This is a genomic window from Streptomyces akebiae (genome assembly GCF_019599145.1).
Lineage (GTDB): Bacteria > Actinomycetota > Actinomycetes > Streptomycetales > Streptomycetaceae > Streptomyces > Streptomyces akebiae.
Genome location: NZ_CP080647.1, coordinates 7400966 through 7515154, shown reverse-complemented (window position 1 = coordinate 7515154; position 114189 = coordinate 7400966). Strand labels below are relative to the sequence as shown.

The window sequence follows — 114189 nt, the reverse complement described above, 5'->3', positions numbered from 1 at the left end:
TCGAAGAACGGTGTCTCCTGAAGCACGTGCGAGTAGTTGGCAAAGGTCATTTTGCCGAAGATGCGCCCGGGATGCAGGTAATCGTCCTTGTCCGGTCCGAGGGACAGGAAGACCAGCCAGGCGATCGGGAAGAGCGCGGCCAGGCTCGCCACGATGAGGATGGCGTGCGAGGCGAGCGAGCCGGCGAGGCTGTTCTCGCCGCGTCGGCGGGTGCGGGGCGCCGCAGGGGTCCGCGGGACCTGCCGGTCCCCGGCGGCCGTGGTGCCGCCGGTCGTCGTGGGCGTCGTGGTGCTCATGGGGGCTCCTGCCTCAGATCGCGAGCTGCTGCTCATCGCGGTTCAGCCAGCGGCGGTAGAAGGAGGTGAAGACGATCAGGATGGCCAGCAGCAGGATGCCGTAGGCCGCCGACTGCGCGAAGTCACGCGGCTGCTGCCCGAAGCCGAGGTAGTAGGCCCAGGTCACGAGGATCTGCGCCTCGGGCGCCGTGTCGCCGAACAGCAGGAAGATGACGGCGAACTGGTTGAACGTCCAGATGACGCCGAGGAGTACGACGGTGGAGCTGACCGAGCGCAGACCCGGCAGGGTGACGTAGCGGAAGCGCTGCCAGGCGCTCGCGCCGTCCATCTCCGCCGCCTCGTACAGCGTGGAGTCGATGGACTGCAGCCCGCCGAGCAGCGAGACCATCATGAACGGCACACCGCACCAGGTGTTGACCATGATCGCGGCGAACCGCTGCCAGAAGGTGTCCTCCAGCCACAGCGGGGCCGGCAGGTGCAGTGCTTCGAGGCCGGCGTTGATCACACCGCCGTCGGCGAGCATGAAACGCCAGCCGAACACGGTGACGAAGGTCGGCACGGCCCACGGCAGGACCAGGATCAGCCGGTAGAAGGTGCGGCCGCGCAGCTTCTGGTTGAGCAGCAGCGCGAGGCCGAGCCCGATGACGTAGTGCAGGGCGACGCAGAGCGCCGTCCAGACGATCGTCCAGATGAAGTGCGACCAGAAGCGGTCGTACGACGTCGGGCCCCACAGGATGTCGGCGTAGTTGTCGAAGCCGATGAACTCGTAGGTGGCCTCGATGTGGTTGGCGCCGATCGTGCGCGCCGAGTTGAGGCTGTTGGCGTTGGTGAGGGTGAGGTAGAGGCCGCGCGCCAGCGGATACAGCACCAGGACGCCGAGCACGACGACCACCGGGGCGATCATCGCGTACGCGTACCAGTACCGCTGGTACGACTGCTTCAGACGCGACAGCGGGCCCGGGCGCCCGCCCGGTTCACCGCGGCGCTTGCCGGTCGCTCGGTCGATGGCGACTGTCATCGTTCGACACCTTCTGGAAGATCACTGGAAGATCGGGGGCTGGGCTGCTCGGGGGCCGGGCCGCTCGGCGGCCCGGCCGGTGGCCGCCGCGTCCGGCCCCGGCCGGAGCCGGGGTGAGGGACACGGCGGCCACCCGGGATCACTTGCTGTAGTCCGGGACCAGCTTGGCGATCGCGGTCTCCGCGTTGCCCAGGCCCTTGTCCAGGGACTCCTTGCCACCGGCGATCGCGAGCAGCTCGGTCTCCAGCGGGCCCCACAGGGAGCTGTACTCGGGCAGCTCGGGGCGCGGCTGGGCGGCGGCCAGTACGGTCTGGTAGCCGGCGATGCCCGGGTCGGCCTTCACCTCGGCGGTGTAGGCGTCGTCACGGGTGGGCAGCGTGGAGTTCTTCAGGGCGATGGTCTCCTGGGACTTCGCCGACGTCATGAAGTTGACGAACTTCAGCGACGCCTCCTGGTGCGCCTTGTCCGAGCCGGCGTACACGGAGAGGTTGTGGCCGCCGGTCGGGGCGCCCGCCTTGCCGGTGGAGCCGGCCGGGACGGTGGCGATGCCCAGGTTGGCCTTGTCCTTGAACGCCGAGCCCTTGTAGAAGTTCGTGATCTCCCACGGGCCCTGGACGATCGAGGCGACCTTGCCGTTGACGAAGGCGTCCTGGATGTGGGCGTAGGCGTCGGCGGTGGTGTCCGCCTTGTGCAGGCCCTTGCCGTCGAAGAGGTCCAGCCAGGTGCCGTACGCCTTCTTCGCCTCGGCGGAGGCCACGGTGATCTTCTTGGCGGCGACGTCGACGGTGTCGGTGCCCTCGCCGTAGAGGAAAGACTGGGCGTAGTAGGCCTGGGTGGAGCCCCAGTAGCCGTCGACGCCGGTCTTCTCCTTGATCGTGGCGGCGGCCTTCTTCAGGTCGTCCCAGCTCTTCGGGGCCTCGGTGATGCCGGCCTTCTCGAAGAGCTCCTTGTTGTAGACCAGCGCCAGGGTGTCGGTGACGAACGGAACGCCGTAGGTCTTGCCGTCGTACTGGGCCTGCTTGATCAGGCTGGGCTGGAACTCGTCCTCGTCCTTGAGGGCCTCGGTGCCGTCCAGCGGCAGGAAGAAGCCCTTCTTCGCGAAGGCGGGGGTCCAGCCGACCTCGGAGCGCAGGATGTCCGGCGCGCCCGTGGCGCCGGCGGCGGTGTCGAACTTGTTCTGCGCCTGGTCGAACGGCACGTTGACGTACTTGACCTTGATGTCCTTGTTGGCGGCCTCGAACTCCTTGACCAAGGCCTTGTACGTCGGCGCCTCATTGGTGGCGTTGGAGGTGTCCCACCAGGTGATGGTGACCGGACCGTCGGCCGAGTCGCCGCTGTCACTTCCGCCGCAGGCCGTCGCCGTGAGGGCGATCGACGCCACCAACGCGGTGGCCGCTATGCCACGCCGCATGAGATCTCCTTGAGGGTGAAAGCCCGTGTGCTGGGCGGAGGGCCCCGTCCGCCGCTCCTGCCGAGTTCCGGCCGCGCCATCGCCGCCGCCGGGCGAGGCCGAACGTAACAGCGTTGTAAGCGCGACGAAAGACCTTGCTGCAAAAAATTGCAACGGAGGGGGATGGTTACCGGCCCGTGACCTGTGCTCGACATGGCCGAAACCTGATATCAGGGCCGCTCAGCGGGTGTTCACCGGGCTGTGCAAGACTCTGCAAGCTCTTGCCACCACTGGCGGTGGCGGCCATCATCACCCTGTCAGCGCCTTGCGAAGGTCACCCCTTCCACACTCGGGGCGCCCCCACGGACACCGACCAGAATCACGAGGGACCGCGATGACGCAGCAGCCCGCAGTGGGCCGCACCCCCGCCCGCCCCCGACGCCGGGCCGGTGTGCAAGCGCAGGTCCGGCCGGTACAGTCCAGTGCTGTGACCACACGGCTTGCCGACATCGCAGCCCAGGCGGGGGTCAGCGAGGCGACTGTCAGCCGCGTCCTGAACGGGAAGCCGGGCGTCGCCGCGACCACTCGCCAGTCCGTTCTGGCCGCCCTCGACGTGCTGGGCTACGAGCGGCCGGTCCGGCTGCGGCAGCGCAGCGCCGGCCTGGTGGGCCTCATAACCCCGGAGCTGGAGAACCCCATATTCCCGGCCCTGGCCCAGGTGATCGGCCAGGCGCTGACCCGGCAGGGGTACACCCCGGTGCTCGCCACCCAGACCCCCGGCGGATCGACGGAGGACGAGCTGACGGAGATGCTCGTCGACCGGGGCGTCGCCGGCATCATCTTCGTCTCCGGTCTGCACGCCGACACCTCGGCCGACATGCAGCGCTACGAGCAGCTCCGCGCCCAGGGCGTGCCGTTCGTCCTCGTCGACGGTTTCTCGCCGAAGGTGCAGGCCCCCTTCATCTCGCCGGACGACCGGGCGGCGATGTCCCTCGCGGTGACGCATCTGGTGTCGCTGGGGCACACCCGGATAGGTCTGGCGCTGGGCCCCAAGCGCTTCGTGCCGGTGCAGCGCAAGATCGAGGGCTTCGTCCGCACGATGCAGGACCAGTTGGGGCTGGCGGCCGCGACCGTGGAGTCCGAACTCGTCCAGCACTCCCTGTACACCCTGGAGGGCGGTCAGGCGGCGGCCATGGCGCTCATCGACCGGGACTGCACGGCGGTGGTGTGCGCGAGCGACATGATGGCGCTGGGCGCGATCCGGGCGGCCCGGCAGCGGGGCCTGGAGGTCCCGGACGACGTCTCGGTCGTCGGCTTCGACGACTCCCCCCTGATCGCCTTCACCGACCCTCCGCTGACGACCGTCCGCAAGCCGGTCCCGGCGATGGGGCAGGCGGCGGTGCGTACGTTGCTGGAGGAGATCGGGGGGACTCCGGCGCCGCACAGCGAGTTCGTGTTCATGCCGGAACTGGTGGTGCGGGGGTCGACCGCTTCTGCGCCCGGGGACCGGTCTCGTACCTGAGACGGAGAGATGGGGGAACGATGCGGTACGTACGGAGGAGAAGGCCCTCAGCGCCACCCCGACGGATGTGCGTGATGAACCCGACCAGAGGATGATCGGTGGGGTACCGCTTTTCTGGCAGACTCTGTGCCCATGAGTGAAACGACCGTGACGACACTGGAGGAAGGCCGGGAGCAGGCCGCTCCGCGGTCCGTCACGGACGCGCCGGAGCAGAGGTACCTGCACCGGCTGCGGGTTCCGCGCAGGCCTCGTCTCTGGTTCGAGATCCTGCTGATCGCGGTGAGTTACTGGACGTACTCCCTGATCCGCAACGCGGTCCCGGAACAGAAGACGCAGGCGCTGCGGAACGCCGACTGGATCTGGAAGGTGGAGCACCACCTCGGGATCGCGGTCGAGGAGACGATCAATCACTCCGTGAACTCGGTCACATGGCTGATCGTCGGCATGAACTACTACTACGCGACCCTGCACTTCGTCGTCACGCTCGGTGTCCTCGTGTGGATCTACCGTAGTCATCCCGGCCGTTACGCGGCGACCCGTCTGGTGCTCTTCGCGACCACGGCCGTGGCCCTGGTCGGCTACTACTTCTATCCGCTGGCCCCGCCCCGCCTGATGCCCGGCGAGAGCTTCATCGACACGGTCGTCGTCCACCAGACGTGGGGCTCGATGGCCTCCGGCGACCTGAAGAACATGTCGAACCAGTACGCCGCGATGCCGTCGATGCACATCGGCTGGTCGCTGTGGTGCGGGCTGACGATCTTCGCGCTGGCGTCGGTGCCGTGGGTGCGGGTGCTGGGCCTGCTCTATCCCACGTTGACGCTCGTCGTCATCGTCGCCACCGCCAACCACTTCTGGCTGGACGCGGTCGGCGGCATGCTCTGCCTGGCCTTCGGCTTCGGCGTGGCCCGCGTCTGGTACGGAACGCTGCCCTACGCGCTGCCCCGTCAGGTGACGGGGAGCATCCGGGAACCGGAGCTGGAACCGGTCAAGGTGTAGCACCGGCGGCTTCCCGCAGCGCCCTGACGAACGTCCGCAGGGCGGGCTGCGGCGGGGCCGTCGCGCGTACGGCCGCGTGGATGGAACGCCGGGGTTCCGGGCCGGTGAACCGGCGGACGACGACGTCGGGATGGGTGCTGCCGAGGCCGAGCCGGGGGATGAGACCGACCCCGAGACCCGCCGCGACGAAACCCTGCGCGGTCGCGTAGTCCTCGCTCTCCACCACGAACCGGGGCCGGAAACCGGCCTCGGCGCACGCCTCCAGCTGGGCGTCCAGGCAGGGCCCCGGCCATTCGCTGCCGACCCACGGCTCGTCGGCCAGGTCGGCCAGCGCGAGGTCGGACCGGTCGGCGAGGGGGTGCGCGGCGGGCAGTACGGCGACATAGGTGTCGTCGAGCAGGTGCAGCAGCCGTACGCCGTCGGGGTCGGCGCCGCGCGGCCGTACGACGAGCGCGAGGTCGGCCCGCCCCTCCCTGACCGCCGGGAGCGGGTCGTCGGGGTCGATCAGCTTCAGCTCGATCCGGACGCCGGGGTGCTCGGCGCGCAGCCGGGCGACGGCGGGGGCCACCAGGGAGGCACCGGCCGTGGCGAAGTACCGCACGGCCAGTCGCCCCGTGCGTCCGGTCCGCAGATCGGCCAGCGCGGCCTCCGCCTCGGCGACCTGCCGCCCGATCGCGTCCGCGTACTCGGTGAGCAGCAGTCCGGCCTCCGTGGGCCGCACCCCGCGCCCGACCCGCTCCAGCAGCGCGGTCCCGGTCTCCTTCTCCAGCGCGGCGATCTGCTGGCTGATCGCGGAGGGGGTGTAGCCGAGGGCGGTCGCGGCGGCCGTCACGGAGCCGCTGGTCACCACGGTTCTGAGCACCTGCATCCGACGCACATCAATCATGCAGCCCAGCTTAAAGGTCCATGCACAATTCTTCGCTTGCCCTTATGTGTCCCGGTGCCCGACCGTGGTGCACATGCCTCTCGCCTCCACGCTCCGTATGGCCCTCCTCGCCCTCCTGTGGGGCTCGGGCTTCCTCTGGATCAAGCTCGCCCTCAACCACGGCCTCTCCCCGCTCCAGATCACGGTCGCGCGCTGCGCCCTGGGCGCTGCGGTCCTGCTGGTCCTCGCCCTGGCCGCCCGTCAGCGCCTGCCGCGCGACCGGCGGACCTGGACCCATCTCCTCGTCGCCGCCTTCTTCTGCAACGCCCTGCCGTTCGCGCTCTTCGGCATCGGCGAGCAGACCGTCGACTCGGGCACGGCGGGCGTCCTCAACGCCACCACCCCCCTGTGGGCCCTGCTCCTCGGCCTCGTCCTCGGGACCGACCGCCCCCTCTCCCCCGCCCGCCTCACCGGTCTCCTCCTCGGCTTCGCCGGCGTCCTGCTGATCTTCGCGCCCTGGCAGCGGGCGGGGCTGATGACCTCGGGCGCGCTCGCGCTCCTCGGGGCGGCCGTGAGCTACGCGGTGGCCTTCGCGTACATGGGCCGCCACCTGACGGGCCGCGACGCACCGCTCGCCGTCTCCGCCGCGCAGCTCCTGGCGGCGACGGGATGGGCGACGACCGGCTGGGCGGCGACGGGATGGGCGGCGGACGCCACGCCCGCAGCGAGCGCCGGCCCGTCCGGGGCCGACCTGACCGCCCTGCTCGCGGTGGCCGTCCTGGGGATCTTCGGTACGGGGGTCACCTTCTACCTCAACTACCGCCTGATCGCGGACGAGGGAGCGACGAGCGCGGCGACGGTCGGCTATCTGCTGCCCGTGGTGTCGGTCGCCCTGGGGGCGCTGTTCCTCGACGAGCGGGTGGGGACCCGGGTGATCGCGGGGATGGTGGTGGTCCTGGCGGGGGTGGCCCTGACCAGGCCGCGGCGGGCCTCGGCACGCCGGGCCGCCGGCGGTGTGCGACTCCGGCGGCCCGCGACCGCGACAGGTCGGCAGGCCCTGCGGCGGTGAAGACGTCCGCCCAGGCCGGAGGTCACCCCCCGCAGAACAAGCTGAAGGTCACCCCCCGTAGAACAACTCGTCCACCACGGCCCGAGCCCGTCGTGTGATGCGGCGGTAGTCGTCGAGCATGTCGCCCACGTGACCGGGGCCGTACCCCAAGTACCTCCCGACGGCGGCGAGTTCACGGCCGTGGGAGGGGAAGGTGTCGCCCGCGCGGCCTCGGACGAGCATCACGGCGTTGCGGACGCGGGTGGCCAGCACCCAGGCCTCGTCCAGTACGGCCGCGTCCTCGGCGCTCACCAGGTCGGCCTCGCGGGCGGCGGCCAGGGCCTGACGGGTGCGGGTCGTGCGGAGCCCCGGCTCGCGGTGCCCGTGCTGGAGCTGGAGGAGCTGGACGGTCCATTCGACGTCGGAGAGGCCGCCGCGGCCGAGCTTGGTGTGGAGGGTCGAGTCGGCGCCGCGCGGCATCCGCTCCGACTCCATGCGGGCCTTGATGCGCCGGATCTCGCGTACGGCGTCGTCGCCGAGGCCGCCGACCGGATACCGGAGCGGATCGACGAGTTCGAGGAAGCGGCGGCCCAACTCCTCGTCACCGGCGACCGGTTCGGCGCGCAGCAGGGCCTGCGACTCCCACACCAGCGACCACCGGCGGTAGTAGGCCTCGTAGGAGTTCAGCGTCCGCACGAGCGGGCCGGTCTTGCCCTCGGGGCGCAGGTCCGCGTCGATGAGGAGGGGCGGGTCGGCGCTCGGGAGCTGCAGCAGGCGGCGCATCTCGGAGACGACCGCGTTCGCGGCGCGGCCCGCCTCCTGTTCGTCGGCGCCCTCCCGTGGTTCGTGGACGAACAGGACGTCGGCGTCGGAGCCGTAGCCCAGTTCGTGGCCGCCGAAGCGGCCCATGCCGATCACCGCGAAGCGGGTGGGGAGGGTGTCGCCCCAGCCCTCGCGGACCACCGCCCGCAGGGTGCCCGCGAGGGTCGCGGCCGTGATGTCGGAGACCGCGCCGCCGACGAGGTCCACCAGGGCGCCCTGGTCGGCGGTGGCCGGGAACGCCTCGGTGCCGTAGGAGCCGACGATGTCCATGGCGGCCGTGCGGAAGAGCTCCCGGCGGCGGACGCCGCGCGCCGCCGTGACGCCCTGCTGGGCGCCGTCGGCCCGGCCCACGGCGGCGAGGATCTCCTGTTCCAGGTGGGCGCGTTCACGGGCTTCGAGACCACCGGCGCCACCGGCGACACCGTCCCCGTCGCCGAGGAGGGAGACCGCCTCGGGGGCGCGCATGAGGAGGTCGGGGGCCAGGCGTCCCGCGGAGAGCACGCGCGCCAGGTTCTCCGCCGCCGCGCCCTCGTCGCGCAACAGCCGTAGGTACCAAGGGGTTCGGCCGAGCGCGTCGGAGACCTTGCGGAAGTTGAGCAGGCCCGCGTCCGGGTCGGCGGAGTCGGCGAACCAGCCCAACAGCACCGGCAGCAGGGTGCGTTGGATGGCGGCCTTGCGGGAGACGCCGGACGCCAGGGCCTCCAGGTGGCGCAGCGCCGCCGCGGGGTCGGCGTAGCCGAGGGCGACGAGGCGCTCGCGGGCCGCGTCGGCGCTCAGCCTGATCTCACCGGGGGCGAGTTGGGCGACGGCGTCGAGGAGCGGGCGGTAGAAGAGCTTCTCGTGCAGCCGTCGCACGACGGCCGCGTGGCGGCGCCACTCGCGGTTCAGTTCGGCGACCGGATCGGCGCGCAGGCCGAGGGAACGGCCGATGCGTCGCAGGTCGTCGTCGCCCTCGGGGACGAGGTGGGTGCGGCGCAGCCGGTAGAGCTGGATGCGGTGCTCCATCGAACGCAGGAACCGGTAGGCGGCGTCGAGCCCGGCCGCGTCCGTCCGTCCCACGTACCCGCCGGCGGCCAGCGCGCCCAGCGCGTCGAGGGTGGTGCCGCTGCGCAGGGACGTGTCGCCGCGTCCGTGCACGAGTTGCAACATCTGGACGGCGAACTCGACATCCCGCAACCCGCCGGGCCCGAGCTTGAGTTGACGGTCCACCTCGGCGGCCGGGATGTTCTCGACCACTCGGCGCCGCATGCGCTGCACGTCGGTGACGAAGTTCTCCCGCTCGGCCGCCTTCCAGACGAGCGGTTCGAGCGCGGTGACGTACGCCTCGCCCAGTTCGAGGTCCCCCGCGACCGGCCGGGCCTTGAGCAGCGCCTGGAACTCCCAGGTCTTCGCCCACCGTTGGTAGTAGGCCAGATGGCTGCTGAGCGTCCGCACGAGCGGGCCGTTGCGCCCCTCCGGCCGCAGGTTGGCGTCGACCGGCCAGATGCTGCCCTCGACGGTCGTCTCGGAGCAGATCCGCATCATGTGCGAGGCGAGCCGGGTGGCGGCCCGGATCGCCTTCTGCTCGTCGGCCCCGTCCGCCGTCTCCCCGACGAAGATGACGTCGACGTCGGAGACGTAGTTGAGTTCGTGGCCGCCGCACTTGCCCATCGCGATGACCGCGAGACGGCACAGTTCAGCGTCCTCCGGCGCGGCGGCGCCGGCGATCGCGAGGGCGGCCCGCAGCGTGGCGGTGGCGAGGTCGGCGAGCTCGGCGGCGGCCTGGGCGACATCCGTCGTTCCGCAGACGTCACGGGCGGCGATGGAGAGCAGACAGCGGCGGTAGGCGACACGGAGGGAGACGGGGTCGGTGGCCTCCGCGAGCCCCCGTTCGAACTCCTCGACGCCCGGATGCAGATCCCGCGGCTCGTACGTCACGAGCGCCTGCCAGTCCTGCGCGTGCCGGGCCAGATGGTCACCGAGCGCGGCGGACGCGCCGAGCACCCCGAGCAGCCGGTCCCGCAGCGGCTTGGCCGCTATCAGCGTGTCCAGCAGCGCCCGCCGGGCCGTACGGTCCGGTTGCGCCTCCAGCAGCCGTACGAGGCCCAGCAGCGCGAGGTTCGGGTCGGCGGTCGCCCCCAGGGCGTCCAGCAGCACCGGGTCGCTGCGTACGGCGGACAGCTCCCCGCTCTCCAGCAGCCGCTCGGCGGCGCTCGGATCGGTGAAACCGTGCCGCAGCAGTCGCGAGAACGTGCTGCTCCTGCGCCCCGGCGCCGTCATCCCAGGCCTCCCGTCGGATCAAGCCCGCTCATCCACTCGTCCGCCCTCCGATCGCCCGACTTCGCCGATCAAGGTCGTACGGGCACGAGCCTAACCGGAGTGCCTGGGGGAAGCGCCGGTCGGCCGGGGGCGGGTTCGGGGGCGTCGACCGATTCCGCCGGGCGCCGGGGCAGGTCGGCGACCGTGCCGCGATCCGGACCGGTCGCATCCGCCGTGCGCACGGCTAGTCTGCGGAGGTGGCCGGGGAAGAGGACGCGGAGGACGGCGGGGGCGGTGTCGTACGGCGCCCTTCGTGGGGTGCGGTGCCGGCGTCGGAGCCGGTGGTGACCACCGTGCTGCTGCAGTTCGTCGGTCTCGCCCTGGCCGGGCTCGCGGCGCTCGTGGGGTGGCTCTTCGGGTGGCTGCCCGACCCCGGTCTCTTCGCCACCGTGGCCGTCATGATCTCGTTCGGGCCCGCGGTCGAGGTGTTCCGCGCGGGGCGGCCGCCGCGCGGGCTCGCGGTCGCCGCCGCGTCCCTGACGCTGGGAGCCGTGGCCGTGCTGGTGGCCGTGGCGATGAACTGGGCCCTTCCCTCCGCGGCCGACCAGGGCATCGGACTCGCCGTCGGCTTTCTCGTCGGGATGCCCGCCGGTGTGGCCGTGCTGGCACGGCTGCTCGGCACGGGGGACGTGGGATGAGTGACGCGGGGTGGTGGGGCGGGATGAGTTTCCGGGCCCCGCGGAGTCTGCCCTGTGACGACAGCCGACGGTCGAAGGCCGCCGGCTCACCGGAGGTGACATCCCATGTCCGACACCAGCACCCCGCAGACCCGGCTCGACCCCCGCTACAGCGATCCCGCCGCCGTGCCGGTCCCCTGGCCGGAGGCCGAGGCGCGGCTGGCCGGGGCCGAGCTGTTCTGGATCTCGACGGTGCGGCCGGACGGGCGGCCGCATGTGACGCCGCTGCCCGCGGTGTGGTCGGAGGGGGCGCTGCACTTCTGCACGGGGCCTGAGGAGCGCAAGGCCAGGAACCTCGCGGCGAACCCGCGCGTCGCGCTGACGACCGGCACGAACACCTGGGACGAGGGCTACGACCTGGTGGTGGAGGGCGAGGCCGTCCGCGTGACGGACGACGGCCGGCTGCGGGAGCTGGCCGCCGCGTGGGAGGCCAAGTACGGCAGTTTCTGGCACTTCGACGTACGGGACGGCTGTTTTCGGCACGGTTCGGGGCGGGCTTTCGTCTTCTCGGTGGCGCCCGGCACGGTTTTCGGCTTCGGTAAGGGTGAGCCGTTCAGCCAGACACGGTGGCGGTTCGGCTGAGGCAGAAGAGCCGAAGGCGACTTGGAGGACCACGGATGCAGTACACGCTCGAAGTGATTCCGCTGCCGGTGAGCGACATCGACCGGGCCCGGGACTTCTACCGGGACAAGGTCGGTTTCCACGTCGACATCGACCAGGAGGTCATGCCGGGCATGCGGATCGTCCAGCTGACTCCCCCGGGCTCCGGCTGTTCGATCGCCCTCGGTGACGCCATCTGGGACATGGCCCAGGGTGCCCGGCCGGCGCCCGGTTCGTACCAGGGCCTCCAGCTCTGCGTCGCCGACATCAAGGCCGCCCACGCCGAACTCCGCGAACGCGGCCTCGACGTCTCCGAACCCGTCCAGTACGCCCCCGACGACGGCGCCACCTTCATGTACTTCAAGGACCCGGACGGCAACGGCTGGGCGATCCAGGAGTACCGGCGCAGGGTCACGGAGCCGCTGCACCAGGTGCTGGCGGACCTGGCCGGGCGGCAGTAGCCCGGCGGCGGCCCGAAGGAATTCACTCGCGGCTCCCGCCCGGCGGCTGGCAGGGTGCCGCGCATGGCTCCCCCGTACGAGATCCGTGCCGACTACGACGCCCGCACGATCGTGGTGTACCAGGCGTACGCGCCCACGATCGCCGACGCGGCGCTGCGGGCCGGCCGTTTCGTCGAGCCGTTCTCGTTCCGTCGGATGACGTGGATCAAGCCGTCGTTCCTGTGGCTGATGCACCGCAGCAACTGGGCCCGCAAGCCCGGCCAGGAACGGGTGCTCGCGGTGCGGATCACCCGCGAGGGGTGGGAGGAGGCCCTGTCGCGGGCCGTGCCGACGACGGCGGACCCGGCGGCGGTGGCCCGGGCCGCCGTCCATGTCCAGTGGGACCCGGAACGCTCGGCGCGCGGGGCCGCGCTGAACCACTACAGCATCCAGGTGGGCATCGGCCGCCATCTGATCCGGACCTTCACCGACGAGTGGGTCGTCGGCCTCACGGATCTCACCCCTCAGGTGCGCAGGGCCGCCGCCCTGCTGCACTCCGGGCAGCCCGCGAAGGCCCGACGGCTGTTCCCCGCGGAGCGCGTCTACCCGCTGCCGCCGGCGCTGGAAAGCCACCGCACTCCGAGCTGACGGCGGGGCTTCCCGGTACGGGACGCGGTCGGCGCCCGGTGGTCGTACTGTCGAAGCCGTCACCGAGGAGGCTTCTGATGCGCGGCGTGACCTATTCGATGAACGTCTCCCTCGACGGCTACATCGCCGGGCCGGACGGCGGTTTCGACTGGCCGGGGTTCGACGAGCAGGTCTTCCGCTTCTGGATCGACGAGATCCGGGACGTCGGCGTCCATCTGTTGGGACGGCGGCTGTACGAGACGATGCTGTACTGGGAGACCGCCGTCCAGGACCCCGCGCTCGGCGAGGCGGAGCGGGAGTGGGCCGCGCTCTGGAATCCGCTGCCGAAGGTGGTGTTCTCCAGGACGCTGTCGGCGGTGGAGGGCCGGGCCCGCCTGGCCTCCGGCGGCCTGGCGGAGGAGATCGAGCGGTTGCGCGCCGAGCCGGGAGAGGGCGAGATCGCGATCGGCGGCGCGACGCTCGCCGCCCAGGCGTCCGACGCGGGCCTCATCGACGAGTACCGGGCCGTGGTCTACCCGGTGCTGGTCGGGGGCGGCATCCCCTTCTTCCCTCGGCACGAACGCCGGGTGGACCTCGAACTCGTCGAGACCCGCGCCATCAGCGAGAAGGTCGTCTACCTCCGCCACCGCGTGGTCCGCCAGGCGGTGCCTCACGGCGCGGGGGCCGACGGTCCATGACCGTCGGCCCCACGCGTCGTCACAGCGGGAAACCCGCGCTGACCTGTGCTTACAGCACCGGCAGGTTCTTCCGCAGCTCGAACGCGGTCACCTCGCTGCGGTACTCCTCCCACTCCTGGCGCTTGTTGCGCAGGAAGAAGTCGAAGACGTGCTCGCCGAGGGTCTCGGCGACGAGGTCGCTGCGTTCCATGAGGGAGAGCGCCTCGCCGAGGTTCTGCGGGAGCGGCTCGATGCCCATGGCGCGGCGCTCGGCGTCCGAGAGGGCCCAGACGTCGTCCTCGGCGCCCGGCGGCAGCTCGTACCCCTCCTCGATGCCCTTGAGGCCGGCGGCCAGGAGCATGGCGTAGGCGAGGTAGGGGTTCGCGCCGGAGTCCAGGGAGCGGACCTCGACCCGTGCCGAGCCGGTCTTGCCGGGCTTGTACATGGGGACGCGGACCAGGGCCGAGCGGTTGTTGTGGCCCCAGCAGATGTACGAGGGGGCCTCGCCGCCGGCACCGGCGGTGCGCTCGGAGCCGCCCCAGATGCGCTTGTAGGAGTTGACCCACTGGTTGGTCACGGCGGCGATCTCGGCGGCGTGCTTCAGCAGGCCCGCGATGAAGGAGCGGCCGACCTTGGAGAGCTGGTACTCCGCGCCGGACTCGTAGAACGCGTTCCGGTCGCCCTCGAAGAGGGAGAGGTGGGTGTGCATGCCCGAGCCCGGGTGCTCGGAGAACGGCTTGGGCATGAAGGTCGCCTGGACGCCCTGCTCCAGCGCCACCTGCTTCATGACCAGGCGGAACGTCATGATGTTGTCGGCGGTGGAGAGCGCGTCGGCGTAGCGGAGGTCGATCTCCTGCTGGCCGGGGGCGCCCTCGTGGTGGGAGAACTCGACCGAGATGCCCATGGACTCCAGCATGGTGATCGCCTGACGGCGGAAGTCCATGCCGACGTTCTGCGGGGTGTGGTCGAAGTAGCCGGAGTTGTCGGCCGGGGTCGGACGGGAGCCGTCCGTCGGCTTGTCCTTCAGCAGGAAGAACTCGATCTCCGGGTGGGTGTAGAAGGTGAAGCCCAGGTCGGAGGCCTTGGCCAGGGACCGCTTCAGTACGTACCGGGGGTCCGCGAAGGACGGGGAGCCGTCCGGCATGAGGATGTCGCAGAACATCCGGGCGGTGCCCGGGGCCTCCGCGCGCCACGGCAGGACCTGGAAGGTCGACGGGTCCGGCTTGGCGATCATGTCGGACTCGTACACCCGGGCGAAGCCCTCGATGGCCGAGCCGTCGAAACCGATGCCCTCGTCAAACGCCTGTTCCAGCTCGGCAGGGGCCACGGCCACGGACTTCAGGAAGCCCAGCACGTCCGTGAACCACAGGCGTACGAAACGGATGTCGCGCTCCTCCAACGTACGGAGCACGAACTCCTGCTGCTTGTCCATCTTCCGCTTCCACCCATTCCTTGCTGGTCAGGCCGCCTGGCTCCCGAGCCACGGGAGGCGGTCGGGCACCTGAGCATCCCACCACAACACCATTTCGCGCGCGTTGCGCACCTTGATCGGCATGCGGACGTCCCGCTGAACGCCCGGCTCACGGCAGGTGTACAGCTCGCTCCGCCGCTCAACCGCTCTGCTGCCCATCTTGCCTGCTCGCGTCGCCATCCGTAACGCCCACGTGGGCCGACATCCGCCGGGCGTCCGTCACGCCTGCCCCGAAACCCGGGCGGCATCCGTGGCCGAGGGGGAGCATGGGAGGCGGGATCCCTCGTTTACGAGGGGGAGCGGATCAACTTACGATCAGTTGATCCGACCGTCCCATCCGAACCATCCCCCACTAAGGACACATCCCATGGCCGCCAAGACCAACAGCAGCGGGGACCGCAAGGCGCGCATCGAGGCGATGCGCCGTGCCGAGCGCTCCCGTGAGCGCCGGAACCGGATCCTCACGATCGGCGCCAGCGTGCTGATAGTCGCCGGCCTCGTCGTGAGCGGGACGGTCCTGATCCGCTCGCAGTCCGACGACAACGGCAGCGACACCGCGGCCGGTGACTCCAAGTCGACCGGCAAGTGGGAGACCGGCTCGGACGGCGTGAAGACCTGGAGCACCAAGCTCGCCCAGAACCATGTCACCAAGTCCGTGAAGTACCCGATGGAGCCCCCGGTGGGCGGCGACCACAACCCGGTCTGGCAGAACTGCGACGGCGACGTCTACGACAAGGCCATCAAGAACGAGAACGCCGTGCACTCGCTGGAGCACGGCGCGGTCTGGGTGACGTACAACAGCAAGGCCTCCGAGGCCGAGGTCAAGGCGCTCGCGGAGAAGGTCGAGAAGACCCCGTACACACTGATGAGCCCGGTCGACGACCAGAAGGACCCGATCATGCTCAGCGCGTGGGGCCACCAGCGCACGGTGACCGGCGCGAAGGACCCGAACCTCGACAAGTTCCTCGAGACCTACGTCCAGGGCGAGCAGACGCCCGAGCCGGGTGCCGCCTGCACCAACGGCATCTCCTAGCGCCGGCGGTCTGGGACAGTGGGAAGCATGAAGCACATCGGTTGGATCGCCTCCGGGGCCGCGGCGGTGCTCGTCGCGGCCGGGGCGATCACCTACGCGGTCGCCGACGGCGACGAGTCCGGGCTGAAGGCCCCCACCGCCGACTCCGCCGACGCGGGGTTCGCCCGGGACATGGCGGTCCATCACCAGCAGGCCGTCGAGATGTCGTACATCGTGCGCGACCGGACCGACGACGAGGAGGTCCGGCGGCTCGCGTACGACATCGCGCAGACGCAGGCCAACCAGCGCGGCATGATGATCGGCTGGCTGGACCTCTGGGGTCTGCCGAAGGTGTCCTCGCAGCAGCCGATGGCCTGGATGGGCATGGGTGACATGGCCTCCGGCGAGGACGGCTCGCTGATGCCGGGGATGGCGACCGACGCCGAGATGGAGAAGCTGAACAAGCTCGACGGCAAGCAGGCCGAGATCTTCTTCCTCCAGCTGATGACCGACCATCACAAGGGCGGCGTCCACATGGCGCAGGGCTGCGTCTCCCAGTGCACGGTCGGCGTCGAGAAGAAGCTCGCCCAGGGCATGGTGAACGCCCAGGAGTCCGAGATCTCCTTGATGACGGGCATGCTCAAGGAGCGGGGAGCCGCCCCGCGCTAGATGTACCGGCCGTAGGCACACCGCGACGGCCCCGGGGTGTGGGGCGCTTCGAACGTGGGGCGCCCCACACCCCATTGCGTCGCTCTGACGATTACACTGGGCCGCGTGCCTCAACTTCGTCTCGCTATGAATCAGATCGACTCGACCGTCGGCGATCTCGCCGGGAACGCCGAGGCGGTGGTCCGCTGGACCCGGCACTCAGCCGAGCAGGGAGCGCATCTGGTGGCGTTCCCGGAGATGGTGCTGACCGGGTACCCCGTCGAGGACCTGGCGCTGCGCCAGTCCTTCGTGGAGGCGTCCCGTGCCGCGCTGAAGGCGCTCGCCGCGCGGCTCGCCGACGAGGGCTTCGGAGAGCTGCCGGTGATCGTCGGCTACCTCGACCGTTCCGAGTCCGCCGCGCCGAAGTACGGCCAGCCGGCCGGGGCGCCGAGGAACGCGGGCGCGGTGCTGCACCGGGGCGAGGTGGCGCTCACCTACGCCAAGCACCACCTCCCCAACTACGGCGTGTTCGACGAGTTCCGCTACTTCGTGCCCGGCGACACCATGCCGGTGCTGCGGCTGCACGGCGTCGACATCGCCCTGGCCATCTGCGAGGACCTCTGGCAGGACGGCGGCCGCGTCCCGGCCGCCCGGTCCGCCGGGGCCGGGCTGCTGCTCTCCATCAACGCCTCGCCGTACGAGCGCGACAAGGACGACACCCGGCTCGAACTGGTGCGCAAGCGCGCCCAGGAGGCCGGCTGCACGACCGCTTACCTGGCGATGATCGGCGGCCAGGACGAACTCGTCTTCGACGGTGACTCGATCGTCGTCGACCGGCACGGCGAAGTGGTCGCGCGGGCGCCGCAGTTCGCGGAGGGGTGCGTGGTCCTGGATCTGGACCTCCCGGCGGCCGCCGCCGAGCCGGTCACCGGTGTCGTGGACGACGGGCTGCGCATCGACCGGCTGGTCCTGTCCGAGGAGCCGCTGCCCGCGTACGAGCCGGAGCTGGCCGGCGGGTACGCGGAGCGCCTCGACGACGACGAAGAGGTGTACTCGGCGCTGGTGGTGGGGCTGCGGGCGTACGCGGCGAAGAACGGCTTCTCGTCCGTACTGATCGGGCTCTCCGGCGGTATCGACTCGGCCCTCGTCGCGGCGATCGCGTGCGACGCGCTGGGGGCGCGGAACGTGTACGGCGTGTCCATGCCGTCGAAGTACTCCTCGGACCACTCCAAGGACGACGCGGCGGAGCTGGCGCGGCGGACGGGTCTGAACTTCCGCACGATCCCGATCGCGCCGATGTTCGACGCGTACATGTCGTCGACCGAGCTGACGGGTCTGGCCGAGGAGAACCTCCAGTCGCGCCTGCGCGGCACGCTGCTGATGGCGATCTCCAACCAGGAGGGCCACATCGTCCTCGCGCCCGGCAACAAGTCGGAGCTGGCGGTGGGTTACTCAACGCTCTACGGCGACTCGGTGGGCGCCTACGGCCCCATCAAGGACGTGTACAAGACGTCGATCTTCCGGCTCGCCGAGTGGCGCAACCGGGCGGCGGTGGAGCGGGGCCAGACCCCGCCGATCCCGGAGAACTCCATCTCCAAGCCCCCGAGCGCGGAACTCCGCCCCGGCCAGGTCGACACGGACTCCCTGCCGGACTACCCGGTCCTGGACGCGATCCTCGCGCTGTACGTCGACCGCGACCAGGGCGCCGACGCGATCGTCGCCGCCGGCTTCGACCGGGAGCTGGTCACCAGGACCCTGCGCATGGTCGACACCGCCGAGTACAAGCGCCGCCAGTACCCCCCGGGCACGAAGATCTCCCCGAAGGGCTTCGGCAAGGACCGCCGGCTGCCGATCACGAACCGGTGGCGCGAGCAGGCGTAGGCGCCGGGGCGAGGCCTGAGGGCGGGTCCCTCAGGCCTCCGGGTCGCGCAGGCCGACGCAGTCGAAGGCCCAGAAGACCTCCGAGTAGACGAACGTGCCCGTCATCCACGGCTCGTGGGCGGACAGACGGGCGACCTGGAACGCGGCCTCGGGTATGCGCAGCGACGGCGAACGGAAGCCCACCGCGCCGGCGTTCTCGAAGCCGCGCGTGCCGTAGTAGTGCGGTGACCCTTCCAGGAAGACCAGCGGCACGCCCTGGCCGTCCGCCGCCGCGAGGGCGTGCGCGACGAGCCGGGCGCCGATGCCCTGACGCTGGAACTCCGGGAGCACGCCCAGCGGCGACAGGGTCAGGACGTCCACGATCCGGCGCGGGGCGTCCAGGCGTGCGGCGCTCAGCAGAACGTGTCCGACGACCCGGTCGTCCACGGTGGCGACGAAGGAGAGCGGTGCCGTCGCGGCCTTCGCGACGCGCAGTGCCTCCACGAGCCCGGGAATCCGCTCACCGTCACCGAAGGCGCGCGTGTGGACCTCGCGCACCGCTCGGTGATCGTCGGGGGTCTCCTGCCTGATCACCGGCGCCGCGCCGCTCGGAGCGAGCCGCGACCGGCCGGACGTGTCCTGTGCTGTCATGGCCGTGAGGGTAGGGCCGGGAGCGGATCCCGGGCGAGGCGATTACGCACCCACCGCGCGAGATTACCGCCCGGTAAAACTCACGAGTCACTCGATAATTCACCGTTCATTCACAATGAATCAAGGATCTTTACACTTCAAGCAACGCCTTTGTGACGGTCACTCACTTTCGATATGGGAAGATGAAATTGCCACCCCCCACATGGGCGGCAATTGTTTATCGGAACAACCGCAAAGGACCGCCTCAATGCGAGTCGAAAAGCCCGCACGCAGGACCGCCGTCATACGCTCCGCCGCCGCCCTCTGCCTGGCGGCGGTCGTGGCCGGCGCCGCCGCGGCTCCCGCCCTGGCCGACGCGCCCGGCAACCCCGGGAAGCACTACCTGCAGGTGAACGTCCCGTCGGACGTCGGCACCATCGGTGTCGTCGGCGGTGGCGTGCAGCAGTGCTTCAAGGTCAATCGGGGCGAGTGGAACGACACCCGGGCGCTCGTCAACAACGGCGCCAGGGTCGAGGTCTGGGGTTACACCACGGACAACTGTGACGCCCGCACCACGGCGAACCAGAAGTACTACGACAGGGCCACCGTCCCCTCGTCGGACTCGTTCACCTATTTCTGGTTCACGCTGAAGAACCTGCGCGTCTGAACAACTGCCGATGGCACCAACCGCCCCCGGCCACATTCCGCGCCGGGGGCGGTCGCCTTTACAGAACGATCCTTGCTCGCGTGAAAAATGGCTGGTTCCTTCTTGAGGAGCGCGCGTCGGTCCTCAGTGCCCAGTCCCGCACCGCCTCAGACCCGCACCGTCTCCGACTCCCCCGGCACATGCGACGCCACCACGCGGCCGCGCCCCGGGACGGGAGTGGCCGTCCGGATCCGGCGGGCGTCGACGGCGTGGGCCACCGCCGCGACCGCCAGGCCGATCAGCGCGAGGGCCGCGCCCGCGGTCGCCGGGGCCGTCGTGCCGAGGCCGGCGGTCAGGGCGAGTCCGCCGATCCAGGCGCCGCCGGCGTTGGCGAGGTTGAAGGCGGCCTGGTTGGCGGAGGAGGCGAGGGAGGGGGCGGCGGCGGCCTTCTCCATGACCATCAGCTGGAGGGGCGAGCCCGTGGCGAAGGCGGCGACGCCGAGGAGGAGGACGGCCAGGGCGGCGCTCCACTGCGCGGTCATGAGGACCGGGAAGAGGGCCAGGACGAGGATCAGGGACGCCAGGCCACCGAAGAGGGTGCCCCGGAGGGAGTGGTCGGCAAGGCGTCCGCCGGCCAGGTTGCCGATGGTCGCGCCGACGCCGAACAGCGCGAGCAGCATGGTCACGCTGGTCTGGGCGTATCCGGCGGAGTCCGTGAGCATCGGCGTGATGTAGCTGTAGGCGGAGAAGAGGGCGCCGAAGCCGGCGACGGTCGTGCCGAGGGCGAGCCAGACGGGCAGGGAGCGCAGGGCGCCCAGTTCGCCGCGCAGGCCGGAGGAGTGGTTCTCCGCCCGGTCGTTCGGCAGCAGGAGGGCCAGGGAGGCGATGGCGGCCAGGCCGATCGCGCTGACGCCGAGGAAGGTGATCCGCCAGCCGAAGTGCTGGCCCACGAGGGTCGCGGCCGGGACACCGGCGACATTGGCGATCGTCAGGCCGAGGAACATCAGCGAGACCGAGCGGGCCTTGCGCTCCGGCGCCACGAGGCCGGTCGCGACGACCGCGCCGACGCCGAAGAAGGCACCGTGCGGCAGACCGCTGAGGAAGCGGGCGGCGAGCAGCCAGTGCTCGTCGGGGGCGAGCGCGGAGAGCGCGTTGCCGGCGACGAAGAGGAGCATCAGCCCGATCAGCACCTTGCGGCGGGGCATCCGGGCGGTGGCCGCGGCGAGCAGCGGGGCGCCGATGACGACGCCGAGCGCGTACGCCGAGACGAGGTGGCCGGCGGCGGGGATCGAGATGCCGAGGTCGGCGGCGACCTCGGGGAGGAGGCCCATGATGACGAACTCGGTCGTGCCGATTCCGAAGGCGCCTACGGCGAGAGCGAGCAGGGCCAAAGGCATGGCGAAGAGACCTTTCAAAGGGTGCAGGAGGGCAGGAGGAAGGAAAGGAAGGAATCGGTTCCGTTCCATCGTATGTTCACTGACGGAACAAACTCGAACCGGGGGTTTGTTCCCCCTTCCCGCTCCCCCGCCCCACCTGCGCCGTCAGCCCTCGGACGTGTCGATCGTCACCCGCGCCGTCAGCCGCCCGACGTCTCCGTCGTCACCCGCGCCGCCACCGGCAGATGGTCGCTGCCGGTCTCCGGCAGGGTCCAGGACGCCTTGGGTTCCATGCCGCGGACCATGATCTGGTCGATGCGGGCCATCGGGAACGACGCCGGCCAGCTGAAGCCGAAGCCGTCGCCCGCGGCGCCCTGGGTGGAGCGCATCTGGGCGGTGACGGCGTTCAGGGCGCGGTCGTTCATGGTGCCGTTGAGGTCCCCGAGGAGGACGACCTGCTCGATCGGCTCGTCGGCGATGGCCTCGCCGAGGGCGTCGGCGCTCTTGTCGCGCTGGCGGGCGGTGAACCCGGCCTCCAGCTTCACCCGCACCGAGGGGAGATGGGCGACGTAGACGGCGACGGGCCCGTCCGGCGCCGCCACCGTGGAACGCATCGCGCGCTCCCAGCCGAGCTTGATGTCGACGGCCTTGGTGTCGCTCATCCGGTACTTGCTCCACAGCCCGACCGTGCCGACGACCTCGTGGTACGGGTACGTCGCCGCCAGCGCCTTCTCGTACACCGGCACCGCGTTCTCGGTGAGTTCCTCCAGGGCCACCACGTCCGCGCCGGAGGCGGCGACCTCGCGGGCCGTGCCGGACGGGTCGGCGTTGTCCGCGTTGACGTTGTGGGTGACGACGGCGAGTTCGCCGCCGCCGCCGGTCTTGCTGGTGACCAGTCCGCCGAAGAGGTTCAGCCAGACGACCGTGGGCACCAGGAGCGCGATGAGCGCGGTGGCCGACCTGCGGACCAGGGCGAGGATCAGCAGCAGCGGGATCGCGGCACCGAACCAGGGCAGGAACGTCTCGGTCAGACTGCCCAGGTTGCCCACGGTGTTGGGGACCTGGGCGTGCAGCACCATCACCAGAGCGACGAGAACCGCGAGGACCGCGAGGACGATGCCGCGCCGCCAGATCCGCCGGTCCCCTCTCCATCCGCCGAAGAGGCGGCCGAACAGGCGCCGGAACCGGGATTGTTCGCGGCCCTGCCCCGTGCCGCCGCCGCCCGTCTCCGTCATGTACGCCTGCGCCATACCGTCGCCTCACTGCCTGCCGTGCACTTCTTCCCCCCGCGCTCTCAAAACCCTAGGGGATGATCGCCTTCGTTCCCGCCGTCACCGGGCGGTCGTACGGGCAGGAGGACGCACAACCCGCTGTTCGGAGTTCCGAACGGGCGGACAGGCCCCGACGTCTGTAACGAAACGCGCACATCACTGTGACTCACTTCGCAGGCCGTGGGCGGTCAGTCGGGCGGGCGAAGCCCTTCGAGCACCGCGTCGACGATGTTCTCCGCGAGGTCCTCGGGGAGCGGGGCCTCGGGACGCATGACGGTGCGGACCAGCATGGGACCGAAGACCAGGTCGCCGACGAGGTCGATGTCCACGTCCGGGCGGAGTTCGCCGTTGTCCCGGCCCCGGCGCAGGACATCGGCGAGGGCCCGGCGGCGGGGGGCGACGACGTCCGCGTGGTAGGCCTCCCAGATCTTGGGGCTGCTCTTCATCTGGGCGATGACGTTGTGCAGGATCGCCGAGGGCCGGTTGAGCAGCCCGCGTCGGCGTGCCGCCTCCAGGAAGACGACCAGGTCGTCGCGCATCGAGGTGCCGGGCAGCACCGGATCCGGGGGTTCGGCGGCGCGCAGTACGTCGACGAAGAGGGCCTCCTTGCCGCTCCAGCGGCGGTAGATGGTCGCCTTGCCGACACCGGCGGTGCGGGCCACCCGCTCGATCGACAACTCGGCGAGTGGCACCCCCTCTTCGAGGAGCCTCATGACGCCCTCGATGATGGACCGCTCCACGGCCTCGCTGCGGGGCCGCCCGCGTCCGGAACCGCCGTCCCGGACCCGCCCGTCTCCGGCGTGGCTCTCGGCGAGGCTCAAGGTCGACTCCGTCTCTCGTGTGCCGGCCCGGCTCTCGTCTGGGCCGGTCCGATTCTCCGTCAGTGGTCGGCGACCACCAACTCGGCCTCCTCCTTGCCCTCTTGGCCGCCCTTCGGTCGTCCCGGCAGGAACACCGCCATGGCCACCGCGCCGAGGAGGGCGACACCGGCTCCGCACAGGGCGGTCACGTGCATGGCGTGCAGGAAGGCGTCGTGGGCCGGGGCGACCAGGGCCTCGCCCCGCTCGCCGAGCCGGGCGGCGAGTGCCAGGGTGGCCTCGACGGACTCGGCGGCGGCGTGCGGGGCGCCGGCGGGCAGCTCGCCCTCGATGCCGCCCCGGTAGGCGGCGGAGAGCACCGAGCCGAGGACGGCGATACCGAGGGCGCCGCCGACCTGCCGGAAGGTGTTGCTGAGCGCGGACGCGGAACCGGCCTTCTCGCGGGGCAGCGCCTGCATGACCACGACGCTCAACGGGGTCATCACATGGGCCATGCCGACACCCATGAGGAAGAAGACGACTTCGAGGATCCAGATCGGGGTGTCCGCGTCCAGCACGGCGAACGCGGCCAGCGTCGCGGCGATCAGCGTCATGGCCGCCGTGCACACCGCGCTGTTGCCGAACCGGTCGACGAGGAGGCGGGCGCGGGGCGCGAAGACGAACTGCGCGACGGCCAGCGGGAGCATGAGCAGGCCGGTCTGGAGCGGGGAGTAGCCGCGTACGGTCTGGGTGTAGAAGACGGAGAAGAAGGTCACGCCCATCAGGGCGAAGAAGACCAGGCCGATGACGCCTATGGCGGTCGAGAACACCTTGTTCTTGAAGAACGACATGTCGATGGACGGATGGTCGCTGCGCTTCTCGAACACCACGAAGGCGGCGAGGACCGCGAGGCCTGCTCCGCTGGTCGCGAGGACCGTGGCGTCGGTGAAGTCGGCGAGCTGGCCGCCGCGGATGATGCCGTAGACGAGGAGGACGAGGCCGACGACGGAGAGCAGTACGCCGATCGGGTCGACGCGGCCGGGGTTCGGGTCGCGCGAGTCGGGGACCAGCCAGAGCATCAGGCCGAGGGCGAGGACGACGATCGGCACGTTGACCAGGAAGACCGAGCCCCACCAGAAGTGGTCCAGGAGGACGCCGCCGGTGATCGGGCCGATGGCGATGGCCAGGCCGACGCCGCCCGCCCAGATGCCGATGGCCTTCGGCTGCTCGTCGCGTTCGAAGACGTTCATCAGGACGGCGAGGGTGGCGGGCATCACGAAGGCGGCGCCGAATCCCATGACCGCGCGGAAGGCGATCAGCTCGGCCGGGGAGCCCGACAGGGCGGCCAGCGCGGAGCCGATGCCGAAGACGACCAGTCCGCCGAGCAGGACCTTCTTGCGGCCGAGCCGGTCGCCGAGGAGACCGGCGGAGAACAGCAGCCCCGCGAAGACCAGGGTGTAGGCGTTGATCGCCCACTCCAGCTCGCTCTGGGTGGCGCCGAGCCCGGTGGGCTCCGGAGTGGAGATCGTCTTGATGGCGACGTTGAGGATCGAGTTGTCGAGCACCACGATCAGCAGGCTCAGCATCAGCACGCCGAGGATCACCCAGCGGCGCCGGTGCACCGCCGCCGGTACGCGGGAGTCAGGGACTGCGGTAGTCATGTCGTCGACCCTAGACCTATTTCGATACGAGACCGTCTCGTATCGAAATTCTTTTACCCGGCTCTTACGCGCTGTATGCCTGAACGGTCACATGTACCCGCTCTAGCCGTCCCCTGCCCTAGGTGCCACCATGGACGTGGTCCGGGGACACCGTCAGGGTGCCTCGAGATGACATGAAGGAGCTGGAGCCATGACGCAGCTTTCGGCTGCCCAGACGAAGCCCTCCGACGGCAGCAAGGCGCTGTACGGGGGCAAGGGCACACGCCGTATCACCGTCCGGGACATCGCCCTCGCCAAGGAACGCGGCGAGAAGTGGCCCATGCTCACCGCGTACGACGCGATGACCGCGTCCGTCTTCGACGAGGCCGGCATCCCGGTGATGCTCGTCGGCGACTCCGCGGGCAACTGCCACCTCGGGTACGAGTCGACCGTGCCCGTCACCCTCGACGAGATGACCATGCTCTCCGCGGCGGTCGTCCGCGGCACCAGCCGCGCCCTGATCGTCGGCGACCTGCCCTTCGGTTCCTACCAGGAGGGCCCGGTGCAGGCGCTGCGCTCGGCGACCCGGCTGGTCAAGGAGGCCGGGGTCGGCGCGGTCAAGCTGGAGGGCGGCGAGCGGTCGCACCGCCAGATCGAGCTGCTGGTGGAGTCCGGCATCCCCGTCATGGCCCACATCGGCCTCACGCCGCAGTCCGTCAACGCGATGGGCTACCGCGTGCAGGGGCGCGGCGAGGAGGCCGCACAGCAGTTGCTGCGCGACGCCAAGGCCGTCCAGGACGCGGGCGCGTTCGCGGTCGTCCTGGAGCTGGTTCCGGCGGAGCTGGCGGCGGAGGTCACCCGGGTGCTCCACATTCCGACGGTCGGCATCGGCGCCGGGTCCGAGACCGACGCGCAGGTGCTCGTGTGGACCGACATGCTCGGGCTGACGGGCGGGCGGGTGCCGAAGTTCGTCAAGAAGTACGCGGACCTTCGTACGGTCATGGGTGACGCGGCGAAGGCGTTCGCCGAGGACGTCGTCGGCGGAACGTTCCCGCTGGAGGAGCACTCCGTCCACTAGGACGGAGGGCGCCGCATCGAGCCATTGCGGTACCACCCACCCGCAGCCCGCCGATCTTCCCCCGTCGGCGGGCTGCGGTGTGTTCGGGGGCGTGGGGTGCGGGTGGGGGTTGGGGGTTGGGGGCGCGGGAGGGGGTGGGGGTTCGGGGTGCGTCGGCGGGTGCGGGTCCGGTGGGGCTTCTCGCGCAGTTCCCCGCGCCCCTGAAAAGCAGGGGCTGCGCCCCGTGCTTTTCGGGCCCGCAGCCCCCTCGGCTTTCAGGCCCGTACTCCCGTTCTCACGTGTGTCGATGAACTGTCGGTCCTGTCGGTGGCTTGTCGGTGGCTTGTCGGTGGGGGCTGGGACCGTCGTCCTCATGACACGAATCGACAAGAACGCCAGCGGCGCGAAGGGCGCTGTCGCCGTGCGGGGGCTGGTCAAGCACTACGGGGAGACCAGGGCGCTGGACGGTGTCGACCTCGATGTGCGGGAGGGCACGGTGATGGGCGTGCTCGGCCCGAACGGGGCCGGCAAGACCACGCTCGTGCGGTGCCTGTCCACGCTGATCACACCGGACGCGGGGCAGGCGACCGTGGCCGGGTACGACGTCGTACGGCAGCCCCGCCGGCTGCGCCGGGTGATCGGCCTGACCGGGCAGTACGCGTCCGTGGACGAGAAGCTGTCCGGCTTCGAGAACCTGTACATGATCGGCCGGCTGCTCGACCTGCCCCGCAAGGAGGCGAAGAGCCGCGCGACCGGTCTGCTGGAGCGGTTCTCGCTCACGGAGGCCGCCGGGCGCCCGGCGGGGACGTACTCCGGCGGTATGCGGCGGCGACTCGACCTGGCCGCGTCCATGATCGGCAGCCCGGCCGTGCTGTACCTGGACGAGCCGACGACCGGCCTGGACCCGCACACCCGCAACGAGGTGTGGGCCGAGGTGAAGCGGATGGTCGGTGACGGCGTGACCGTGCTGCTGACCACCCAGTACATGGAGGAGGCCGAGCAGCTGGCCTCCGAGCTGACCGTGATCGACCGGGGGAAGGTGATCGCGGGCGGCCGGATCGAGGAGCTGAAGGCGCAGGTCGGTGGGCGCACCCTGCGGGTCCGGCCGGCCGATCCGGTGCAGCTGCGCCCGCTGGCCGCGAACCTGGACGACCTGGGGATCACCGGGCTCGCCACCACCACCGTGGACACCGAGACCGGCACCCTCCTCGTGCCGATCCTCAGCGACGAGCAGCTGACCGCCGTCGTCGGCGCGATCACCGCGCGCGGGGTGACCATCGCCTCGATCAGCACCGAACTGCCCAGCCTGGACGAGGTGTTCCTGTCGCTCACCGGCCACAGGGCCAGTGTGTCCGAGGCCGCCGCCACGTCCCCCGCCTACGAGGAGGCCACCGTATGAGCACCGCCACGCTCCCCACCGACGGCACCACCGGCACCACCGGTCAGGCCGACGGCCGGATCGGGCTGCGGGCCCATGCCCGGCACACCGGGGCGCTCGTCCGGCGCAATCTGCTGTGGATCCGGCAGGACCCGGAGTCGATGTTCGACGCGGTGCTGATGCCGATCGTGTTCACCCTGCTCTTCGTGTACGTCTTCGGCGGCTCCATCGGGCAGGCGCTGGGCGGCGGCCAGGAGCAGTACGTGCAGTACGTGGTGCCGGGCCTGATGGCGATGATGGGCATGAACATCGCCATGGGCGTCGGCACGGGCTTCAACGAGGACTTCCAGAAGGGCGTCATGGACCGGTTCCGGTCCCTGCCGATCGGCGTGTCCTCGGTACTGCTCGCGAAGATCTCCGTCGAGCTGCTGCGCATGCTGGTCGCCACGACGATCCTGCTGACCGTCGGCGTGCTCATCGGCTTCGACATCACCAGCTGGCCGGGGCTGTTCGGCGCGGTCGGTCTGGCCGTCGTCTTCGGCTCGTCCCTGATGTGGATCTTCCTGGTCCTGGGCGTGACCATGAAGAACGCGCAGTCCGTGCAGGCCATGGGCTTCCTGGTGCTGTTCCCGCTGCAGTTCGGCTCGTCGATCTTCGCGCCGACCCGGTCCATGCCGGGCTGGCTGCAGACGTTCACCGACTACAACCCGCTGTCGTCCCTCGCGGACGCCGCCCGCGGACTGATGACGGGCGGGCCCATCGCCCACGACCTGCTGGTCACCATCGGCTGGTCGGTGGCGCTGACGGCGGTGATGGCGCCCATCGCGATCCACAAGTTCAAGACGAAGAGCTGAGCCGGCCGGCTCAGACGAGGGCGGCGGCCTCCTCCCGGGTGAGGGCGCCGCCCTCGACGTACGCCCGCTCGTAGGCCGCGTCGTCCAGCCGTTCCCGGACCTCGGTCTCGGCCCGGGCACGGCACTCGGCCTCCCACGGGCTGGAGAAGTGGCCGGGCGGCAGATGCGCGTCGGCGGCGCCGAGGAGGCGGGCCGCGTCGAGGGCGCGGGCCCCGCCGTCGACCCCGGCGACGGACAGGGCGGCGGTGATGAAGTGGAGGGAGGGCATCTGGGGCGTGACCACCAGGGACAGCTTGTCCAGGCTCCGCTCCAGCGCCTGGCGGATCAGCCGCAGCGCCTCCTCGTGGTGTCCGTCCGACCCCTCCAGCCAGCCCTCGACACCGAGGACGTACCCGGCGAAGAGCACGAAGTCGGAGGCTTCGAAGTCCTCGCGCAACAGGACGAGCTGCCGACGGGCCTCGGCCTGCCGCCCGGTGCGGCCGAGGCGTACCGCGAGGAAGAGACGGGCCGCGGGCAGCGCCTCACGGGCGGCGTGACGCCCGGCGTCCAACACGTCGAACAGCAGCTTCTCGCCCCGCTCGCCCTCGCCGCCCTCCACGAGCACACTGCCGAGCCGGACGCCGAGGACGCCCAACTGGGCGTTGGCGCCGAGCCGTTCGGCGTACTCGATGGCCCGCTCGTAATCCGCCGCGGCGGACGCGAACTCACCCTGGCGTTCCCTGGCCTCGCCCCTCGCCGAGAGCGCCTCGGCGGCGCCCCAGGCGTCCCCGAGCCGGTCGAATATCTCCAGCGACTCGTCGGCGTCGACGGTGGCGTCGCCCGCCCAGTCGCTGCGGTTGGCGAGGATGTTGGCCCTCATCTGCAGGGTCTGCGCCAACTCCCAGGTGTAGCCGAGTTCGCGGCAGGTGCGGATGTTGGCGTCCAGGATGGCGCGCAGCCGGTCCATGTCGCCGGTCAGCAGGACGGCGTAGAACCACATGAAGCCGGGGAAGCGGCAGGTCTGCGGCTGGCCCGGCCGGTAGGTCGCGCCGATGATCCGCAGTCTCTCCTGTCCGGCGGGGGTCTCCCAGGCGGGCAGATCCATGTCCATGCAGGCCAGATGGACGAGGTGCGCTCCGCGTCGGGCCTCGTCGAGGACCTCCGGACTCATCGGCGGCGGGCTGTCGACGGCACGTCCGCGCAGGTCCGGCACCGGGCGCGCGGGGGCGGTGAAGGGGTCCGGGCCGAGGTCCTTGACCTGGGTGGACCAGTGCCGTGCCTCCGTCTTCAGGTCGCGCATCTGCCAGTACCAGCACAGCGACAGGGTCAGACAGAGCGCCTCCTGCTCGTCCCGCTCGGCGACGGCGCGTCTGAGCGCGGTGCGGATGTTCTCGTACTCCAGCTCCAGTAACTCGATCGCGGCGCGCTGGCCGGAGCCGCGCAGCAACGGGTCGGTGGCGCGGACGAGTTCGCGGTAGTACGTGAGGTGCGCGCGTTCGGCGGCGGAGCGGGTGCCCGTCTCGTCGAGCCGCTCGCCGGCGTACTCGACGACGGTCTCCAGCAGCCGGTAGCGCATCCCGGCGCCGGGGCCGGACGAAGGGGCCGCCACGACCAGGGACTTGTCGACGAGGGAGCCGAGCGCCTCCAGCGCGGCGGGGCCGCAGACGGCCTCGGCGGCGGGCAGGTCGCAGCCGCCGGCGAACACCGACAGCCGCCGCAGGACGTCCCGTTCGTCCTCGTCGAGGAGGTCCCAGGACCAGTCGACGACCGCGCGGAGGGTCTGCTGCCGGGGCAGCACGGTACGGCTGCCGGAGGTGAGCAGCCGGAACCGGTCGTCGAGCCGGTCGGCGATCTGGCGGGGTGTCAGTATCCGCAGCCGGGCCGCCGCCAGCTCGATCGCGAGCGGCAGTCCGTCGAGGCGGCGGCAGATCTCGGCGGCGGCCTCCGGGTCGGCGTCGACGGTGAAGCCGGGCCGGGCGGCGGCTCCCCGGTCGGCGAGCAGGCGCAGCGCGTGGGGTTCCGTCAGCGGTTCCACCGGGCGCAGCAACTCCCCCGGTACGCCGAGGGGTTCACGGCTGGTGGCCAGGACGGTCAGCCCCGGGCACCGTTGGAGGAGCTGGTCGACGAGGTGGGCGGCGGCGTCCACGACGTGTTCGCAGTTGTCGAGGATCAGCAGCATGCGGCGGCCGGCGCAGTGCTCGGCGAGGCGGACCAGGGGGTCGTCCTGGCGGTCCGCCGCGACGCGCATCTCCTCGGCGCCGGCGCCCCTGAGGACGGTCTCGCGGGCGCCGAGGGCGGTGAGGACGGCCTCCGGGACGTTCGCGGGGTCGTCGACGGGGGCGAGTTCGGCGAACCAGACGCCGTCCGGCACGGCCTCGGCGACGGTCTCGGCGGCTTCCTGGGAGAGGCGGGTCTTGCCCGCGCCGCCGGGGCCGAGGAGGGTGACCAGGCGGGTGGTGGTGAGGTCGTGGCGGAGGGTGTCGATGTCGGTGTCCCGGCCGACGAACGAGGTGAGGCGGGCTCGGAGGTTGCCCGTGGGGCGGGTGGAGTGGGGGGCCGGTCTTTCGCCCCCGCCGCCCCTACCCGTCCCCGCCTCAAGGGGCTGCGCCCCTTCGACCCCCACAGTGCCGGTTCGGTCGGGGTTCTCGCGCAGGTCCCCGCGCCCCTTACGGGGCGCTGGTTGGTCAGATCCCAGTAGTTCCGCGTGCAGGTTGCGCAGTGTCGGGCCCGGGCTTGTGCCCAGGGTGTTCGACAGGAGACGGCGGACCTCCTCGTACGCGGCCAGGGCCTCCGCCGTGCGGCCGGCGTCTCGGAGGGCGCGCAGGCGGAGGGCCTGGAGGGGTTCGTCGAGGGGGTGGGTGTCGCAGAGCGCGGTGAGGTCGGGGAGGGCGGAGTCGGGGTGGCCGAGATCGAGGGCGGCGCTGAGGCGGGCGCGGTGGGCGTCGAGGCGGCGGGTCTCCCAGCGGGCCGCCTCGGCGGCACGGTCGGGGAGGTCGGCGAGGGGCGGGCCCTGCCAGAGGGCGAGCGCCTCGTCGAGGGCGTCGGCGGCCTTGGCCGGGTCCCCGTCGGCGAGCGCGCGGGCGCCCTCGTCCGCGAGGCGTTCGAAGCGGTGCAGGTCCACGTCGTCCCGGGTGGCGGTGAGCCGGTAGCCGCCGTGCACGGACGCGACCGCGTCCGGGCCGAGCGCCCTGCGCAGCCGGCCGACCAGCGCCTGCAGCGCGCCGGGCGCGTCGGCGGGCGGATCGTCGGACCACACCTCGTCGACGAGGACGGCCGAGGGCACCGTGCGCCCCGGCCGCAGCGCGAGCACGGTCAACAGCGCGCGAAGGCGCGCGCCCCCGACGGGGACGGGGGTGCCGTCGGGCTGCAGGGCCTGGGTGGTGCCGAGGATGCGGTAGCGCACGAGGTCCATTGTCTCTGTCGGGATCGAAATCGGGTTCGGGTTCAGGTGTCCGCGCTCGTGTTCGGATGCCCGCGCTGGGGTCAGGCGTCCGCGCTCGGATTCAGTTGTCTGTGGTCGGATTCAGGTGTCCGGTCCGTCGAGGGGGCGCTCCGTGCCGCCGTCATCTCCGCGTATCCCCCCACCTTGCTAGGAACTCGGAGGCGATCGCGAGACGTTTTCGCCGTGTGCCCGGTACCGTCGGGGCGTCCGTACGAATGATCGAGTCGGCATCGACCCAGCTAGGAGTTCCATGACCACCGCCGCGTCCCGCCGGAGCGACCGGAGGATCAGCCCCGTGTTCGTGGGGATCGTGGCCGTCATGGCGGTCACGGGATGGGCCACGTGGACCGGGTTCGCCGAACAGCCCGGCCTCGCCGTCTTCCTGTTCGTCACCTCGGCGTGGGTCGTCTCGCTGTGTCTGCACGAGTACGCCCACGCCCGTACCGCCCTGCACAGCGGTGACATCTCCATCGGCGCCAAGGGCTATCTCACCCTGAACCCGCTGAAGTACACGCACGCCCTGCTCAGCATCGTGCTGCCCGTCGTCTTCGTGATCATGGGTGGGATCGGGCTGCCCGGCGGCGCGGTGTTCATCGAGCGGGGCCGGATCCAGGGCCGTTGGAAGCACAGTCTGATCTCGGCGGCGGGTCCGCTGACGAACGTGCTGTTCGCGGCGGTCTGCACCGCGCCCTTCTGGCTGGGCGTCACGGACGGCGTCCCGAACGCCTTCCTCTTCGCCCTGGCCTTCCTGGCGATGCTCCAGGTCACGGCGGCGATCCTGAACTTCCTGCCGGTGCCCGGCCTGGACGGGTACGGCGTCATCGAGCCCTGGCTGTCGTACGGGATCCGGCGCCAGGTGGAGCCGCTGGCGCCCTTCGGACTGCTGCTCGTCTTCGCGGTGCTGTGGATCCCGGCGGTGAACGGGGTGTTCTGGGACGTGATCGACGCGTTCATGCGGGGCCTCGGGATCGAGGACCAGCTGTCCGACTGCGGCTACTGGCTCTACCGCTTCTGGCGCGCGGACAGCGACATCTGCCTCACGGGGATGTGACGGCGCCGGACCGCTCCAGCTTCGCCTTCCGGACGTAGTACCAGGTCATGTTGGAGGACAGGCCGGCCATCAGCACCCACACGACACCCAGCCAGCTGCCCCGGCTGAAGGAGACCACGGCCGCGGTGATCGCGAGGAGACAGACGACGAGCGCGTAGACGGCGAGGCGGGGCATGGGGGTCGGCTCCTGGGAAGACGGTCGGACGAGGTGGTGCGTCGTCCAGTGTCCCCCATGCCCGTACGCGTACGTACGTCGCCTCGCGGCCGGGGCTACACGTCCGTGAGCCGGATGCCCGCGTGGGCCTTGTAGCGGCGGTTCACGGAGATCAGGTTGGCGACCAGGGACTCGACCTGGTGGGCATTGCGCAGCCGGCCGGCGAAGATGCCGCGCATGCCGGGGATGCGGCCGGCCAGCGCCTGCACGATCTCGACGTCGGCGCGCTCCTCGCCGAGGACCATCACGTCGGTGTCGATCTCGTCGATCTCCGGGTCTTCCAGGAGGACGGCGGAGAGGTGGTGGAAGGCGGCGGTGACCCGGGAGTCCGGCAGGAGGGCGGCGGCCTGCTCGGCGGCGCTGCCCTCCTCCGGCTTCAGCGCGTAGGCGCCCTTCTTGTCGAAGCCGAGCGGGTTGACGCAGTCGACGACGAGCTTGCCGGCCAGTTCCTCACGCAGCGATTCGAGGGTCTTGCCGTGGCCGTCCCACGGCACGGCGACGATCACGATGTCGCTGCGGCGGGCGGTCTCGGCGTTGTCGGCGCCCTCGACGCCGTGGCCGAGGTCCTGGGCGACGCCCTGCGCGCGGTCGGCGGACCGCGACCCGATGATCACCTTCTGGCCGGCCTTGGCAAGACGGTAGGCGAGGCCCTTGCCCTGCGGACCGGTGCCGCCGAGCACGCCGACGACGAGCCCCGAGACGTCCGGCAGGTCCCAGGGGTCCTTGGCGGGTGCCTTCGCGGGGCTCTTCGCGGCGGACTGCTGTGCACTGTCTGTAGAGGTCATGGGCCGACTTTACGTGCGGGGCCGACGCGCGCGACGCCCAGGTGAGTGCTGTCAGCCGAGCAGGGTCACGGGGACACGGCGGAACGTGATCGTCTCGTAGGCGCTGAAGTCGCCCGTCTCGTAGAGCAGTCCGACGGTGTCCCGGTCGACGCGTACGAGGTCGGAGTACGCGGCGGGCAGGCCGTCGACGGTGTGGACGGAACGCCAGGTGAGGCCGTGGTCGGTGCTGGCGCGGACGGTCATCAGGGCGCGGAAGCCGGGGTCGGCGGGGCCGGAGTGGAGGAGCAGGTCGGGGTCGCGGAGCTGGAGGACGCTGCCCTCGACGACCGGGCCGACGATGCCCGCCTGCGGCCGGAACGGCTTGACCAGGCTCTCGCCGCCGTCGGTGGAGTGGGCGTCGGCGCGGGTGCCGGGGGACGGGGAGTCGTTGCGGGTGTTGAAGTAGACCCGGCCGTCGGGGAGTTCGGCGGCGGTGGTCTCGTTGGCGTTGATGTAGCCGTCGGTGTTGTCGTCGACGTATCCGATGCGCCAGGTGGCGCCCGCGTCGTCGCTCAGGAGGCAGTGTCCGCCGTTGTACTTGCCCTCCGTGCCGTTGTCCGTGCCGGCGGGCGGGAGGGAGTGGTTGGCGGGGACGACGACGCGTCCGGTGGTGAGCTGGAGCGCGTGGCCGGGGGTGGTGGCGTACCACCGCCACTCCGGCTTCTTGGTCTGCTGGGTGATCTCCCTGGGGCCGGACCAGGTCTGCCCCTCGTCGTCGCTGTGCTGCACCCAGACGCGACGGCCGTCCGCCGCGGTCACCTCGCCGCGACGGATGGCGTCCTCCGTGGCGTGGGCGGCGTTGCGGACGTGGACCAGCAGGATCCGGCCCGTGTCGAGGACGACGGGGGCGGGGTTGCCGGCGAGGGCGTCACCGTTCTTGGCGGCGACCTGGAGCGGGCCCCAGGTCCGGCCGCCGTCCGTCGACCGCTTCACCACGATGTCGATGTTCCCGAAGTCCTCCCGCCCGCCGACCCGTCCCTCGCAGAAGGCGAGCAGGGTGCCGGAGGGGGTGACGACGACCGCCGGGATCCGGAAGCCGGCGTAGCCTTCGCGACCGGCCCGGAAGGGGACGCTGGACTGGGGCGTGGGGGTCATGGGGGGCTCCTGGGGGGTGGGGGCGGCTCGTGGGGGGCTCGTGGGGGGGGGCGACGGTGCGGTGACGTGGGTGTAGCTGTTCGGCCTGCGTGCCCGGCCCGGGCCAATTCGGGGTGAACACCGGGTCACGAGTGTCCGGTTGCGGCAGGGTGCGGGCACGTCGTCCGACGGTGGGCTGCTGCTCGTCGGTACGGCCGAATGCGTGGGAAGTGTGCGCACGGTGTGATTGAATCGCGCCACCTCGGCCAGGTGGCTTGAATTGATCGTCAAGGGCTGCCGGTCGGAATCTCATGTGCGCCAGGGGAGGGCCCTGCATGAACGCCACCGTCTCCAACTTCTATTACGGCGCCGCGACCCCGGTCGCTGCTTATCTGATGGCCTGTTTCGGGGCCGCGCTCGGACTGCGGTGCACGACCCGGTCGCTGAGACGCCGGCACCGCAGAGCGGGGTGGCTGGCCCTGGGGGCCATATCGATCGGCTGCGGCATCTGGACCATGCACTTCATCGCCATGATCGGCTTCAGCGTCCAGGGCGCGCTGGTCGATTACGACGCGACGAAGACGCTGCTCAGCCTCGCGGTCGCCATCGGCGTGGTCGCGGTCGGCTTGTTCCTCGTCGGCTACCGGGGCGGTTCCCCGCTGATACTGGCGACGGCCGGCGCGGTCACCGGGCTCGGCGTCGCGGCCATGCACTACCTCGGCATGGCCGCCATGCACACCAACGGCACGCTCCACTACGACACCCCGACGGTGATCCTCTCCGTCGTCATCGCGGTCATCGCCGCCACGGCGGCCCTGTGGGCGGCCGTCTCCATCCACACGCTGTGGGCCGGCATCGGGGCGAGCATGATCATGGGCGTGGCCGTGACCGGTATGCACTACACCGGCATGGCCTCCGTCGCCGTCCACCTCACCGGCCGGTCCGACGTCTCGCAGTCCTCCGCGGACCTGCTGTCGTTCCTGCTGGCCATGGTCGCGGGCCCGCTCGTCGTCCTCCTGATCTCCGCCGTCGTCGTCATGTTCGATCCGGACATGGTGCTCGGCGACGCCCAGTGGGAGCGCACGGCGGCACCCTCCTCCCGCGAGGACGGCCTCGACGCTCCCACGCGGCAGGGGGCTCCGCACGACGGCCGCCCCTCCACTCCCGCCCAGTGGTGAGGAGGCGACCGGCAGGTCAGGCGCCGGGCTCCCCGGAGGGGCTGTCGTGCCACCGCGGGTCCGTCTCCCACTCCGCGTTGCGTTCCTGGGCCGTCTCCATGGCTCGGTCGGCGTCCTGGCGGGAGGCATAGGGGCCCATGCGGTCCTTGCCGGGGCAGTCGGGACCCTCTTCGACCTTCTTGTGTTCCAGGCAGTAGAACCATTCACCGGGCTTGCCGGCGGTACGCCGTTTGAACAGGGGCATGACCTGAGTTCCCTTCGGCAGTCGTCACCGACATGGTCCCCCACCACCGCTGGTTAAACTCGCTGGCATGTCTGGCCAGTCGCTGCTCGCACCGGGGAAGCTCTCCCCCGTCCGCCCCGTACCGGGGAACATCCGCCGTCCCGAGTACGTGGGCAAGCCCGCCCCGACTCCGTACACCGGGCCGGAGGTGCAGACCCCGGAGACGATCGAGGCGATGCGGATCGCCGGCCGGATCGCGGCCCGGGCGATGGCCGAGGCGGCCAAGCACATCGCGCCCGGGGTCACCACGGACGAGCTGGACCGGGTCGCGCACGAGTACATGTGCGACCACGGGGCCTACCCCTCGACGCTCGGCTACCGCGGCTTCCCCAAGTCGTTGTGCACCTCGGTCAACGAGGTCATCTGCCACGGCATCCCCGACTCGACCGTGCTGAACGACGGCGACATCGTCAACCTGGACGTGACGGCGTACATCGGCGGTGTCCACGGCGACAACAACGCCACCTACCTGGTGGGGGAGGTCGACGAGGAGTCGAGGCTGCTCGTCGAGCGGACCCGCGAGTCGCTCGCCCGCGCCATCAAGGCCGTCAAGCCGGGGCGGCAGATCAACATCATCGGGCGCGTCATCGAGTCGTACGCGAAGCGGTTCGGGTACGGGGTCGTGCGCGACTTCACCGGGCACGGGATCAACTCGTCGTTCCACTCGGGGCTGATCGTCCCGCACTACGACTCCCCGCACGCCACGACCATGATCCAGCCCGGGATGACCTTCACGATCGAGCCGATGCTCACGCTCGGGTCGCACGACTACGACATGTGGGACGACGGCTGGACGGTCGTGACGAAGGATCGCAAGCGGACGGCGCAGTTCGAGCACACGCTGGTGGTCACGGAGACCGGCGCGGAGATCCTCACGCTGCCGTAGGCCCGCTCGCGCCTGTCGCGGCTCCGCCTCGTCACAACCCGCCGTCGGCCTCGGGCCGGCGGCGGGTTCTTTCGTGCGTGGATTCCCTGTGGAGGCGGTGGGGATCCGGGGTAACGTTTTTACCGACAGGGAGTCGGGAACCTGTTGACTTAGGTAAGCCTAACTATAGAAAATGCCAGCAGGTTCTCGTCCATCCCTCATCGGCACCGGAGGCCTCCATGAACGCGTCGGTCACCTCGGACACGGCGTTCTCCACGCTCATCCGCACCGCCTCGCACGAGCAGCACACGGAGGCGGAGACCACGACGTTCATGGGCGACATGCTGGGCGGGAAACTCGGCGTCGAGGCGTACGCGCGGTACACCGAGCAGCTGTGGTTCGTGTACGAGGCGCTGGAGAGCGCCGCTCCGGCGCTGGCCGACGACCCGGTCGCGGGGCCGTTCGTGCAGCCCGAGCTGATGCGGCTGGGCGCGCTGGAGCGGGACCTGGAGCATCTGCGCGGCCCCGGCTGGCGGGCGACGCTCACGGCGCTGCCGGCGACCGAGGAGTACGCGGAGCGGGTCGCGGAGTGCGCGCGCACCTGGGCCGGCGGCTATGTGGCCCACCACTACACGCGCTACCTCGGCGACCTCTCCGGCGGGCAGATCATCCGGGACCGGGCCGAGAAGACGTGGGGCTTCGCCAAGAAGGGCGACGGGGTGCGGTTCTACGTCTTCGAGGAGATCACCAACCCGGCGGCGTTCAAGCGGGGGTACCGGGAGCTGCTGGACCGGGTGCGGGTCGACGATCTGGAGAAGCAGCGGATCGTGAGCGAGTGCAAGCGGGCGTTCTCGCTCAACACCGCGGTCTTCCTCGCTCTGGGCGAGGAGTTCCCCCTGAGCGCGTAGCCGCCGCGCTCGCCGGGGCGGGGGGCTTCGGGGCCGCTGAGGTCGTGTGTCCGGTGCGGGTGGGTGGGGGCTGGTCGCGCGGTTCCCCGCGCCCCCGAGAAGCGCGCCCTTGCTTCCAAGGCGCTCTCACCTCTCCAGGAACACCCTGCCCCCGACCTCCACCCAGCCGTGCGGCTGCGGTGCCGTCAGGAGTTGGGAGCCGGTGCCCTGGGTGATGTTCAGGGCGCGGCCCAGCAGTCCGGTCAGCTGCAGGGCGGCCGCGCCGGTGGCCTCGTCCTCGTCGATGCCGTCGTCGCGGCCGGGGAACCCCCGGGCGCGGACGCGGCCGGCGGCCTCGTCCTCCCATGCCCAGGCGTAGATCCAGTCGCCGGGCGGCGGCACCGGCAGGTCGTCGACCTCGGCGGCGGAGGCGTACTGGCGGAACGTACGGGGCGGGGCCCACTCCGGCAGGGCCTCGATCCAGCTGAACTCGCCGTCCAGCCGGGCCCCGACGACTCCGGCCGGGGTGACCAGTTCGGGTACGTCGAGCAGCCAGGCGGCGCCCACGCAGGGGTATCCGGCGAAGGGCAGGCGCAGCGAGGGGGTGTAGATGTCGATGACACCGCGCTCGGGGTCGTCCACGAACACGGTCTCGCTGAAGCCGAGTTTGGCGGCGAACTCCTGGCGCTCGGCGCGGTCGGGCATGACGGAGCCCTCGCGGACAACGCCCAGTTCGTTGCCGTATCCGCCGCGGGGCCCGCAGAACACCCGCAGCACATCGAAGTCGGTCACCCCCGCATTGAAACATCAACCAGGCCCCGGGTCGTACCAGGTCACCGCACCGCCGGTGAACGACCGGGCCGGGCCGACCCCATCCGTGAGAGGACCAAGTGACCGTACTGGACAAGCCGGTTGAGCCGGAGAGGGCCGACGGATCCGGCGGGTCCGGCGGGGCGGACGGCACCGACGGGGCGAGCGCGGCCGTGGAAGGCGCGGGGAAGGGCGGTCGGCAGCCCTCCGGTTCCGGACGTCGTCGTGCCCCGCTTCTGCTCACCGTCGGCCTGATCGTCGCACTGCTCGTCCTGATCCCGGTCGCCGGTGGGCTCGGGGCCTATCCGATCCCCACCGGTGACGTGGTCTCCTCGGTCGCGCATCGGATCGGACTCGGCGGGGCGGAGCTGGCACGCGTTCCCGAGTCGGTGCTGTGGAACGTGCGGTTCCCGAGGATCGTGCTGGCGTTGCTGATCGGGGCGTCACTCGGGTGTGCGGGGGCGCTGATGCAGGGCGTCTTCGGGAATCCGCTGGCGGAGCCGAGTGTCATCGGGGTCTCGCTGGGCGCGGCGGTGGGCGCGGTCGCGGCGATCGCGTTCGGGATCACGTTCCTCGGGAACTGGACGGTCCCGGTCCTCGCGTTCGTCGCCGGGCTGATCACCGTGTTCGTGGTGTACGCGATGTCGCGGTCGGGCGGCCGGACCGAGGTCGTGACGCTGATTCTCACCGGGATCGCGGTGAACGCCTTCGCCGGCGCCACGATCGGGCTGTTCATCTTCCTCGCGGAGGACACGGCGGCCGTCAACCAGATCACGTTCTGGCAGTTGGGCTCGCTCGCGCAGTCGACGTGGCCGAAGGTGCTGGCCGTGCTGCCGTGCGCGGTGATCGGGCTGGCCGTGGCGCCGTTCCACGCGCGCAAGCTGGACCTGCTCGCGCTGGGCGAGCGCGGTGCGCGGCATCTCGGGGTGGACGTGGAGCGGCTGCGGGTCGTGCTGATCCTGGTCGTCGCGCTGCTGACCGCCGCCGCCGTGAGCGTGTCGGGTGTCATCGGGTTCGTGGGGCTCGTCGTCCCGCATCTGCTGCGGATGGCGGCCGGGCCGGGACACCGGTTCCTGATCCCGGGCAGCGCGCTCGCCGGGGCGGTCGTCCTGCTGGCGGCGGACCTCGCGGCCCGCACGATCGTCCAGCCGGCCGAGCTGCCCCTGGGCGTCCTCACGGCCCTGATCGGCAGCCCGTTCTTCTTCTGGCTGCTCCGCAGGACCCGTCGCAAGCAGGGAGGTTGGGCATGAGGCCCACATCGGGCACCAGGACCACGACGGGCACCAGGTCCGCACCGGGCGCAGGGGCCCTGCGCGGGCTCCTCCGGGGGCGTCTCGGCTCGGGGGCTCCCACTCCCCCGGCCCCGTCCGACCCCGGTGAGGTCCTCGCCGAGGCCGACGCCGTCACCGTCCGCCTCGGTGCGCGCGAGGTCCTCCACGGCGTGTCCGTCGCGGCGCGCGCGGGTGAGGTGCTGGCGCTCGTCGGGCCCAACGGCGCGGGCAAGTCGACGCTGCTGGGCGCGCTGGCGGCGGATCTGCCGGTGGCCGGCGGGGTCGTACGGGTGCACGGCCGGCCTGTGGGTGAGTGGTCGGCTTCCGAACTGGCGCTGCGGCGGGCCGTGTTGCCGCAGTCCGCCACGCTGTCGTTCCCCTTCACCGTGGAGGACGTCGTACGGATGGGGCGGGCGCCCTGGGCGCGGCAGCCGGACGGGGACGGCGAGGCGGACTCCGATGACGTGGCCGTGGCGGAGGCGATGGCGGTGACCGAGGTCACCGGGTTCGCCGCGCGGCCCTTCTCCGCGCTGAGCGGCGGCGAGCGCGCCCGGGTGGCACTGGCGCGGGTGCTCGCGCAGCGGGCGCCGCTGCTGATGCTGGACGAGCCGACGGCGGCACTGGACCTCAGGCATCAGGAGCTGGTGCTGCGGGTGTGCCGTCATCGGGCGCGGGCCGGGGACGCGGTGGTCGTCGTCCTGCACGATCTCGGGCTGGCAGCGGCGTACGCGGACCGGGTGGCCGTGCTGCGCGACGGTCGGATCGCGGCGGACGGGCCGCCGGCCGAGGTCTTCGAGGAGGGGCTGCTGTCGAAGGTGTACCGGCAGCCGGTGGAGGTGTTCCCGCATCCGCGGACGGGTGATGTCCTGATCACACCGAAACGGGATTCCTGACCGCGAAATGGGGACGCCTTCGGCCGTGACAAGGGCGAGGGCGCCCCGGTGGGCAAGGCGAAGGAGCGGGACGAGCCGTTCCTGAAGGCGATGCTGCCGGACGCGCACGTACGGCTCGCGCACCCCGACTCCAACGACGGGGCGACGCTCCTGCGGCGCGGCTGCTCCTTCACCGACGGCACGGACGGCCTCGGCCGGCTGGACGCGACCCTGCGGATGGGCACGGGCGGGCTGGTGGCCACCGCGTTCCTGGCGGTGGGCCGGGAGAGCCTGGAGACCTCGCTGTTCGTGTGGACGTCGGTCAGGGCGTCGAGCGACGGCACCGACGGCCCGTAGGCCGACTTCGTGCCCCGCCTGACGGACAGGGCGTTCGACATCACCGGGGCGATCCCGCCGGACAGCTGGTACGGCACCCTTCTGAAGGGCGTGTTCAACTTCCAGCCCGACCCGACGGTCCTCCAAGTCACGGTCTGGGGCCTCTATCTGATCCCGACGCTCGCGCTGTTCCTCGCCCCGGTAGGGTTCGCCTCCGGGAAGGGGAAGGTGAAGATTCCTGATGAGCAGGGTGCGCGGGGTTCGGAGCCCACGAAGGCTTCGTGAGGTTCGTCCGGTTCGTACAGGCGGGAGGTTCCTCGGGCTTCGTCGCCGGGGCGGGCTTCGCGCGTACGGGCGTGGCGTGCTGGTGACCACGGCGGTCACCGCGCTGTCGTTGACGGCGAGCGGGTGCGTGGTGGTCCGGGGCGACCTGGAGATCGTTCCCACGGCGACCCGGGCGGAGGCGGAGCGCGCGCTGCAGGACTTCACCACCGCGTACAACAAGGCGGACAAGGCGAACGACCAGTCCCAGGACGCCTCCCGGGTCACCGGCGCGCTCGCCGACATCGACGGCGGCAAGCTCCGCTCGGGCGCGAAGATCAACCCGAGCGGCAATCCGAACCATGTGCCGCTCAAGCTGGCCGACGTCACCTACACGATCCCGGAGAAGGCGGCGTGGCCGCGCTGGTTCGTCGCCGACGCCACCGCCAACAAGGGCAACAAGACGGACCGTTGGCTGTTCGTGTTCACCCGTGACGGGCTGACCGATCTGTGGGAGGTCTCCTTCCTCACGATCGTGCCCGCCGCCGACATGCCCGAGTTCCAGAAGGACGAGGACGGCCACGCCCAGGTGGTGCAGCCCGACGACGCCGAACTCTCCGTGGAGCCCGCGCAGTTGCCCGACCGGTACGTGACGTACCTGAGGGAGGACAGCGCGCTCTTCGCGGACGGCCCGTACACCTCCGAGGAGCGCGCGCGGCGCCAGCGGAACGCGGAGAAGCCGGGCCTGGCGCGGCAGTACATCGACGAGGCCCTCACCAACGGCGACTACGCGCCGGTCGGTCTGCGCACCACGGACGGCGGGGCGCTGGTCTTCTTCACCACCCGCCACTACCAGAAGCAGACCGCCGCGCAGGGGGTGAGCATCCCCGTGAACGACGCGGCCGTGCGCGCCCTGATGACGGGCGAGCCGAAGCAGTCGCTGACCCTGGAGTTCGTGAACAACCAGGCGGTCCTCGACCCGGCGAAGACGCGGTCCGACCAGCAGGTGCGGGTCGTGAGCCAGGTGGGCGGCCTGACGGGCGCCAAGGGCGAGTGACCGCCCGGGAGTCGGGCGGCGCACCCGGGGGCGCGGGGTCAGCCTCGGGAGGGCCAGGCCGAATGCGCGTGGTCCGGCTGCTCGCCCACGTGGCGTGAGCAGGCGTCGGTGAGGATCTCCAGCAGGGTCAGGGGGTCCGGCAGCGGGTGCTCGGGGCCGCGTACCCAGTGGACGCCGAGGTCACCGGGGAGCCGGGCCGGCGGTACGAGGACGTAGGACCCCCGGCAGTGCCAGCGCAGGCCGGGGTGCTCGTCCATGGTCTCGGGGTGGCAGTCCAGCTCGCAGGGCCACCACTCGTCCTCGTCCTCGGGGGTGCCCCGGGTGAGGGTGAAGAAGAGGAGCCGTCCGTCGTCGGACTCGGACTCGAACTCCGCGACGGGGCCGACCTCGATCCCGGCGGCGAGCAGCCGCTCCAGGGCCTCGCGTCCGGCGGCGAGCGGGACGTCCAGCACGTCGTGGACCATGCCGGTCGCGGTGATGAAGTTGGCCTGCGGCTGGTGCCGGGCCCAGCGCTCGATCTGGCCGCGGTCGGTGGTGGACTGCGTCTGCCAGGCGAACGACACCGGGTGCCGGGCGGGGGTGGGACAGCCGACGCGGTCGCACGAACACCGGAAGCCCGAGGGGTACGCGGCGGGCGCGAGCGGGAGTCCGGCGGCGGCCGCGGCGAGCAGCAGCTCCTCACGGCCGGTGTCGTCGGCGGCCTGGTCGAGCGGGCGGCCGGCACGGCGGGCACGCAGCCACTCGGAGAACCTGCCCTGCCGACCGGTCCGGCCGCCGAACGTCGCGCTCATCTATCGCCTCGCCTCGCTGTGGTGCGGACAGCATGTCCCCATGGTCCCACCATCCTGCGCCGAGGGTGGCCGGAGCCCACATCCGGGGTAGGTGGGGCGATGCCGGAGCGCGGACAGGGATGGCGGGTTATCCCGTGCTTTGAGGTGATTTACCGTCCACGCTCCGGCCCCGCTCGATCGACACCGGGTCGCCTTGGTCACACCCGGGCGGGGTCGCCGGCTCAGCGGGGCGCGAGGCCGTGCAGGGCGTACTCGACGAGGGCGTCCGTGTACGCGTAGGAGATGGGGCCCGTGTGCTGCAGCCAGCGCTGGGCGAGCGGGGAGACGAAGAGCTCCAGGGCGATCCGCGGGTCGATGTCGGGGCGCACGGCGCCCTGTTCCTGGGCCGCGCGCAGGCGCTTCACATACAACTGGAGCTGGGGTTCGAGCAGTTTGCCGACGAACTCGACGCCGAGTTCCCGGTTGACCACGCCCTCGGCGGCCAGGGCGCGGGAGGGGACCTCGAACTTGGGGTCGAGGAGTTCGTCGACGGTCGCGCGCAGGACGGCCTTGAGGTCGGCTTCGAGGTCCCCGGTGTCCGGGATCTCGTACTCGGCATGCTCCCCGATCACCTCGGGCCGGGCGGCCGCCTCCGCCGCCTGGTTGCTCAGATCGAGGAACGCCTCCAGCAGGACCTCCGCCTTCGAGGACCACCACCGGTAGATCGTCTGCTTGCCGACGCCGGCGCGGGCGGCGATGCCCTCGATGGTCGTCTTCTGGTAGCCGACCTCACCGACGAGGGCGAGGGCGGCGTCATAGATGGCGCGACGCGACTTCTCGCTGCGCCGGGCGGAATCAGGGGCGGTCTTTTTGGCCATGCCGCGAATTTACCAGGTTGACAAGACGGTGCGTCTCGCCGCATGGTGGTGAACATCGACGAGACGAACCGTCTCGTCACTGAAGGGAGACCGTCATGACCCGAGGTGGAGCAGGAAACATGCTGGGAGTGGGCGGCGCCCGTCGGCACCTGGGCCGCGAGGCCCTGCGCGGCGGCCCCGCAGGCGGCCGCGTCGGCGGTGGCCTCGACCCCCAGGCCCAGAAGCGGGAACTGCTGCGCAAGCTGCAGGAGAAACGGCAGGAAGGACGGGCGGCTACGGCTACAGACGGTACGGCGGAGGACCGTACGGCCGGCGAGTCGTCGTGAACCGGCCGGGGGGCCGCTCTCTCAGCGGCCCCCCGAGGCGGTGGTGGAGCTGGACGGCCCGGAGGGTGAGCCCTTCCGGGCTGGTCAGCCGCGACGCGGGGCGACCACCGTCCGCCGACCGTGAGACCTGGCCATGGACGCGGGCCGCGACGGCCTCCAAGTCGCCGACGCCGACCATGACCTCCCACCGTGACGCGTCCTCCGCGTCCTCCGCGCCCTCCGCGTTTCCCGTGTCCCTCGCCGCCCTCATGGCGAAGTCGGCGTGGGTTGAAGGCCGTGCCGGTCACACCCCGGTAGAACTCCCGCGCCTCGTCCGGCTGTCGACAGGCCAGGACCATGCGATGCGGGGCGCCGGGGACGCCCGACGGGAAGCCCCACCCGCCGAACCGGTACGGCCGCCAGAAGGAGACGGCCGCACCCACCGGGTCGACCAGCGTGGCCATGCGCCCCTGGTCCCCGGCGTCGAAGGGCGGGACGACGAGTCGTGCCCCGGCGGCCACCGCCGTGGCCGTGCGGCGGTCGACGTCGTCGACCGTCAGGTAGTGGGCGATGTGGGCCGGGGTCTCCGGCGGGTGGACGGGATGCGCGAGGTCGCTCACACCGCCGATCCGATGGCCGGTCCCGGTGGTGATCTTCGTGGACCGACGCCGGTCCTGCTCGTCCACCGCGAAATGCCAGCCGAGGGTGGCGGCGAAGAAGGCGGCGGTGCCGGGCAGGTCACGGGTCTTGAGATCCATCCGGCAGAAACCGCCGGGGGAACCGGAACGGGCGATCATCCACTCGACTCCGATCCGGTCGACTCGGCTGCCGTTGACTCTGGTCCGCTCAACTCGGCTGCCGTCGGCTCCGATCCGGTCGGCTCAGGTGCGGTCGACTCAGGCGCCGTCGGCTCAGCTGTGGTCGACTTCGGTCCGGCCGTCTCCAGCACGCCGACCGTCTGGCCCCCGCTGGTCTCCCCCGTCGTGCGGAAGCCGAGGCCGAGGTAGAAGGGCTCCGGGCCGTCGGGGCCGGGGTGCCAGGTGACGTGGACGCGGTCTCCGCCTCGGCGGCGGATCTCGGCGGCCACGGACTCGACGGCGAAGCGGCCGTACCCCTTCCCCTGCTCGTCGGCGGCGATGTTGAGCCGCCAGAGCCCGGAACGGATGTCGGTGCCCGAGCCGTCGCCCTTCCAGTCGATGTCGAGGAAGGCCATCAGAAAGCCGACCGCACGCTCCCCGTCCATGATGAGCCGGGGCCAGGCGACCCCGGGGTGGACGTACGCCTCGGCCAGAGACTGCACGACCGGCTCGACCAGGTGTTCCTGGTCGGGGCGGACGCGTACGCCGAGCGCGGCGTCGAGGTTGGCGGGGGTTATCTCGACCAGACGCGGGGTGGTGGACATGATCGAAGACATAGCCGGAGACCGCGTGGGCGGCGCAACTTCTTTTCGATCGCGCCCCGGCGGCGGGCCTCAGGACACCTGGTCGTCGTCGCCCACGGCCGGTGGCCAGGCGTCGCCCCACTCCGCGTCGCGGGCCGCCCGGTAGAGGAGGCCGTGGCGCTTGGTGACGGTGGTGCGGGCGAGGGCCGGCTCGGGTTCGCAGAGGTCGAGGAGGACCTGGCCCTTGCGGATCTGGGGTTTGCGGACGATGCGGTGGGGGGCCGGGGCCGGGGGGACACGGGTGGCGGCGACGTAACTGAACTTCTCGTCCTCGTACGGCAGGGAGCCGCCCTTGACCTGGCGGTGCAGGGAGGAGCGGCTGACCCGGGCCGAGAAGTGGCACCAGTCCTCGCCGGGGACGATGGGGCAGGCGGCGCTGTGCGGGCAGGGGGCGGCGATGTGGAAGCCGGCGGCGATCAGCCGGTCGCGGGCCTCGATGACCCGGGCGTAGCCGTCGGGGGTGCCGGGCTCGATGATCACGACGGTCTGCGCGGCGGTCGCCGCCGCCTCGACGACGGCCGCGCGGTCGGCCGTGGTCAGCTCGCCCAGGACGTACGAGACGGTGACGAGATCGGTGCTCTCGATGGTGAGCGCCGATCCGATACGGGAGCGCTGCCACTCGACGGTCTTCAGTTCCGGGTTCGCCGCGGCGATCTCCCGCCCGAGCGCGAGCGCCGGCTCCGCCCAGTCGAGCACCGTGACCGGCCGCGCGCCCTCCCAGGTCGCGTTCACCGCCCAGGTCGCCGCGCCCGTGCCCCCGCCGACGTCCACATGACCGCCGGGCACCCACCCGGGCACCGCGGCCGCGAACGCCTCCAGCGCCGAGCACACCGCCTCGAACGTCGCCGGCATCCGGTACGCCGCGTACGCCACGACGTCCGACCGGTCCCGCAGCACGGGCGCGTGCGTCGGCGTCCGCCCCCGGTAGTTCGCGATCAGCCGCTCGACCGCCTGCGTGGCCGACTTGGGCGGCAGCCCGTCGAGCAGCCCGGCGAGGGCGGTGCGGAGGGTGTCGGCTGAGGAGGCTGGAGGGGAGGCGGGGGCGTTCACGGGGCGATTCTACGAGGGGGCGTGAGCGCGTCGGCCGCCTCGGCTCCGGCCCCCGTGCGGGTCGGCGCGTAGGGTGCCGGGATGATCGAGGTACCCGAGGCGTTCGCATGGAGCACGGTCGAGCGGGAGGGTGAGCCGGGGGCGGTGTGGCTCGCCGAACTGCCCCGTATCGTGGCGGAGTTGCTGGACCGGTGGGGGTGCGAGCCGGACGGTGAGGTCGTGCACGGCGGGGTGGGGGTGATCGTCCCGGTGGCGAGGCGGGGGGAGCCCGGCGCCGTACTGAAGGTGTCGTTCCCGCATCCCGGCAACGTCCATGAGCCGGACGCGTTCGAGACGTGGGGCGGGTGCGGGGCCGTACGGCTGTACCGGCGCGACGACGAGCGGTTCGCGATGCTGCTGGAGCGGGTCCGGACGTCCACGCTGGCGGAGCTCGGCGACGAGGACGAGATCGTGCGGGTCGCCGGGCTGCTCAGTCGGCGGCTGGCCGTGCCCGCGCCGACCGGTCTGCCCCGGCTGCGGGAGCGGACCGGCGCCTGGGCGGAGGAACTGCGCGCGGACGCGACGGAACTGCCGCACGCGCTGCCCCGCCGCACGGTCGACGCCGCGCTGGCCACACTGCGGGAGCTGGGCCCGGACCAGCCGGACACCGTCGTGCACGGCGATCTCCACGCCAGGAACATCCTGCGGGCCGAGCGTGAGCCGTGGCTGGCCGTCGACCCCAAGGGGCTGGCGGGTGACCCCGCCTACGACGGCGGCACGCTGCTGAAGTCACGGGCGTTGAGCCTCCTCGCGGCGGACGACCTCGGCGCGGCCGTCCACCGGGTGCTGGACGTGTACGCGGAGGCCGCCGAGGTCGACCTGGGGCGGCTGCGGCGCTGGGCCCAGGTGGAGGCCGTCCGGGCCGCGTTCCACGCCCGTCGGCACGGGTTCCGGGTGGCTCGCGGCGGACCACGCCTGGAATGGATCATCGCGTTCGTGGACCGCCTGGCGGAGCACCTGACCGCCCCCGCCCGCCCGCGCTGAGCCACGACCTGCCGCGCTTGCCCCGCGTTCCCAGGGCCGTCCGCGGGCCGGCCGGTCACATCCCCCGTACCGCCCGGGCCAACCGGGTCCCCGCTGCCGCCCGCGCCCTGTTGATCGGGTCCCGTCGGCGGGGGTGGACCGCGTTGGTGAGGAGGATGAGGAAGGTGTCCGTCGCCTGGTCGAGGACCAGCGACGTGCCCGTGAAGCCCGTGTGGCCGGCCGCTCCCCGGCCCGCCAGCCCGCCCATGAACCAGGGCTGGTCGAGGGCGAAGCCGAGGCCCGGCGGCGTCAGCATCAGCTCGACGAAGTCGGGGCCGAGTATGCGGGCGGGACCGTAACTGCCGCCGGCCAGCAGGGTGCGGCAGAAGACGGCCAGGTCGCGGGCGGTGGAGAAGAGACCCGCGTGGCCGGCGACACCGCCGAGGGACCAGGCGTTCTCGTCGTGGACCCGGCCGCGGATCATGCCCCGGTCCGCCTTCGCCCAGGGGCGGCGCTGGTCCTCCGTCGCCGCGGCGGCCGGGCAGGGGCCGAACGTCGTCGACACCATGCCGAGGGGGTGGGTGATGCCGTCGCGGATCAGCACGTCGAGGGTCCGGCCGGTGAGGCGCTCCAGGACGTGTTGGAGGAGCAGGAGGTTCAGGTCGGAGTAGAGGTGGACCGTGCCCGGGGTCGCCGTCGGGGCCTCCGCGCGGAGCATCGCCAGCCGGGCGTCCGGCGACGGGCAGTCGTACAGCGGGAGTTCGGGGCGCAGCCCGGAGGTGTGGGTGAGGAGGTGGCGGACGGTGAGGCCGTGCGCGGCGGCGCCCGTGAAGTCGGGGAGGTACGCCGCCACCTTCGCGTCGATGCCGAGGGTGCCGCGCTCCAGTTGCTGGACGGCGGCCACGGCGGTGAACAGCTTGGTGAGGGAGGCCAGGTCGAAGGGGGTGTCCGGCCGCACCGGGATGCGGGAGTCGGGCGGCAGCTCCACTCCGGTGTCGGCGCGTTCGTCGTAGGCCTCGTAGCGGACGGCCCAGCCCGCGGCCTCCTCGACGGCGATGACGGGGCCGCGGCCGGCGAGAACCACGGCGGCGGGGGCCCGGGGGCTGTCGCCTTCCGTCAGCGCGCGCACCTCTCGGCTGAGATGGCGCAGTTCCTCGGGGTCCAGTCCGGCCCGTTCCGGGGTGTCCGTGCGCAGTCTCGGCGCGCTCAGCTCTCCGCTCCCTCCACCGTCGTACCCGTCGAAGTACCCACTGGCGTACGCCTGTTCCAAGGACGGCACAGTGCCACGAAGCAGACCGCGGCCACCAGTGTCGCGGCCAGTTGGACGACGGCCATGGGGACGGCCGTGTCCTCGCCCGCGACGCCGACCAGGGGGGACGCTATCGCGCCGATCAGGAAGGACGAGGTACCCAGCAGGGCCGACGCGGAACCCGCCGCGTGGCGTACCCGCATCAGGGCGAGCGCCTGGGTGTTGGGAAGGGTGACGCCCATCGCGGACATCAGCACGAAGAGGGCCGCCGAGACCGGGCCGAGGCCGACCTCGCCGAAGACGCCCAGGGACATCAGCAGCAGCGCGGTCGCGGAGACGGCGACGACGGTGAGGCCGACGGCGAACACCTTGTCCAGGCTGACCCGGCCGACCAGGATCTTGCCGTTGATCTGGCCGACGACGACGAGGCCGACGGAGTTGACGCCGAAGAGCAGGCTGAAGGTCTGCGGGGAGGCGCCGTAGATCTCCTGGATCACGAACGGGGAGGCGCTGATGTACGCGAAGAGGGCGGCGAAGGCGAAGCCGCCGGCGAGCGTGTAGCCCATGAAGACCCGGTCGGTGAGCAGGCCGCGCATGGCGTGCAGCGTCTCGCCGATGCCGCCGCTGTGGCGTTCGGCGGGGGCGAGCGTCTCGGGGAGTTTCGCCCAGACGACCGCGAGCAGGGCGATGCCGATGGCCGTGAGGACGACGAAGACCCCGCGCCAGTCCGTGACGCGGAGGATCTGGCCGCCGATCAGCGGCGCGACGACCGGAGCCACCCCGGAGATCAGCATCAGCGTGGAGAAGAACCGGGCCATCGCGTCGCCGTCGTACAGGTCGCGGACCACCGCCCGCGCGATCACGATCCCGGCCGAACCGGCGAGGCCCTGGACCAGACGGAAGGCGATGAGGGTCTCGATGGTGGGGGCGAGGGCGCACAGGGCGGTGGCGACGACGTAGACGGCGAGGCCGAGCAGGAGGGGCCGTCGGCGGCCCCAGCGGTCGCTCATCGGTCCGATCAGCAGCTGCCCGAGCGCCATGCCGGCGAGGCAGGCGGTGAGGGTGAGCTGGACCGTGGTGGCGGGGGCGTGCAGCGAGGTGGTGACCTCCGGCAGGGCCGGGAGGTACATGTCCATCGCGAGGGGCGGGGTGGCGGTGAGCCCGCCGAGGATGAGGGTGACGAGGAGGCCGGTGCGGCGGAGGGCGGTGGAGCCCGGCTTCGACCGCGCCCGTCGTGGCGTACCGGGCCGTCCTGCGGCACCGGGCCGTCCTGGCGGTCCCGGCCGTTCCGACGGCCGCTGTTCCGCCTCCGTGTCCGGCCCCCTGTGCTCCCCCATCGGCGCCACCGTGTTCGACTCGGCCGATGCCGAGCCGGGTATGTGCCCCTCGGGCATGTGCCCCTCCCTCGCCGTTCGTTCCGCCACCTATGCTCTCAGCTCGTACGACGTGGGTGGGGTCACAGTCCCGCCCCGGGGCCGAGGACAGGGGTGGCGATGTCGAACGACGGACGTGTGCGGTGGGGAATCCTGGCGACCGGAGGAATAGCCGCGGCCTTCACGGCCGACCTCGTCGACCTGCCGGACGCCGAGGTCGTGGCGGTGGCCTCGCGCACCGAGGACTCCGCGAACGCCTTCGCGGAACGCTTCGGGATACCGAGGGCGTACGGCGACTGGCGCGCGCTCGCCGAGGACACGGACGTGGACGTGGTGTACGTCGCCACGCCGCACTCGGCGCACCGGACGGCCGCCGGCATGTGCCTGGAGGCCGGGCGGAACGTGCTGTGCGAGAAGCCGTTCACGCTGAACGTGCGCGAGGCGGAGGAGTTGGTCGCGCTGGCGCGGGAGCGCGGGCGGTTCCTGATGGAGGCCATGTGGACGTACTGCAATCCGGTGGTGCGCCGGCTCGCCGCGATGGTGCGGGACGGTGCGATCGGTGAGGTGCGCACGGTGCACGCCGACTTCGGCATCCTCGGGCCGGTCGCGCCGTCGCACCGGCTGCGGGACCCGGGGCAGGGCGGGGGCGCGCTGCTCGACCTGGGTGTGTACCCGGTCTCCTTCGCGCATCTGCTGCTCGGGGAGCCCTCGGACGTGACGGCGAAGGCGGTGCTCTCGAAGGAGGGTGTCGATCTCCAGACGGGCGCGCTGCTCTCCTGGGAGAGCGGTGCCCTCGCGTCGGTGCACTGCTCCATCGTCGGCGGCACCGCCACCACCGCGTCGGTCACCGGGTCCGAGGGCCGGATCGACATCCCGGACGGCTTCTTCTTCGCGGACCGTTTCGTCCTGCACCGCGTGGGCCGCGAGCCGGAGACGTTCGCCGCGGACCCGGCCGACGGGCCGCGCAACAGCCTCCGTCACGAGGCCCGGGAGGTCATGCGGGCCCTGCGCGCCGGTGAGACGGAGTCCCCGCTCGTCCCGCTCGACGGCACCCTCGCCGTGATGCGCACCCTGGACGCGATCCGCGACCGTATCGGGGTGCGCTATCCCGGCGAGGACGACCGTCGGGGCGACGCGCTGCTGACTACGCCGGCGTGAGCCCGGGCCGGCCCGCCTCCACCGCGAACGACGCCACGGTGGAGATCCCGGCCCCGGTCGTCGTCACGTACGGCACGGCCTTGAAGTCGGCGCGCGCGGCCTCGCGGTCGAGAGCGACCGTGAGGTAGCCCCGTCGGCCGTGGTAGAAGCGCATGTGGGGGTTGGCGGTCATGTAGGTGTCCCAGTTCGCGGGCTTGTCGGAGCCGTTGCCGCCGCTGCTGATGGAGGTGGCGACAAGCTCCGTGCCGACGGTCCGGGACGAGCGGTCGTCGAAGTCGCGCTTGATGTCGAAGGCGTAGCCGACGTGGACGTCGCCGGTGAGGACCATCAGGTTCTCGATGCCGGCGGCCTCCGCGCCGGCGAGGAGGCGTTCGCGGGAGGCCGGGTAGCCGTCCCAGGCGTCCATCGCCACCCGGTAGACGTCGCCGACGGCGTTGCGGCGCTGGGAGAAGGTGACCTGCTGCGGGACGACGTTCCAGACGGCGTCGGACCGGTCCCAGCCGTCCAGGAGCCAGCGTTCCTGCGTACCACCGGTCATCGTGCGGGCGGGGTCGGCGGACTCCGGTCCCGGGATCTGCCAGCCGTCTCCCTGCGCCTGGTTGGAGCGGTACTGGCGGGTGTCGAGTATGTCGAACTGGGCGAGGCGGCCCCACCGGAAGCGGCGGTAGAGCCTCATGTCGGGCCCGTCGGGGCGCTGGGGGCGGCGCAGCGGCTGGTTCTCCCAGTACGCGCGGTAGGCGGCGGCGCGGCGCAGCAGGAACTCCTCGGAGGGTTCGCCGCCGTCGGGGTGGTCGCCGGCGTAGTTGTTCTCGGTCTCGTGGTCGTCCCAGGTGACGACGAAGGGGTGCGCGGCGTGGGCGGCCCGCTGGTCGGGGTCGCTCTTGTGGAGGGCGTACCGCAGCCGGTAGTCCTCCAGGGTGACCGTCTCGTGGTTGAAGACGTCGGGCAGGACGCGGTCGGTGTAGTTGCGGGCGCCGCCGACGGAGTTCACGGCGTACTCGTAGAGGTAGTCCCCGAGGTGGAAGACGACATCGATGTCCTCTTCGGCCAGGTGCCGGTAGGCGGTGTAGTAGCCCTGGTCGTAGCGCTGGCAGGAGACTGCGGCGAAGGAGAGGCCGGTGGCGCCGGTCAGGTGGGCGTGGCCGGGGGCGGTGCGGGTGCGGCCGGTCTCGCTGATCCAGGTGCCGGCGCGGAAGCGGTAGTAGTAGACGCGCCCCGGGGCGAGGTGGCCGACCTCGACGTGGACGGTGTGGTGGAACTCGGGGTGGGCGGTGGCGGTGCCGCGTCTGACGATCCGTCGGAATCTGTCGTCGTGGGCCAACTCCCACCGCACGGCGACGCGTTCGGCGGGCAGTCCGCCGTCCGGCTGGTAGGGGGCCGGGGCGAGCCGGGTCCACAGGAGCACGGAGGTGGACAGCGGGTCGCCGGAGGCCACGCCGAGGGTGAAGGGGTCCTCGGTGATCCGCCGCGCGTCGAGCGTGGCGGCGGCCGCGGCGCCGGCCGCGGGGAGGTTGGTGGCGAAGGCGAGCGCGGCGGCGGCCCCCGTGACGGTGAGGAAGCGGCGGCGGTCGAAGTGACGGGCGGCGGCGCGGAGTTCGGACGCGTGGGACGAACGGGACGGCGTCGGCCCCTGGGAGTTCCGGGCGTTCTGGGCTGTGGGTGTCATCTGGCCCTCGTCTGACGGGAGTTGTCTCTTGGCATTGGAGTGGCCAGGTTCGACGATCTTCTGTCACGTACACAACACCCAGATGGCGGACGAATGAGTTCCGCATGGCGGGCGCTTTCCGCGCGGCCCGGCGCGCCCCCCTCCTTTACGCTGCGTGGCCATGAACGCTATGCGAACCAAGATCGCGATCGTGACGGGTGCGGGCTCCGGCATCGGCCGCGCCGTGGCGGTGGAGCTGCTGCGCACCGGCTGGTCGGTGGCGCTCGCGGGCCGCCGCGAGGACAAGCTCGCCGAGACCGCAGCCGGCGCACCTCAGGCGCTGTGCGTCCGTACGGACGTCTCCCGCCCCGGTGACGTGGACGCGCTCCTCGCCGCCGTGCGCGACCGGTTCGGACGGCTGGACCTGCTGTTCAACAACGCGGGCACGTTCGGTCCGGGCGGGGTGCCGGTGGAGGAGCTGGACTACGCGGCCTGGCGGCACGTCGTGGACACCAACCTCAACGGGGCGTTCCTGTGCGCGCAGGCGGCGTACCGGCAGATGAAGGAGCAGGACCCGCAGGGCGGGCGGATCATCAACAACGGCTCCATCTCCGCGCACACGCCCCGCCCGCACTCCGTCGCCTACACCGCGACCAAGCACGCCCTGACCGGCCTCACCAAGTCGCTCTCGCTGGACGGGCGGCCGTACGGCATCGCGGTCGGCCAGATCGACATCGGCAACGCGGCGACGGACATGACCGAGCGCATGGCGAACGGCGTCCTCCAGGCGAACGGGCAGCTCGTGCCGGAGCCCGTGATGGACGTGACCGACGTGGCCCGGACCGTGCGGCACATGGCGGAGTTGCCGCTGGAGGCGAATGTGCAGTTCGCGACGGTGATGGCGACGACGATGCCGTACGTGGGGCGGGGCTGAGGCAGCCGAAACGGTTGCATACGGCACTCGTCCACGGCTCAACCTACACAAACGGAAGCTGATGCTCCGGTCCATAGGAGCACGTGACAGGCATATGCTCAGGACTTGTCTCCACGAGAGCTTCACACTTGGAGGCGACGGCTTCCGTGGCCAACCCGAGGGGGAGGCGGCAGCCGTTCCGCGGTCCGGAAGGGGGCGGACCTCGCGTGGGACCGCGAGGTAAGCACCGGAGCGCGGAACGGCTGCCACCACATGCCTCTGCTCCGGTCGGTACCCCAGCCGCTCTTCCTGGCAGGAGTCCACGGCAGTCGACTGCCGATCGCCGCGCTCGCCGCCGCCGCGTACAGGGTGACCGCGATCAGCCCTACCTTCAAGGCCGAGTTGGGCAACACCGGCGCGTGGGCGGGCGGACCGGGCGGCGGCGGTCCCGGCGCGGGCGGCGCCCCTGTCGGCAGGCCTCCGGCGCACCGGAGATCGCGCTGTCCACGCCCGTCTCCCTGTCCACCCTCGCGCTCACGGCGGGCCTCGCCGCCGCCGGACATCGGATCGCCGGGGGCCATGGCGGCCGACACGCCTCCCGGATGCGGCCGGCCGACGCCCTGAGCAGGGTAGACCGACCCACACCCCCTTCGCGGAGACCCACGAAGCGACCCGTGCACAGGCTCACGGGCGCGACGGCGCCGACCGCGCCTCCGTCAGTGGGCCGAGCCGACCCGGCTGCGCGCCGAGCGGGTCGGCATCGCTTTCCGGGCGCTCCACCTCATCCCCACGCTCACCACGCAGGGAAACGTCGAGACCGCCCGCGTCCCGCTCGGCGTCAAGCGGGCCGGACGGCGCGAGCGGGCCGGGCGAGCGCCTCACCCACGCCCCGTCCGAGCTGTCCGGCGGTCGGCGGCAGCGGGGCGCGGTCGTCCGCGCTCTGGTCGAGCGGCCGAAGGTACTCCTCGGCCGACGAGCCCGTCGGCAACCTCGACGAGGGCACCCGCGGCGAGATCATGGCCCTGCTGGAGGGGTTGTGGCGCGAACAGGGCCTCGCCTTCGTCCTGGTCACGCGCTACTCGTCGATCGCCCGGCGGGCAGCCCGGCCGGTCACCGTCGAGGCGGGGCGGCTGACGGCTGACGGCTGACGGCTGACGGCTGACGCTCACGAAGCGGCAGCGCGACAGCCGCCGGGGCCGGGGCCTGGCCGGGCGCCATCGTACGGGCCGCTCACCGCCCCAGGATCAGGTCGATCTCGGCCATGCGCTCCGCGGGGAGCGGTCCCTTCGCGAGGGCGCCCGCGTTCTCCTCGGCCTGGGCGACCGAGCGGAAGCCGGGGATGGGCACCGTGTGGGGGCTGCGGGCCCAGATCCAGGCGAGGGCGCCCTGCGCGAGCGTACGGCCCTCGCCGGTGAGGATCTCGCGCAGCGCCTCCACCCGGCCGAGCCACTCCGGGTCGGCGCCGCCCTCCGCGTGGAAGCCGGGCAGCCAGGCGGGCGGGGTGCTGCGGATGTCACCGGCCTCCAGGGCGCGCCCGCCGGTGTGCTTGCCGGTGAGCAGACCCATGGCCAGGGGGCTGCGGTTGATGCTCGCGAGGTTCGACTCCGCGCACAGCGCGAGGAGTTCGGGGGCGTCCTGGAGGATGTTCAGCCGGTGCTGCACGGCCGCGCAGTGCGGGCCCTCGGCGAACACGGCCGCGCGGTCCGGGTCGTCGGTGCTCCAGGCGTACGCCCGGATCAGGCCCTCCCGGACGAACTCCTCGCAGGTGTCCCGGAGTTCGGCGGCCCGCTCGGGGTCGGCGTCGGAGAGGTGGAGCTGGTACAGGTCGACGTGGTCGGTGCCGAGACGGTCGAGGGAGGCGGTGAGGGCGCGGCGGGCGTGGGCAGGGGTGTCGTCCTGGCCGGTGAGGGTGCGGGTCGGCTCGTCGAAGACGTTGCCCCACTTGGTGGCCACGACGACGTCCGCGCGGCGCTTGCCGAGCGCCCGGCCGAGGACGCGTTCGCTGTGGCCGGCGCCGTAGGTGTCGGCCGTGTCGAAGAAGGTGACGCCGAGGTCGAGGGCGCGGTGGACCGCCCGTACGGACTCCTCGTCGTCCACCTTGCCCCAGCCCAGCGGCTGTCCGTCGGTGTCCTGCCACTCGCCGCCGATGGCCCAGCAGCCGAAGCCGAGGGCGCTGACCTGGATGCCGCTGCGGCCGAGGGAGCGGGTGTACGGCTGCGCGACCGTGCTCGTGCTCGTGGCTGTGCTCGTGTCCGTGGCCGTGCTCGTGTCGGTGGCCGTGCTCGTGTGCGAGTTCGTCTCCATGACCACGGACGTTAGGAGTTGGAGTGCACACCAACGCAAGCCCCGCGGGCCATCCCGTCGTTCAGGCCTGGCCCGTCTCGAACCGGCTGATCCTGCCGTCCTCCGACACCGTGAAGCGCCACGCGGTGCGCATCTCGCCCCAGGTGTCGTTGCGGTAGTTGGCGACCAGGGAACGGCCGCCCGCGGTTTCGCGGTGGACCTCGATGTGGCCGTGGGAGGAGAAGATCTCCCGGTCGGTCCAGTCCGCGATGTCACGGTCGGAGCCGTCGTCCGACATCGTCGCGTCCTCCGTGAGGAGCGCGAAGAACGCGTCCTCGTCATGGGCGTTCACCGCGGCGACGAAGGCCCGGACGGCCGGGTCGCTGAGTTTGGCGGGTGCGATCGTCATGGCGGCCAGCCTCACACCGTTGCCCGGGGCGCGCCACCGGAGGCGCGCCCGCACGCGGGGCCACCCGAACGGCGGCCCGGCGCGGGTCGGGCAGGTGTGATCGGTGCGACGGTGGATACGCGGGAGGGGACTTAACGCACCGGCTGCCCGGGAGAGCTCATGACCTCATTCGACCGACGTGATCTGGGACTGCTGCTCCTGCGGCTGGGCACGGGCGGTGTGCTCGCCGCGCACGGGACGCAGAAGCTGTTCGGCTGGTTCGGCGGGCACGGCCTCAAGGGCACCGGCGCGTTCATGGAGTCCGTCGGGTACACCCCCGGCAAGGCCAGCGCCACCGCCGCCGGCCTCGCCGAGACCGGCGGCGGCGCACTGCTCGCGCTGGGCCTCGCGACGCCCGCGGCCGGTGCCGCCGCGGCGGGCGCGATGGGCGGCGCGACCGCGATCCACGCGCCCAACGGCTTCTTCAACGCCGAGGGCGGCTACGAGTACGCGGCGACGCTGGGCCTGGCCGCCGCGGGCCTCGCCGTCGCCGGGCCCGGCCGGCTCTCCCTCGACCACGCGTTCCACCATGTCGTCGACCGGGGCTGGATGGTCCCGGCGGCGCTCGCCGGTACGGCCGCGGTCACGGCGGTGGTCGTCGGCCTGCGCAACCAGCGGGTGCGCAAGGAGAAGGAGGGCGAGCAGGAGGCGTTGTTCGAGGAGTGAGCGTCGCCGTTCCGGCGGATCGGCCGTCGTTGTCACAGGGGCGTGGCAAGCTGCGCGCATGAGCGAGCAGACCCACTCCCCCGACGACCTCTGGCAGTCCGTCGCACTCCTGCACGCCTGGCTGGAGGCCGACCAGCCGCACGGCGGCCAAGAGGGCCTGCTGCTGCGGATGTTGAAGCTCCAGGAGGAGGTCGGCGAGGTCGCGCAGGCGGTGATCGGCGCGACCGGGCAGAACCCGCGCAAGGGCACCACCCACACCTGGGACGACGTCGGGTCGGAGCTGTGCGACGTCGTCATCACGGCTCTGGTGGCGCTGCGCACCCTGACCCCGGACGCCCGCGCGGTCTTCGCGGCCCATCTGGCCGGGGTCACCGCCCGCTCGCTGGCCTCCCGCCATGGCTGACAACGCGTTCTGGATCGCCGCGCTCACCGCCGGCACGGCCGTGGTGGCGAGCTGGGTGACCAGCCGGGGGACGGCGCGGGCGGCGCGCATACAGGCGGACACGACGGCGGGCGCGCAGCGGGTGGAGCGGCTGCGGGAGGCCCGGCGGACGGCGTACGCGGGGTTCATCGAGCAGGCGCAGCGGCTGAACGACGTGCACTGGAAGGTGTCCGACGTGGTCCGGGGCGCCGGGGGCGGGCTCGGACCGGAACAGGTGGAGGAACTGCGGGAGCTGCGCGAGCTCCAGCGCGACGAGTACGCCACGCTGCGCAATCTCACCTGGATCGTCTCGCTGGAAGGCCCCGAGGAGGTCGCGGTCCTCGCCAACACCGTCCGGCGGGCGACGAGCCCCTTCCACAAGGCGATCGAGGCGATGATCGAGGGCGACGCCGGTGCCGTGGCGCGCTTCGACGCCTGCTACACGCCGTTCTGGGACGCGTTGAAGGTCTTCATCAAGGCCTCCCGCGACACCCTGCACGCCATGTAGCCGACGGTGCGTCCGACCCCGGCCGTCCGACGGCCGTCTCCCCGGCCGTCTCTCCGGTCATACCCCCGGCTGACCCGGCGGTGACGGTGTACTGCGTTCTGAGTACGCGCGATTGTCGGCAGCCGCACGACGACGGGACGGGGCCCGCGACGGGAGTCTTGGCAGACATCCGAGACTTCTGACGTGGAGACCTGCGACCCATGGCAACCTTCCTTCATCGGCTGGGCCGGCTGGCCTTCCGCAAACGCTGGTACGTCATCCTGATGTGGCTGGCGGTACTGGGCGCCGTCGGTGCCGGCGCCCTCAAGGCCCCGGGAGCCTCCGACGAGGGGTTCGCCATGCCGGGCATCGAGTCCCAGAAGGCGTTCGACCTGCTGGAGCAGCGCTTCCCCGGGGTCACGGCGGACGGCGCCACCGCCCGGGTCGTCTTCGTCGCCCCGAACGGCGAGAAGGTCACCGCCGCCGAGAACAAGAAGGCCGTCGAGGAGACCGTGGCCGATCTGGCGGACGGCTCGCAGGTGGCGAGCGCCGTCGACCCGTTCCAGGCCCGGGCGGTGAGCAAGGACGGCTCGACGGCGTACGCGACCGTCACCTACAAGGTCGCCGCGAACGACCTCACCGACGCCAGCAGGACCCACCTGGAGGACGCGCTCCGCGCGGCGCAGGGCTCCGGGCTGACCGTCGAGGCCGGCGGGACCGCGATGGAGGAGCAGGGCGGCGCGGGCGGCATGGCCGAGGTGATCGGTGTCGCCATAGCCTCCGTCGTGCTGCTGATCACCTTCGGGTCGCTGGCCGCCGCCGGACTGCCGCTGCTGACCGCGCTGGTCGGCGTCGGCTTCAGCATGGCCGCGATCCTCGCCCTGTCGGACGCGTTCGGACTGTCCACCACGACGGGCACCCTCGCGATGATGCTGGGTCTCGCGGTCGGCATCGACTACGCCCTGTTCGTCGTCTCCCGCTACCGCGAGGAGCGCGCGGGCGGCCGTACGCCCGAGGAGGCCACCGCCCTCGCCACCGGCACGGCCGGGTCGGCGGTCGTGTTCGCCGGGCTCACCGTCGTCATCGCGCTCGCCGGGCTGTCCGTGGTCGGCATCCCCATGCTGACGAAGATGGGGCTGGCCGCGGCGGGCGCGGTCGTCGTGGCCGTGCTGATCGCGCTGACCCTGGTCCCGGCGGTCCTCGGCTGCTGGCCGAACGCCGTGCTCTCGCGCAAGGCCCGCAGGAGCGGCCGTATCGAGGACGACGTCAAGGACAACGGCGGCACCCGCTGGTCCCGGTTCGTGCTGCGCCGCCCGGTGCCGGTGCTCCTCCTCGGCGTCGTCGGCCTCGGCGCGCTCGCGATCCCGATGACCGACCTCCAGCTGGGCATGCCCGGCGACGAGGCCAAGTCGACCTCGACCACCGAGCGGCGGGCCTACGACGCGCTCGCCGAGGGTTTCGGGCCCGGCTTCAACGGGCCGCTGACGATCGTGGTCGACGCCAGGGGCAGCGACGACGCGAAGGGCGCCGCCGACGCGATCGCGAAGGAGATCGGCGCCACCGAGGGCGTCGTGTCCGTCTCCCCCGCGCGCTTCAACGAGGCCGGTGACACGGCCGTCTTCTCGGCGGTGCCCGCCACCGCGCCGACCGACGAGAAGACCAAGGACCTGGTGACCACCATCCGGGACGAGCGGCCCGGCATCGAGTCCGAGACGGGGGCCACGTTCGAGGTCACCGGCACCACCGCGCTGAACATCGACATCTCCGACAAGGTGCAGTCCGCGCTGGTCCCGTACCTGCTGGTCGTGGTCGGCCTGGCCGTCGTCCTGCTGCTGGTCGTCTTCCGCTCCCTGCTGGTCCCGCTCAAGGCGGCCGTCGGCTTCCTGCTGTCGGTGCTCGCCTCGCTCGGTGTGGTCGTCCTGGTCTTCCAGCAGGGCCACGGCGCGGAGCTGCTGGGCGTGGAGCAGACCGGCCCGATCATGAGCCTGATGCCGATCTTCCTGGTGGGCATCGTGTTCGGTCTGGCCATGGACTACGAGGTGTTCCTGGTCTCGCGGATGCGCGAGGCGTACGTCCACGGCGACCCGGCCGACGAGGCGATCACCAGCGGCTTCCGGCACAGTGCCCGGGTGGTGGCGGCCGCCGCCCTGATCATGATCGCGGTGTTCGCCGGGTTCATCGGCGAGAGCGACTCCATGATCAAGATGATCGGGTTCGGGCTGGCCACGGCGGTCCTGTTCGACGCGTTCGTCGTACGGATGGCGATCGTGCCGGCCGTGCTCGCGCTGCTCGGCGACAAGGCGTGGTGGCTGCCGAAGTGGCTGGACCGGACGCTGCCCCACGTCGATGTGGAGGGTGAGGCCCTGACCCGCCGCGCCGACACCGCGGAGCCGGCCCCGGCCGACACGGCGGAGCTCGAAGTGACGCGCACCTGAGCCAACCGCCCCCAGGGGCGTTCGCACCCGGCATCGACCACCATGTCGACACCATGGTCCCCAGCCCCACCGACCGGAGTCCCTGATGAGCGTCAGCCTGGATCGGCGTTACGCCGATCGCCTGGAGGATTTCTCGGACCGCCATCCGTACCTCGTCGACCTGGTGATGGCCATGACGCTGATGGGCTGCGCGACGCTCGGCAGCGTGCTCACCCTGCCCGGCGCCGAGCCGCCGGACCAGGACAAGGTCGGCGTCGCCCTCATGGGCGTGTCCTGCCTCGTCCTGCTCAAGCACCGCACGCACCCGCGCACCGCCCTCGTGGCGACCGCGATCTGCACGATCGTCGCGGTCGCGCTCGGCTATCTGCTCACCCCCCTGCTGCTGGCACCGATCATGGCGGCGCTCTACTGGCTGGCCACACTCACCGACCGGAAGACCAGCCGCGCCTACGGCCTCACCACCATCGCGGTGATGACGCTCGCGGCCGTGTTCGCCGACTCCATGGACCACCTCTCGCTGGTGCTCAGGACGATCGGCCCCGTCTTCTGGCTGCTGCTGCCCCTCGCCCTGGGCCGGGCCACCCGGATCCGGCGGGCCTACCTGAAGTCGGTGCAGGCCCGCGCCGAGCACGCGGAGCGCACCCGGGAGGAGGAGGCCCGCCTGCGGGTCACCGAGGAGCGGATGCGCATCGCCCGCGATCTGCACGACGTCGTCGCCCACCATCTGGCCCTCGCCAACGCCCAGGCGGGCACCGCCGCGCACCTCACCCGCACCGACCCCGAGCAGGCCCACCGGATCCTCACCGACCTGACCGCCACCACGTCGTCGGCGCTGCGCGAGCTGAAGTCCACCGTCGGTGTGCTGCGCCGGCCCGACGATCCCGAGGCGCCGCTCGCTCCCACCCCCGGGCTCGACCAACTCCCGGACCTGATGGCCGCGTGCGAGTCCGCCGGCCTCACGGTCTCCGTCACCACGGAGGGCGCTCCCGGGCACCTCGACCCCGGCGTGGACCTGACCGCGTACCGGATCGTGCAGGAAGCCCTCACCAACGTCAGCAAGCACGCCGCCGTGGACGCGGCGCGCATCCGCCTCGCGTACGCCGAGACCCACCTGACGATCACGGTCACCGACGACGGCGGCGACGCCCCGCCCCGTCGGGCCTGCGCCTCGGAATCCGGCCGGGGTTTCGGCCTCATCGGCATGCGCGAGCGAGCCCAGTCCGTCGGCGGCTCCCTGAGCGCCGGCCGGCGACCCGAAGGCGGCTTCGAGGTCACCACCGACCTCCCGCTGCGCCCCCGCCCCCGCGCCCCCGAACCGGTCGCGGAACCGACCCCAGACCTGCGGAAGTAGAACAGCACCATGACCATTCGTGTCCTGCTCGCCGACGACCAGGCCCTGTTGCGGGCCACCTTCCGGATCCTCATCGACTCCTGCGCGGACATGGAGGTCGTCGCCGAGGCCACCGACGGCCGGGAGGCTGTCGACCTCGTCCGGATCCACCGCCCCGACGTGGTCCTCATGGACATCCGGATGCCCGGCACCGACGGGCTCACCGCCACGGCCGTGATCTGCGCCGACGAGGAACTGGCCGACACCCGCGTGCTGATCCTCACGACCTTCGAGATCGACGAGTACGTGGCCCAGGCGCTGCGTTCCGGTGCCAGCGGCTTCCTCGGCAAGGACGTCACCGCGGACGTGCTTCTCGACGGCATCCGCACGGTGGCCGCCGGCGACACACTGCTCTCCCCCGCCGCCACCCGGACCCTCATCGCCCGCTTCCTCGCCACCCCCGCTCCGGGCAACCACCTCGCCACCCCCGACCGGCTGACCATCCTCACCACCCGCGAACGCGAGGTCATGTCCCTGGCCGCCGAGGGCCACTCCAACGACGAGATCGCCGAGAAGCTGTACGTGAGCCCGCTGACGGTACGGACCCATGTCCACCGGGCGATGACGAAGCTGGGGGCCAGGGACAGGGCTCAGCTGGTGGTGATGGCGTACCAGTCGGGGCTGGTCCAGGTCATGCCTCAGGAGTAGGGAACCGGAGAACGCGCCTGCGCGCCGCCTCCCGGGCGACGCGCAGGTGTTTTCGTGAGCAGCCGGACCTCCTGGACTACTCCTTGTAGAAGGTCGCGTCCTGCCGGTCGAGGGTGGTGCTGACCGGCTGGGTGTAGAGCAGGTTGTTGTAGTGGCGGATGTAGCGGCCGGGGAAGTTGTACGACTCGTACGAGACGCCGGCCGCGGTGTCGGCGAGGCCCGCCCGCTGGTGGAACGAGGCGTCCGCGTCGAACAGGGCGGTGCCGTCGTCCTTCTCCACCCACAGTTCGTTGTTCTTGTGGCGGAGGTAGTAGCCGGGGAAGTTCGCCGACTCCAGCGAGACCGTGCCGCTGCCCGTCAGGCCGGTGACGACGCGGAACTGCGAGTCGGCGAGGTTGGTGACGTTGGCCTCCAGCTTCGCGCGGTACTCCCAGTGCCGGATGAACTTGTCCGGGTAGTTGTACGAGGAGAGACGGACCGGGGTCACGCCGTCGGCGACGGGGATGCCGAAGTTGGGCGTGCCGTCGGCGTTCCAGTACAGCTTCTGGTAGCGGGTGCGGCGGTTGGGGTCGTTGAGCGGGTCGCCGCTGATGTCCTTGTAGTTGCGGTCGTGGTAGACGAGGATGTCCGACTTGCCGTCCTCGGAGACCGTGAAGGTGTTGTGGCCGGGGCCGTACTGGCTGGTGGCGGCGTTGCTCTTGAACACCGGCGTCGAGGTCTTCGCCCAGGAGGCCGGGTTCATGAGGTCGGCGGTGGCGGAGGCGGTCAGCAGGCCGAGGCAGTAGTTGGCGTCGGTGGCGCTGGCCGAGTAGGTCATGAAGACCTTGCCGTTCTTCTGGATGACGGCCGGGCCCTCGTTGACGCGGAAGCCGACGGTCTCCCAGGAGTACTCGGGCTTGGAGATCATCACCGGGCTGCCGCTGATGGTCCAGGGGTTGGACATCTTCGCCAGGTACAGGTTGGTGCCGCTGCCGACCGCCGGGTCGTTCTGCGCCCAGCTGAGGTAGCGGGTGCCGTTGTGCGTGAAGGTGGTGGCGTCCAGCGAGAAGGTGTCCAGGGGCAGGGAGATCCGGCCCTTCTCGGTCCACGTGCCGGTCAGCGGGTTGGCCGCGCTGGTCTCCAGAACGTACGGGCGGATCTTCCAGATGTCGTTGGAGGCACCGGCCGCGAAGTACACGTACCACTTGCCGTCGATGAAGTGGATCTCCGGCGCCCAGATGTGGGCGCCCATGTCACCGCTGGCGTGCTTGGTCCAGATCGTGGTCTCCGTGGCCGTGGCGAGGCCCTGGAGGGTGGTGGAACGGCGCATCACGATCTTGTCGTACGCCGGGACGGTGGCCGTGAAGTAGTAGTAGCCGTCGGTGTGCTTGAAGATGTGCGGGTCGGCCCGCTGCTCGGCTATCGGGTTGGTGAAGGTGACGGCCGGGGATGCCGGGGCGGCCGCCTGGGCGGGGGTGGTCACGGTGGTGAGCACGGCGAACGCGACTGCCGCGGCCACGATGACCCGTCTGACGAGATGTCTCATGTGTTGTTGCGGCCCTTCGGGGATCAGGCGGTCGTGGGGACGAGCCGCCACTGCTGGCAGTTGTTGTTGAGCCAGGACCACTGGCGTACGTCGGTTCCGTTGGCGGTGCCGCAGTCGGCGACGTCCATGACCTTGCCGGTGGAGGCGTTGACGATCCGGACGTAGTCGCCGCCGAGGTAGACCATGCGGAACTTCTGGCAGTTGTTGTTCAGCCAGGACCACTGGCGGATGTCGGTGCCGTCGGCGGTCGCGCACTCGGCGACGTCGGCGACCTTGCCGGTGGCGACGTTCACCAGGCGGCTGGTGTCGTCCGCGCGGTCCTCGATCCGCCACTTCTGGTTGGCCCCGCCGTTGCAGGTCCACTGGGCGATGTTGGTGCCGTCGGCCGCGTTGCCGCCCGTGACGTCCAGGCACTTGCCGCTGTTGCGGTTGACGATGGTGTAGGCGGTCGGGGTCGTCGCCGTCTCACCGGAGGGGCCGGCGATGGTGGTCCCGAGGGCGACCGGGGTGCCGAAGTTCGGGGTGCCGTCGGCGTTCCAGGTGAACTTCTGCGCGCGGGTCGTACGGCCGTTGTCGCACCCGTCGCTCGCCGCGTCGTTGGCGTGGTAGACGATCCAGTTCTCGGTGCCGTCGGGCGAGGTGAAGAAGCCGTTGTGGCCGGGCGCGTAGACCCCGTTGGCGTCGCTGCGCTGGAAGACCGGCGTCTGCTTCTTCGTCCAGGAGGAGGCGAGCAGGGGGTCGGACCCGGTCAGCTCCAGCTGCCCGAGCTTGTAGTCGGGGCCCCAGCAGGCGCTCGCGGAGTAGATGAGGAAGGTGCGGCCGTTGCGGTAGAGCGGCTCGGGCCCTTCGTTGACCTCACCGCTCTGCGTCTCCCAGCTGAGCGTCGGGCTGGAGATGACGGTGAAGGTGGAGCTGGCGAGGGTGTACGGGTTGCTGAGCGGCGCGATGACGAGGCTCTGCTTGCTGCCGCCCACCGAACCGCTGCCCGCCAGGTACAGCTTGTTGTTGTGCTTGAGCAGGCTGACGTCGATCAGCCAGCCGCCCGGGTCGAGGTTGGACCCGGCGAGCTGGTTCTTGAAGGTGTACGGCCCCAGGGGGTCGGACCCGGCGCTCTCCAGTACGTAGGTGCGCTGGTCGTCGCAGCAGGCGGAGGCGCGCGGCCCGGCGGAGTAGTACAGGTACCACTTGCCGTCGACGAAGTGGATCTCCGGGGCCCACATGTTCCAGTTGCGGGTGGAGGTGGTGTCCGACCACACCTGCACGCTGGGCGCCGTGCTGAGCCCGGCCAGCGTGGGCGACTTGCGCATGGTCAGCTCACCGGTGAACGAGGTCGTCACCAGGTAGTAGTTGCCGTTGTAGTACTCCAGCCACGGGTCGGCGCCCTTCTGCGACTTGACCGGGTTGGTGTACGGCTTGCCGTCGGCCGCGGCGGCGGGCGGCGCCGGCTGGACGGTGATGAGCGACGCGAAGAGGGCCAGTAGTGCGGCCCCCAACGTCACCCAGTGACGGACTTGGATGCGGAACACGGCAAGTCCCTTCGGGGAGCGGCTCGAGAGGGGGAGATTGTTCGATATTGCGAACGTTGTGCGTAACTTCGGCCAGAAGGTAAAGCTGAGGTGGGAGTGACGTCAATGGATGCGACACGATTGGTATCGACGGCTCGTCCGCGACGGGGCGACGGCTCATCCGAGACAGGGCGACGGCTCATCCGGAACGGAGCGACGGCTCATCCCAGACAGGGCGACGGCTCATCCGAGACAGGGCGACGGCTCATCCGGAATAGATCGCGAAGGCGACCTGGTTGGCGTTTGCATGGCCAAGGACAACAGTGTGGGACGGTACGGCATCTGGAGCATCGGCCTGCGGGCCGAGGACCCGGCTCGTCACGGCGAACTCGCCGAGGCGGCAGCCGAGTTGGAGGAACTCGGCTTCGGCGCGATCTGGCTCGGCGGCAGCACCGCGGTACGGCACGCCGTCCCGCTGGTCGAGGCGACCAAGCGCATCACCGTGGCCACGGGCATCCAGAGCATCTGGCAGTACGAGGCCGCCGAAACGGCCGTGGGCTTCGCCAACCTGGAGGCCGCCCACCCCGGCCGCTTCCTGCTCGGCCTCGGCGTGAGCCACGCGAAACTCGCGGAGCAGTACCGGCGCCCGTACGCCGCCATGGTCGACTATCTGGACGCCCTGGACACCGCCGGAGTCCCCGCCGACCGGCGGGTCCTCGCCGCGCTCGGCCCGAAGATGCTCCGGCTCGCACGGGACCGGTCGGCCGGCTCACACCCGTACCTGGTGACGCCGGAACACACGGCACAGGCCCGCGACGCGCTGGGGACGGGCCGCCTCCTGGCCCCCGAGCTGAAGGTGATCCTGGAGACCGACGCGGACCGCGCCCGGGCGATCGCCCGCGCCCACCTCGCCTTCTACCTGACCCTGCCGAACTACACCAACACCTTCCTCCGCCTCGGCTTCACCGAGGCCGACCTCGGGGACGGGGGCAGCGACCGCCTGATCGACGCGGTGTACGCGTGGGGTGCGGACGAGCGGATCCGGGCGCGGGTGGACGAGTTCCACGCGGCGGGGGCGGACCATGTGGCGCTGCAGGTGCTCGACGGGCGGGAGGGCGACGCCCTGCCGAGGAAGGAGTGGAGGCGCTTGGCGGAGGTGGTGGGGGCGGCCTGACCGGACGGGGTCGGAGGGTGCCGTTCACCTCCGACCCCGTCGACCCCGCGCCCCTCAGCCGCCTGGTACGACCACGGAGCCTGGTGTCACCGCACCACGCGGGCGAACACATCCCCGATCAGGTTCGTGTCCTCGGGTACGAGCCCGGGGTGGTACGACTCGAACACGACCGTCGACTCGTCCCCGCTCAGCGCCGCGTCCCCCACGGTGACGGGCTTGCCGTCCTGCCCCGGCGACAACAGCTCCTCGTTCCCGGTGCACAGGTCGCGCAGGATCAGCCCGAGGGACGTACGGTTCGCGTCCGCCGTGTTGAGCAACAGCTTCGAGCCGTCGACGGACAGGTCGGACAGCAGCGTGAGATCGGTGGGGGCGTGGCCGTCGTACCGCCGGAGCTCACCGGTACGCAGATCACGGACGAAGGCGTTCACGCCGCTGTTGGTGTCGGCCTCCGGGACCAGGTTGGTGGCCGCCGAGTTGAACCCGACCTTGGAGCCGTCGCCGCTGAGCACGGGAGCGGAGGCCGAGGTGCCGGCCGGCGCCCCGTCGTGGGTGGCGTCGGCGTGGACGGTACGCCCGCTGCGCCGGTCGTAGACCAGGATGTCGCCCTGATCACCGGTACCGGGCCCGGTGTACCCCTCCAGATAGGCGACCTTGCGCCCGTCCGCGCTCATCGCGACCTGCTCGCACCGGTAGTAGGTCTTGGAGCCGTCCGGCTCCCGGCTGACCCGCCGCACCTCCCGCGTCTTGCGGTCCAGCAGCATGACCCGGCAGGGGAACGCGCCCTGCGGATCGGCGGCGTACCGGGCGACGAAGGCGACGTACCGCCCGCCCGCGCTGACCGGCGCGATGCCGTACGACAGCTGGTAGCCGTCGTCCATCGCGGGCGTCAGACGCTCGATGGTGCCGGTGCTCAGGTCCATGACATGAACGGAGGAGGTGACGGTCGCGGTCGAGTACGACCCGAAGGTCAAGTACCGCCCGGACTCGGACAGTTGAGGCGTAGAGGTCGTCTCCCCCGGCACCACCACACGCTGCAACGGCTCCCCGGGCCCCGTCCGGTAGTAGACGCTGTTGCGCACATCGGTCCCCGGCCCCAGGTTGGTCGCGGACGACATGAAGGCCACGACACGCCCGTCCGCGCTGACGACGGGGTCGGTGGAGTGGCCGTTGCCGCCGGTGACGCCGTCGGGGGCCACACTGATCCGCTGGGTGCTCGGCACGACGGCCGGCGTCTCGTCCGGGTCGGCGGCCTGGGCGGGCCAGGCGGAGCACATGACAACGCCCGCGACCACGACGGCGTTCGCGAGTGTGCGCAGGGTGCGGTGGGTGCGCAGGGTGCGTAAGGAAGGTCTCTTCAACTGGCTCCCCCTTCGACCGAGGACGACCCCAGCCGCCCCCGTACCCCGCCGCCCCCGGCCCGGCGCAAGGGACCCACGAGGATGCAGGCGATGAAAGCGCGCAACCGGTGCGGGGTCAATGCCTACGACCACGCCGCTTCCCTGTGCACCACCCTGCGTTCCCGTGCACGACCTGGCTGAGGTGAACCCGTGTGGCCACGGCTCACAGGCCCCGCTCGTCCAGCAGCCGCATCAGGTTCCGCTCGCGCGTCTGGGGGGTGCGCAAAATGAGGCGGATCGCTCCGCTGTCCGGCTGATCACCGGTGTCGGTCCCGTCAGACGGGCTCGCCAGGGCCGTTCCGGGCCACCGAGAAGATGACCTCCCGCATCTGCTCGACGTACAGTCGCATGTTCTTGTAGGCGATGTCGGTGTCCGGGTAGCGGGCGGCGAAGTACAGCCCCTCGTGGAGCCTGTTGAACCAGGCGCACACCCTGTCCCCGTAGGACACTCTGACCAGGCCGTACGCCTTCAGCTCGGTCCAGCGCTCTGATCCGGGGATATGCCGGGTGTCGATGAACGAGACGATCGAGTACAGGTCGGGCGACGTCGGGCGGAAGTCCGAGCCGAGCAGGCGCAGCACCCGGCCGATGGGCAGACGGGCCATCGACCTGTTGGCGTGCACCGCGGTGTGCACCATGTCCAGGACGCACCGGAAATCGACTGCCTGTGCCGTGTGGATCTCGATCGGTGCGCCGCCCACGTACCAGCCCACGGAGTCCCGCCATTCGGACTTCGCGCGTGTGTGGAACGGCACGACCGTCCGGAAGGCGGGTTCGCCGCCGATCTTGTGGACGACGAGGCTCGTGGCGGCCAGGAGGCCGGCCGGAACTCCGCCGAAGGGCCGGCAGGCCTCGTCGAACGCGGCGATGTCGTCGGCGTCGACGAGCATGTCGTGCATGAGTTTCTGCGCGGGCAGAGGGCCGCCGGGATCCAGGCCGAGATCGATCGGGAAGTTCGGCAGGTCACCGCCGCACAGGTCGATGAACTCCCGCCAGCGGGCGACGATTTCGTGCGTGTCGTCGATCCGGTCCGCTTCTGCCCGCTCGATTTCGCAGAAGTCCACGTAACTGCCGACCGGTGACCATTGAACGGGACAGCCCTCGACAGCCGTCGCGCAGAGCTCGTGGATCTCGGCGGGGATCTGTTGGATGGAGTACGCGTCGACGTTGCTGTGGTCGAAGGCCATGTACACACTCGTGCCGTCGTCCCGCACGATCGCCGCGTAGATGAAGTTCGGCCAGCTGAGCGCGTTCGCCGCGACGTCGAAGCGGTCTTGGAGGCGCTGCACGAGTCTCTCCACGTCGGAGAACTCGCCGACCACCTCACGATGAAGTACGACGGCCTCGGCATCGAGCGTGAACCGACGCAGTTCGTCGCCGGCCCAGCGGAAGCCGCTGCGCAGCGTCTCGTGCCGGAGGGTCCAGGTCCGCAGGGCGTCCTGCAGTACGTCCAGATCGATCATGCCCGGGATGTCGAACGTCGTGCCGAGCCAGGTCGGAACGAACAGGCCGTCCTCGCGCACCGACTTGGCCGTCCGGATGTGCGACTCCTGGACATACGCCGGCGGTCGGGAGTCCTCCGGCAGACCGGTCGCTGTCTCGATGGCCTCCTGATCGAGCGTCCACTCGACGAGCAGGCCCGGCCGGACCTCGCAATGCTGGATGTCGGTCATTCTCACGGCAGGCATCTCCGTTCACGGGGCGCAGTGGGCGGCGACTCGGACCGAACCGTCTCTTCGCCGACGCGCTGCGGGGTGGCCTCCGGCAACACCAGCGTGGCCGGGCGTTCACCCGTGCGGTCGGCGAGATGGAGAAGGACGGCTGGGAACAGCCAGTCGGTGCGGGTATGGCTGACACGTGAGCGCCACTCGGTGTCCGGGCGGAAAGTCCGGGCCGGCAGATCGCACCGGTGTTGCTGCTCGGATCCGGCCGACGCCATCCTCCCGGCCGGACCCGTCCCTTCGGCGGCGCTGCTGTCAGGGGGTGCAGACCATCGTCGTCTGCCCGTCGACCTGCAGCGTGGCGCACACGCGCGGCACGCGGGGAATGGTGAGGGTGAGGCGCTCTTCCACATTGGCGCGCACGGTCTGCTGCAGGTCCAGCAGCACGGTCTCCCCGATGGTGATTCTCGCCCCCACTGTCTTGTCCACGTCGCACGTGACCGTGAGGGTGACCGTGCTGGTCAGGTTGTTGTCGGTCTTCTGGATGTCGGCTTGGCAGGGAAGCTGCTGCCGGGGAGCGGCCTGCGCGGGCACAGCCGCGAAGAGAGGTGTGGCAGCCAGCACCAGGGCGGCGGCGGAACGGAGTATGAGGTGAGACATGTGGTCCTCCCAGGGGATCGGCAGGCCGGGTCGGGGCGCGGCCTGCTCTCGCCATCACTACGAAATGTCTCTTTTGAGACATTCGAGATGATGTGATCACACCCCTGGGCGGCCTGCAACACGGATGCGCCACCCGGCCGAGACAGGGCAGGTCCTGGGGTGCGTTTCGAAAGTGGCGGCCACAGCCACTCGTTGCTGACTGCGACCAGCACGGTCGCTTCGTAGCGGACGGCGAGCTTGTCGTAGCGCTGCACACGCTCTCCCAACTTCGACAGCTGGTGACGGGACCGGGAACGCTGGTACTCGGCGATGCTGGTCGCCGTGACGGTGTGCGTGCTCCGAAGCGGGTTGCCCCGTTTCACCAGCTGTTCGAGCCGGTCGGTGAGCGTCTCCGCGTCGAGCCTCGCCCCAGGGCCACCCGGCTCCGGGCTGCCCTGACCGCCCGTCCGGGCCGGCCTGGCCAGCACGTCCGGCACGGCCAGGTCCGCGAGCAGCGTGCCGCAGAACACCCGCATCACCGCGACGTACTCCAGGCGCTCGGGCGCGCTGAGGTAGGTGTAGGCGCTCAGCCGCTGCCAGACCTCGGGGTCGCGCCCCCGAGCAGACCGTTCCTCGTTCGCCTGCCGGGCAGTTCGTCCCCCTCCATCTCCATACCGACGAGCCTACGGATCGGCGCTGACACTCGAGACACGGTCGGGAAGTTCGACGCCTCACCCATCGCCGGCCTGACCACCAACGCCATGACCATTGGCCATGGGCAACCGCTCTGCGAGCGCCGGGCAGCACCGTCATCCACTCCGATCACGGCGTGCATTTCGCGTCCTGGGCACTCGAGTACGTCGGGATCTTCCGCAACCGACAGCGCGCTGCCGGCCGTCTGAAGCGGCCTTGGCGGCTCTTCCGACTCAGCCGCCGTACTGAAAGCGTGCCGACTCGCCGAGCACCAGGCGAGCGCTCTCGAAGTCGGCAAGGCGGACCGCCACCGTGGCCACGGCGAGGCGTTCCGGGAGGGCGGCGGAGAACTTCAGGCCGCGTACGGCCCGGCGGTCCACGTCAGGCAGGACGAGGTTGTCTCCGACGTTGTCACGGGCCGTACGCCAGTCGGCCGGGGTGAGGTCTTCGCGCAGGCGCAGCCAGCTGTCGGTGGGCCGTTGCAGAGGGTCGGCGACCGACTGCAGGGTGGCTGCCAGGGTGGCGTTGGCGCGGTAACCGGCCCAGGTCCACCAGCGGATGTCGGGGCCGACGCGCGTGATCAGTGTGCCGCCCGGGTGCACAGTGGCGGGTGCGTCGGTCTCGCGCTGTTCGGCCAGGCACGTCTCCGCACGCCGGGTGAGGGAGACGGGCGGATCCGTCCCCAGCAGCACCTCGCGCATGGCACGCGTCAGGGCGTAGGACAGTCCGGCGACGCCGCCGTTCATCCACTTGGCGATGCCGCCGCCGTCGGCGGGCTCGACGAAGACGCGTTTGCGCAGCCAGTCGATGTAGGTGACCTGCCAACTGCGTCCCCCGAGCAGCAGCCGCCGTGGGCCGGGCCGCTCCTCGGTGAGGACGCTCGGATCGGTACGGCCGATCTCCGTACGCCCGGACAGGACGGTGAACTGCGGCGGCGCGGTGAAGGACGCGGTGAGTTCGATGAAGTGCCGCTTGCCGAAACGGCGTTCCGCCTCGGGTCCCACGAACAGCATGCCGCCGTCGCTGTCGAGGAAGCCCTCCTCGGTGAGGAAGCGCAGGATCGGGGCGGCGGAGCTGTCGAAGGGTTCCAGGCCGTTCCACTGGCGGTCCCACAACTGGTCGCCCAGCTTGTGCTGTTGCAAAGTGACGGCCAGTAGTTGCTGGGCCACCAGGTGGCGCGGCTCGGGCGGCGGGACGACCGGTTCCACCCAGCCCCGCGACCACAGCAGCAGCAGGCCGGCCGCCTGCAGCAGCGTGTCCTTGCGGGTGGTGAGGAACAGGCAGTTGCGCACGGTACCGGGGCGTCTGCCCGTGCGACCGATGCGCTGCAGGAACGAGGCGACGGAGGCCGGCGAATCGATCTGGACGACGCGATCCAGGTCGCCCACGTCGATGCCCAGTTCCAGGGTCGAGGTGGAGACGATGACGCAGTCGCGTGCCTCGGCGAAGGCACGTTCGGAACGGGCGCGTTCGTCGACGGAGAGGGAGGCGTGCGACAGGAAGACGGTCACCTCCCGGGCCCGCAGCGCGGCGCCCAACTCCTCGACCTGTCGGCGGGAGTCGCAGAAGACGAGCCTTTTCTCTCCCCTGTGCAGGGCCGCGATGAGTTTGGCGGCGTTGTCCAGGGAGCCCACGTAGTCGAGTTCCACCTCGCCCGCGGGCCCGGTGCGGTCGCCGTCCGCCTCGCCGGGCGTCCCTGCCCCGCCGGGGTCGGGCGGCGGCTCGACCCCCGGGGCGACGACCTGCCCCGTACGGCTTCCGGCGCCGGCGCCCTGCAACCAGTGCAGCAGTTGGGCGGGGTTCCCGACGGTCGCCGAAAGCCCGACGCGCTGGATGGGCCGTCCGGTGACCCTCTCCAGCCGTTCGAGCACGGCGAGCAGGTGCCACCCCCGGTCGTCGCCGGCGAAGGCGTGCACCTCGTCGACGACCACGGCCCGCACGCTTCCCAGCAGGCTCGCATGGTCGGTCTTGACACCGATCAGCATCGCTTCGAGTGACTCGGGCGTGGTGAGCAGGACGTCCGGCGCCTCGGTACGGATGCGCTGCCGCTGCGACTCCTTGGTGTCGCCGTGCCAGAGCGCCGCGCGCCGCCCGAGCCACTGGGCGTAGGCGTCGACGCGGCCGACCAGGTTGTTGAGGAGCGCTTTGAGCGGGCACAGGTACAGGACGGAGGTGCCCGTCCACTTCTGTTCGGTCATCGCCGACAGCAGCGGAAAGCAGGCCGCCTCGGTCTTGCCGCCCGCCGTCGGCGCCAGCAGCACGGCGTCCTGCCCGTCCATGAGTGGTGTGATCGCCGCCCGCTGGAGGGGGCGCAGATCGGGCCAGCCGAGGGTGTTGACGATGTGGTGCAGGACGACGGGGTCCAACCGGTCGAGTACGTCGGCTCCGTCCCCACCCGGGCCCGTACCGGCGGGGCTCCCCGTGTCCAACGCCATCACAGCTCCAGGTCGATGTCGTCGGCCGACGCGGAGCCGCCGGCGACCGTGGCGGCCAGGTTTCGCTCCACGTCGGTGAGTTCGCTGCTCGCGACCGTCAGCCGGTAGTGCTGCCGGGGATCGAAGTCGTCGAACTGGTCCACGCGGTCGAGGACGTCCCCGACCAGCTTCTTCAGAAAGAGGCGGGGAGCCACCCCGACCTTCCCGCCCAGCGCCCCGCCGACGGCCCGCGCGAGGTCCGCGACGTAGGAGTCGTCGACGACCGTACGCACGCGCTCGGGCGACGCGGCGGCCTCGGCGTACAGGTCCCGGATGGTGGCGCCGAGGCCGATGAGGGACTCCTGGTTGAAGCCGGGGAGTCTGATCTGCACGGCCCGGGGGTTGTCGAAGCGCGGGTCGGTGGTGAAGTCGGTGGCGAGCCTCTGGGCGAGCGGTGCCAGGCGCTGCACGCCTTGCTGCCCGTCGTAGAAGGCAGGCGTGCCGGTGATGACGAGGTACAGGCCGGGGAAGCGGCCGGAGTGCACCTCGTCGATGAGCTGCCGCAGCGAGTTGAGCGCCTTGTCCCGGGCGTCCGACCGGACCCGCTGGAGCGTCTCCACCTCGTCGAGCACGACGAAGAGCCCGGTGTGCCCGGAGTCGCGCAGCACGGTGAGGAGCCCCTGTAGGAAACCGAGGGCACCGAAGTGGTCCAGGTCGCCGCGCACCCCGGCGGACCTACGGGCGGAGGCAGCTACATGCGGCTGGCCGCCGAGCCACGCCAGGACGGCCGAGGCGGTCGCCTCGTCCCCGTCCGCGAGGGCGGCCCGGTAACCGCGCAGCGCGGTGGCGAAGGACGGAGCGTGCCGGGACACCTCGGCGAGCCGCGCCACCAGCAGCTTCTCCACCTCGACAGGCAGTTCCTCTTCGGTCGCGCCGGCCGCGAGGGCGTCCTCCTCCAGGGCGTAGAACCAGGCGTCGACCACGGGCCGCAGGGCGCTGGGTGGGAAGCTGGACGTGGTGAGCCTTTCGGTGAGCCGCCGATAGACCGTCTCCAGCTTGTGCAGCGGTGTCTCGTTCTCCGAGATCTGGATCTCGGCCACGGCGAAGTTGCGACGCTTGGCCCGCTCCCCCAGCCAGCGGGTGAAGAACGTCTTGCCGGACCCGTACTCACCCCGTACGGCCTTGAAAACGGACCCCCCGGACGCCACGGCGTCCAACTCGGCGTCCAGGGCCGTCTCGAACCGGTCGAGGCCGGTTGCGAGCAGGTCGAGCCCGCTCTCGGGCACGGCTCCACGGCGCAGGGCGTCAAGGACGGTGCGGCGGCGGGCTGCGCTGACCTGGGCGGGGCGCTTGGATCCGGTGGTGCTCACGGGGACCAGTGTTCCATCTCCCTGTGCGACATGGCCTCGAGGAAGCGTCCCGATGCCCGGTCCGTGACCAGGTGAGGCCCGCCGCCCCTCTCCTGGAAGCCAGGGCCCCGCAACCTGATCCGGGCGGTGCTTCGGTCATCTCGTTGTTCGGTGAACCAGTTGACTGTCACCGGAGAGCGCTGATGAAATCACTCTCCGTACAGGCATCAGGGTGGGAAGTGGAGTCACATGGCGGCCCTCGACAACGTGAAACTGAAGGACGTTCTGGCGGATGTCGCCTCGGGCTCCTTACAGTTGCCCGACTTCCAGCGGAACTGGAAGTGGGACGACGACCGGATCCGGGCGATCATCGCGACGGTCACCCTTGACTACCCGCTGGGCGTCGTGATGACGCTGCAGACCGGCGGCGCCACCCGGTTCCGTTCCCGGACCCTCACCGGTGCGCGTCCGGACGGGGACCCGGCGGCGGACCTCCTGCTGCTGGACGGACAGCAGCGCCTCACCTCCCTCTTCCAGGCCCTGTGGCTGGACGCCCCGGTGGAGACGGCGGACTCCCGGAGCAAGCCCATCCAGCGGTGGTACTACGTCGACATCGCGAAGGCCGTCGGCCCGTCCGCGGACCGCGACGAGGCCATCGTGTCCGTACCGGCGGACAAGGTGCTCAGGACGGACTTCAACCGCACCGTGGTGCTGGATCTGAGCAGCACCGAGGCCGAGTGCGCGGCCGGCCTCTTCCCGCTCCACTTCGTCTTCGACGCCCAGCGCGTGAACGAGTGGAAGAAGGCGTACATCAAGGCCGACGAGGACCGGAACTGGGACCTGTGGGGCCAGTTCGACGAAGCGGTGCTGCAGCAGGTCCGCGCCTTCCAGGTCCCGATGATCCGGCTGGGCGCAGCCACCTCCATGGACGCCGTCTGCGCGGTGTTCGAGCGGGTCAACACGGGCGGTGTGCCCCTGAACGTCTTCGAACTGCTCACCGCGACGTATGCCGGGGACCGCGACTATGTGGACCAGACCGGGGACTACTACCAGCTCCCCGAAGTGTGGCGGGAGATCAAGCAGGCACTGGCGAGCAAGTTCCCGGTCTTCGGCCGTATCGAGAGCGGTCTCGAAAACGGGCTGAGCAGCATCGACTTCCTGCAGGCCATCGCACTGGTGCGCACCTGGGAGCGCAAGCAGGAGGGCCTCGGGGCCACGGTGTCCTGCAAGCGCCGCGACCTGCTGGACCTCCCCCTGGCCGACTTCGTCCGCCTGGCGCCCAAGCTCGCCGACGCCTTCGCGTGGGTGGGCGACTTCCTGGAGCGGCAGTGCATCGTCCGCCCGGCCGACCTGCCGTACAAGACGCAGCTCGTCCCGCTCGCGGCCGTCCGCGCCATCCTCGACACGGCGATGGACGGTCTGGGGGCGGAGGAGAAGACCGAGCAGTGGTACTGGTGCGGGGTGCTCGGTGAGATGTACGGCGGCTCCACGGAGACGCGCTTCACCAAGGACGTCGAACAGCTCGTCCCCTGGATCGCGCAGGAGGAGAGGGCACCCGAGACGGTCACCGAGGCGTTCTTCTTCGCCGAGCGCCTCGACACCCTCACCACCCGCAACAGCGCCGCCTACAAGGGGATCTACGCCCTGCTGATCAAACAGGGGGCGGTGGACTGGCACCACACGGACGCCCCGCTCAGCCCCGGCAGGCTGGACGAGTACGGCGTGGACATCCGGCAGATCTTCCCCAAGACGTGGTTCCGACGTGGCAACAGCCAGGGCCTGCCCACGAGTTCGATCGTGAACAAGACCCCCTTGTCGTACCGCGCGGCCATGGACATGACGGGGGCGCCGTCGTCGTACCTGTCCACGATGATCGCCGCGTCCGACACGCGTCCCGAGTGGTTCGACGACATCCTGACCACCCATCTGATCGATCCGGACGCCTTGCGCGAGAACGACTACGAGCGCTTCTACCGCGACCGCTCCAAGCAGTTGCAGGACCTTGTGCACTCCGCCATGGGCAAGAAGACGATGCTCCGCGACCTGCCGGAGGACGACGCCCGATGACGAGCAGGCCTCAGGAGCGGGACATCGCCTCGCTCAAGGGCAGGACCGTGGCTGTGCAGGAGATCCTCGACCTGTTCGAGGTCAGAGTCCGTGACCACCGGACGGTGCACCGGATCTCGCAGGCCCTGGCGGACTGCGGGCTGACCACGCTGCCGGACTTCGCCGTGTGCGCTCTGCGCACCACCGTCGACGTCGTGCCGCTGGCAGCCGTTCCCGCGCAGCGCACACCGTCCGATGCGGACGACGAGGCCGACGCGACGGACGAGGCCCTGCCCTCGCACGCCCTGCCTCAGCGGCTGCTGCTCGGCGACATCCCGTCCGCGCGGCGCGGCGTGGTGTCCGTAGGCCCTGGCACGCCCCTGTCCCAGACGACCTTTCTGATGCGTACGAAGGGCCTCTCCCAGCTTCCGGTGACCACCGGCATGGCGCAGGTCCACGGCGTCGTCACCTGGGGTTCCGTGGCCAAGATGTACGAGGCGGGGAAGGAGGCCACGCTCGACAACGCCATGGAGAAGGACTCGCTGCCCGTCGCCGACGCCCGACAGGAGTTCTTCACCGCCCTCCCTGTCATCCGCGAGCACGGCTATCTACTCGTCCGCGGCGACGACGGCTGCCTCTCGGGCATCGTCACCGCCGCGGACATCACGGAACGCTTCGAAGGGGCGGCACGCCCCTTCTTCATCGTGGGCGAGATCGAGTCGCTGCTGCGCCGTTGCCTGGGCGCGGCCCTGGACGCGGAGACCATCAAGGCGGTCCAGACGAACAAGAAGCCTGAGCACCGCACCGGCCAGGTGTCGGACCTGATGTTCGGCGACTACCTGCGACTCCTGGACGGCGACCAGACGAAGCAGTCCTTCGCCGACCAGGCCGACCGCAACTGGGAGGCCCTGAAGTGGCCCAACATGCCCCGGGAGCAGTTCATCGGCCTGCTGAAGCGGGTGAAGGACATCCGCAACCGGATCGCCCACTTCGACGAGAAGCCGCTTCCGCCGGAAATGATCGACGAGTTGACGACCTTCGCGAAGGTGCTGCGGGCGTTCGCGTCGTGAGGTAGCGAGCGACGCGAGCGGACCACTCGGGGTGCCTCCAACGCGGGTGGACCGCCCAGGGGTGCCTCGGGGCCAAAGCCCGAGGCACCCCGAGCCATGTCCTCAGCCGGCTCCGAGGGCGAACTGCTCGCGCAGCAGTGCTTCGTGGAGCCGCAGGGTACGGCCGTCCGGCAGGGTCTCCAATACCTGCACGCCGTCGTAGTTGAGGAGTTGCCGCAGGACGGCGGCGAAACCGTCGCCCCGGGTGACGGGCATGCCGGCGCGCTGGGCGAGCGCGGTCACGGGCAGGGTGCCGCCCGCGTCGAGCAGGGCGGCGAGCGCCTTGTGGACCTGCTCCTGCTGCGGCTTGCGGGCGAGACCCCCGAGCTGTCCCTGGTACGTCTCCGAGTCGAGCAGCACCGTCACCAGTGCCTCGGTCCGGGAGACGAGGGTCGGGGTGAGAAGGGAGTCGTCTCCCCCGGTGGTCAGCTCCACGTCGAAGAGCGCCTCGTGTGTGCGCGCGAGTTCCGCCTGCTTCTTCTGGGACTTCCCCGTCGGCTTCTTCGGCACGGCGGGAGTCGTCCCGACGAGCAGCTGAGTGGTGGCCTCACTCGGCAGCGGTGCCCTCCCCACCTCCGCGGGAGCCCACCACAGGGGCCGCTGGTCCCCCAACTCCCGCCATTCCTTCGGCGGTTCCGCCCCGAACGGCAGGAAGGCGAGCACGGGGATGGTGAACTCGGCGAGCGAGGCCCCGCCGTGGTAGCCGGCCTTGAGGGCGGTGTAGCGGGAGTCGGCGTCCCACAGCGCCACGATGGACGCGCCGGGCTCGGGCCACACCACGCGCGGTCCGGTAAGGGTGATCTCCCGGTCGGCGAGGGGACCGTCGGCGGGCAGGCGGTGCCGGGCGGACGCGGGGTCGACGGCGGCGTCCACCTTCTTTCCGTGCCGGTCGACGACGTGGCCGTGGTCGCTGGTGAGGATGACGGCCATGCCCTGGGCCGCCGCCACCCGCAGCAGGTCCCGCAGGCCGGGCACGTCGTCGACCCGCCAGGCCCCGTCACCGAGCTTCTGTTCCTTGGCGAGGCGGTCGTCGATGGCGTTGAGGACGACGGCGACATGCGTCCGGCCGTCGGTGAGCGCCTCCGTGAGCGCCGGGCCGAAGGTGTCGCCCGCGGTCTCGCCGCGCAGGTCGTCCTTGTGGAAGACACCGGCCGGGGCGCCGCCCCACAGCTTCAGCGTGGGGAAGAGCCGCTTCTCGTCGGCCTGGGTGCCCTTCATCAGCGTGCCCGCGAACAGTGAGGTGCGGGACACGGCCGTCAGGGTGGGAAGTGCGGCGGCCATCGCCCGACGCTGTGGAGCGCCCTCGGGCAGCGGATCGAACTCGGCCCAGGAGCGGCGCAGTTCCTCACCGAGTTCGTTCGCTATGGCCGCACTCATGCCGTCGAGCACGAGCAGCAGCACCCGCCGTTCCTCCCCGCGCCGGACGACCGGTCCGACCACCCGGTCGAGGAAGGTCTCGACGGTGAGCATGCTGCCGGGCTGGGTGCCGGCCTGCGTCCAGGCGGCAAGAGAGCGCGCGAAGAACGCGTCGATCTGCCGCCGCCGGTCCCGGACGCGTGCGGCGAGGGTGTCGTAGGCGGCCTTGAGGACGGGGTCCGGGTCGCCGCCGGCCTCGATGTGCTCCAGAGCGAGGTCGGCCCAGCCGGTCTCGGCGACGTGCCGCTGTAGGGCGTCGGCCACCGTAGGGCTCTCGGCAGGCGTGTCGGTCAGCAGCCAGCGGGCGAGGCGCTGTCCCATGCGGGCGCGTTCGACGCGGGCGGACTCCTCCGGCTCGGCGGCGAGCCGGTGGTCCGCCAGGCGCCGGACGGCGTCCGCCACCACGGCCCTGTCACCGGCTGCGAGCGCCCGTCCGACGGCCGTGAACCGGGCCTCGAGTCCGCCACGCAGGACGGGGCTCGCCCCGACGGCTGGCTCCGCACCGAACTGGCGCGCCAGCGCGGCCGCCCGGTCGAGCACGGTGCCGGACGTCCGGCGTGCCTCGCGGGCCTGGTCCGCGTCGCCGCCACCGGTACGGTGTCCGGCCGCCAGCAGCGTGGTCACGTACTCCTCGGCAGCCCGGCCGAAGACGGTCACCAGGGCGTCGAGCTGTTCGCCGACCGCCGGGGGCTGGTCGCCGAAGTAGCGTTCGGCGCGGCCCCGGGCCTGGTACGTCTCGGGGGCGGGCTCGGCGTGCTGCCACAGTGCCGCGCAGACGAGTCCGAAGGCTGCGGCGTCCGCGCCCCGCTCGGCGTCCGCGAGGGCGAGCAGGGCGCGTCCGGCGAGGCCGGCCTGGTCCTCCTCGCCGAGGAAGGCGGTCAGCCCGGCGCGCTCCGGGCCGCGCAGCCCGAGGAGTCGCTCCGGAGCACCGGGGCGGGTCGACCAGTGCAGCAGGGTCTGGGCGTCGAGCCGGTCGTCACCGGGGCGCCGTGCGCCGCCCTCGGTGTCGTAGCGGCCGAGGCGCAGGCGGCGCTGGGTGAGCGCGGTGAGGGCGTACTGGCGGGACAGCCAACCGCCGGGCACGGGTGGCCAGCCGCCGGGCGGCGTGGCGTCGAGCAGGGCTTCGGCTGCCCAGTTGACGTCCTTGAGGCGCGGGTCGATCTGCCGGGCGCCGAACGCCTCCCGGACGACGTCCCAGCTGTCGACGGTGTCGATGCGCAGTTTGTGGACGCGGGCGAGGATCGCCGGGTCGAGTTCGTGCTGCTCCCGGTCGGTGAGGACGACCAGCACGGCGGGGCCGGTCCGGCGGCCCGCGAGGTGGTCGAGGACGAGTTCGTGGACGGCGAGCGGCGAGGGCGCCACCGCGACACCGGCCGTCCGCCCCTCGGCCCAGGCAGGTTCTGCGGGACCGTCCCACTGGGGCGCGGACCTCAGCAGCACGACCCGGCGCCTGCCCCCGCCGTCTCGTGTCAGGGAGGCGGCGAGGGACGACTGCGAGGACAGGTACTGGGTGACGGTCGCGGTGTTCAGGCGGACGGCGCCCGGAGCGACGGTGGCGGTGTCCGTCATTCGACGACCTTCCAGGTGATCTCGATGGTCGCGTCGGGGTGGCGGGCGACCAGTTCGGACAGCTCCGCCTGAAGGTCGGCGGCGGCCCGGGCCACGGTCGTACGGCGGCCACCGGACGTGCGCGCGGTGCCGCTGCCGGAGGAGGCCGGTGTGGGGTTCTCCTGCGGGGCGTACGGGATGCGCGGGTCGCTGGTCGGCGTGTCCAGGGACAGGTCGCCCGCCGTGGGCTGAGGCTGGACGACGGGTGCGGGCGGCTGGGCCGCGGCCTGGGTGCGCTTCACCAGGGCGACGACCTCGCGCTGGGCACGGGTCAAGGCGTCGCGCAGGTCGGCGGTGCGCTGGTCGTCGCGGGCCACGTTGCGCAACGAGTCGAGCAGTGCCGCGCCCTCGGGTCCGAGTCCGGCGGCGAGTTCGAGGGTGCTCCAGGGCGCTGAGGCGACGGCCTCCGCCACGCTGCGGGCCTGCTTGATGGAGGTGCCGTACCGGTCGGCACTGGTCTCGCCCAGGTCGAAGGAGGCGAGGGCCTCCACGGTCTTCTTCGCCCCGGCCGCGCCCTTGCCGGCCTCCGCCGTGAGGGCGTCCAGGAGTTCCAGGGAGCGCCGGGCGAGCGGGAGCCGCCCGGTGTCGGCGGTCTGGTCGAGGCCGAGGAAGGCGGCGTGGGCCTCCAGCTGGTGCACCAGGTCGGCCGTGTGGTCCCGGTAGGCGCGGGCGGCCTCGATGATCTGGCGGGCGAACTGGTTGACCATCCGGCCGCGCCGCAGGGCGGGAGCCTTCTGCCCGAAGATCGTCTCGAAGCGCTGCCGGGCCGTGTCCCAGTCCGACTCGGCGGGCAGCGGCTGGCTGCGCAGCGCGTCATGGTCCTTGATCGCGGACAGCTCGGGCGCGGGGTCGAGGACGGTGCCGACGCGCACCCACACCCGGTCGTCCATCTCGGCGAAGGCTGCGACGACGAGCCGGGCGAGGAAGTCGGGCAGGCCGCGCGGGTCGGGCTTGTCGGTCCAGTCGGTGAGCGTGATCAGGGACAGGTCCCCGGTGACGCCCTGGGAGCTGGCGAGTTGCCGGAAGTGGTCGGCCCAGTAGCGGGACAGCTCGAAGTACGCCTCCTTCTGCTGCCCGAGCCGCAGGGGCCCGGCGATCCGCTGCATGAGCCTGCGGTCGGCGGCCGGGACCTCCACCCGCCCGTCGCGCGCCTCGGCGGCGGCCCGGACGTGGGCGAACACCTTCTTGGTGTCGGCGGGCTTCACAGCGGTGCCGGTGGCGTCGGGATCGAGGTCGGGATGGGCCGGGTACTGGTGCTCGAGCAGCCTGCCCGCGACATGCCGGATGCCGTCGTGCAGGCTCTGCCCGAAGGACAGGGTGAGGCCGTCGACGTCGGGCAGCGCGACGAGGTGGTCGTCGAAGTCGGGGACGACGTCGGCGGCCTGCTTCTGCGCCAGTCCGTACGCCTGCTTGAAGGCGCCCTTGACCTGCTTGAGCAGTGCCTCGCGCTGGGTCTCCAGGAGACCCTTGGCGCGGCTGCGGTTGTCGGCGTTGAGGTGGCCGGCGTACTGGGTGTCGAAACGGTGCTCGTCGGCGAGGGCCTTGTCGATGACGACGAGGCGCCGGAAGTCGGCGAAGCGCTGCGCCGACAGATGCGCCGGCAGCCAGGCGACCACACGGGACCGCTCGCCCTGCTGCCGGTCACGCAGCCGCCGGATGCGGTTGACGTCCTCGACCGGGCCCCACTCGCCCTCGTCGAAGGGGAGGTCTATGGCGATGCGCCAGCGGCCCTCCTCCTGCGGCATCAGGTCGTGGTCGGGCAGTTCGTCCTCGTCGGCGACGTTCCCGAAGACGATCTCGGCCGTGCGGGCGGTGCCGCGCCAGGTGAAGCTGAGCTGGTCGCTCAACTGGCCGTGTTCGACGCTCAGTTCCTCGGACAGCAGGCGGCGGGCGAGCGCGACCCGGTTGCCGGGGTTGTCGTTGACCTGGGCGTTGGCGATGACGGAGTCCACGTCGACGCCCGACAGCTCCAGCCGTACGCCGGGGTTGGCGTCGGTGCCGGTCTCCTTGATCTCGGGGAACCTGGCCGCCCATTCGGCGACCTTGTTCTTGATGATGCCGACCTCGGCACCCGGGATGGGCGCGAGGACCGACCCGTAGTTGAGCGCGCCGAGCCGCCGGATGGTCAGCTCGGACAGCGCGGGCACGCTGGGCGCGAGTGCGGACAGCAGCAGCGTGCAGACGAGCCGGTTGTCGCCGACGAACATCCGGCAGCCGCCCAGCCGCTTCGGGTCGGTGAGGGACTCGGGCCGGTTGCGGTACTGCTCGACGTCGTCCTCGGTGATGTCGTACGAGCTGAGCAGGTAGGGGCGCAGCTTGGTCTTGTAGAGCTTGTCGGCGGCCTCGAAGACGACCTTCAGGCTGTCGGTGAACGGCTTGTCGCCGCCCTCCGCGATCACCGGGTAGAGGTCGCCGACGGGGACGAGCTGTCCGAGGCGGATCTCGTCGCGGTGGTCGGCGAGAAGCTGCCCCATCAGCTTCAGACCGGTGCGGGAGCGCTGCAGCGCGGACGAGATGTGGACGAGGGTGTCCATGAACGCCGGCGAGAACGGGTACGTCAGCCGGAACGACTCCGCGTCCGCGCCGGTGGTGCCCTTCTCCGAGCCGAGCAGGGTGTCCCAGACCTGCGGGCCGACCCGCTTGGTCTGCTCGAAGGCCGCGTCGACCTGCTGGGCCGCCTCGTCGTTCTTGGGCTTGAGGAGGCGGGCGTGGGCGATCTGCGGGAGGTTGCGGTCCTCCAGGGTGATCTTGTCGAACCGGCCGGAGGCCAGGTTCAGGGTGTCCTGGATGGACGACTCGGCCGCACCCGACACCTCCTCGCCGACCAGCTCGCGCAGGTCGCGCTGGCGGGCGATGAACGACACGACGGGGATGGCGCGGCGGGCGTCGCCGCCCTCCACGAAGTTCGTGATCTTGCTGGCTTCGCGGGCGACGAACTTCTGGTCGTGGATGAGGGTGGCGAGCCAAAGGATCAGCTCGTCCATGAACAGGATCAGCCCGTCGTAGCCGAGCGACTTGGCGTGCTCGGCGATGACGGACAGACCGGCGTCCAGGGAGATGAAGCCGTGCTCGTCCTCGGCGGCGTTCCTCGTGAAGCCGGGGAGGAGGGTGGTGCCGGCGTCGTTGACCAGCTTGGCCCGCAGCTCGGCCGGTGCGGAGGGGTTGGTGAGGTTGAGCGCGGTGCCCGCCTCGTGGTTCTCCTCGGCGGCGAGCGCGGTGTCCAGGAGCTGCGGGGTCCAGGCGAAGCCCTCGCCCCACTCGTCCTCGTCATCGTCGTCCACGCCGGTGCCGAGACCCCGGATGACGGCCTCGTCGCCCATGTTGGCGCGCATGGCGCGGATGTCCGCGAAGAGGGAGTCGGTCCGGTAGACCTGCGGGGTCGGGGCCTCCGGGTGCAGCTTCTTGACGTGGTGCACGTACCCGCCGAGGACGCGCTGTTCCAGGGCCTTCGCGCCGAGCATGTGGTACGGCACGAGCAGGAACCTCTTGCCGTCCGTGCTCAGCCACTCGTGCTTGGTCAGCACCGGGTCGAACTCGGTGCGGGAACGGGCGGCCGGGTCACCGCTGAGCAGTGCGTACAGCACGGCCATGAAGTGCGACTTACCGGAACCGAACGAGCCGTGCAGATACGCCGCCTTGGAACGGTGCCCGTCCAGCGCGGACTTGATGAGGGCCAGCGCCTCGTCGAAGTTCTCCAGCAGCCGCTCGGTGACGACGTAGTCCTTGAGCGCGTGCCGGGCGCCCTCGGGTGTCGTCGCCTCGGCAAGGGACAGCACGAAGTCCGAGGTGGAGATGGACTCCTTGATGTCGATGACATCGCGGAGGAGGGGCGGCTGCTGGGCCATTACCGGTCACGCTCTCCATCTGGCGGCTTCCGCCGCCGCTTGTGCTCGATCGTGTGGGATGTCTGTCGCTGGCTGGCTGCCCGATCAGGCTCTCGGTATGGTCGGCGGTATGGCAACCAAGAAGTACACCGTGACGCTTCCCGAGGAGCTCGCCGAGGCCATCCGGGCCGAGGTCGGCCCCGGCGGGTTCAGCCGCTATGTCACGCACGCCATAGAGCGCCAGCGAGAGCGGGAGCGACTGCACGAGGCGGTGCAGTGGTGGGAGTCCGAGTACGGGGAGATCACCGAGGCGGAACTGGCCGAGGTCGAGGCCGAGCATCGCGACCTGGAGCGGCAGCACGCCGAGCGGACCCGCGCCCGCGAGGTACGTGAGCAGCCGCACAAGCACAAGCGAGATGCTGCATGACCGGAAACCGGGTCTACGTACTCGACAGCGAAGGACTTTCGCGGTGGGTGCGCGGGGAGCGTCGCATGGGCGCCTACCTGAGGCACGCCGACGATGCCGGCATCCCGGTCGTCACCACCTCGATGACGCTCATCGAGGCTTACGACCCCACCCGCTCCCACCCCAAGTGGCACTGGGCTCTCTCCAAGATCCGTGTCGAGCCGGTGACGGAGGAAATCGGCAAGGAAGCCACCGGCCTTCTCAAGGAGACGGGTCTGCACGGCCACAAGTACGCCATCGACGCGGCCCTCGCCGCCGTCGCCCTGCGGCAGCCCGGCCCGGTCACCGTGTTCACCTCGGACGAGGACGACATGCGCAAGCTGTGCGCCGACCGCGTCGTCGTCGTGAAGCTCTGAGCCGAGCACGGCCGCTCCCCCACCGCAGACCATCACCCTCACCCGCCGAAGCCCTCCGTCCCCTCGCCGAGGTGGACACCCGCCTTCACCACGCCCTCCACCGTACCCCCATGCCCCATATGCCCTACACGCCTTTCACCGACCGCCGGCCACGGGCGGAGGGGGCACTCCACCCCTGTCGACCTGCTCGAGCCCCCACGGGAACGTTGGTCGCGGACGCACGGCGGCAGGTCACGGGGCCGACCGTCGCGAGCGGCTGCACGGGGCTCCGGCCACGGGCCCGAGCACTGCCATCGGAAAGGGCGGCAAGGCGGTCTCCGGCATCGACTACAGCTGAACGGCCTTCTCCGGAAGCCGTTCCGTTGAAGACGGTAACCGCGAGGCTGCCGGAGCATACTCCTGGTGCACGCCATCTCCTGGAGGTACGCCGTCACCCGGGGATGCCGACGGCGAAGACCGCCCCGACCAGGAGGGTGAGGACGACCAGGCCGAGGACGAGCCTCGGCATCCGGCCGAGAGGTGTCCGCCGGCCCGACGACCGTACGGGAGGGATGACCGTCATGTCCCGATCGTAGGCCGCGAGAACCTCCGGACGCCGGGCCTCCGCGCAGCCACCGCTGGGCCGTGGTCACCGGCCTCGCAGGCGACGATCCCGGGGCCCAGGTGACCGAATCCGGCGACGCGCGCGCCACCCGTGGGGCCAAGGCACGGACGGGGATCCAGCGACGGGGACGTGCACGTGGTCGCGGCCCACTGCGGGTGGAGAACAGCGGCAACGCCGTCGCGCACGGCAGCGAGGCCGATACCAGCATCATCGAGAGCAACAGCTGATCCCTGAGTGCGTCACGACCGTGAGCGGCTGCTCCGGTCCCCGTCCTCGCCGCCCTCCGCGAGCTTCCGTTACAGCAGATCGTGGCGGAACTGGTAGACAGGGCCGACCTGGCGCAGCACCCCCCGCTCGTGCGCGTCGGCCAGCAGGACCCACGCCCGCCAGGGCAGTCGGCCGGTCAGCGGTAGCCATGAGCGGGCCAAGGTGCAGCCACCGGGACCCGCGGCGTGCTCGGTGGCGAACGGCTCACACGGGGTTCTCCTCGCCCACCGCCTCGACCGCCGACACGTCTCGCACCGCCTGCACGACTGGGGCCACCCATGCGCGACCCCGGTCAACGCGACGCTCACCCTCGCCCGGGCACCGGGGCGCAGTTGCCAGCTCGTGACCGTGAAGGGTCGCTGTCCGAGGTCCGCATCGCTTCGGGCGGTCTCCCAGGCGGAGAGGTAGTCACCGGTCCGGTGCAGGGCGACCGACAGTCGCGTCGCCACGGCCAGGGCGTCGTCCGGAGCCGAAGACGTGCAGCGCGCCGACCGCACCGGGTGCCAGCGACACATCTCTGCAGCAAAGGCTTTGGCGTTGCAGCACGCCACACGCCGATGCGATGATCGCACGCATGTCTGATCACGGGGGAGGCTTCGGAGCGGCGGGCGGTATACGCCGATCCAGGATCTTCGACTACGTGGAAGGGGCCGAGCCGGCCAAGCCGAACGGTCCCGCTTCCGAACGCCCGTCGGCCCCGCCCGAAGAGCGGACCCCGTCCCCGACAGACGGCGACACCCTCTCCCCGGCGGCGGATGACGCCGCACTCGCCCACCGCCGACGCGAAGCCGCCGCCCTGCTCGGCGAGTTCCGGCGTACGGCGGTGCTCGTGCCCCTGTCGGCGGACGGCGACCCACTGACCGGGGAGTTCGGCGGTATCCGCTGGATCTACGCGTTCTCGGACAAGCCCTCCCTGGCCCGGTTCGCCTTCGCAAGGGGCGAAGGAACACGGGCGTGGGAGTACGACCGTGTGCTGGGCGCCCGACTGCTGGACGTGGCGATCCCGGCGATGCCGGTGCCGTACGGGGTGGCGCTGGACGTCGGCAGCGAGGGTCAGGGGGCACTGTTCCCGCCGGTCATGGGGATCGTGCCGGACGCGGCGGCGCTGGACGCAGGCGCAGCCACAGACGCAGACACAGACACAGACACAGACACGAACCACTTGAACAGGATCGCCCCGAACGGGAAGTTGACTCGATGAACGACGGCGGCGGTGGCGGGGGCGGCGGCGGTGAGGGCAAGGACCTTCAGGTGGAGGGCCTGGCCCTGATCACCGAGGGCATCAACCTGGCCATGTCGGAGCTCCGTGAACTCGGCATGGTCGGCGAGGCGAGCGTGGGCCGCGGCTTCTCGGACCTGGCCCTGTCCGGTCTGGAGTTGGGACACGGCGGACTGACGTCGGCGCTCGACACCTTCTGCGAGCGCTGGGAGTGGGGAGTCCGTGCGCTGATCCTGGAGGGCAGCAGGTTCGCGGACGCGGTGGGTCTGGCTGCGGGGACGTTCCACGAGACCGAGCAGTACATCGACGGCACCTTCAAGATCGCGGCGAACTCCGTGATGGGCAACCCGCACCTCACCGAGGACCAGGTCACCCGGATGTCCTGGGGCGAGATCGGCGACAACCACATGTTCGCCACCTCCGACTGGAGCGCGGAGTCCTGGGAGCGGGCCCAGGAGAACACCGACCAGGCCTGGAACGACGCACAGCGTGACGTGCTGACGTCCCCCGTCCTCCAGAACGGGCCGGTCGACCCGCAGGAGTCGATGGGCATGACCGACCAGCAGTACGAGGCGTGGCTGGACCAGCAGTACGGCCCCTCGCGCGAGGAACGCGAGCAGGCGGCCCAGGCCGAGGGACAGCAGCAGAGCGGCGGCGGCAGCTGATGGGCGGCTGGATCCCGGACGGCGTGGGCGACAAGCTCAAGGGCGCCGCCAACACGGTCGTCGGCAAGGCCGAAGAGGTGTACGACGACGGCAAGAAGCTCCTCGGCGAAGGCATCGACGCGGGCACCGACTACGCCGGTGAGCGTTTGGAGGACATGGGCCTCCGGGGCGTCGCGGACAAGGTGGAGGACTGGGGCGACGGCACCGCGTCCGCCCTGGGCGCCACCCCCGGCGAGCAGCAACTCGGGGAGACCGAGCAGGCCAACGAACTGGTCCACGGCAATGTCGGCCGTATCCAGGAGAGCGCCAAGCACCTCAAGGACTTCCACACGGCCTTCGACAAGGTCGGCGACGGCATGCGCAAGCTGGACTCCTCCCACTGGAAGGGCCAGGCCGCCGACACCTTCCGCGAGAAGTTCGCCATGCAGCCCAAGAAGTGGATGCGTGCGGCGGACGCCTGCGACCAGGCCGCCAAGGCGCTCGACTCGTACGCCGACACGGTCAAGTGGGCCCAGGGCCAGGCCCAGGACGCCATCGACGCCTACAAGGCGGGCATGAAAGCGTCCCAGGCGGCCGTGGAGGCGTACAACACCAAGGTCGACGCCTACAACGCCAAGGTGAAGGCCGGTGAGGATCCCGGCCCCAAACCGGCCGAGTTCAGCGACCCCGGCAAGGCGGACATCACCCGCGCCCACGAACTCCTCAAGGAGGCCCGCCGCCAGCGCAACGAGGCCGCCCGCACCGCCACCACCTCGGTCAAGGCAGCCCTGGAGCACGCCCCCGCCGAACTGCCGCCCGCCCTCAAACTCGCCGCCAACTTCGCCGACCAGGGTGCGTCATCGGCCGTGGAACTCACCCATGTCGTCGGAGGCGTCGTCAAGGGCGGCGCGGGCATCATCACCTTCGGCCGCAGCATGAACGCGCTCGACCCGTACAACATCGCCCACCCCGCCGAGTACTACCAGAACGTCAACATGACGCTCGCGGGGCTCACATCGACGGTCGCCCACCCCGACCGGGCCCTCAAGGACGCCTGGCAGTCCGCCAAGAGGGACCCGTCCGAATTCGGGGGCCGCGTCGTCCTCGACCTGCTCGGCACCAAGGGCGCGGGGGCCGCGCGCGGGGCGGCGACGGGCGGCATCAAAGGCGCGCTCAAGCACACCCTGGACGACGCGGCCGAGGCGGGCAGGAAACCGGACTTGCCGGCGCGAGAGAGGGTCAGCGACGCTCCCGGCCGGGACTCGCGTCAGCCCGACGCGGTGGAGTCGCGGGGCTCCGATCCGATCGACTTCGCCACCGGCCGGATGTACCTCCCCCAAACAGACGTGACGCTGCCCGGTGCCCTGCCCCTGGTGTTCAGACGCCGCGTCGAGTCGGGCTACCACCTGGGCAAGTGGTTCGGCCCGTCCTGGTCCTCCACCGTCGACCAACGCCTGGAGATCGACTCCGAGGGCGTCGTCTTCGTCACCGAGGACGGCCTGCTCCTCGCCTACCCCCACCCCGCGCCGGGTGCCCCCACCCTCCCCAGCCACGGCCCCCGCTGGCCCCTGGACCGCGAGGACGGCGGCTACACGGTCACCGACCCCGGTACGCGCCGCACCTGGCACTTCACCGACCGCCGGGACGATCTGGCCGTCCTCGAACAGATCGACGACCGCAACGGCAACTGGCTCACCTTCGAGTACGACACCGAAGGCACCCCGCTCGGCATCGTCTCCAGCGCCGGATACGACGTACGCGTCACCACGGAGGCCGGCCGGATCACGGCACTCCACCTGGCCTCCGGCAACCAGGAACTGAAGCGCTACGGCTACACGGACGGCCACCTGACCAAGGTCGTCAACTCCTCCGGCCTCCCCCTCCGCTTCACCTACGACGAGGCCGGCCGCGTCACCTCCTGGACGGACACCAACGCGCGCCTACGCATACGAGTACGACGACCGGGACCGCTGTGTCGCCGAGGGCGGCACGGACGGCCACATGACCCTGCGCGTCTCGTACGACGACACGGACCCCGACACGGGCCTGCGCGTGACGACCACCACGACCGGCGAGGGCCACACCCGCCGCTTCCTCATCAACGAGGCGTGGCAGGTGGTCGCCGACATCGACCCCTTGGGCGCGGTCACCCGCTACGAACGGGACCGCTACAACCGCCTGCTGTCCCTGACGGACCCCCTGGGCCACACGACCACGTTCCGCTACGACGAGTCCGGCAACCCCACGGTCGTCACACGCCCGGACGGCCGCGAGGCGAGAGCCGAGTACAACGACCTCGGCCTGCCGACACGGGTGGTCAACCCGGACGGCACGGTGACCCGCCAGACGTACGACGAACGCGGCAACCGCACCTCGGTGACCGCCCCCACAGGCCTCACCACCCGCTTCACCTACGACGACGCGGGCCGCCTGACCGCCGTCACCGACCCCCTCGGCCACACGACGACCGTCCGCTGCGACCCCGCCGGTCTCCCGTTGGAGATCACGGACCCCCTCGGCGCGGTCACCCGCTACGCACGTGACCCCTTCGGCAGACCCGTCACCATCACGGACCCCACAGGTGCGGTGACCCGGCTGGAGTGGACGATCGAGGGCCGCCTCGCCCGCCGCACCGCCGCCGACGGCACCACGGAGTCGTGGACGTACGACGGCGAGGGCAACCGCACCACCCACACCGACCCGATGGGCGGCGTATCCCACTTCGAGTACACCCACTTCGACCTGCTGACGGCCCGCACAGGCCCGGACGGCGTACGCCACGAGTTCGCGTACGACCTGGAGCTGCGGCTGACGAAGGTCACCAACCCGCAGGGCCTGAACTGGAGTTACGAGTACGACCCGGCAGGCTCGCTGCTCGCCGAGACGGACTTCGACGACCGCACCCTCACCTACGCACACGACGCGGCGGGCCGCCTGATCTCCCGCACGAACACGCTCGGCCAGGTGGTGTCGTTCGAGCGCAACGCCCTGGGCCAGCTGGTCCGCAAGAACGCGGCAGGCGACGTCACCACATACGCGTACGACATGACGGACCAACTCGCGCAGGCGACGGGCCCGGACGGTACGACGCTGACGATCCTGCGTGACCGCTTCGGCCGGGTGCGCTCGGAGAGGGTCGACGGCCGCGAACTGACGCACACGTATGACGATCTGGGCCGCCGAACAGGCCGCACGACACCGACCGGCGTGACGACGACCTGGACATACGACGCGACCGGCCGCCGCACGGGGATGACAGCCTCGGGCCACACCATCGACTTCACCTACGACGAGGCCGGCCGCGAGCTGACCCGCCGCATCGGTGAGACCGTCACCCTGGCGCACACCTTCGACTCCTTGGGCCGCCTGACCACCCAGTCGGTGACCGGCACGTCGGGCCGCCCGATCCAACACCGCGCGTACACCTACCGCGCCGACGGCAATCTGACCGGCATCGACGACCGACTCTCCGGCTCCCGCCGCTTCGACCTCGACGCGGCAGGCCGCGTGACAGCGGTCCACGCGGCCGACTGGACGGAGAGATACGCCTACGACGAGGCGGGCAACCAGACCTCGGCGTCCTGGCCGTCGGACCACCCCGGTCAGGAGGCCACCGGCCTCCGCGCCTACACGGGCACCCGCATCACCCGCGCGGGAGGCGTCCGCTACGAACACGACGCGTTGGGCCGCATCACCCTCCGCCAGAAGACCCGCCTGTCCCGCAAACCGGACACCTGGCGGTACGCGTGGGATGCCGAGGACCGCCTGACGTCCGTGACGACCCCGGACGGCACGCGCTGGCGGTACACGTATGACCCGCTGGGCCGCCGTACGGCGAAACTCCGCATGGCGGACGACGGCGAAACGGTGGTCGAGCACGTCGTCTTCACCTGGGACGGCACCACCCTCTGCGAACAGACCACCACTTCTACGGCCCTGCCCGACCCGGTCACCCTCACCTGGGACCACCAGGGCCTGCGCCCCATCACCCAGACCGAACGAATAACGGCGGCAGACGCTCCCCAAGAGGAGATCGACTCCCGCTTCTTCGCCATCGTCACGGACCTGGTGGGCACGCCAAGCGAACTCGTCGACGAGGAGGGCGAGATCGCGTGGCGGACCCGCAGCACGCTGTGGGGCACAACGGCCTGGGCTGCCGACAGCACCGCCTACACCCCCCTCCGCTTCCCCGGCCAGTACTACGACCCCGAGACGGGCCTTCACTACAACTACTTCCGCCACTACGACCCCGAAACCGCCCGCTACCTGACCCCGGACCCCCTCGGACTGGCGCCTGCACCCAACCCTGTCGGCTACGTACGGAACCCGTTGGAGGAAATCGACCCTGAAGGTCTGACTCCATGCCGTCAAGCTGTCGCAGACGACTTCAATGTCCCACGCAAGGCCGTGGTGGAACCCCGAGTGGTCTACCGTGGCGACACGCGACTTCCTGAAGAAATTTTCCAGAATGGATTCTCACCCAAGGGCACCAACGAGGACATCGGCCGATACGCGCTCCACGATGACCCGTCGAACTGGGTGGGAACCAGCAAGAGTGCCAGCCAGGCAGGAAATTTCCCCATGTCAGCCCAAGGCCGTGGCACCTGGGTATACGAGATCCGCGGTGCCGGATACGGTGTGGATGTCAACCGGTCCCTGGGGGGAGCAATTCGAGCCTGGATAAATGGCACTGGCTTCCCGTCTGAGCGAGAGGTCATATTTAGGAACATCGATCCGAGCAACATTGTTCGCGCTGAACGATGGCGCTACGGAATGCCAACGGGGGAGATCATCGACAACCCGGGATATGTGGGATGACTGAAGAAATTACGATCCGCGTCCAAAAAGATGACCACGAAGACCAATGGAAGATGCTGGTCGATGGGGAGGGTCCATGGAATCTTCGCCTCGAATCACCCAACGGGGTTGAGTCGACCGCGAGCGGCGACAATATTTTTGAAGCTTTGCGATCCATGCGAAGAGAACTCTCGTCAAGAAACATCTTGCTCTGCTGCAACGGAGCACGCGTTAACGTGAGACCTTCAGGCCTCTCCGCATCACACGGCGCGTGGATGGTTTACGTTCTCCATATGTGGCGCCCTTCAACAGTTCGAGATCTGGTTCCCGTCCTCGGATACGCCCAGCCCAACAAGATCGGCACCGTGGAAGAGCAGGATGCCTACTGGGAACGCCACCTCAAGAACAGAAAGAATTGGCTTAACTTCATCAACCCGCTTTGGTGGATTTACTTTCTCACGAGTTCCTGGGGGAAGCCCAAGAGGCACGATTTCTGAGCTTGACATCCGACAGCCGGGTGTTCCTTTCGGCAAAGACCAGCCCCTGTCCCACCCAGACAGAACAACGCTCACGGAGTCGGCCGAATCAGGGCAGACGGGTTCGCGGTGGCTGTACTCTTCGGTGAACGGTGATCGGGACACAACGTCGGATTCAATGCGCTTGATGTGCGTGGTGAGAAATCCACGATTCTTCGCCCGGGAGATCATCTCCCTGGCTCCGCCCCAGGTGTCCGGTGCTCCAGCAGGTTCTCGCGGTTCGCGGTGATCAGCGAGGCAGGAGGACGAACGAGCCCTCACGCCCACAGATCACCACCCCCGGCGGCGATGACGAGAACACCCGCCGCATCGGCCGCCCTTCGGCACTCAGGGGTGCGCTTGCGGCATCAAGGCTGAGGTTCCTCCAGCTCGACGTCGGTGGCCTCTGCCCCGTGCTGTTCAGCACGGGGTGTAGGGAAAGGTACCTGGTCTTCCACGACTTCCCCTTCCATCACCCGGTCCGACGGTTGCGCCAGCGGCAGGTCGGCGAGGTGCCTCTTCAGCCTCTTGGCCATGGGGAGGTAGGTCGCGAGGGTGAGCCCGCCGGAGACAGCGGCCCCTACCAAGGGGATGGCCTTCGAGACGGTCGTCGCGAAGGACTGCGTCGTCATCTTGACACCGAGATAGCCCGCCACTTTCTTCACCATCGGGTAGACGACACCGTGGGTGAGTGCCTTCTGCGGCAGCTTCTTGGCGACCTGCTCCGCCATCATCCCGGCGACTTTCCCCACCGCGACGTTCGCTGACTTGGTGCCGAACATCACGCCGAAGAACAGCGTGAGCACTCCCTTGGTGGCGTCATCGACGTCATCACCGTCGTCGGAGAACAGATCGGGCCAGCTGTAGAGGTAAGCGAGCTTCTGCGCGATGCGCAGCATGTGGCCGACGTACTGTGCCGTGTCGGCGGGCACCGTAGCAGGAAGGGCCATGATGCCAGGAATCCCGGCGGCCGCGGAGAGGGCACTGACCTTCGCCGTCTCAAAACGGATGGAGTCGTTGGCCACCTTGTCGAGAACCTCGACAGGGATGCCCGCCGTGGCGGGGGTCTCCTCTATCGCCCGGCGGATGTCGTCCTCGGAGCAGCGGCGAGCCAACGCACTTCGAAGGTACGCCTCCCTGTTGATGCGGACACCCGGAAGCTTCGCTGCCGCCAGCAGTAGCGCGAAGAAACGCGATTCGGGGTTCTCGACCTCTTTACCCTGCTTCATGGCAGGAACCTACAGTAGCTCCTCGCGCCAAGAGCGCCAGTTCCGCAGCTTGTTGACCCTCGTTATGGAGTGACGCTGAACGTGCGGGCCGGGTCCGACACACTGACGATCACCCCCGGGAAGGCGACCACCGTCACGAACCGACCGCGTCCAGGCAGACGCGATGGCGGCCAGCGTCGGCACGCCGCCCGGTGGGACAAGGCGCCCAGCGCTGCTGAAGATGCCCGGCCTTCGCAGAAGGACGCGCTGGAGATCAGCTCCATGCGGTTCCTCCGGTGGGCGGGATCGCGGGCTGCGCCACACGCCGGGCAAGGGCCGAGCCCTCGCCGAGCACCAAAGACGCTCTCGGCCGGGGTCTGTTACGGAGCCACCGCTCGAACGAGGAGCGTCCCGATGTGCCCGGGGTGAGGCGCGTCGAGGATCCGCGCGTCGGCCGTGGCGAACCCGGCCCGCGTGAGCAGGCGCTCCCAGACGGCCGGGCGGTAGCTGTAGCGGTAGGTGAACATCGCCTTTCCGGCGAAACCTCCCTTGTACATGCCCTGTGGCCCGTACGCGCCAGGGATGGCCGGCGGCTGCGAGAACGCGAAGACGCCGCCGGGCCGGAGCCTTCGGCGGACCAGGGGGAAGAGACGGCCCGGGTCGGTGAACCAGGCGGCTCCGAAGATCGAGTAGACGGCGTCGTACGCGTCCTCGTGATCGCTCAGGTACTCCAGCACCTCGGAGCACACGAACTCCGCCCCGGTGCCTGCCCACTTCGCGGTGGTCTTCTCGACCATGACGGGAGACAGGTCCACGCCGCGAGCGGCGATGCCACGCTCAGCGAGGTGGGCCAGGGCGCGGCCGGTGCCACAGCCGATCTCCAGAACGGAACGCGGGTCGCCCAGCAGCTCCGGGCCGGGGCCGTGACCGGCGTACTGGGTCCAGCAGAAACCCGGCTCCGCGTCGTCCTTGAAGGCGGAAGCGGTGAAGGCGTCCCACAGCTCGGTCTCGGCGGCGATGTCGTGTTGTGCGGGCATAGCGATTCCTCCTCGCGAGGGCCTGCCCCTGTCCCGGCCACAGGCAGGGCAGGGGCAGGCCGTTCAGGGGCCCACCACCAGGGCTTCGGGTGTCAGCACCTCAGCGTGCGAGACAGGGGGCATCCGCTGAGGTGGACGATGACACTCCTCTTCCGCCCTCTCACGTCCTCCTGGTGCTCGTTGCCGTCAGACCTTGGGCCAGGTCACGGTCTGCCCGGCAGGGGTGACGGTCACCTCGAAGCGGTCGGGCCGGGGGGCGCCGTCGGCGCGCCATCGGTTCACGTTCTCCTCGATGTCGTCCCACAGGCGCGCGGGGCCGCCCTGCCGTACGGTCCAGCTGTCGCCGTCCTGGACGAGGGTGGCCCAGGCGCCGGCGTGGACGTCGACCAGAAGGTGTTCGGTCCGGCCGTCCCGGTTGATGCCGAGGCGCTGCGCGTGGGGGGCCGCGAGCTGGGCGACGAAGCGGGTGTTCCAGTCGTCGAGGGAGTCGGCGGCGAGAGAGGTGGCGCGTTCGTCGTCGCTGTCGTCCGGATCGGGCAGCAGGCCGAGCGGGGGCGGGAGCTGGGGGCGGGCGATCATGAAGGAGATGTGGCCGTCGAGGAGTCGGCCTCGGGCGGTGCCGTCCTCGCCCACGGTGAGGCGGGCGAGTTCGGAGGAGTGGAGCCAGCCGGACAGGGTGGCGAGGATGATCCCGCCGGGCCGGGTCTGCTCCACCCACGCACGAGGCAGCTCGGTGACGCCGCACGTGGCGATCAGCCGGTCGTACGGGGCGCCGTCCGGGTGACCGGCGAGGCCGTCACCGACGACCAGGAGCGGCGCGTACCCGGCGTGCCCGAGTGCGGCACGAGCACGGGTGGAGACGTCCGGGTCGATCTCCACGGACGTCACGAAGTCGTCGCCGATCCGGTGGCAGAGGAGGCCGGTGGAGTAGCCGGTGCCGGTGCCGATCTCCAGCACACGGTGCCCGTCTTCGACCTGGAGGTCTTCGAGCATCCGGACGACGAGGCCGGGCAGGGTGCTGGATGAGGTGGGCGCGCGCAGGATCTCGCCGCGGATGTCGTGAGGTGCGATCGTTCCGGCGATCTGGGTGACGAGGGAGTCGTCGTCGTAGCAGCGGCCCAGCCATTGGGGGGCGTCGGGAAGGACGGGCTGCCACGCGGTCTGTCCGGGGCTGTCGGCCCGTTCGAAGAAGCCGCCGCGCAGGAACTCGTGCCGGGGCACGGCTTCGACGGCGGCTCGCCACGGTTCGGTGCGCAGCCGGCCGTCGGCGGCCAGGCGCTCGGCGAGAGCGAGACGGAGGCCCTTGTCGTCTGTCACGTCGTGGTCTTCCTCTCCAAGAGGTCTGCCAGGGCCGCGCACAGGGGCAGGCCCGTCTCAGGTTCCAGCCAGTACCACTGGCCCGAGGGGTTGCACTCCAGGAACCACCATGGCCCGTCTTCGGCCACGCAGAAGTCGAAAGCCCCGAAGACAAGCCCGAAGTGGTCCATGTAGTGGCGGAGGGCCGGCACGATGCCGGGCGGCGGCTCCACAGGCGTGTAGGTCAGTCGGTCGTAGTCGGTGCGCCAGTCCAAGAGGTCGGAGTCGATCCGGACGCAGTACACCTGGTCGCCGATGACGGTCACCCGTACGTCGGCGGATTTGACGATGCGCCGCTGGAACAGGTGGGCGGTGCCCGCCACGCCGTCGTCGATGTCCACTGCGGAGACCTCGGCGACCTTCACGACGTTCGAGACGCCGTCGACCCGGTAGACGGGGTTGTGCAGCGGCTTGTAGATGGCCGAGCCGTGCCGCTTGACGAAGGCCCGTGCGGCGTCGGGGTCGGAGGTGATCAGAGTGGGCGGCACCAGGAAGCCTGCCTCCACTGCTGCGGCCAGACCGGAGGGTTTGAACTCCGCGTCTCCGATGCGGTGCGGGTGGTTGACGTAGAGGCAGCCCGGCAGTGACGCCAGCACTCCGCCGAGCCCGTACCGGGCCTGGGTGATGGCGAACCGCGCGTCCTGCTCGTCGAGGTGCGGGAAGGCGAACCCGGTCGGCCGCCGGTAGTAGAGGGCACGGACGTCGGCCAGGTCGGCGGTACGGGACGGGGTGAGGAGGCGTCCCCGGATGCCGTGCGGGGTGATCTCCGCCTCCACCGTCAGGGATGCGGGGAAGTCCCCGGAGTCGAACCGCACGACCGGGATGTCCCGGTCGTGCAGCTCGCGGATCACCACGTCGGAGGTGGGGTCGTGCAGGCTGGTGACGACCAGCACCGGACGCGGGTCGTTCACTGGTCGCCGTCGCTGCCGGTGTCGGTGTCCGTGGCGCCCTGGTTCTGCCCGTCGGGGCTGGTGCCGGTGGAGGGGCTGGTGCCGGTGCTGGTGCCATGGCCCGGCATCTCCATGACCTGGCCGGCCGCGTCGAAGAACACAGCCGTCTGGGAGGCCGGGTCCAGCCGGGCGGTGGCGTACTCGGGGGCCATGGTGGGGTACGGCGCCATGCGGCCGACTCCCCACGGCGTCGGGGTGATGGTTCCCTGCGGGACCGCCGTGCTCGTGGGCAGACGGCCGGAATGGACGAACATGTCTCTCCTCGGTGACGCGGTAGGACCCGCCTGGGCAGGTTTCGGACCTTTACGGGGCCATGAAGGCGACGCGTGCCTGAGAAGGTGCCGCCTTCGGTTCTTCTGCGGCTGCGAAGGGATCGGTGTCCTGCGCCAGTTGTGCTGTAGCCATGAACGGGACGGTAGGGAAGGGCGGGACCGGGAGACAGGCGAGTTCCTCGAAGTTGCTTGACTTCGCGGGCGAGTTCCCCGAAGTTCCTCGTATGGCCCGGCTGAACAGTACGCATGAGGCATCACCTGCGGGGAGGCTTGACGCATCGGCCCCCGGTGAAAGGAACTGCTCATGGTGCGACGGCTGCGCTTCAACGGGACGGGTAGCGGCGACGACGGATGCCCCTCGGTGCACGAGGACCTCGACTCGGGAGAAGTCGTGGTGCACGGCCCGCCGCTCACCAACCCCGAGGACATCGCCCAGCTTCGGCACTTGGGCGAGGGCGAGGTCCCGATCGTGGTGCCTCGATCACTGCTCGTGGACTGGGGGCCGAAGGACATGACTCGTGAAGCGAAGATCATCGACCTGGACGGCTTCGGTCGACTCTTCGAGCAGTTCGAGCACACAGCGTGGCGGCTGGAGACCCGGCGGCGCTACGCATCCGACGAAGGCACCGACACGTACGCCCAGTTCCTGCGTGGCGAGTCGGTCGACTGGGACGAAACCGACTCGGAGTGGTGTGCCAATCGCCGCGTGCAGACCGCGCTCGGTAAGCGCATCGAGCGGGTCCGTGTCGTCGACAACCCGCCGACGACAGGGCAGTTGTACCTGCTCGACAACGCACGTCGTAATAGCGCCGTAGGCGAGAGGATGATGAACCTCTGGCGCGCGGACGCCGACCGGCTCAACCTGCCCTCCGAGGACTTCTGGCTCTTCGATTCGCGCATGGTCGCGTTGCTTCAGTTCGACGACGCCGACAACCTGACAGGCGTCGAACTGATCACGGAGCCCGCCGAGGTGGTGCGGTACTCCATGGTGCGCGACGCGGCCATGCATCACGCCGTCCCGTACGAGGACTTCGCGGCCGGCCTGGCCGTGAAGAAGTAGCAGAATCAGGTGTGTACCGGTGAGCACGGACTACCAGAAGGCGCGCGAAGCCCTCGGGCAACGCCTCCGAGAGCTTCGGCTGTCAGCCCCAGGTGGCCGTATCACCGGTACCGAGCTCGCCGACAGGTGCGGATGGCACAAGTCGAAGGTCAGCAAGCTGGAAAACGGCCGGACAACGCCCACGCCGGAAGACCTGCGGAAGTGGGCCGAGAGCACCGGTCGGCCGGAGGCGCGTGACGAGTTGCTTGCCAGGCTCCGAGGCTTCGAGTCCCACATTCGATCATGGCGTCGGCAACTTGCCGCAGGACACAAGCCCGTACAGGACGCACGCAACGCCGAACACGCGAGGACGCGCACCTTTCGCGTCTGGCAAGGCTCCATGATCGTCGGCGTCCTTCAAACACCGGACTACGCCCGTTCGGTCTTCACACGCTTCACGGAGCTGCATCAGTCGCCACGCGACATCGAAGAAGCAGTGGCGTCGCGTATGAGGCGCCAAGAGTCCCTGTACGACTCGACGAAGCGGTATCGCATCCTCATGTGGGAAGCCACCCTGCACGTCCAGATCTGCCCTCCGTCGGTGCTCGCCGCCCAGCTCGACCGCCTCATGGGAGTCATCGGCCTCACCACGGTCGAACTGGGGATCATCCCGCTCTCCGCCGCCCTCAAGATCCCCCCGGCCACCGCCTTCTGGATCTACGACGACCGCCAGGTGATCGTGGAGAACTGGCACGCGGAGTTGTGGATCGATGACGAGGCCAGCGTGGACACCTACCTGCGCACCTGGAGGACACTCCGGGAGTCCGCGGTGTACGGCGTTGACGCGCACCGTCTCATCAGTGCGGCGCGGCGGGCGTTGCACTGACCGAACCGGGCGGCAGGCCACCCTTCAGAGAAGCGACTCTCGTCAGCTCGCGCACCAGCCCCTCCCCGGCGGGCAGCCGCTCATCCCCAGAGCGGACAAGAACCCGTAGCCCTGATGCCGAACGCGGGGGGTCTGCCCACTGTTGAGATAAACGCTGGGCCCTCAGCACGTGCACACCTGCCGAGGGCCCAGCGCCTGTCAGAGTGCTGCGAACTCGACGAACGCGGTCCACGCCGTGGAGGCCACGGCCAGGGCGGCGCGGGTTGTGTCCTTTGAGTCGCGGACATGGACGCTGGCGGGGCGGACGGCGACTTCGACGCATTCGCCGCCGTCACCAGCGCTGTAACTGCTCTTGAACCAGGCCAGTCCATCCAGGCTGAGCTTGGCCTTTTCCCCGCTCATCTCTCTCCCAACAGCTTCTCGATCAACAAGCGCGATTCTGCCGGAGTGTGGGCCTGCGCGCGCAAGGACCCGTACGTACGCTCAAGCTCTCGGATCTTCTGACGCTCGGTGTGAACCCGGCTGTCTCCTTGTACCTCCGCATAGGCGATCCTGCGCCCATCCTTCATCTCCATCAAGGTGAACGGACCAGCCAATCCCGCATGTTCCTGACGGCAGAGCGGCATCACCTGGATCTCCACGTTCCGCTTCTCCTCAATGAGTAGGAGCTGCTCCAACTGCCCTCGCCATACCGTCTCACCGCCAAGCGGACGCAGGATTACGGCCTCCTCGACCACAAAGCACAGGTGTGGAGCGGGCCGCCGGTCGAAGATTTCCTGTCGCGCCAGTCGGGCGGCCAGCCGCTGTTCGATGACTCCCTCGTCCAACTGCGGGCGCCACATGGCGAACACCCCCCGCGCGTACTCCTCGGTCTGCAAGAGCCCTGGCACAGCCTGGGTGGCGTACACGTGCAGCACAACTGCCTCGGCCTCCAACTTAGCCGCGTCTCGAAAGAACGCCGGATACTGAGCCCGAGCCACCTCATCCTTGCTGGTGCTCAACACCCCACCAGCATGGAGCACTTCATCAACTCGGTCGATGAACTTCGGCGGCGGAATACGTCTCGCCTGTTCGAACGACGCGATCGTCGAGGCCGAGTACCCGGTCAGCGACCCGAGCGCCGCGCGGTCCATACCCGCCCGCTCCCGGAACAGCTTCAGCTGCCTCCCGAACACGCACAGCATGCCCGTCCCGACCTCGTACTCCGGCTGCTGAACCTCGTCGTCCACGCCGCAGCTCCTCTCGTACAACCACCCGGTCGGCCAACTCGGGGCCCGGGAACCGGTCACGCCCACCACCATGTACAAGCGCACCGCCCGCGTGTACAGCCCGTACTCGTCAGCGCATCGCTCCTGGTCAAAGCTACGCAGAGTCCGCGACCGTTTACCCCATGAAGTCAGCAACTCCCCCGAACGGGCATATGCCACGGCGCCTCGCGCCCGAACGCGAGTTCACCATGCGCTTCACCTCAACACCGCGCGGTGCCCGTCTCGCCCGCCGACTCGTCTCGCACCGCCTGGACGACTGGGGCCACCCCTACACCGCCCCCGTCAACGAAACGCTCACCCTCATCACGGCGGAACTCGCCGCCAATGCCGTACGCCACGGGCATGTCCCCGGCCGGGACTTCCACCTTCACCTCGTCCTGGGCGAGGGCATCGTCCGGGTCGAGGTGACCGACACCCGCGCCGAGAAGCAGCCTCCGTCCAGCCCTCCGGTGACCGACTCGCTGTCCGAGTCCGGCCGGGGCCTGCTCCTCGTCGCCGCCCTTTCGGATGACTGGGGCGTCACCCCTCGCCATGCAGCCCCGGGAAAGACCGTGTGGGCTGAGCTGCACGTGCAGCAACAGGGCCACCCGCGCACGCACCGGGTGGCCCCCGAACCGACCGACGTCGAACTACTCCTGGCTACGGCTTCGCTGCTGCGCGACGACCTCGGGTCGCGGCCGCAGGACGCCAGGCACGGAGGTCGTCGTCGGTGAGGCCGTGCTCGCCCTGCTTCTGCTGGCGGTAACCGGCGAAGAAGTCCGCCGGGGAGCCGCTGTAGAGCATGTCGAACTCGTTGTGCCACTGGGACAGCCACGGCTGGAGTTCCAGCAGGCCGGCGAGGAAGGGCGTGATCTCCTCGGTGGACAGCGCGGTGTTGGTGAAGTACGTGGCGAGAGCCTGCGCCTGCTCGCGGTGGTCCCAGCCGGCCCACCCGTACAGCTCGGGGGTGGCGGCGTTGGTCTGCCCGTAAGAAATGAACCGCTCCTTGGGCACGTCGAGCTTGCCGCGCGCCCTCCAGTAGGAGGGGCGGAGGAAGTCAGCAGACGTGTACTTCGGCGGTACGGGGATGGAGTCCCGGATCTTCCGCTTGGCGGGCTCGTCGGGCGCGGCGTCCTCCTTGCGCTGGAGGTCCCACACCTCTTCCCAGTCGACGCGCTTCTTGAGGCCGGAGGGCTTGTAACGCAGGGCGGAGAGGAACGGCACGTGCTCGTCGCTGATCAGCTCGGCGACGACCTTCGCGAGTTCCTTACGGGGCGCGTAGAGCTTGGCAACGGAGACGAAGTCCTCGTCACGGGAGAGGGCGTCGGTGAGGCGAGCCAGAGTGAGGATGGTGGGCTGACCGTTCTCGTCGAACCAGTGTTCCCGATTCTCCATACGGTCGAGCAGCCAGGAGCGGAGGGCCTTTTCTTGGAGTGCGTCCCAGCCTTCAGTGGCCCAGCGGCGCTTGTACTCGGGGCGCTCGACCATGCCAATGGCGCGGTTCGACTCGATGGCATCGATGCGTTTCTGGACGACTTTGCGGTAAGGGGCAGGCCAGTGCGCAGGGATCTCCGTAATGGGCGTGGAGTTGTGCCGCTTGAACCACTCGTCGCTGGCCTCGCCTGCGGCTACGCGGCGGGCGAGGACGATTTCGAAGGCGCGCTCACCGAGTGCGAGCTCGGGGATGCTGGGGTCGTCGGGGTCCTCGGAGACGCGAAGGTCTTCGGAGTGAAGGTTGTAGAGGGAGTAGACCTGCCAGTCCAGTTCCTCTTGGAGGGCGATCATGCGAGAGCGAGTGGACTCCCAGCGAGCCTTGGCTTCACGGAGGGCTGTGGCAGTGGACTTGGCCGCCACTGCTTCGGGGCTGGTGGAGGCGAGTTGCTGGGCGAGGGCGTCAAGGGCAGTAGCAAGGGCGGTGGGATGAGAGGCCGGAATGGGGAATTCTTCAAGGTTGGTGCCAGTGAACTCATAGCGTTCTTCCCACGCTTCGCTCTGAATTCCGCGCCCCAGGCCACTGCCACCCTTGCCCTGACTCACCTGCTTGAGCCAGAACCCAGCCGTAGAGCTGTTGAGCAACCCAAGCAGCCGTAGGTGCTCCTCATCACTCGCCCCCTCCCGCAACTTGATCACCGGAGCAGTGCTGCCAAAAAGAGCCCCGTCACGATCGAACACAACGTGGTTGTGCGTTGCAACGAAGGGAAAGGTCAAGCCATTTCTGGTCCGAAGCCTCTTCGAATAACTCTCCAAATGGGCGTACCACGGTCGCCCATGCTCGACCATCGTCTTACCGAAAAGCATGCGTCCGCGGAGCAGAGAACGAGCTACCCACAAGTAACGTGAGACTACGTGGCTCGCCTCGTCAATCGGTTGTTCGTTCTCGCGGTCTTGATAGGGAGCGCAGAGGGTAATCGCGTCGGCGATCTGAAAGTCACGAACACTCGCGCCCACGACTAGCGAGCGGACATTATTGTCCAAACGCAGACGTCGTGCCGTCGCAGAGTTGGGCAGGAAGTAGATATCGTCGGCACCAGACTTCGTCGTACGTCCAATCGTCTCCACCACTTGCCCCAAAGACACATCGGATACGCGCTGCAGTTGCCCTACCATCTCCAATCCACCATCGGCCAAAATCCAAGGCTGCTGCCCGAAGTATCTCTTCCGGTCCAGGTCATCGACGGATACCCATTGGCTAACGGAGCCCGGCCTTTCGATCTGTTCAACGATCGCCCGCCAGACCAGGCCATCCTCGGCATCCTCTGGCGCACCGGGCTCGCCCTGAACGCTGCGGACAGTTCGGATCACGGGTGCCCGCCCGTCCCCACCCCGTTGCTTGCCAATCAAGATGACGGTCGGCGTTCCATGGCCTGGAATATAGGCGCCTGAGGTGTCGATCACCTCGGTCAGCTCCACCGCGTGCCCAAAGTATCCTTCGATGAGCTTCGCTCCGAACTCCCGCTTCATGAAGGAGTTGGCGGTGATCTGCCCAACCGTGCCGTAGCCGCCCCCCTCGGCGTTCCCACGCTTAGCCAGCTCGAAGAACCGCTGGGCGAACGGAACTGACAGCGCGTATGTACCCGCGCACGCCGAATACAGCTCTCGGTACAGCTCGTTAAGTTTCCTGTCCTCCACCGTGATGTAAGGCGGGTTCCCCACCACCACGTGATACCGCCCCGGCCGCAAGATCTCCGGGTACTGGTGCACATCCTCCGTGGCGTATTTGAACTCGGCCAGTTCGTCCGCGAAGTCCTCGTCCACCCCGCCGAACAGGTTGCCCTGCTGAGATCGGCGGGCCTTGATCAGCGAGTCCCCCACCGCGAGATGAACCGGCCACTCATACTTGGCCGCCTCCGCCAGCGTCCGCACCCCACTAGCCGCCATAGCCGCAACCAGCAACCGGAACCGAGCAATAGCCACCGCGAACGGGTTGATATCCACACCGTGCACGGAGTCCAGCGCCGCCCGCACCCGCTCATGCACATCCCGCCCCGGCTGCCCCTCCCCCAAAGCCGCACCAACCGCCGAAACGCCCCCAGCACAAAGTGCCCCGACCCACACGTAGGGTCGATCATCTTCAGTTCCTCGTACCCGAACTCCCGCACCGCCGGGTTCATCGTCCGGTCGAGGATGAACTCCTCCACGAACACCGGCGTCTGAAGCAGCGCGTACGTCTTACGCGCAGCCTCACTCAAGTCCTGGTACAGGTCACCCAGGAACCGCGTGTCCCACCCCTCCGTACCGTCCTCGTTCAGCGGGTCGGTGAAGTCGTGGACGAGGACGCCCGCCTCGTCCCTCCCCCGCCAGAACTCGACCAGCTCCCGCGCCCCGTCATGCGACAGCGGAACCTGGTACAGCGGGTTGTGCCGCTTGTCGAAAAGCAGCCGTCCCGCCTGCCCCTGCCCCAGCTCCTCGAACGCCTTCTCCAGCCACCCCCGGTACGTCGGGTCCTCGTCCGACTCCACGTACGCGTCGTACCGAGACTCCGCCAGCTCCCGCCGGTCGCCGTCCGGCCCCGTCAGGTACGGCTCCGGGATCAGCCGGTTGTCCTCGCAGAACCGTACGAAGACCGTCCCCAGCACCCACGCCACCGCGACCTGCGTGACCCGCTCGTCCAGCCACGAGGTCCACGTCGCCGCCGTACGCCCCAGCTTTCGCGCCTGGTCGTACTCGGCCCTCAGCCGCGCACCGACCTCCCCCAGCGCCTTCACCTGTCGCCCGAGGTCCGCCTCGACCGCCTTGACCTGCTGCTTCAGGTCGTTCAACAGAGCCTTGCGGTCGATCACTTGACGTCTCCCTCGACACCACTGGCACTTGCACCCGCACTTGCCACGCCCTCGCCGGACCCGCGATGGGCGTTGCCCACCCACGTGTCCGGAAGCTGAATCCACTCCCCCAGGCCGGCCTGGTACGGCACGGCCACCTGCCCGAGCCGGGGCTCACGCGACGGGTCGGCCTGCGGGACCAGGAGCCACAGCCCCCGCCCGCCCCGCCGGGCCGCCGACGCCAGCCGGTCCAGGACGCCCATCGCGTCGTACCGCGCAAACACCCCGGCCTCCGTCAGCAGCACAGGACCGACAGAACCGGCAGGGTCAACAGGACCAGCCCCACCGCCACCCCCGTCGCCCAGCAGCTCCGCCACCCTGGGCTCCACCGCGCCCCACGCCGTCCGCACGTACTCCGCGAACTTCACGGCGCCCTTCGACCCCGGCTCGGCGGCGTCCGCCTTGAGCAGGGTCTCCCAGGTCGGCTTCGTACCCGGCGTGACCTGCGCGTGCAGGGCCTCCAGGAACAGCTCCGTCACCGACACCGCGCCCGCGCCCAGCCGCTCCGCGCCCAACTCCCGCACCGCGTCCCGTACCAACTGCTGCCGTACGGTCAACACCCGGTACCCGTCCCGGCGGGCCGACGCGAGCAGCCGTTCCTCCGCGCGCACCGCGCCCGCGAGCTGCGGGTCGTCGGCGTACCGCGTCACCGCGCCCGTACGCGTCGACTGGCGCCACGCGCCCGTCGTGAGGTAGCTGGACGCGTCGTCCACCCGCGTCGGCAGGTAGCGCAGCGTGCCCGTGTCCTCGCGCGTGTTGAGCGACAGCTCGAAGCCCGCGTCGCGCAGGGCCTTGGTGAGCGGGCCGCCCGTCGGGAGTTCGTGGGAGGCGCCGCCCCGGCTGTCCACCACGACCAGCTCCGGGAAGCGGGCGCGCACCCGCTCGTGCACGTCCTCGCCCGTCAGGCCGGGCTGCCGCCCCTCCGGTACGCCCGGGATCCAGCGGACGAGCCCGGCCTGGGTGAGGCGCAGCGCCCGGACCAGCGGCAGGTCGCGCGGGTAGATCTCCAGGCGCGGAGTGGCGGCGGCGTTCACGGAGGCCGCTGCCGCCAGCTCCACCATGCGCCGCTCGTCCCAGTTGACCGCGCCCGGCGGCACCGTCAGCGCGCCCAGCTCGGCCAGGACGGTCGCGGCCGTCGGCAGGGTGTCCAGCTTGGTCAGTCGGTCCGCCGTACGGCCGAGGCGGGTCGCGTACTCCAGCAGACCGGGCGCCGTCGGGGTGTCCGGGCCGTCGTCCTCCCGTACGTCGAGGGCGAGCAGGCCGGCGCCCAGGGACTCGTCCGTCGCCTTGCGGTTCGGCTGGTGCTGGAACTCGGCCTCCTGCGGGACCAGTTGCTCCACCTCGACCACGGCCCGTACGGCCGCCAGCGCCATCGCGCGCCGCTGCTCACGCCCCGCGAGATGCGTGCCGCGCCGGACCGCCAGGGCGTCCGCGATCTCCACCGCCGAGGCGACCCGCCCCATGCTCACCAGCAGGTCGATGATCTCCTCGCGCAGCGCCTGGACGGCGGGCTCCGCCTTCCAGCGCTTGCGCTCGTCCTTGAGTATCTGCGGGATACGGCCCTGGCTCAGCCCGAGGGCCTCCGCGACGTCCTTCTGCTTCGGCCAGACGCCGATGTCCGGCAGGACCCCGTGCTCGTCGGGCAGGCGCAGCAGCAGCCGTACCATCTCCGCCTTGTTGCGGTTGGAGCCGTTGTTGTTGACGGCGGGCACGAAGACGGTGGCGAGGGTGTCGAGGCTGACCGAGCGCAGCGTGCGGGCGGGCAGCGTCCCCGCCGACTCGCCCGTGGCGAGGTGGCCGACCAGGGCCGACTCGGCGGCCGTGAGCTGCTCCAGCTCCTCCTTGGCCTCCGCCCGTCCCTTCGGGGTGAGCGGCGAGACGGGGATCTCGCGCAGCCGCTCGCCCCACTCCCGCTGCCGCTGCTGGACCTCGTTGCGGGTCTTGGCGCCCAGGCCGGGGGCGTTGACGAGCTTGCGGCGGCTGTGGTCGAGCAGTTCGCCGACCGTCGTCAGGCCCAGGCCGTACAGGAACGACTGGGCGGCGAGCGTGAGCCCGGAGACGGTCAGCGGGGTGTCCCGGGTGACCTCGGCGGCGAGCCGGTCGCGCTGCTGCTCGGCGCTCTCGGGTTCGGCGTCCGCGATGGCCGCCGCGGCGGCGCCCTGGGCGGGCAGGCCCTCCCCGGTCGTCGTGGGCGCCGGGGCCGACGCGCGGGCCCGGTGGCTGGACGGGACCGTCTGGGACGCGTCGAGGAAGACCTTGCGCCAGGCGTCCCGCATCGGCTTCAGCTCGGGGTACCGCTGGGCCGCGTCGCGGTGCAGGGCCTTCTGGAAGAACGCGACGAGACCGTCCCGTACGGCCGGGTCGAAGGCCTCGGCCGCGATCGTCGGGTACGGCCAGTCCTTCGCCTCGGTCATGCGGGGCAGGACGCTGCCGTCGCCCCACTTGGGCAGCTCGCCGGAGGCCATCTGGTGCAGGGTGACGGCGACGGCGTACCGCTCGGCGTGCGAGTCGTACGAGCCGCGGGTGATGACGTCGACGAAGGGGTCGAGGTAGCCGTCGGTGCCCGCGTCGGTGCTCTTCGCCGGGTAGCCGGCGAGGGAGAAGTCGATGAGGACGAGTTCGCGGGTGCGGTTGGGGCGGATGCGGATGGCGATGTTGTCGGGCTTGATGTCGCGGTGCCAGACGCCCTCGCCCTCCAGGAAGTCGACGGCGCCGAAGAGGTAGTCGCCGTACGCCTCCAGCTGGTCGACCTGGAGGCGGCCGTTCTCGCGGAGCTGGCGGGCGACGGTCTCCTCGCGGCGGCGCGGGCGGGACCCGGCCTCGCCGCCCTGCCCGGTGTCGTCGCGTTCGTCGCCGACGTACTCCAGCGCCAGGACCGTACGGCCGCCGATGTGCAGCGGCTCGGGCTCGACGAGGCGGATGATCCCGGAGTGGGGGCGCAGGCGGCCCATGGCCTCGGCCTCGCGGGCGAGGATCTCGCCCCGGCTGTCGGAGAGGGCGACCTTCAGCACGGCCAGCGGGCGGGTCTTGCGGGCCTCGGCCTGGAGGTCGCGGACGAGGAAGGCGCGGCTGGTGGAGCCGGTGCCGAGGCGGCGGCGGATCTCCCACCGGCCGGCGAACACGTCACCGGCTACGGCCTCCAGCGGGTCCTTGTCGGCGGGGGCCCCGTCCTCCTCGCCGGGCGCCTCCGTGTCGGGGGCCGCTGGGGCGGGGGCGGTCAGGGAGTCCTCGACGACCTCCAGCAGCTCCAGGAACTCGTCCACGCTGGACAGGCGCTGGCCGGGCCGGTAGGCGGTGGCGGCCTGCACCAGGTCGTCCACGTCCTCCGACAGGCCGTCCACCAGGGAGCTGGGGCGCAGGCCCTCCCCCGCCTCCAGGCGGGCCAGCAGCTCGGCCTGGCTGGCGGCCGGGGCCTTGCCGGTGACCAGGAGGTAGGTGAGGACGCCGAGCCCGTACACGTCGAGGTGGACCGGGTCGGGGTTGAGGGCGGTCAGCTCGGGGGCGAGGTAGGCGTCGGCGTCGTCGGCCAGGTGCATCGCGGACAGGGCGGTCGGCGCGAAGCGGGTCATGCCCTGGCCCTGCGAGGAGTCGCCGCTGCGCTGGGTGGCGATCTGCCAGTCGGAGATCTGGAGGTCCGGAGTCAGCCAGGCGGCCTCCTCCCCGACGGCCCGGCCCTTGCGGCCGCGCGGCCGGGGGACGACGTGCACGGAGCGGGCGGCGAGCGCCCGGTGGTGGATGCGGCTGGCGTGCGCGGAGCGCATCGTCTCGGCGAGCTGGCGGACCAGCGCCATCCGGCCGAGGATGTCCAGCTTCTCGCCGTACTGGACCAGGTACTCGTCCAGCTTCAACGTGTCCGGGTGGTAGTCGAAGATCAGCGCGGGACCGGCGGTGTGCCCGGAGGGGAAGTACTGCTTGAGCTGGACGGCGCCCGGGTGCTTGAACCGGCCCAGCACCGCGGCCTCGCGGCGGGCGGCGTTCTCGACGGACTGGCGCAGGGAGGCGTCGGAGCCGCGCTCGCTGAGGTAGATGCGGACGCGGGCGGCCTCGGGCAGGTCGCTGTGGCGGGCGAGGTAGTCGGCCCAGGTGGGCCCGGAGTCGAAGGACTTCCGCTGCAGCTCGTACGGGCCGACCTTGTACTGCGCGTCGCTCTTGCGGATGCCGATGTTCTTGAGGGCCGCCTCGATCTCGCGCGAGCCGATCGCCGTGACGCGGCGCCGCTCGTCACGTGGGGGCTGCTTGAGCATCTCGACCAGCTGGGGGACGGTGTAGACGCCGTTCTGGTCGTGGGCGGGCAGCCGTACGCGGAGGCCGTTGTCGGTGAAGCAGACGGCCTCGGCGACCCAGACCCGCTTGTTGCCGGGCAGCGCGAGCAGGCCGGCCAGTTCCTTGGCCTTGCGGTTGACCAGGTGCAGCGGGTTGCCGTGCGTACGGCGGCGGCCGCCGGGCGTGGTCTGCACCCAGGTGCCGTTCTCGGAGGTGACCGAGCCGTGCCAGTCCTTCAGCTCGATCATGCAGACGCCGCCGGGGGCCACGACGAGCAGGTCGACCTCGCGGACGTGGCCGGTGTTCGCGGTGAAGGTGAAGTTCGACCAGGCACGCCAGGGGTCGGAGTCCGGGAGCTTCTCCCGGATCGCCTCCAGGCCGCGGCGTTCGTGATCGAACTCGGACTCGGTGACCGTGACCCACCGGCCTTCCCGCATGCCTGTTCCCCGCTCGTCGTGTCCCGCGAGGGCGACCGTTCCCCGTGATCGGACCCTCGACGCAGATCCTAGTGGCTGGCCGGACCGTGAAAAGAGGCGGTGAAGGACGGGAAAACAGGATATTCCCCTGCTCGCGGGCTCCGGGTCAGACGTATGCCTCCCTGAACGCCCGCGCGAACTCCGGGTCGGTCACCGTGCCGTTGCCGCCTCCACCGGTGCGGTGGCCGCGGCCGGAGAGAGCCATGACGGGATCGAGTACCTCGCGCATGTAGTGGCGGATCCAGTCGGAGGGCTGGCCCTCGTAGGCAGGCATCGGGGTGAGAACCGCCAGGCTTCCGTCGGGGTGGCTGACGACGCCCCAGACGATGCGGTACATCCCGACGCGGCTCACGATCAGCCCGTTGGCCTTGACCTCGTGGTCCTCCGACAGACGCGGAGCCGCCTCGATGATCGATCCGATCGTGTCGTTCAGGCCGACCGTCGTCTGCACCGTGGTGACGAGGCCGGAAGCCCCGACCAGACCGTGCAGGCTCTCGATCACGGTACCCCGGGCGTGCGTGCTGAGCGTCAAGTCGTACACGGCGGAGTCCTTCGACGAAGGGGACGGGGATTCGGCGACGGCGACAAGCGACGACAGCAAGCGCTGGCAATAGGCGTCGACACAGCACCAGTTGAGCACATTCGATGCCAACTGACCCCAACTCTGCGGATAATCCCGTCATGGGTTCACCACCACAGCAGCCCGAAGAGGGCGACATCCGGTTCTACGGCCCGAACGTGGAGTACTTCAACGGCACCGCATGGGTGCGGCACGAAGAACTCCCCGACGACCAGGCGCCGCCCGACCTGCGCGGCGACGACGAGGACTTCCCCGGACCGGACGACCACCCTCCCCTCCCGGGATGAGCACCCCGGCCGAGCCGCAGGCCGGCGACCCTGTCCCCGACCCCGTTCTCGCCGATCTGCGGGCCTCCGTCGCCGACATGCGCGCCACGGCGCGCTGGATCACCGCGGCAGCGGCGGGAGTCGGCGCTCTGGTGCTGGCGGGCGGGCCACTCGTCGTCGCCAAGGACCTGGACGACGCGGGAGACGTGGTCGCGGCGGCCGGCGGCATGCTGCTGGCCGTCGCGGGGGTCGCCTGGGTGGTGTGGCGCGCCAGCGAGGTGCTCAGCCCCCGGACGGCGACGTTCGACGATCTCGGCGCGCCGGAACTGGACGGGCTGCGGAAGCTGATCGACCGATCACCCGCCGACTTCTACGGCCCTCACGCCACCGACCCGGCCACCCTGCGGCGCGAGCGCCGTCTGCGGCTGACCGTGGCGGCCCGCCTCGAAGCCCTGCTGGCCCGTGAGAGCGATCCCGCGCGAGAGCGTCTTCTGGCCCACGAGGCAGCCGTGGCCCGGCGGAACGCGCTGCTGATCCAGCGCCTGCAGCAGCGGCTGCTCGCCTGGATCCACGCCTGGCAGGTGCGGCAGTCCCTGAAGCGGGCCCGGCGGGACACCCTGCTGGCCTCCCTGCTGGTCCTCACCGGTGCCGTCCTCTACGTCACCGCGCCACTCGACGCGAAGGAGAAACCGACCGTCGTGTACGTCTGCGAGGCGGGCGCCGCCACCACCCCGAAAACCGTCCACGCGCAGGAGGATCCCTGTGCCCGATGAAGCGGCGCCGGCTGCACACCCCGGCCCAGCGCACTGGAGGCTGCGGATCCGGCATGCCGCCGTCACCCTCAGCGCTGGTACGCAAACCGTCGCCGAAGGTCCCGGAGCAGACGTGTCCTTCGCACTGGCGGAGACCGTCCAGGCACTGCACCGGGCGTACGAGGCCGCCGGCCGGGGCGCCCGCCCCCGCACGACCGGCGTCCCACCACCGCAGCTGATGCGGCGTCTGGGAGGTCTGCTCGCCGAGGCGGTGGGCGCCCGAGCGGTCCGCGCCCTCGCCACGGCGTCGCAGGGCGAGGCGGCGAAGGAGCACGGCCTGCCGCTCGTCATCGAGGCGGAGCAGGGCCGGCTCGACGGCCTGCCGTGGGAGGCACTGACCCTGCCCGGCCAGTCGGCACCCCTGGCGCTCCATCCGACCATCCGGCCCTACCGCAGCTTCGGCGACCACCACGCGCCCACATCCCTTGGCGGACCGGACCGGCCGTTGCGGCTGCTCGTCCTGCTCGCCGGGCCCCGCAAGGCCCCCGGCCGCAGGGAGCCCCTGCTCGACCTGGACGCGGAGACGGCGCGGCTGGCGGCTGCCGTGTCCCGGGTCCCGGGCCGGGCGGAGCTGCGGGTGCTCAGCTCCGGCAGCCTCACCGCACTCAGCGCCGCCCTGGCGGAGAAACCCGCCGACGTCGTGCACATCGTCTGCCACGCGAGGCCCGGTGAACTCCTGCTGGAGGACGAGGCCGGTGACCGCGATCCGGTGACCGCCGACGCCCTGTGGCGTGCCCTGTGCGCCGCCCACGGTGTCCCTGCGGTGGTCCTGGCCGGCTGCTCGACGGCATCGTCGGTGAGCCGCTCCGCCACCGGGCCGGAACCGGCGCACCACAGCAGGTTTCTACCCGGACTGGCTCAGAGCCTCACCCAGTCCGGTGTGCCGGCGGTCGTCGCCATGTCGGCACCGGTCCGGGACACGTACGCGGGCGCGCTCATGGCCGACATGTACGCCGCCCTGGCCGCCGGCCGGCCCCTGTGGGAGGCCCTGCACGACGCCCGCACGGAGCAGGAGCGCCTCAGGCGCGCCGGGAACGACTGGCTGCCGGAATGGCACGTGCCCCTTCTTTTCGCCGGGCCCCGTACCCAGGCGGTGGAGCCCGACCGCGGGGATGCCTCGACGGGGGCCGCCTCGCCCGAGGTGCCCCTCGCCCTGCCGCTCGGCTCGTTCGTGGGCCGCCGGGCACAGCTGCGCGTAGCCCTGAACACCCTGGCCGACGACGGCACCGGGCTCGTCGTGCACGGAGTGGGCGGGGTCGGGAAGACCGCGTTCGTCGGCGAGTTGCTGCGTCTGCGGGCTTCCTCGGCTCCGCCCGTGCTGCTCAAAGGCCCGGTCGGCCCCGACGAGATCCTGCGCGGCGCGGCGGA

92 protein-coding genes and 8 pseudogenes (2 of these 100 only partly in view) are annotated in these 114189 nt (G+C 70.7%); 51 read left to right on the top strand and 49 right to left on the bottom strand.

What is annotated here, in order from left to right:
• From K1J60_RS32535 to K1J60_RS32525, 3 genes are all read right to left on the bottom strand, one after another.
• Positions 1–296, bottom strand: partial view of a sugar ABC transporter permease gene (locus K1J60_RS32535; RefSeq protein WP_220649324.1) — the 5' end (the start) only. The gene continues 628 nt to the left of window position 1, outside the view; 296 of the gene's 924 nt are visible here — the first part of the coding sequence; it begins with the start codon at positions 294–296; the stop codon falls past the left edge of the window.
• Positions 297–309: 13 nt separating this feature from the next.
• Positions 310–1314 carry a carbohydrate ABC transporter permease gene (locus K1J60_RS32530; RefSeq protein WP_033527434.1) on the bottom strand — a complete coding sequence of 335 codons (1005 nt, stop codon included), beginning with the start codon at positions 1312–1314 and terminating at the stop codon, positions 310–312.
• 139 nt (positions 1315–1453) lie between these two features.
• Entirely contained in the window at positions 1454–2725 is a 1272-nt protein-coding gene (locus K1J60_RS32525; protein WP_220649323.1) for an extracellular solute-binding protein, read from the bottom strand.
• 466 nt (positions 2726–3191) lie between these two features.
• On the opposite strand from K1J60_RS32525, the gene K1J60_RS32520 reads away from it, so the two are divergent.
• Positions 3192–4226: a LacI family DNA-binding transcriptional regulator gene (locus K1J60_RS32520; RefSeq protein ID WP_045562851.1), complete on the top strand. Its 1035-nt coding sequence runs from the start codon at positions 3192–3194 to the stop codon at positions 4224–4226.
• A gap of 132 nt (positions 4227–4358) precedes the next feature.
• Complete coding sequence (locus K1J60_RS32515) at positions 4359–5222, top strand: phosphatase PAP2 family protein (RefSeq protein WP_220649321.1); 864 nt, start codon at positions 4359–4361, stop codon at positions 5220–5222.
• Here the strand turns inward: K1J60_RS32515 and K1J60_RS32510 are convergent.
• Positions 5212–6108 (bottom strand): LysR family transcriptional regulator, encoded by an 897-nt coding sequence (locus K1J60_RS32510; RefSeq protein WP_259408030.1) that lies wholly within the window; start codon positions 6106–6108, stop codon positions 5212–5214. The two genes, K1J60_RS32515 and K1J60_RS32510, sit on opposite strands and share 11 nt — an antisense overlap.
• 73 nt (positions 6109–6181) lie before the next feature.
• Between K1J60_RS32510 and K1J60_RS32505 the strand changes: the two genes are divergently transcribed.
• Positions 6182–7156 (top strand): DMT family transporter, encoded by a 975-nt coding sequence (locus tag K1J60_RS32505; protein ID WP_220649320.1) that lies wholly within the window; start codon positions 6182–6184, stop codon positions 7154–7156.
• Between the two features lie 48 nt (positions 7157–7204).
• Here the strand turns inward: K1J60_RS32505 and K1J60_RS32500 are convergent, their stop codons facing one another.
• Positions 7205–10216, bottom strand: coding sequence for a bifunctional [glutamine synthetase] adenylyltransferase/[glutamine synthetase]-adenylyl-L-tyrosine phosphorylase (locus tag K1J60_RS32500; protein WP_220649319.1), 3012 nt, complete (start codon positions 10214–10216; stop codon positions 7205–7207).
• Between the two features lie 236 nt (positions 10217–10452).
• On the opposite strand from K1J60_RS32500, the gene K1J60_RS32495 reads away from it, so the two are divergent.
• The 5 genes from K1J60_RS32495 (at position 10453) to K1J60_RS32475 (ending at position 13297) form a co-directional block, all read left to right on the top strand.
• Entirely contained in the window at positions 10453–10893 is a 441-nt protein-coding gene (locus K1J60_RS32495; protein ID WP_259408029.1) for a hypothetical protein, read from the top strand.
• A gap of 105 nt (positions 10894–10998) precedes the next feature.
• Positions 10999–11514, top strand: coding sequence for a pyridoxamine 5'-phosphate oxidase family protein (locus K1J60_RS32490; protein ID WP_220649318.1), 516 nt, complete (start codon positions 10999–11001; stop codon positions 11512–11514).
• Between the two features lie 35 nt (positions 11515–11549).
• A complete protein-coding gene (locus tag K1J60_RS32485; RefSeq protein ID WP_220649317.1) occupies positions 11550–11993 on the top strand; it encodes a VOC family protein in 444 nt (147 codons plus the stop codon).
• Between the two features lie 63 nt (positions 11994–12056).
• Entirely contained in the window at positions 12057–12620 is a 564-nt protein-coding gene (locus K1J60_RS32480; RefSeq protein WP_220649316.1) for a DUF4291 domain-containing protein, read from the top strand.
• A 77-nt stretch (positions 12621–12697) separates the two neighbouring features.
• Positions 12698–13297 (top strand): dihydrofolate reductase family protein, encoded by a 600-nt coding sequence (locus tag K1J60_RS32475; protein WP_220649315.1) that lies wholly within the window; start codon positions 12698–12700, stop codon positions 13295–13297.
• A gap of 49 nt (positions 13298–13346) precedes the next feature.
• On the opposite strand, the gene K1J60_RS32470 is transcribed toward K1J60_RS32475, so the two are convergent.
• Positions 13347–14708, bottom strand: a complete 1362-nt coding sequence (locus tag K1J60_RS32470) for a glutamine synthetase family protein (protein WP_033527411.1) — start codon at positions 14706–14708, stop codon at positions 13347–13349.
• 406 nt (positions 14709–15114) lie between these two features.
• Here K1J60_RS32470 and K1J60_RS32465 point away from each other — a divergent pair, with 406 nt between their 5' ends.
• From K1J60_RS32465 to K1J60_RS32455, 3 genes are all read left to right on the top strand, one after another.
• On the top strand, positions 15115–15780 hold the full coding sequence (locus K1J60_RS32465) for a DUF3105 domain-containing protein (protein ID WP_220649314.1): 666 nt from the start codon (positions 15115–15117) through the stop codon (positions 15778–15780).
• A 27-nt stretch (positions 15781–15807) separates the two neighbouring features.
• Positions 15808–16428, top strand: a complete 621-nt coding sequence (locus K1J60_RS32460; RefSeq protein ID WP_220649313.1) for a DUF305 domain-containing protein — start codon at positions 15808–15810, stop codon at positions 16426–16428.
• 126 nt (positions 16429–16554) lie between these two features.
• Positions 16555–18288: an NAD+ synthase gene (locus tag K1J60_RS32455; protein WP_259408028.1), complete on the top strand. Its 1734-nt coding sequence runs from the start codon at positions 16555–16557 to the stop codon at positions 18286–18288.
• 30 nt (positions 18289–18318) lie between these two features.
• On the opposite strand, the gene K1J60_RS32450 is transcribed toward K1J60_RS32455, so the two are convergent.
• Complete coding sequence (locus K1J60_RS32450; protein ID WP_220651805.1) at positions 18319–18861, bottom strand: GNAT family N-acetyltransferase; 543 nt, start codon at positions 18859–18861, stop codon at positions 18319–18321.
• A 304-nt stretch (positions 18862–19165) separates the two neighbouring features.
• Between K1J60_RS32450 and K1J60_RS32445 the strand changes: the two genes are divergently transcribed.
• On the top strand, positions 19166–19564 hold the full coding sequence (locus K1J60_RS32445; protein ID WP_220649311.1) for a hypothetical protein: 399 nt from the start codon (positions 19166–19168) through the stop codon (positions 19562–19564).
• A 146-nt stretch (positions 19565–19710) separates the two neighbouring features.
• Here K1J60_RS32445 and K1J60_RS32440 read toward each other — a convergent pair whose 3' ends face one another.
• The 4 genes from K1J60_RS32440 to K1J60_RS32425 form a co-directional block, all read right to left on the bottom strand.
• Positions 19711–20940 carry an MFS transporter gene (locus tag K1J60_RS32440; protein ID WP_220649310.1) on the bottom strand — a complete coding sequence of 410 codons (1230 nt, stop codon included), beginning with the start codon at positions 20938–20940 and terminating at the stop codon, positions 19711–19713.
• Positions 20941–21119: 179 nt separating this feature from the next.
• The gene (locus K1J60_RS32435; protein ID WP_220649309.1) at positions 21120–22169 is read right to left on the bottom strand and encodes an endonuclease/exonuclease/phosphatase family protein; all 1050 of its coding nucleotides are present in this window, start codon (positions 22167–22169) and stop codon (positions 21120–21122) included.
• 209 nt (positions 22170–22378) lie between these two features.
• Positions 22379–23011 (bottom strand): TetR/AcrR family transcriptional regulator, encoded by a 633-nt coding sequence (locus tag K1J60_RS32430; RefSeq protein WP_220649308.1) that lies wholly within the window; start codon positions 23009–23011, stop codon positions 22379–22381.
• Between the two features lie 59 nt (positions 23012–23070).
• Entirely contained in the window at positions 23071–24648 is a 1578-nt protein-coding gene (locus K1J60_RS32425) for an MFS transporter (protein ID WP_220649307.1), read from the bottom strand.
• A gap of 190 nt (positions 24649–24838) precedes the next feature.
• On the opposite strand from K1J60_RS32425, the gene panB reads away from it, so the two are divergent.
• The 3 genes from panB to K1J60_RS32410 all read left to right on the top strand — a co-directional run bounded on the left by panB (position 24839) and on the right by K1J60_RS32410 (position 27916).
• The gene (gene panB / locus K1J60_RS32420) at positions 24839–25705 is read left to right on the top strand and encodes a 3-methyl-2-oxobutanoate hydroxymethyltransferase (RefSeq protein ID WP_220649306.1); all 867 of its coding nucleotides are present in this window, start codon (positions 24839–24841) and stop codon (positions 25703–25705) included.
• Positions 25706–26057: 352 nt separating this feature from the next.
• Positions 26058–27083, top strand: coding sequence for an ATP-binding cassette domain-containing protein (locus K1J60_RS32415; RefSeq protein WP_398683630.1), 1026 nt, complete (start codon positions 26058–26060; stop codon positions 27081–27083).
• Positions 27080–27916 carry an ABC transporter permease gene (locus tag K1J60_RS32410; protein ID WP_220649304.1) on the top strand — a complete coding sequence of 279 codons (837 nt, stop codon included), beginning with the start codon at positions 27080–27082 and terminating at the stop codon, positions 27914–27916. The genes K1J60_RS32415 and K1J60_RS32410 overlap by 4 nt, the downstream gene beginning before the upstream one ends.
• Before the next feature lie 10 nt (positions 27917–27926).
• On the opposite strand, the gene K1J60_RS32405 is transcribed toward K1J60_RS32410, so the two are convergent.
• Entirely contained in the window at positions 27927–31307 is a 3381-nt protein-coding gene (locus K1J60_RS32405) for an AfsR/SARP family transcriptional regulator (protein WP_220649303.1), read from the bottom strand.
• Between the two features lie 280 nt (positions 31308–31587).
• Between K1J60_RS32405 and K1J60_RS32400 the strand changes: the two genes are divergently transcribed.
• Positions 31588–32388: a site-2 protease family protein gene (locus K1J60_RS32400; RefSeq protein ID WP_220649302.1), complete on the top strand. Its 801-nt coding sequence runs from the start codon at positions 31588–31590 to the stop codon at positions 32386–32388.
• Here the strand turns inward: K1J60_RS32400 and K1J60_RS32395 are convergent.
• The 3 genes from K1J60_RS32395 to K1J60_RS32385 all read right to left on the bottom strand — a co-directional run bounded on the left by K1J60_RS32395 (position 32375) and on the right by K1J60_RS32385 (position 34521).
• A complete protein-coding gene (locus K1J60_RS32395; RefSeq protein WP_220649301.1) occupies positions 32375–32563 on the bottom strand; it encodes a hypothetical protein in 189 nt (62 codons plus the stop codon). The genes K1J60_RS32400 and K1J60_RS32395 overlap by 14 nt on opposite strands.
• Positions 32564–32658: 95 nt before the next feature.
• Positions 32659–33387 (bottom strand): NADPH-dependent F420 reductase, encoded by a 729-nt coding sequence (npdG, locus tag K1J60_RS32390; RefSeq protein ID WP_220649300.1) that lies wholly within the window; start codon positions 33385–33387, stop codon positions 32659–32661.
• 51 nt (positions 33388–33438) lie between these two features.
• Positions 33439–34521, bottom strand: coding sequence for a sialidase family protein (locus tag K1J60_RS32385; RefSeq protein WP_220649299.1), 1083 nt, complete (start codon positions 34519–34521; stop codon positions 33439–33441).
• Positions 34522–34835: 314 nt separating this feature from the next.
• Here K1J60_RS32385 and K1J60_RS32380 point away from each other — a divergent pair, with 314 nt between their 5' ends.
• Entirely contained in the window at positions 34836–35678 is an 843-nt protein-coding gene (locus tag K1J60_RS32380) for an MHYT domain-containing protein (RefSeq protein ID WP_220649298.1), read from the top strand.
• 16 nt (positions 35679–35694) lie between these two features.
• On the opposite strand, the gene K1J60_RS32375 is transcribed toward K1J60_RS32380, so the two are convergent.
• Positions 35695–35922 carry a hypothetical protein gene (locus K1J60_RS32375; RefSeq protein WP_220649297.1) on the bottom strand — a complete coding sequence of 76 codons (228 nt, stop codon included), beginning with the start codon at positions 35920–35922 and terminating at the stop codon, positions 35695–35697.
• 67 nt (positions 35923–35989) lie between these two features.
• On the opposite strand from K1J60_RS32375, the gene map reads away from it, so the two are divergent.
• Together map and K1J60_RS32365 are read left to right on the top strand one after the other, a co-directional pair.
• Positions 35990–36847: a type I methionyl aminopeptidase gene (gene map, locus K1J60_RS32370; protein WP_220649296.1), complete on the top strand. Its 858-nt coding sequence runs from the start codon at positions 35990–35992 to the stop codon at positions 36845–36847.
• A 218-nt stretch (positions 36848–37065) separates the two neighbouring features.
• Complete coding sequence (locus K1J60_RS32365) at positions 37066–37734, top strand: biliverdin-producing heme oxygenase (RefSeq protein WP_220649295.1); 669 nt, start codon at positions 37066–37068, stop codon at positions 37732–37734.
• Positions 37735–37860: 126 nt separating this feature from the next.
• Here the strand turns inward: K1J60_RS32365 and K1J60_RS32360 are convergent, their stop codons facing one another.
• Positions 37861–38505, bottom strand: coding sequence for a PhzF family phenazine biosynthesis protein (locus K1J60_RS32360; RefSeq protein ID WP_220649294.1), 645 nt, complete (start codon positions 38503–38505; stop codon positions 37861–37863).
• Positions 38506–38759: 254 nt separating this feature from the next.
• On the opposite strand from K1J60_RS32360, the gene K1J60_RS32355 reads away from it, so the two are divergent.
• From K1J60_RS32355 to K1J60_RS32335, 5 genes and pseudogenes are all read left to right on the top strand, one after another.
• The gene (locus tag K1J60_RS32355) at positions 38760–39773 is read left to right on the top strand and encodes a FecCD family ABC transporter permease (protein WP_259408342.1); all 1014 of its coding nucleotides are present in this window, start codon (positions 38760–38762) and stop codon (positions 39771–39773) included.
• Positions 39770–40687 carry a heme ABC transporter ATP-binding protein gene (locus tag K1J60_RS32350; protein ID WP_220649293.1) on the top strand — a complete coding sequence of 306 codons (918 nt, stop codon included), beginning with the start codon at positions 39770–39772 and terminating at the stop codon, positions 40685–40687. Before K1J60_RS32355 ends, K1J60_RS32350 begins: the two co-directional genes overlap by 4 nt.
• Positions 40688–40699: 12 nt before the next feature.
• Positions 40700–40900, top strand: a pseudogene (locus K1J60_RS47235) (deferrochelatase/peroxidase EfeB); the annotation flags it as partial.
• A pseudogene (locus K1J60_RS32340) lies at positions 40880–41287 on the top strand (iron transporter); the annotation flags it as partial. The pseudogenes K1J60_RS47235 and K1J60_RS32340, both read left to right, overlap by 21 nt.
• Complete coding sequence (locus K1J60_RS32335; protein WP_220649292.1) at positions 41244–42320, top strand: hypothetical protein; 1077 nt, start codon at positions 41244–41246, stop codon at positions 42318–42320. The pseudogene K1J60_RS32340 and the gene K1J60_RS32335, both read left to right, overlap by 44 nt.
• A gap of 38 nt (positions 42321–42358) precedes the next feature.
• Here K1J60_RS32335 and K1J60_RS32330 read toward each other — a convergent pair whose 3' ends face one another.
• On the bottom strand, positions 42359–43111 hold the full coding sequence (locus tag K1J60_RS32330) for a bifunctional DNA primase/polymerase (RefSeq protein WP_220649291.1): 753 nt from the start codon (positions 43109–43111) through the stop codon (positions 42359–42361).
• A gap of 221 nt (positions 43112–43332) precedes the next feature.
• A complete protein-coding gene (locus K1J60_RS32325) occupies positions 43333–43968 on the bottom strand; it encodes a TetR/AcrR family transcriptional regulator (RefSeq protein ID WP_184894872.1) in 636 nt (211 codons plus the stop codon).
• 95 nt (positions 43969–44063) lie between these two features.
• On the opposite strand from K1J60_RS32325, the gene K1J60_RS32320 reads away from it, so the two are divergent.
• Positions 44064–44294: a DUF6243 family protein gene (locus tag K1J60_RS32320; RefSeq protein WP_184894870.1), complete on the top strand. Its 231-nt coding sequence runs from the start codon at positions 44064–44066 to the stop codon at positions 44292–44294.
• Positions 44295–44758: 464 nt separating this feature from the next.
• On the opposite strand, the pseudogene K1J60_RS46250 reads toward K1J60_RS32320, so the two are convergent.
• From K1J60_RS46250 to K1J60_RS32305, 3 genes and pseudogenes are all read right to left on the bottom strand, one after another.
• Positions 44759–45031, bottom strand: a pseudogene (locus tag K1J60_RS46250) (VOC family protein); the annotation flags it as partial.
• A 176-nt stretch (positions 45032–45207) separates the two neighbouring features.
• A pseudogene (locus tag K1J60_RS32310) lies at positions 45208–45675 on the bottom strand (GNAT family N-acetyltransferase); the annotation flags it as partial.
• Positions 45676–45744: 69 nt separating this feature from the next.
• Positions 45745–46764 carry a small ribosomal subunit Rsm22 family protein gene (locus tag K1J60_RS32305; RefSeq protein WP_220649289.1) on the bottom strand — a complete coding sequence of 340 codons (1020 nt, stop codon included), beginning with the start codon at positions 46762–46764 and terminating at the stop codon, positions 45745–45747.
• 81 nt (positions 46765–46845) lie between these two features.
• Here K1J60_RS32305 and K1J60_RS32300 point away from each other — a divergent pair, with 81 nt between their 5' ends.
• The gene (locus K1J60_RS32300) at positions 46846–47787 is read left to right on the top strand and encodes an aminoglycoside phosphotransferase family protein (RefSeq protein ID WP_220649288.1); all 942 of its coding nucleotides are present in this window, start codon (positions 46846–46848) and stop codon (positions 47785–47787) included.
• A 55-nt stretch (positions 47788–47842) separates the two neighbouring features.
• Here K1J60_RS32300 and K1J60_RS32295 read toward each other — a convergent pair whose 3' ends face one another.
• Both K1J60_RS32295 and K1J60_RS32290 read right to left on the bottom strand, forming a co-directional pair.
• Positions 47843–49045, bottom strand: a complete 1203-nt coding sequence (locus K1J60_RS32295) for a serine hydrolase domain-containing protein (RefSeq protein ID WP_398683624.1) — start codon at positions 49043–49045, stop codon at positions 47843–47845.
• Complete coding sequence (locus K1J60_RS32290) at positions 48973–50409, bottom strand: multidrug effflux MFS transporter (protein WP_259408027.1); 1437 nt, start codon at positions 50407–50409, stop codon at positions 48973–48975. Before K1J60_RS32290 ends, K1J60_RS32295 begins: the two co-directional genes overlap by 73 nt.
• Positions 50410–50508: 99 nt before the next feature.
• Between K1J60_RS32290 and K1J60_RS32285 the strand changes: the two genes are divergently transcribed.
• A complete protein-coding gene (locus tag K1J60_RS32285; protein WP_220649286.1) occupies positions 50509–51546 on the top strand; it encodes a Gfo/Idh/MocA family protein in 1038 nt (345 codons plus the stop codon).
• Here the strand turns inward: K1J60_RS32285 and K1J60_RS32280 are convergent.
• Positions 51533–53212, bottom strand: a complete 1680-nt coding sequence (locus tag K1J60_RS32280; protein WP_220649285.1) for an alkaline phosphatase D family protein — start codon at positions 53210–53212, stop codon at positions 51533–51535. The two genes, K1J60_RS32285 and K1J60_RS32280, sit on opposite strands and share 14 nt — an antisense overlap.
• A gap of 160 nt (positions 53213–53372) precedes the next feature.
• Between K1J60_RS32280 and K1J60_RS32275 the strand changes: the two genes are divergently transcribed.
• On the top strand, positions 53373–54125 hold the full coding sequence (locus K1J60_RS32275; RefSeq protein ID WP_220649284.1) for an SDR family oxidoreductase: 753 nt from the start codon (positions 53373–53375) through the stop codon (positions 54123–54125).
• Between the two features lie 673 nt (positions 54126–54798).
• Positions 54799–55252, top strand: a pseudogene (locus tag K1J60_RS32270) (ATP-binding cassette domain-containing protein); the annotation flags it as partial.
• An 82-nt stretch (positions 55253–55334) separates the two neighbouring features.
• Here K1J60_RS32270 and K1J60_RS32265 read toward each other — a convergent pair.
• Both K1J60_RS32265 and K1J60_RS32260 read right to left on the bottom strand, forming a co-directional pair.
• Positions 55335–56408 (bottom strand): aldo/keto reductase, encoded by a 1074-nt coding sequence (locus tag K1J60_RS32265; protein ID WP_259408026.1) that lies wholly within the window; start codon positions 56406–56408, stop codon positions 55335–55337.
• Between the two features lie 61 nt (positions 56409–56469).
• Positions 56470–56796 carry a nuclear transport factor 2 family protein gene (locus tag K1J60_RS32260; protein ID WP_220649283.1) on the bottom strand — a complete coding sequence of 109 codons (327 nt, stop codon included), beginning with the start codon at positions 56794–56796 and terminating at the stop codon, positions 56470–56472.
• A gap of 159 nt (positions 56797–56955) precedes the next feature.
• Here K1J60_RS32260 and K1J60_RS32255 point away from each other — a divergent pair, with 159 nt between their 5' ends.
• The 6 genes from K1J60_RS32255 to K1J60_RS32230 all read left to right on the top strand — a co-directional run bounded on the left by K1J60_RS32255 (position 56956) and on the right by K1J60_RS32230 (position 62882).
• Positions 56956–57501, top strand: a complete 546-nt coding sequence (locus tag K1J60_RS32255; protein WP_220649282.1) for a DoxX family membrane protein — start codon at positions 56956–56958, stop codon at positions 57499–57501.
• A gap of 58 nt (positions 57502–57559) precedes the next feature.
• Entirely contained in the window at positions 57560–57904 is a 345-nt protein-coding gene (locus tag K1J60_RS32250) for a MazG-like family protein (protein ID WP_220649281.1), read from the top strand.
• Positions 57897–58430, top strand: a complete 534-nt coding sequence (locus tag K1J60_RS32245) for a hypothetical protein (protein ID WP_220649280.1) — start codon at positions 57897–57899, stop codon at positions 58428–58430. Before K1J60_RS32250 ends, K1J60_RS32245 begins: the two co-directional genes overlap by 8 nt.
• A 200-nt stretch (positions 58431–58630) precedes the next feature.
• Positions 58631–60844 (top strand): MMPL family transporter, encoded by a 2214-nt coding sequence (locus tag K1J60_RS32240; protein WP_220649279.1) that lies wholly within the window; start codon positions 58631–58633, stop codon positions 60842–60844.
• An 85-nt stretch (positions 60845–60929) separates the two neighbouring features.
• Entirely contained in the window at positions 60930–62195 is a 1266-nt protein-coding gene (locus K1J60_RS32235; protein ID WP_220649278.1) for a sensor histidine kinase, read from the top strand.
• A gap of 9 nt (positions 62196–62204) precedes the next feature.
• Positions 62205–62882: a response regulator transcription factor gene (locus K1J60_RS32230; RefSeq protein ID WP_220649277.1), complete on the top strand. Its 678-nt coding sequence runs from the start codon at positions 62205–62207 to the stop codon at positions 62880–62882.
• A gap of 76 nt (positions 62883–62958) precedes the next feature.
• Here K1J60_RS32230 and K1J60_RS32225 read toward each other — a convergent pair whose 3' ends face one another.
• Both K1J60_RS32225 and K1J60_RS32220 read right to left on the bottom strand, forming a co-directional pair.
• Positions 62959–64407 carry a family 43 glycosylhydrolase gene (locus K1J60_RS32225; protein WP_220649276.1) on the bottom strand — a complete coding sequence of 483 codons (1449 nt, stop codon included), beginning with the start codon at positions 64405–64407 and terminating at the stop codon, positions 62959–62961.
• Positions 64408–64430: 23 nt separating this feature from the next.
• On the bottom strand, positions 64431–65933 hold the full coding sequence (locus tag K1J60_RS32220) for a family 43 glycosylhydrolase (RefSeq protein ID WP_220649275.1): 1503 nt from the start codon (positions 65931–65933) through the stop codon (positions 64431–64433).
• A gap of 286 nt (positions 65934–66219) precedes the next feature.
• On the opposite strand from K1J60_RS32220, the gene K1J60_RS32215 reads away from it, so the two are divergent.
• Complete coding sequence (locus tag K1J60_RS32215; protein ID WP_220649274.1) at positions 66220–67086, top strand: LLM class F420-dependent oxidoreductase; 867 nt, start codon at positions 66220–66222, stop codon at positions 67084–67086.
• An 86-nt stretch (positions 67087–67172) separates the two neighbouring features.
• On the opposite strand, the gene K1J60_RS32210 is transcribed toward K1J60_RS32215, so the two are convergent.
• From K1J60_RS32210 to brxD, 6 genes and pseudogenes are all read right to left on the bottom strand, one after another.
• The gene (locus tag K1J60_RS32210; RefSeq protein WP_259408025.1) at positions 67173–68444 is read right to left on the bottom strand and encodes a TolB family protein; all 1272 of its coding nucleotides are present in this window, start codon (positions 68442–68444) and stop codon (positions 67173–67175) included.
• 314 nt (positions 68445–68758) lie between these two features.
• On the bottom strand, positions 68759–70162 hold the full coding sequence (locus tag K1J60_RS32205; RefSeq protein ID WP_220649273.1) for a condensation domain-containing protein: 1404 nt from the start codon (positions 70160–70162) through the stop codon (positions 68759–68761).
• A 297-nt stretch (positions 70163–70459) separates the two neighbouring features.
• On the bottom strand, positions 70460–70804 hold the full coding sequence (locus K1J60_RS32200) for a hypothetical protein (RefSeq protein ID WP_220649272.1): 345 nt from the start codon (positions 70802–70804) through the stop codon (positions 70460–70462).
• Positions 70805–71061: 257 nt separating this feature from the next.
• A pseudogene (locus K1J60_RS46245) lies at positions 71062–71373 on the bottom strand (DUF2397 family protein); the annotation flags it as partial.
• Between the two features lie 336 nt (positions 71374–71709).
• On the bottom strand, positions 71710–73911 hold the full coding sequence (locus tag K1J60_RS32190; RefSeq protein WP_220649271.1) for a DEAD/DEAH box helicase: 2202 nt from the start codon (positions 73909–73911) through the stop codon (positions 71710–71712).
• Positions 73911–75260: a BREX system ATP-binding protein BrxD gene (brxD, locus tag K1J60_RS32185; RefSeq protein ID WP_220649270.1), complete on the bottom strand. Its 1350-nt coding sequence runs from the start codon at positions 75258–75260 to the stop codon at positions 73911–73913. Before brxD ends, K1J60_RS32190 begins: the two co-directional genes overlap by 1 nt.
• Positions 75261–75488: 228 nt before the next feature.
• Between brxD and K1J60_RS32180 the strand changes: the two genes are divergently transcribed.
• Positions 75489–77306: a DUF262 domain-containing protein gene (locus tag K1J60_RS32180; protein ID WP_220649269.1), complete on the top strand. Its 1818-nt coding sequence runs from the start codon at positions 75489–75491 to the stop codon at positions 77304–77306.
• Positions 77303–78355 (top strand): CBS domain-containing protein, encoded by a 1053-nt coding sequence (locus tag K1J60_RS32175; protein WP_220649268.1) that lies wholly within the window; start codon positions 77303–77305, stop codon positions 78353–78355. Before K1J60_RS32180 ends, K1J60_RS32175 begins: the two co-directional genes overlap by 4 nt.
• A 102-nt stretch (positions 78356–78457) precedes the next feature.
• On the opposite strand, the gene pglZ is transcribed toward K1J60_RS32175, so the two are convergent.
• Positions 78458–81379: a BREX-2 system phosphatase PglZ gene (gene pglZ / locus K1J60_RS32170; protein WP_220649267.1), complete on the bottom strand. Its 2922-nt coding sequence runs from the start codon at positions 81377–81379 to the stop codon at positions 78458–78460.
• On the bottom strand, positions 81376–85263 hold the full coding sequence (gene pglY, locus K1J60_RS32165) for a BREX-2 system ATPase PglY (protein WP_220649266.1): 3888 nt from the start codon (positions 85261–85263) through the stop codon (positions 81376–81378). Before pglY ends, pglZ begins: the two co-directional genes overlap by 4 nt.
• Positions 85264–85372: 109 nt before the next feature.
• Here pglY and K1J60_RS32160 point away from each other — a divergent pair, with 109 nt between their 5' ends.
• Together K1J60_RS32160 and K1J60_RS32155 are read left to right on the top strand one after the other, a co-directional pair.
• A complete protein-coding gene (locus tag K1J60_RS32160) occupies positions 85373–85669 on the top strand; it encodes a hypothetical protein (RefSeq protein ID WP_220649265.1) in 297 nt (98 codons plus the stop codon).
• Positions 85666–86064, top strand: coding sequence for a hypothetical protein (locus K1J60_RS32155; RefSeq protein ID WP_220649264.1), 399 nt, complete (start codon positions 85666–85668; stop codon positions 86062–86064). Before K1J60_RS32160 ends, K1J60_RS32155 begins: the two co-directional genes overlap by 4 nt.
• A gap of 430 nt (positions 86065–86494) precedes the next feature.
• Here the strand turns inward: K1J60_RS32155 and K1J60_RS46240 are convergent, their stop codons facing one another.
• On the bottom strand, positions 86495–86626 hold the full coding sequence (locus K1J60_RS46240; RefSeq protein WP_259408024.1) for a hypothetical protein: 132 nt from the start codon (positions 86624–86626) through the stop codon (positions 86495–86497).
• A gap of 62 nt (positions 86627–86688) precedes the next feature.
• Here K1J60_RS46240 and K1J60_RS32150 point away from each other — a divergent pair, with 62 nt between their 5' ends.
• On the top strand, positions 86689–86895 hold the full coding sequence (locus K1J60_RS32150; protein WP_220649263.1) for a hypothetical protein: 207 nt from the start codon (positions 86689–86691) through the stop codon (positions 86893–86895).
• Positions 86896–86964: 69 nt separating this feature from the next.
• Here K1J60_RS32150 and K1J60_RS46235 read toward each other — a convergent pair whose 3' ends face one another.
• Positions 86965–87096 carry a hypothetical protein gene (locus K1J60_RS46235; protein WP_259408389.1) on the bottom strand — a complete coding sequence of 44 codons (132 nt, stop codon included), beginning with the start codon at positions 87094–87096 and terminating at the stop codon, positions 86965–86967.
• A 413-nt stretch (positions 87097–87509) separates the two neighbouring features.
• Between K1J60_RS46235 and K1J60_RS32145 the strand changes: the two genes are divergently transcribed.
• The 4 genes and pseudogenes from K1J60_RS32145 (at position 87510) to K1J60_RS32130 (ending at position 94092) form a co-directional block, all read left to right on the top strand.
• On the top strand, positions 87510–88136 hold the full coding sequence (locus tag K1J60_RS32145) for a hypothetical protein (RefSeq protein ID WP_259408023.1): 627 nt from the start codon (positions 87510–87512) through the stop codon (positions 88134–88136).
• Positions 88133–88819 carry a hypothetical protein gene (locus K1J60_RS32140; protein WP_220649262.1) on the top strand — a complete coding sequence of 229 codons (687 nt, stop codon included), beginning with the start codon at positions 88133–88135 and terminating at the stop codon, positions 88817–88819. The genes K1J60_RS32145 and K1J60_RS32140 overlap by 4 nt, the downstream gene beginning before the upstream one ends.
• A pseudogene (locus K1J60_RS47230) lies at positions 88819–93616 on the top strand (putative T7SS-secreted protein). The gene K1J60_RS32140 and the pseudogene K1J60_RS47230 overlap by 1 nt, the downstream one beginning before the upstream one ends.
• Positions 93613–94092, top strand: a complete 480-nt coding sequence (locus tag K1J60_RS32130) for a hypothetical protein (protein WP_220649261.1) — start codon at positions 93613–93615, stop codon at positions 94090–94092. Before K1J60_RS47230 ends, K1J60_RS32130 begins: the two are co-directional and overlap by 4 nt.
• Before the next feature lie 386 nt (positions 94093–94478).
• On the opposite strand, the gene K1J60_RS32125 is transcribed toward K1J60_RS32130, so the two are convergent.
• From K1J60_RS32125 to tgmA, 5 genes are all read right to left on the bottom strand, one after another.
• The gene (locus K1J60_RS32125; protein WP_220649260.1) at positions 94479–95339 is read right to left on the bottom strand and encodes a hypothetical protein; all 861 of its coding nucleotides are present in this window, start codon (positions 95337–95339) and stop codon (positions 94479–94481) included.
• Positions 95340–95698: 359 nt separating this feature from the next.
• A complete protein-coding gene (locus K1J60_RS32120) occupies positions 95699–96355 on the bottom strand; it encodes a class I SAM-dependent methyltransferase (RefSeq protein WP_220649259.1) in 657 nt (218 codons plus the stop codon).
• Positions 96356–96541: 186 nt separating this feature from the next.
• On the bottom strand, positions 96542–97672 hold the full coding sequence (gene tgmC, locus K1J60_RS32115; protein WP_220649258.1) for an ATP-grasp peptide maturase system methyltransferase: 1131 nt from the start codon (positions 97670–97672) through the stop codon (positions 96542–96544).
• Positions 97669–98622: an ATP-grasp ribosomal peptide maturase gene (gene tgmB, locus K1J60_RS32110; RefSeq protein WP_220649257.1), complete on the bottom strand. Its 954-nt coding sequence runs from the start codon at positions 98620–98622 to the stop codon at positions 97669–97671. The genes tgmC and tgmB overlap by 4 nt, the downstream gene beginning before the upstream one ends.
• Complete coding sequence (tgmA, locus tag K1J60_RS32105) at positions 98619–98915, bottom strand: putative ATP-grasp-modified RiPP (protein ID WP_220649256.1); 297 nt, start codon at positions 98913–98915, stop codon at positions 98619–98621. The genes tgmB and tgmA overlap by 4 nt, the downstream gene beginning before the upstream one ends.
• Positions 98916–99237: 322 nt before the next feature.
• On the opposite strand from tgmA, the gene K1J60_RS32100 reads away from it, so the two are divergent.
• Together K1J60_RS32100 and K1J60_RS32095 are read left to right on the top strand one after the other, a co-directional pair.
• Entirely contained in the window at positions 99238–99993 is a 756-nt protein-coding gene (locus K1J60_RS32100; protein ID WP_220649255.1) for a DUF6879 family protein, read from the top strand.
• Positions 99994–100012: 19 nt separating this feature from the next.
• Positions 100013–100858: a helix-turn-helix domain-containing protein gene (locus tag K1J60_RS32095; protein WP_220649254.1), complete on the top strand. Its 846-nt coding sequence runs from the start codon at positions 100013–100015 to the stop codon at positions 100856–100858.
• 198 nt (positions 100859–101056) lie between these two features.
• On the opposite strand, the gene K1J60_RS32090 is transcribed toward K1J60_RS32095, so the two are convergent.
• Both K1J60_RS32090 and K1J60_RS32085 read right to left on the bottom strand, forming a co-directional pair.
• On the bottom strand, positions 101057–101260 hold the full coding sequence (locus tag K1J60_RS32090; protein ID WP_220649253.1) for a DUF397 domain-containing protein: 204 nt from the start codon (positions 101258–101260) through the stop codon (positions 101057–101059).
• Positions 101257–102087: a helix-turn-helix domain-containing protein gene (locus K1J60_RS32085; protein ID WP_220649252.1), complete on the bottom strand. Its 831-nt coding sequence runs from the start codon at positions 102085–102087 to the stop codon at positions 101257–101259. The genes K1J60_RS32090 and K1J60_RS32085 overlap by 4 nt, the downstream gene beginning before the upstream one ends.
• 161 nt (positions 102088–102248) lie before the next feature.
• On the opposite strand from K1J60_RS32085, the gene K1J60_RS32080 reads away from it, so the two are divergent.
• Entirely contained in the window at positions 102249–102839 is a 591-nt protein-coding gene (locus K1J60_RS32080; protein ID WP_259408022.1) for an ATP-binding protein, read from the top strand.
• On the opposite strand, the pseudogene pglX reads toward K1J60_RS32080, so the two are convergent.
• The 3 genes and pseudogenes from pglX to K1J60_RS32065 form a co-directional block, all read right to left on the bottom strand.
• Positions 102766–106385, bottom strand: a pseudogene (pglX, locus tag K1J60_RS32075) (BREX-2 system adenine-specific DNA-methyltransferase PglX). The gene K1J60_RS32080 and the pseudogene pglX overlap by 74 nt on opposite strands.
• Positions 106382–111124 (bottom strand): BREX system serine/threonine kinase PglW, encoded by a 4743-nt coding sequence (gene pglW, locus K1J60_RS32070; RefSeq protein ID WP_220649251.1) that lies wholly within the window; start codon positions 111122–111124, stop codon positions 106382–106384. Before pglW ends, pglX begins: the two are co-directional and overlap by 4 nt.
• A 145-nt stretch (positions 111125–111269) precedes the next feature.
• A complete protein-coding gene (locus K1J60_RS32065; RefSeq protein WP_220649250.1) occupies positions 111270–111704 on the bottom strand; it encodes a hypothetical protein in 435 nt (144 codons plus the stop codon).
• Between the two features lie 140 nt (positions 111705–111844).
• On the opposite strand from K1J60_RS32065, the gene K1J60_RS32060 reads away from it, so the two are divergent.
• The 3 genes from K1J60_RS32060 to K1J60_RS32050 all read left to right on the top strand — a co-directional run.
• The gene (locus K1J60_RS32060; protein ID WP_220649249.1) at positions 111845–112030 is read left to right on the top strand and encodes a hypothetical protein; all 186 of its coding nucleotides are present in this window, start codon (positions 111845–111847) and stop codon (positions 112028–112030) included.
• Entirely contained in the window at positions 112027–112782 is a 756-nt protein-coding gene (locus K1J60_RS32055; RefSeq protein ID WP_220649248.1) for a hypothetical protein, read from the top strand. The genes K1J60_RS32060 and K1J60_RS32055 overlap by 4 nt, the downstream gene beginning before the upstream one ends.
• Before the next feature lie 112 nt (positions 112783–112894).
• Positions 112895–114189, top strand: the start of a protein-coding gene (locus K1J60_RS32050; RefSeq protein WP_220649247.1) for a CHAT domain-containing protein. The gene runs 2218 nt beyond the window's last position; the window shows 1295 of its 3513 coding nt (coding positions 1–1295); its start codon is at positions 112895–112897; its stop codon lies off the right edge, out of view.

Excerpts from the sequence above, each read along its gene's own strand:
- K1J60_RS32530 (WP_033527434.1), bottom strand. The coding sequence starts at position 1,314 with ATGACAGTCGCCATCGACCGAGCGACCGGCAAGCGCCGCGGTGAACCG.
- K1J60_RS32525 (WP_220649323.1), bottom strand. The coding sequence starts at position 2,725 with ATGCGGCGTGGCATAGCGGCCACCGCGTTGGTGGCGTCGATCGCCCTC.
- K1J60_RS32515 (WP_220649321.1), top strand. The coding sequence starts at position 4,359 with ATGAGTGAAACGACCGTGACGACACTGGAGGAAGGCCGGGAGCAGGCC.
- K1J60_RS32510 (WP_259408030.1), bottom strand. The coding sequence starts at position 6,108 with ATGATTGATGTGCGTCGGATGCAGGTGCTCAGAACCGTGGTGACCAGC.
- K1J60_RS32505 (WP_220649320.1), top strand. The coding sequence starts at position 6,182 with ATGCCTCTCGCCTCCACGCTCCGTATGGCCCTCCTCGCCCTCCTGTGG.
- K1J60_RS32500 (WP_220649319.1), bottom strand. The coding sequence starts at position 10,216 with ATGACGGCGCCGGGGCGCAGGAGCAGCACGTTCTCGCGACTGCTGCGG.
- K1J60_RS32490 (WP_220649318.1), top strand. The coding sequence starts at position 10,999 with ATGTCCGACACCAGCACCCCGCAGACCCGGCTCGACCCCCGCTACAGC.
- K1J60_RS32485 (WP_220649317.1), top strand. The coding sequence starts at position 11,550 with ATGCAGTACACGCTCGAAGTGATTCCGCTGCCGGTGAGCGACATCGAC.
- K1J60_RS32480 (WP_220649316.1), top strand. The coding sequence starts at position 12,057 with ATGGCTCCCCCGTACGAGATCCGTGCCGACTACGACGCCCGCACGATC.
- K1J60_RS32475 (WP_220649315.1), top strand. The coding sequence starts at position 12,698 with ATGCGCGGCGTGACCTATTCGATGAACGTCTCCCTCGACGGCTACATC.
- K1J60_RS32470 (WP_033527411.1), bottom strand. The coding sequence starts at position 14,708 with ATGGACAAGCAGCAGGAGTTCGTGCTCCGTACGTTGGAGGAGCGCGAC.
- K1J60_RS32465 (WP_220649314.1), top strand. The coding sequence starts at position 15,115 with ATGGCCGCCAAGACCAACAGCAGCGGGGACCGCAAGGCGCGCATCGAG.
- K1J60_RS32460 (WP_220649313.1), top strand. The coding sequence starts at position 15,808 with ATGAAGCACATCGGTTGGATCGCCTCCGGGGCCGCGGCGGTGCTCGTC.
- K1J60_RS32455 (WP_259408028.1), top strand. The coding sequence starts at position 16,555 with ATGAATCAGATCGACTCGACCGTCGGCGATCTCGCCGGGAACGCCGAG.
- K1J60_RS32445 (WP_220649311.1), top strand. The coding sequence starts at position 19,166 with ATGCGAGTCGAAAAGCCCGCACGCAGGACCGCCGTCATACGCTCCGCC.
- K1J60_RS32440 (WP_220649310.1), bottom strand. The coding sequence starts at position 20,940 with ATGCCTTTGGCCCTGCTCGCTCTCGCCGTAGGCGCCTTCGGAATCGGC.
- K1J60_RS32435 (WP_220649309.1), bottom strand. The coding sequence starts at position 22,169 with ATGGCGCAGGCGTACATGACGGAGACGGGCGGCGGCGGCACGGGGCAG.
- K1J60_RS32425 (WP_220649307.1), bottom strand. The coding sequence starts at position 24,648 with ATGACTACCGCAGTCCCTGACTCCCGCGTACCGGCGGCGGTGCACCGG.
- panB (WP_220649306.1), top strand. The coding sequence starts at position 24,839 with ATGACGCAGCTTTCGGCTGCCCAGACGAAGCCCTCCGACGGCAGCAAG.
- K1J60_RS32415 (WP_398683630.1), top strand. The coding sequence starts at position 26,058 with ATGACACGAATCGACAAGAACGCCAGCGGCGCGAAGGGCGCTGTCGCC.
- K1J60_RS32410 (WP_220649304.1), top strand. The coding sequence starts at position 27,080 with ATGAGCACCGCCACGCTCCCCACCGACGGCACCACCGGCACCACCGGT.
- K1J60_RS32405 (WP_220649303.1), bottom strand. The coding sequence starts at position 31,307 with ATGGACCTCGTGCGCTACCGCATCCTCGGCACCACCCAGGCCCTGCAG.
- K1J60_RS32400 (WP_220649302.1), top strand. The coding sequence starts at position 31,588 with ATGACCACCGCCGCGTCCCGCCGGAGCGACCGGAGGATCAGCCCCGTG.
- K1J60_RS32395 (WP_220649301.1), bottom strand. The coding sequence starts at position 32,563 with ATGCCCCGCCTCGCCGTCTACGCGCTCGTCGTCTGTCTCCTCGCGATC.
- npdG (WP_220649300.1), bottom strand. The coding sequence starts at position 33,387 with ATGACCTCTACAGACAGTGCACAGCAGTCCGCCGCGAAGAGCCCCGCG.
- K1J60_RS32385 (WP_220649299.1), bottom strand. The coding sequence starts at position 34,521 with ATGACCCCCACGCCCCAGTCCAGCGTCCCCTTCCGGGCCGGTCGCGAA.
- K1J60_RS32380 (WP_220649298.1), top strand. The coding sequence starts at position 34,836 with ATGAACGCCACCGTCTCCAACTTCTATTACGGCGCCGCGACCCCGGTC.
- K1J60_RS32375 (WP_220649297.1), bottom strand. The coding sequence starts at position 35,922 with ATGCCCCTGTTCAAACGGCGTACCGCCGGCAAGCCCGGTGAATGGTTC.
- map (WP_220649296.1), top strand. The coding sequence starts at position 35,990 with ATGTCTGGCCAGTCGCTGCTCGCACCGGGGAAGCTCTCCCCCGTCCGC.
- K1J60_RS32365 (WP_220649295.1), top strand. The coding sequence starts at position 37,066 with ATGAACGCGTCGGTCACCTCGGACACGGCGTTCTCCACGCTCATCCGC.
- K1J60_RS32350 (WP_220649293.1), top strand. The coding sequence starts at position 39,770 with ATGAGGCCCACATCGGGCACCAGGACCACGACGGGCACCAGGTCCGCA.
- K1J60_RS32335 (WP_220649292.1), top strand. The coding sequence starts at position 41,244 with ATGAGCAGGGTGCGCGGGGTTCGGAGCCCACGAAGGCTTCGTGAGGTT.
- K1J60_RS32330 (WP_220649291.1), bottom strand. The coding sequence starts at position 43,111 with ATGAGCGCGACGTTCGGCGGCCGGACCGGTCGGCAGGGCAGGTTCTCC.
- K1J60_RS32325 (WP_184894872.1), bottom strand. The coding sequence starts at position 43,968 with ATGGCCAAAAAGACCGCCCCTGATTCCGCCCGGCGCAGCGAGAAGTCG.
- K1J60_RS32320 (WP_184894870.1), top strand. The coding sequence starts at position 44,064 with ATGACCCGAGGTGGAGCAGGAAACATGCTGGGAGTGGGCGGCGCCCGT.
- K1J60_RS32300 (WP_220649288.1), top strand. The coding sequence starts at position 46,846 with ATGATCGAGGTACCCGAGGCGTTCGCATGGAGCACGGTCGAGCGGGAG.
- K1J60_RS32290 (WP_259408027.1), bottom strand. The coding sequence starts at position 50,409 with ATGCCCGAGGGGCACATACCCGGCTCGGCATCGGCCGAGTCGAACACG.
- K1J60_RS32285 (WP_220649286.1), top strand. The coding sequence starts at position 50,509 with ATGTCGAACGACGGACGTGTGCGGTGGGGAATCCTGGCGACCGGAGGA.
- K1J60_RS32280 (WP_220649285.1), bottom strand. The coding sequence starts at position 53,212 with ATGACACCCACAGCCCAGAACGCCCGGAACTCCCAGGGGCCGACGCCG.
- K1J60_RS32275 (WP_220649284.1), top strand. The coding sequence starts at position 53,373 with ATGAACGCTATGCGAACCAAGATCGCGATCGTGACGGGTGCGGGCTCC.
- K1J60_RS32265 (WP_259408026.1), bottom strand. The coding sequence starts at position 56,408 with ATGGAGACGAACTCGCACACGAGCACGGCCACCGACACGAGCACGGCC.
- K1J60_RS32260 (WP_220649283.1), bottom strand. The coding sequence starts at position 56,796 with ATGACGATCGCACCCGCCAAACTCAGCGACCCGGCCGTCCGGGCCTTC.
- K1J60_RS32255 (WP_220649282.1), top strand. The coding sequence starts at position 56,956 with ATGACCTCATTCGACCGACGTGATCTGGGACTGCTGCTCCTGCGGCTG.
- K1J60_RS32250 (WP_220649281.1), top strand. The coding sequence starts at position 57,560 with ATGAGCGAGCAGACCCACTCCCCCGACGACCTCTGGCAGTCCGTCGCA.
- K1J60_RS32245 (WP_220649280.1), top strand. The coding sequence starts at position 57,897 with ATGGCTGACAACGCGTTCTGGATCGCCGCGCTCACCGCCGGCACGGCC.
- K1J60_RS32240 (WP_220649279.1), top strand. The coding sequence starts at position 58,631 with ATGGCAACCTTCCTTCATCGGCTGGGCCGGCTGGCCTTCCGCAAACGC.
- K1J60_RS32235 (WP_220649278.1), top strand. The coding sequence starts at position 60,930 with ATGAGCGTCAGCCTGGATCGGCGTTACGCCGATCGCCTGGAGGATTTC.
- K1J60_RS32230 (WP_220649277.1), top strand. The coding sequence starts at position 62,205 with ATGACCATTCGTGTCCTGCTCGCCGACGACCAGGCCCTGTTGCGGGCC.
- K1J60_RS32225 (WP_220649276.1), bottom strand. The coding sequence starts at position 64,407 with ATGAGACATCTCGTCAGACGGGTCATCGTGGCCGCGGCAGTCGCGTTC.
- K1J60_RS32215 (WP_220649274.1), top strand. The coding sequence starts at position 66,220 with ATGGCCAAGGACAACAGTGTGGGACGGTACGGCATCTGGAGCATCGGC.
- K1J60_RS32200 (WP_220649272.1), bottom strand. The coding sequence starts at position 70,804 with ATGTCTCACCTCATACTCCGTTCCGCCGCCGCCCTGGTGCTGGCTGCC.
- K1J60_RS32190 (WP_220649271.1), bottom strand. The coding sequence starts at position 73,911 with ATGGCGTTGGACACGGGGAGCCCCGCCGGTACGGGCCCGGGTGGGGAC.
- K1J60_RS32180 (WP_220649269.1), top strand. The coding sequence starts at position 75,489 with ATGGCGGCCCTCGACAACGTGAAACTGAAGGACGTTCTGGCGGATGTC.
- K1J60_RS32175 (WP_220649268.1), top strand. The coding sequence starts at position 77,303 with ATGACGAGCAGGCCTCAGGAGCGGGACATCGCCTCGCTCAAGGGCAGG.
- pglZ (WP_220649267.1), bottom strand. The coding sequence starts at position 81,379 with ATGACGGACACCGCCACCGTCGCTCCGGGCGCCGTCCGCCTGAACACC.
- pglY (WP_220649266.1), bottom strand. The coding sequence starts at position 85,263 with ATGGCCCAGCAGCCGCCCCTCCTCCGCGATGTCATCGACATCAAGGAG.
- K1J60_RS32160 (WP_220649265.1), top strand. The coding sequence starts at position 85,373 with ATGGCAACCAAGAAGTACACCGTGACGCTTCCCGAGGAGCTCGCCGAG.
- K1J60_RS32155 (WP_220649264.1), top strand. The coding sequence starts at position 85,666 with ATGACCGGAAACCGGGTCTACGTACTCGACAGCGAAGGACTTTCGCGG.
- K1J60_RS46240 (WP_259408024.1), bottom strand. The coding sequence starts at position 86,626 with ATGACGGTCATCCCTCCCGTACGGTCGTCGGGCCGGCGGACACCTCTC.
- K1J60_RS32145 (WP_259408023.1), top strand. The coding sequence starts at position 87,510 with ATGTCTGATCACGGGGGAGGCTTCGGAGCGGCGGGCGGTATACGCCGA.
- K1J60_RS32140 (WP_220649262.1), top strand. The coding sequence starts at position 88,133 with ATGAACGACGGCGGCGGTGGCGGGGGCGGCGGCGGTGAGGGCAAGGAC.
- K1J60_RS32130 (WP_220649261.1), top strand. The coding sequence starts at position 93,613 with ATGACTGAAGAAATTACGATCCGCGTCCAAAAAGATGACCACGAAGAC.
- K1J60_RS32125 (WP_220649260.1), bottom strand. The coding sequence starts at position 95,339 with ATGAAGCAGGGTAAAGAGGTCGAGAACCCCGAATCGCGTTTCTTCGCG.
- K1J60_RS32120 (WP_220649259.1), bottom strand. The coding sequence starts at position 96,355 with ATGCCCGCACAACACGACATCGCCGCCGAGACCGAGCTGTGGGACGCC.
- tgmA (WP_220649256.1), bottom strand. The coding sequence starts at position 98,915 with ATGTTCGTCCATTCCGGCCGTCTGCCCACGAGCACGGCGGTCCCGCAG.
- K1J60_RS32100 (WP_220649255.1), top strand. The coding sequence starts at position 99,238 with ATGGTGCGACGGCTGCGCTTCAACGGGACGGGTAGCGGCGACGACGGA.
- K1J60_RS32090 (WP_220649253.1), bottom strand. The coding sequence starts at position 101,260 with ATGAGCGGGGAAAAGGCCAAGCTCAGCCTGGATGGACTGGCCTGGTTC.
- K1J60_RS32080 (WP_259408022.1), top strand. The coding sequence starts at position 102,249 with ATGAAGTCAGCAACTCCCCCGAACGGGCATATGCCACGGCGCCTCGCG.
- pglW (WP_220649251.1), bottom strand. The coding sequence starts at position 111,124 with ATGCGGGAAGGCCGGTGGGTCACGGTCACCGAGTCCGAGTTCGATCAC.
- K1J60_RS32060 (WP_220649249.1), top strand. The coding sequence starts at position 111,845 with ATGGGTTCACCACCACAGCAGCCCGAAGAGGGCGACATCCGGTTCTAC.
- K1J60_RS32055 (WP_220649248.1), top strand. The coding sequence starts at position 112,027 with ATGAGCACCCCGGCCGAGCCGCAGGCCGGCGACCCTGTCCCCGACCCC.